Source organism: Aequorivita sp. 609 (genome assembly GCF_014212065.1).
GTDB classification, from domain to species: Bacteria; Bacteroidota; Bacteroidia; order Flavobacteriales; family Flavobacteriaceae; genus Aequorivita; species Aequorivita sinensis.
In genome coordinates this window covers 57672-173014 of sequence record NZ_JACJVM010000034.1, presented here as the reverse complement: position 1 = coordinate 173014, position 115343 = coordinate 57672, and the positions used below count along the sequence as shown (strand labels likewise).

The 115343-nt window shown below is 35.2% G+C and carries 101 protein-coding genes, 2 tRNA genes and 2 pseudogenes (2 of these 105 cut by a window edge); 52 read left to right on the top strand and 53 right to left on the bottom strand.

The annotated features are described in order from the left end of the window. A protein-coding gene (locus tag H4O20_RS10240; protein WP_185099193.1) for an NAD(P)H-dependent glycerol-3-phosphate dehydrogenase crosses the window boundary here: on the top strand, positions 1-624 show its 3' portion. It extends 381 nt beyond the left edge of the window; the window shows 624 of its 1005 coding nt (coding positions 382-1005); its start codon lies beyond the left edge, outside the window; its stop codon occupies positions 622-624. Between the two features lie 52 nt (positions 625-676). Here the strand turns inward: H4O20_RS10240 and H4O20_RS10235 are convergent, their stop codons facing one another. From H4O20_RS10235 to H4O20_RS10215, 5 genes are all read right to left on the bottom strand, one after another. Beyond that, positions 677-2623 (bottom strand): T9SS type A sorting domain-containing protein, encoded by a 1947-nt coding sequence (locus H4O20_RS10235; protein WP_185099192.1) that lies wholly within the window; start codon positions 2621-2623, stop codon positions 677-679. Positions 2624-3131: 508 nt separating this feature from the next. Further along, on the bottom strand, positions 3132-5276 hold the full coding sequence (locus tag H4O20_RS10230; protein ID WP_185099191.1) for a prolyl oligopeptidase family protein: 2145 nt from the start codon (positions 5274-5276) through the stop codon (positions 3132-3134). A 119-nt stretch (positions 5277-5395) separates the two neighbouring features. Beyond that, positions 5396-5776, bottom strand: a complete 381-nt coding sequence (locus H4O20_RS10225; RefSeq protein WP_139854027.1) for a DoxX family membrane protein — start codon at positions 5774-5776, stop codon at positions 5396-5398. 110 nt (positions 5777-5886) lie between these two features. Next, on the bottom strand, positions 5887-6654 hold the full coding sequence (locus H4O20_RS10220) for a M48 family metallopeptidase (RefSeq protein WP_185099190.1): 768 nt from the start codon (positions 6652-6654) through the stop codon (positions 5887-5889). Continuing rightward, positions 6644-7231 carry an RNA polymerase sigma factor gene (locus H4O20_RS10215; RefSeq protein ID WP_185099189.1) on the bottom strand — a complete coding sequence of 196 codons (588 nt, stop codon included), beginning with the start codon at positions 7229-7231 and terminating at the stop codon, positions 6644-6646. The genes H4O20_RS10220 and H4O20_RS10215 overlap by 11 nt, the downstream gene beginning before the upstream one ends. Before the next feature lie 102 nt (positions 7232-7333). On the opposite strand from H4O20_RS10215, the gene H4O20_RS10210 reads away from it, so the two are divergent. The 5 genes from H4O20_RS10210 to H4O20_RS10190 all read left to right on the top strand — a co-directional run bounded on the left by H4O20_RS10210 (position 7334) and on the right by H4O20_RS10190 (position 16045). Next, a complete protein-coding gene (locus H4O20_RS10210) occupies positions 7334-8335 on the top strand; it encodes a hypothetical protein (RefSeq protein WP_185099188.1) in 1002 nt (333 codons plus the stop codon). A 230-nt stretch (positions 8336-8565) separates the two neighbouring features. Continuing rightward, complete coding sequence (locus tag H4O20_RS10205) at positions 8566-10326, top strand: T9SS type A sorting domain-containing protein (RefSeq protein WP_185099187.1); 1761 nt, start codon at positions 8566-8568, stop codon at positions 10324-10326. Between the two features lie 98 nt (positions 10327-10424). Then, positions 10425-11417 (top strand): hypothetical protein, encoded by a 993-nt coding sequence (locus tag H4O20_RS10200; protein WP_185099186.1) that lies wholly within the window; start codon positions 10425-10427, stop codon positions 11415-11417. A 3-nt stretch (positions 11418-11420) separates the two neighbouring features. Then, entirely contained in the window at positions 11421-13433 is a 2013-nt protein-coding gene (locus H4O20_RS10195) for a PKD domain-containing protein (RefSeq protein ID WP_185099185.1), read from the top strand. A 20-nt stretch (positions 13434-13453) separates the two neighbouring features. Next, positions 13454-16045, top strand: a complete 2592-nt coding sequence (locus H4O20_RS10190; RefSeq protein WP_185099183.1) for a CHAT domain-containing protein — start codon at positions 13454-13456, stop codon at positions 16043-16045. Here H4O20_RS10190 and H4O20_RS10185 read toward each other — a convergent pair. The 4 genes from H4O20_RS10185 to H4O20_RS10170 all read right to left on the bottom strand — a co-directional run bounded on the left by H4O20_RS10185 (position 16037) and on the right by H4O20_RS10170 (position 19686). Then, entirely contained in the window at positions 16037-17026 is a 990-nt protein-coding gene (locus H4O20_RS10185; RefSeq protein ID WP_185099181.1) for an aspartate-semialdehyde dehydrogenase, read from the bottom strand. The genes H4O20_RS10190 and H4O20_RS10185 overlap by 9 nt on opposite strands. Before the next feature lie 398 nt (positions 17027-17424). Then, positions 17425-17835, bottom strand: coding sequence for a large conductance mechanosensitive channel protein MscL (gene mscL / locus H4O20_RS10180; protein WP_185099180.1), 411 nt, complete (start codon positions 17833-17835; stop codon positions 17425-17427). Between the two features lie 79 nt (positions 17836-17914). Then, a complete protein-coding gene (gene alr, locus H4O20_RS10175) occupies positions 17915-19024 on the bottom strand; it encodes an alanine racemase (RefSeq protein ID WP_185099179.1) in 1110 nt (369 codons plus the stop codon). Between the two features lie 2 nt (positions 19025-19026). After that, positions 19027-19686, bottom strand: coding sequence for a thymidine kinase (locus tag H4O20_RS10170; RefSeq protein WP_165145009.1), 660 nt, complete (start codon positions 19684-19686; stop codon positions 19027-19029). 184 nt (positions 19687-19870) lie between these two features. On the opposite strand from H4O20_RS10170, the gene H4O20_RS10165 reads away from it, so the two are divergent. Genes H4O20_RS10165 through rsmI form a run of 3 tightly spaced genes read left to right on the top strand, consistent with a single transcriptional unit; the run spans position 19871 to position 21776 of the window. Next, the gene (locus tag H4O20_RS10165) at positions 19871-20731 is read left to right on the top strand and encodes a hypothetical protein (RefSeq protein WP_185099178.1); all 861 of its coding nucleotides are present in this window, start codon (positions 19871-19873) and stop codon (positions 20729-20731) included. Between the two features lie 10 nt (positions 20732-20741). Beyond that, positions 20742-21098 (top strand): DoxX family protein, encoded by a 357-nt coding sequence (locus tag H4O20_RS10160; protein ID WP_139854014.1) that lies wholly within the window; start codon positions 20742-20744, stop codon positions 21096-21098. Positions 21099-21101: 3 nt separating this feature from the next. Beyond that, positions 21102-21776 carry a 16S rRNA (cytidine(1402)-2'-O)-methyltransferase gene (gene rsmI / locus H4O20_RS10155; RefSeq protein WP_139854013.1) on the top strand — a complete coding sequence of 225 codons (675 nt, stop codon included), beginning with the start codon at positions 21102-21104 and terminating at the stop codon, positions 21774-21776. 58 nt (positions 21777-21834) lie between these two features. On the opposite strand, the pseudogene H4O20_RS10150 reads toward rsmI, so the two are convergent. The 5 genes and pseudogenes from H4O20_RS10150 to H4O20_RS10130 form a co-directional block, all read right to left on the bottom strand. Beyond that, positions 21835-22401: pseudogene (locus tag H4O20_RS10150) on the bottom strand (carboxymuconolactone decarboxylase family protein). 88 nt (positions 22402-22489) lie between these two features. Then, positions 22490-23965, bottom strand: coding sequence for a T9SS type A sorting domain-containing protein (locus tag H4O20_RS10145; protein WP_185099177.1), 1476 nt, complete (start codon positions 23963-23965; stop codon positions 22490-22492). A gap of 69 nt (positions 23966-24034) precedes the next feature. Next, on the bottom strand, positions 24035-24310 hold the full coding sequence (locus tag H4O20_RS15385; RefSeq protein ID WP_185099352.1) for a T9SS type A sorting domain-containing protein: 276 nt from the start codon (positions 24308-24310) through the stop codon (positions 24035-24037). Between the two features lie 2 nt (positions 24311-24312). Continuing rightward, positions 24313-24609: a hypothetical protein gene (locus tag H4O20_RS10135; protein ID WP_185099176.1), complete on the bottom strand. Its 297-nt coding sequence runs from the start codon at positions 24607-24609 to the stop codon at positions 24313-24315. A 517-nt stretch (positions 24610-25126) separates the two neighbouring features. Then, positions 25127-25483 carry a hypothetical protein gene (locus tag H4O20_RS10130; RefSeq protein ID WP_185099175.1) on the bottom strand — a complete coding sequence of 119 codons (357 nt, stop codon included), beginning with the start codon at positions 25481-25483 and terminating at the stop codon, positions 25127-25129. A gap of 177 nt (positions 25484-25660) precedes the next feature. Between H4O20_RS10130 and recJ the strand changes: the two genes are divergently transcribed. Beyond that, the gene (gene recJ / locus H4O20_RS10125; protein WP_185099174.1) at positions 25661-27352 is read left to right on the top strand and encodes a single-stranded-DNA-specific exonuclease RecJ; all 1692 of its coding nucleotides are present in this window, start codon (positions 25661-25663) and stop codon (positions 27350-27352) included. A 40-nt stretch (positions 27353-27392) separates the two neighbouring features. Here recJ and H4O20_RS10120 read toward each other — a convergent pair whose 3' ends face one another. Then, a complete protein-coding gene (locus H4O20_RS10120; RefSeq protein ID WP_165144988.1) occupies positions 27393-28160 on the bottom strand; it encodes a UDP-2,3-diacylglucosamine diphosphatase in 768 nt (255 codons plus the stop codon). Positions 28161-28212: 52 nt separating this feature from the next. Continuing rightward, the gene (locus tag H4O20_RS10115) at positions 28213-28662 is read right to left on the bottom strand and encodes a 6-carboxytetrahydropterin synthase (RefSeq protein ID WP_185099173.1); all 450 of its coding nucleotides are present in this window, start codon (positions 28660-28662) and stop codon (positions 28213-28215) included. A gap of 106 nt (positions 28663-28768) precedes the next feature. On the opposite strand from H4O20_RS10115, the gene H4O20_RS10110 reads away from it, so the two are divergent. Beyond that, positions 28769-29404: a 2OG-Fe(II) oxygenase gene (locus H4O20_RS10110; protein ID WP_139854007.1), complete on the top strand. Its 636-nt coding sequence runs from the start codon at positions 28769-28771 to the stop codon at positions 29402-29404. Between the two features lie 128 nt (positions 29405-29532). Here the strand turns inward: H4O20_RS10110 and H4O20_RS10105 are convergent, their stop codons facing one another. Next, positions 29533-30867, bottom strand: coding sequence for an MATE family efflux transporter (locus tag H4O20_RS10105; RefSeq protein WP_139854006.1), 1335 nt, complete (start codon positions 30865-30867; stop codon positions 29533-29535). Positions 30868-30907: 40 nt separating this feature from the next. Continuing rightward, a complete protein-coding gene (locus tag H4O20_RS10100) occupies positions 30908-31414 on the bottom strand; it encodes a GNAT family N-acetyltransferase (RefSeq protein ID WP_185099172.1) in 507 nt (168 codons plus the stop codon). Between the two features lie 137 nt (positions 31415-31551). On the opposite strand from H4O20_RS10100, the gene H4O20_RS10095 reads away from it, so the two are divergent. Next, positions 31552-31625, top strand: a tRNA-Ala gene (locus H4O20_RS10095). Positions 31626-31654: 29 nt separating this feature from the next. Here H4O20_RS10095 and H4O20_RS10090 read toward each other — a convergent pair. The 5 genes from H4O20_RS10090 to H4O20_RS10070 form a co-directional block, all read right to left on the bottom strand. After that, positions 31655-32494: a S9 family peptidase gene (locus H4O20_RS10090; protein WP_139854004.1), complete on the bottom strand. Its 840-nt coding sequence runs from the start codon at positions 32492-32494 to the stop codon at positions 31655-31657. Further along, positions 32494-35223 carry a PD-(D/E)XK nuclease family protein gene (locus tag H4O20_RS10085; protein ID WP_185099171.1) on the bottom strand — a complete coding sequence of 910 codons (2730 nt, stop codon included), beginning with the start codon at positions 35221-35223 and terminating at the stop codon, positions 32494-32496. Before H4O20_RS10085 ends, H4O20_RS10090 begins: the two co-directional genes overlap by 1 nt. A gap of 75 nt (positions 35224-35298) precedes the next feature. Next, positions 35299-36690, bottom strand: coding sequence for an OmpA family protein (locus H4O20_RS10080; protein WP_185099170.1), 1392 nt, complete (start codon positions 36688-36690; stop codon positions 35299-35301). A gap of 122 nt (positions 36691-36812) precedes the next feature. Next, positions 36813-38012 carry a glycine C-acetyltransferase gene (kbl, locus tag H4O20_RS10075; RefSeq protein WP_185099169.1) on the bottom strand — a complete coding sequence of 400 codons (1200 nt, stop codon included), beginning with the start codon at positions 38010-38012 and terminating at the stop codon, positions 36813-36815. A gap of 108 nt (positions 38013-38120) precedes the next feature. Further along, the gene (locus H4O20_RS10070; RefSeq protein ID WP_185099168.1) at positions 38121-41258 is read right to left on the bottom strand and encodes an exodeoxyribonuclease V subunit beta; all 3138 of its coding nucleotides are present in this window, start codon (positions 41256-41258) and stop codon (positions 38121-38123) included. Between the two features lie 159 nt (positions 41259-41417). On the opposite strand from H4O20_RS10070, the gene H4O20_RS10065 reads away from it, so the two are divergent. Next, positions 41418-42026, top strand: a complete 609-nt coding sequence (locus tag H4O20_RS10065) for a superoxide dismutase (protein ID WP_206735935.1) — start codon at positions 41418-41420, stop codon at positions 42024-42026. Between the two features lie 104 nt (positions 42027-42130). Here the strand turns inward: H4O20_RS10065 and H4O20_RS10060 are convergent, their stop codons facing one another. After that, a complete protein-coding gene (locus H4O20_RS10060; RefSeq protein ID WP_139853998.1) occupies positions 42131-44029 on the bottom strand; it encodes an amidophosphoribosyltransferase in 1899 nt (632 codons plus the stop codon). Positions 44030-44125: 96 nt separating this feature from the next. After that, the gene (locus H4O20_RS10055; RefSeq protein ID WP_185099167.1) at positions 44126-45049 is read right to left on the bottom strand and encodes a PfkB family carbohydrate kinase; all 924 of its coding nucleotides are present in this window, start codon (positions 45047-45049) and stop codon (positions 44126-44128) included. A gap of 232 nt (positions 45050-45281) precedes the next feature. Between H4O20_RS10055 and H4O20_RS10050 the strand changes: the two genes are divergently transcribed. From H4O20_RS10050 to H4O20_RS10030, 5 genes are all read left to right on the top strand, one after another. After that, complete coding sequence (locus H4O20_RS10050) at positions 45282-46415, top strand: ATP-binding protein (protein WP_185099166.1); 1134 nt, start codon at positions 45282-45284, stop codon at positions 46413-46415. 56 nt (positions 46416-46471) lie between these two features. Further along, on the top strand, positions 46472-47605 hold the full coding sequence (locus H4O20_RS10045) for an SPFH domain-containing protein (protein WP_185099165.1): 1134 nt from the start codon (positions 46472-46474) through the stop codon (positions 47603-47605). A gap of 69 nt (positions 47606-47674) precedes the next feature. Then, positions 47675-48763, top strand: a complete 1089-nt coding sequence (locus H4O20_RS10040) for a DNA helicase PriA (RefSeq protein WP_185099164.1) — start codon at positions 47675-47677, stop codon at positions 48761-48763. Next, entirely contained in the window at positions 48763-49488 is a 726-nt protein-coding gene (locus tag H4O20_RS10035; protein WP_185099163.1) for a metallophosphoesterase family protein, read from the top strand. The genes H4O20_RS10040 and H4O20_RS10035 overlap by 1 nt, the downstream gene beginning before the upstream one ends. Before the next feature lie 70 nt (positions 49489-49558). After that, a complete protein-coding gene (locus H4O20_RS10030; RefSeq protein ID WP_185099162.1) occupies positions 49559-50548 on the top strand; it encodes an acyl-ACP desaturase in 990 nt (329 codons plus the stop codon). 106 nt (positions 50549-50654) lie between these two features. Here H4O20_RS10030 and H4O20_RS10025 read toward each other — a convergent pair whose 3' ends face one another. The 3 genes from H4O20_RS10025 to H4O20_RS10015 all read right to left on the bottom strand — a co-directional run bounded on the left by H4O20_RS10025 (position 50655) and on the right by H4O20_RS10015 (position 53389). Continuing rightward, a complete protein-coding gene (locus tag H4O20_RS10025) occupies positions 50655-52208 on the bottom strand; it encodes an aldehyde dehydrogenase family protein (RefSeq protein WP_139853991.1) in 1554 nt (517 codons plus the stop codon). 98 nt (positions 52209-52306) lie between these two features. Continuing rightward, a complete protein-coding gene (locus H4O20_RS10020; protein WP_185099161.1) occupies positions 52307-52843 on the bottom strand; it encodes a 3-hydroxyanthranilate 3,4-dioxygenase in 537 nt (178 codons plus the stop codon). A 66-nt stretch (positions 52844-52909) separates the two neighbouring features. Next, positions 52910-53389, bottom strand: coding sequence for a CAP domain-containing protein (locus H4O20_RS10015; protein WP_185099160.1), 480 nt, complete (start codon positions 53387-53389; stop codon positions 52910-52912). A gap of 198 nt (positions 53390-53587) precedes the next feature. Between H4O20_RS10015 and H4O20_RS10010 the strand changes: the two genes are divergently transcribed. From H4O20_RS10010 to pbpC, 7 genes and pseudogenes are all read left to right on the top strand, one after another. Then, entirely contained in the window at positions 53588-54652 is a 1065-nt protein-coding gene (locus H4O20_RS10010; RefSeq protein WP_185099159.1) for an isoaspartyl peptidase/L-asparaginase family protein, read from the top strand. Between the two features lie 360 nt (positions 54653-55012). Then, positions 55013-56521 carry a DUF4173 domain-containing protein gene (locus H4O20_RS10005; RefSeq protein ID WP_185099158.1) on the top strand — a complete coding sequence of 503 codons (1509 nt, stop codon included), beginning with the start codon at positions 55013-55015 and terminating at the stop codon, positions 56519-56521. A gap of 202 nt (positions 56522-56723) precedes the next feature. Next, positions 56724-58604, top strand: coding sequence for an Ig-like domain-containing protein (locus H4O20_RS15260; protein WP_306785646.1), 1881 nt, complete (start codon positions 56724-56726; stop codon positions 58602-58604). A 12-nt stretch (positions 58605-58616) separates the two neighbouring features. Beyond that, positions 58617-59285 (top strand): annotated as a pseudogene (locus tag H4O20_RS15255) (MG2 domain-containing protein); the annotation flags it as partial. Between the two features lie 21 nt (positions 59286-59306). Further along, positions 59307-62354, top strand: coding sequence for an alpha-2-macroglobulin (locus H4O20_RS15250; protein ID WP_306785649.1), 3048 nt, complete (start codon positions 59307-59309; stop codon positions 62352-62354). A gap of 75 nt (positions 62355-62429) precedes the next feature. Continuing rightward, complete coding sequence (locus H4O20_RS09995; protein ID WP_185099157.1) at positions 62430-62783, top strand: GIY-YIG nuclease family protein; 354 nt, start codon at positions 62430-62432, stop codon at positions 62781-62783. Between the two features lie 105 nt (positions 62784-62888). After that, entirely contained in the window at positions 62889-65252 is a 2364-nt protein-coding gene (gene pbpC, locus H4O20_RS09990) for a penicillin-binding protein 1C (RefSeq protein ID WP_185099156.1), read from the top strand. Positions 65253-65379: 127 nt separating this feature from the next. Here pbpC and H4O20_RS09985 read toward each other — a convergent pair whose 3' ends face one another. Further along, a complete protein-coding gene (locus H4O20_RS09985; protein ID WP_185099155.1) occupies positions 65380-66894 on the bottom strand; it encodes a T9SS type A sorting domain-containing protein in 1515 nt (504 codons plus the stop codon). Positions 66895-67208: 314 nt separating this feature from the next. Here H4O20_RS09985 and H4O20_RS09980 point away from each other — a divergent pair, with 314 nt between their 5' ends. From H4O20_RS09980 to H4O20_RS09965, 4 genes are read left to right on the top strand one after another with little or no spacing between them, the layout of a single operon-like run. Further along, entirely contained in the window at positions 67209-67697 is a 489-nt protein-coding gene (locus H4O20_RS09980; RefSeq protein ID WP_241836846.1) for a GbsR/MarR family transcriptional regulator, read from the top strand. Positions 67698-67707: 10 nt separating this feature from the next. After that, entirely contained in the window at positions 67708-68838 is a 1131-nt protein-coding gene (locus tag H4O20_RS09975; protein WP_185099154.1) for an efflux RND transporter periplasmic adaptor subunit, read from the top strand. Between the two features lie 9 nt (positions 68839-68847). Further along, entirely contained in the window at positions 68848-71991 is a 3144-nt protein-coding gene (locus tag H4O20_RS09970) for an efflux RND transporter permease subunit (protein ID WP_185099153.1), read from the top strand. 13 nt (positions 71992-72004) lie between these two features. Further along, positions 72005-73396, top strand: a complete 1392-nt coding sequence (locus tag H4O20_RS09965) for an efflux transporter outer membrane subunit (protein ID WP_185099152.1) — start codon at positions 72005-72007, stop codon at positions 73394-73396. A gap of 66 nt (positions 73397-73462) precedes the next feature. Here H4O20_RS09965 and H4O20_RS09960 read toward each other — a convergent pair whose 3' ends face one another. Further along, a complete protein-coding gene (locus H4O20_RS09960; protein WP_185099151.1) occupies positions 73463-73933 on the bottom strand; it encodes a CYTH domain-containing protein in 471 nt (156 codons plus the stop codon). Positions 73934-74013: 80 nt separating this feature from the next. Beyond that, a complete protein-coding gene (locus H4O20_RS09955) occupies positions 74014-74661 on the bottom strand; it encodes an NAD(P)H-binding protein (protein WP_185099150.1) in 648 nt (215 codons plus the stop codon). Between the two features lie 57 nt (positions 74662-74718). On the opposite strand from H4O20_RS09955, the gene dinB reads away from it, so the two are divergent. Beyond that, the gene (gene dinB / locus H4O20_RS09950; RefSeq protein WP_185099149.1) at positions 74719-75822 is read left to right on the top strand and encodes a DNA polymerase IV; all 1104 of its coding nucleotides are present in this window, start codon (positions 74719-74721) and stop codon (positions 75820-75822) included. A 48-nt stretch (positions 75823-75870) separates the two neighbouring features. Continuing rightward, entirely contained in the window at positions 75871-76632 is a 762-nt protein-coding gene (locus tag H4O20_RS09945; RefSeq protein ID WP_185099148.1) for an SH3 domain-containing protein, read from the top strand. Positions 76633-76694: 62 nt separating this feature from the next. Here the strand turns inward: H4O20_RS09945 and pyk are convergent, their stop codons facing one another. The 5 genes from pyk to H4O20_RS09920 form a co-directional block, all read right to left on the bottom strand. After that, on the bottom strand, positions 76695-78122 hold the full coding sequence (gene pyk, locus H4O20_RS09940; RefSeq protein ID WP_185099147.1) for a pyruvate kinase: 1428 nt from the start codon (positions 78120-78122) through the stop codon (positions 76695-76697). After that, positions 78123-78614: an IPExxxVDY family protein gene (locus H4O20_RS09935; protein ID WP_139853972.1), complete on the bottom strand. Its 492-nt coding sequence runs from the start codon at positions 78612-78614 to the stop codon at positions 78123-78125. It lies immediately after the preceding gene. Between the two features lie 242 nt (positions 78615-78856). Beyond that, a complete protein-coding gene (gene rnc, locus H4O20_RS09930; RefSeq protein ID WP_185099146.1) occupies positions 78857-79600 on the bottom strand; it encodes a ribonuclease III in 744 nt (247 codons plus the stop codon). Continuing rightward, on the bottom strand, positions 79601-80854 hold the full coding sequence (fabF, locus tag H4O20_RS09925; protein WP_185099145.1) for a beta-ketoacyl-ACP synthase II: 1254 nt from the start codon (positions 80852-80854) through the stop codon (positions 79601-79603). It lies immediately after the preceding gene. A 9-nt stretch (positions 80855-80863) separates the two neighbouring features. Then, positions 80864-81097, bottom strand: coding sequence for an acyl carrier protein (locus tag H4O20_RS09920; protein ID WP_014781833.1), 234 nt, complete (start codon positions 81095-81097; stop codon positions 80864-80866). Between the two features lie 221 nt (positions 81098-81318). Here H4O20_RS09920 and H4O20_RS09915 point away from each other — a divergent pair, with 221 nt between their 5' ends. Next, the gene (locus H4O20_RS09915; RefSeq protein ID WP_139853969.1) at positions 81319-81891 is read left to right on the top strand and encodes a phosphoribosylglycinamide formyltransferase; all 573 of its coding nucleotides are present in this window, start codon (positions 81319-81321) and stop codon (positions 81889-81891) included. Next, positions 81884-82516 carry a viroplasmin family protein gene (locus H4O20_RS09910; protein ID WP_185099144.1) on the top strand — a complete coding sequence of 211 codons (633 nt, stop codon included), beginning with the start codon at positions 81884-81886 and terminating at the stop codon, positions 82514-82516. The genes H4O20_RS09915 and H4O20_RS09910 overlap by 8 nt, the downstream gene beginning before the upstream one ends. A gap of 2 nt (positions 82517-82518) precedes the next feature. Here the strand turns inward: H4O20_RS09910 and H4O20_RS09905 are convergent, their stop codons facing one another. Together H4O20_RS09905 and H4O20_RS09900 are read right to left on the bottom strand one after the other, a co-directional pair. Next, the gene (locus H4O20_RS09905) at positions 82519-84054 is read right to left on the bottom strand and encodes a hypothetical protein (protein WP_185099143.1); all 1536 of its coding nucleotides are present in this window, start codon (positions 84052-84054) and stop codon (positions 82519-82521) included. 154 nt (positions 84055-84208) lie between these two features. Continuing rightward, positions 84209-84964 carry an SDR family NAD(P)-dependent oxidoreductase gene (locus H4O20_RS09900; RefSeq protein WP_185099142.1) on the bottom strand — a complete coding sequence of 252 codons (756 nt, stop codon included), beginning with the start codon at positions 84962-84964 and terminating at the stop codon, positions 84209-84211. Positions 84965-85104: 140 nt separating this feature from the next. Here H4O20_RS09900 and H4O20_RS09895 point away from each other — a divergent pair, with 140 nt between their 5' ends. The 9 genes from H4O20_RS09895 to H4O20_RS09855 all read left to right on the top strand — a co-directional run bounded on the left by H4O20_RS09895 (position 85105) and on the right by H4O20_RS09855 (position 95203). Then, positions 85105-85890: a DUF4382 domain-containing protein gene (locus H4O20_RS09895; RefSeq protein WP_185099141.1), complete on the top strand. Its 786-nt coding sequence runs from the start codon at positions 85105-85107 to the stop codon at positions 85888-85890. Between the two features lie 155 nt (positions 85891-86045). Continuing rightward, on the top strand, positions 86046-87050 hold the full coding sequence (locus H4O20_RS09890; RefSeq protein WP_139853964.1) for a MoxR family ATPase: 1005 nt from the start codon (positions 86046-86048) through the stop codon (positions 87048-87050). Positions 87051-87135: 85 nt separating this feature from the next. After that, positions 87136-87999, top strand: a complete 864-nt coding sequence (locus H4O20_RS09885; protein ID WP_139853963.1) for a DUF58 domain-containing protein — start codon at positions 87136-87138, stop codon at positions 87997-87999. 56 nt (positions 88000-88055) lie between these two features. Further along, positions 88056-89681 (top strand): hypothetical protein, encoded by a 1626-nt coding sequence (locus H4O20_RS09880; RefSeq protein WP_185099140.1) that lies wholly within the window; start codon positions 88056-88058, stop codon positions 89679-89681. Continuing rightward, positions 89671-90675 carry a VWA domain-containing protein gene (locus H4O20_RS09875; RefSeq protein ID WP_139853961.1) on the top strand — a complete coding sequence of 335 codons (1005 nt, stop codon included), beginning with the start codon at positions 89671-89673 and terminating at the stop codon, positions 90673-90675. The genes H4O20_RS09880 and H4O20_RS09875 overlap by 11 nt, the downstream gene beginning before the upstream one ends. 1 nt (position 90676) lies before the next feature. Then, on the top strand, positions 90677-91726 hold the full coding sequence (locus H4O20_RS09870) for a VWA domain-containing protein (protein WP_139853960.1): 1050 nt from the start codon (positions 90677-90679) through the stop codon (positions 91724-91726). Beyond that, the gene (locus H4O20_RS09865) at positions 91707-92615 is read left to right on the top strand and encodes a tetratricopeptide repeat protein (RefSeq protein ID WP_185099139.1); all 909 of its coding nucleotides are present in this window, start codon (positions 91707-91709) and stop codon (positions 92613-92615) included. Before H4O20_RS09870 ends, H4O20_RS09865 begins: the two co-directional genes overlap by 20 nt. A gap of 3 nt (positions 92616-92618) precedes the next feature. Further along, positions 92619-94391, top strand: a complete 1773-nt coding sequence (locus H4O20_RS09860) for a BatD family protein (RefSeq protein ID WP_185099138.1) — start codon at positions 92619-92621, stop codon at positions 94389-94391. A 23-nt stretch (positions 94392-94414) separates the two neighbouring features. Next, positions 94415-95203, top strand: coding sequence for an SH3 domain-containing protein (locus tag H4O20_RS09855; protein WP_185099137.1), 789 nt, complete (start codon positions 94415-94417; stop codon positions 95201-95203). A gap of 16 nt (positions 95204-95219) precedes the next feature. Here H4O20_RS09855 and H4O20_RS09850 read toward each other — a convergent pair whose 3' ends face one another. Then, the gene (locus tag H4O20_RS09850; protein ID WP_185099136.1) at positions 95220-95768 is read right to left on the bottom strand and encodes a CvpA family protein; all 549 of its coding nucleotides are present in this window, start codon (positions 95766-95768) and stop codon (positions 95220-95222) included. Positions 95769-95871: 103 nt separating this feature from the next. Here H4O20_RS09850 and H4O20_RS09845 point away from each other — a divergent pair, with 103 nt between their 5' ends. From H4O20_RS09845 to cls, 6 genes are all read left to right on the top strand, one after another. Then, a complete protein-coding gene (locus tag H4O20_RS09845) occupies positions 95872-96228 on the top strand; it encodes a hypothetical protein (RefSeq protein WP_139853955.1) in 357 nt (118 codons plus the stop codon). Between the two features lie 76 nt (positions 96229-96304). Beyond that, a complete protein-coding gene (pheS, locus tag H4O20_RS09840; RefSeq protein WP_185099135.1) occupies positions 96305-97324 on the top strand; it encodes a phenylalanine--tRNA ligase subunit alpha in 1020 nt (339 codons plus the stop codon). Between the two features lie 138 nt (positions 97325-97462). Beyond that, a complete protein-coding gene (locus H4O20_RS09835) occupies positions 97463-97627 on the top strand; it encodes a hypothetical protein (RefSeq protein WP_165144810.1) in 165 nt (54 codons plus the stop codon). Between the two features lie 2 nt (positions 97628-97629). Further along, on the top strand, positions 97630-98025 hold the full coding sequence (locus tag H4O20_RS09830; RefSeq protein WP_165144807.1) for a hypothetical protein: 396 nt from the start codon (positions 97630-97632) through the stop codon (positions 98023-98025). A gap of 7 nt (positions 98026-98032) precedes the next feature. Further along, a complete protein-coding gene (locus H4O20_RS09825) occupies positions 98033-98980 on the top strand; it encodes an ABC transporter ATP-binding protein (RefSeq protein WP_185099134.1) in 948 nt (315 codons plus the stop codon). A gap of 90 nt (positions 98981-99070) precedes the next feature. Continuing rightward, complete coding sequence (gene cls / locus H4O20_RS09820) at positions 99071-100528, top strand: cardiolipin synthase (RefSeq protein WP_185099133.1); 1458 nt, start codon at positions 99071-99073, stop codon at positions 100526-100528. An 8-nt stretch (positions 100529-100536) separates the two neighbouring features. Here cls and H4O20_RS09815 read toward each other — a convergent pair whose 3' ends face one another. Next, the gene (locus H4O20_RS09815; RefSeq protein WP_185099132.1) at positions 100537-101535 is read right to left on the bottom strand and encodes an NADP-dependent oxidoreductase; all 999 of its coding nucleotides are present in this window, start codon (positions 101533-101535) and stop codon (positions 100537-100539) included. Between the two features lie 160 nt (positions 101536-101695). Between H4O20_RS09815 and H4O20_RS09810 the strand changes: the two genes are divergently transcribed. Beyond that, positions 101696-103918 carry an FUSC family membrane protein gene (locus H4O20_RS09810; protein ID WP_139853949.1) on the top strand — a complete coding sequence of 741 codons (2223 nt, stop codon included), beginning with the start codon at positions 101696-101698 and terminating at the stop codon, positions 103916-103918. A gap of 5 nt (positions 103919-103923) precedes the next feature. On the opposite strand, the gene H4O20_RS09805 is transcribed toward H4O20_RS09810, so the two are convergent. From H4O20_RS09805 to pdxA, 9 genes are all read right to left on the bottom strand, one after another. Then, positions 103924-104382, bottom strand: a complete 459-nt coding sequence (locus tag H4O20_RS09805) for a 3-oxoacyl-ACP synthase (RefSeq protein WP_185099131.1) — start codon at positions 104380-104382, stop codon at positions 103924-103926. Beyond that, complete coding sequence (mtgA, locus tag H4O20_RS09800; RefSeq protein WP_185099130.1) at positions 104379-105080, bottom strand: monofunctional biosynthetic peptidoglycan transglycosylase; 702 nt, start codon at positions 105078-105080, stop codon at positions 104379-104381. The genes H4O20_RS09805 and mtgA overlap by 4 nt, the downstream gene beginning before the upstream one ends. Positions 105081-105155: 75 nt before the next feature. Next, positions 105156-106274: an FAD-binding oxidoreductase gene (locus tag H4O20_RS09795; RefSeq protein WP_185099129.1), complete on the bottom strand. Its 1119-nt coding sequence runs from the start codon at positions 106272-106274 to the stop codon at positions 105156-105158. A 115-nt stretch (positions 106275-106389) separates the two neighbouring features. Beyond that, complete coding sequence (gene accC, locus H4O20_RS09790) at positions 106390-107742, bottom strand: acetyl-CoA carboxylase biotin carboxylase subunit (RefSeq protein ID WP_185099128.1); 1353 nt, start codon at positions 107740-107742, stop codon at positions 106390-106392. A gap of 79 nt (positions 107743-107821) precedes the next feature. After that, entirely contained in the window at positions 107822-108307 is a 486-nt protein-coding gene (accB, locus tag H4O20_RS09785; protein ID WP_185099127.1) for an acetyl-CoA carboxylase biotin carboxyl carrier protein, read from the bottom strand. A gap of 31 nt (positions 108308-108338) precedes the next feature. Beyond that, the gene (locus H4O20_RS09780; protein WP_139853943.1) at positions 108339-109337 is read right to left on the bottom strand and encodes a beta-ketoacyl-ACP synthase III; all 999 of its coding nucleotides are present in this window, start codon (positions 109335-109337) and stop codon (positions 108339-108341) included. Positions 109338-109508: 171 nt separating this feature from the next. Continuing rightward, positions 109509-109706, bottom strand: a complete 198-nt coding sequence (rpmF, locus tag H4O20_RS09775) for a 50S ribosomal protein L32 (protein WP_062620449.1) — start codon at positions 109704-109706, stop codon at positions 109509-109511. A gap of 9 nt (positions 109707-109715) precedes the next feature. Beyond that, the gene (locus tag H4O20_RS09770; protein ID WP_139853942.1) at positions 109716-110261 is read right to left on the bottom strand and encodes a DUF177 domain-containing protein; all 546 of its coding nucleotides are present in this window, start codon (positions 110259-110261) and stop codon (positions 109716-109718) included. A gap of 84 nt (positions 110262-110345) precedes the next feature. Further along, on the bottom strand, positions 110346-111407 hold the full coding sequence (gene pdxA / locus H4O20_RS09765; protein WP_185099126.1) for a 4-hydroxythreonine-4-phosphate dehydrogenase PdxA: 1062 nt from the start codon (positions 111405-111407) through the stop codon (positions 110346-110348). Between the two features lie 215 nt (positions 111408-111622). Between pdxA and H4O20_RS09760 the strand changes: the two genes are divergently transcribed. Next, complete coding sequence (locus H4O20_RS09760) at positions 111623-112210, top strand: riboflavin synthase (protein WP_185099125.1); 588 nt, start codon at positions 111623-111625, stop codon at positions 112208-112210. Here the strand turns inward: H4O20_RS09760 and H4O20_RS09755 are convergent. From H4O20_RS09755 to mce, 3 genes are all read right to left on the bottom strand, one after another. Continuing rightward, entirely contained in the window at positions 112182-112397 is a 216-nt protein-coding gene (locus H4O20_RS09755) for a hypothetical protein (protein ID WP_185099124.1), read from the bottom strand. The genes H4O20_RS09760 and H4O20_RS09755 overlap by 29 nt on opposite strands. A 179-nt stretch (positions 112398-112576) precedes the next feature. Continuing rightward, a tRNA-Ile gene (locus H4O20_RS09750) sits at positions 112577-112653 on the bottom strand. Between the two features lie 49 nt (positions 112654-112702). Then, entirely contained in the window at positions 112703-113107 is a 405-nt protein-coding gene (mce, locus tag H4O20_RS09745; protein ID WP_185099123.1) for a methylmalonyl-CoA epimerase, read from the bottom strand. Between the two features lie 104 nt (positions 113108-113211). Between mce and rbfA the strand changes: the two genes are divergently transcribed. Continuing rightward, on the top strand, positions 113212-113607 hold the full coding sequence (rbfA, locus tag H4O20_RS09740) for a 30S ribosome-binding factor RbfA (RefSeq protein ID WP_165144759.1): 396 nt from the start codon (positions 113212-113214) through the stop codon (positions 113605-113607). A gap of 1 nt (position 113608) precedes the next feature. Further along, the gene (locus tag H4O20_RS09735) at positions 113609-114814 is read left to right on the top strand and encodes an ABC transporter permease (RefSeq protein WP_185099122.1); all 1206 of its coding nucleotides are present in this window, start codon (positions 113609-113611) and stop codon (positions 114812-114814) included. A 240-nt stretch (positions 114815-115054) separates the two neighbouring features. On the opposite strand, the gene H4O20_RS09730 is transcribed toward H4O20_RS09735, so the two are convergent. Then, positions 115055-115343 carry the final stretch of an FAD-binding oxidoreductase gene (locus tag H4O20_RS09730; RefSeq protein ID WP_185099121.1) on the bottom strand. Its footprint extends 368 nt past the window's final position, so the window shows 289 of its 657 coding nt (coding positions 369-657); its start codon lies beyond the right edge, outside the window; the stop codon is at positions 115055-115057.

Sequence of the window (115343 nt, the reverse complement as noted above, 5' to 3'; positions counted from 1 at the left end):
AAAGTTCCTTTTAATAATATAGGTGTTATTTCCGGTCCATGTCACGCTGAAGAAGTTGCTTTAGAAAGATTGAGTTACCTAACCATAGCTAGTGCAGACGACGAAAAAGCACAGATTGTTGCCAATATGTTGAGCAGTGATTACATAAAATGCACAACTAGTGATGATGTTTTAGGAACAGAATATGCCGCTGTTTTAAAGAATATTTATGCTGTAGCAGCGGGAATAGCACACGGATTAGGTTATGGAGATAACTTCCAAAGTGTTTTGATGAGTAACGCTATTCGCGAAATGAAAAAGTATGTAAAGAAGGTTCATAAAATGAAACGCGATATAAATGATTCGGCATATCTAGGAGATCTTCTAGTTACTGGTTACTCTATTTTTAGTCGAAATCGTTTGTTTGGCACAATGATAGGGAAAGGATACACTGTAAAAAGTGCTCAATTAGAAATGAGCATGATTGCCGAAGGATATTATGCCTCAAAAAGCGCATATCTGCTTAACCAGCAAAGAGGTAAGAAAAAAGCTAAAACCCCAATAATTGATGCTGTTTATGGAATACTTTACGAGAATAAAGATCCTAAGAAAACGTTTAAAAAACTTACAGATAAGTTAGATTAAAAGAAAAGCCTCGCAATTTGCGAGGCTTTTTTATAGTTGTATAATTTCGATTTTAATTTTTAAGTACTTTATGAGTACTAAGCTGACCATTAATTAACACTTTCATTATATAGGTTCCTGTACTTAGTTCGGATAAATCAACAACTGAATTTGTTGCATTTATAGACTGTGAAATTAACTGTTGACCTAAAACATTGAATATAGTTACATTTTCAATATGGTCGAAACTTTTAAAATTCAATATTCCATCGGTTGGATTAGGATAAAAAGAAAATTCTTGGATTGAGTTCTCATTTATACCAAGTGGTGTACAGGTTACGTCTGCTTCCCATCCAGGGTATATCCCTAAATCGCTACTTAAAAATACGAAAGTAAGGGCACCGCTCGAATGGGTAGAGGTAAATGGACCTGGATTTTCGACTCCATAATAACCTCCTGCAGGAAAACCACTATAAGTAGCAGGATTTCCGCTAGCTATCATTGGGTAACTGGTGTCGGGACCATCATAAACGTACAAGGCATCAAATTCATCCTCTACATCAAAGTTGATAAAGGTTACGGTTACAGCTTCTCCAGAAGTATCTGGTTGAATTACAGTGGTTATATTCTCATCATCACTATAATTATAATTAGGTCCGCCACTATCATAAAACTTACCTCCACAAGTAGGAACAGTTGAAAACTTTATTGGTCCCGCTAATTGACTCAATCCATCTGAGTCGCAGTCAGCACGGACATAAAAATCAAAGGCTAATCCGTTGGCCAAATCTGTTGCTGTTGCCGTCGTTATGCCACTTGGTGTTGTTCCCGTTGCAATTGGAGTTCCTGAAACAGGATTTTCACCTCGTTCAAATACGTACCAAATATAACCATTACTTGCATTAGGTTCCTCCACCCAAGATAAGTCTACCGAGCTCGTCATAATGTTCGATACCGCTAAATCTGTTGGTCTTTCACAAGTAGGTGGAGCAAGTGTTTCCCCAAATGACACCCATGCAACCTGTGTAACTTCGGCAGGAGTAATTATTGGACCAATTAATGTTGTCATTCCTGTTGTCACATCAATAGTACGCCATTCTGCAGTGAAAGTATCATCATTAAATGCAGATATATAAACCATATCTGTAATTGGGTCATAAGTCATTCCTTGGCTATAATTAGCATTATAGTCAATATTACCAATATAAGTAGTAGTTGCAGTTGCCAAATCTATAGCGTAAAAACCCTTATCTACCATTTCAAAGGTGTATCCTACTCCATTTCCATCTATGGCAAGGGTAGCTGGAAAGTATTCGGCTGGTATTCCCACCAATGCACCTACTTCAGTGGCAGTTACTGCTATTGGATCTATGGTGTAAAGCTTTCCTTCTGAAATGGCGTAAAGAACACCTGTATTTCTGTCATATTCCATATCGAGCCACCAACCTGGAATAGTGCCTAAATGGGTGTAAAAACCAGATTCAACATCGAAAGAGTAGAATTCTCCCCAATCGTCTATTACATATCCCGTAGTTGGATTTTGTGGATCAATCGCCCCAGCATCTTCAAAATTAAAAACTATAGGAGACGATCCAAAAACTTCGACATTTTCCGGAGTTGTTGGTTTAAACCCAATAAGGTTTGTACTTGGATTATCTACACCGTAGGCTGTCGATAGCGGTTCTAAACTGCTCGGTATCCCAAAATTTTCGGTATTGGCATTTATAAGAGGTTCTGTGATTACATTATTTTTATTGGGGGTAGTGTGTTGTTGATTGCCTAAATACGATTTTAACAATTTATGCTCCTCAATTGAAAAATGGGCGGAAACAGCTCCCATTTGTATTCCAATATTGGCGCGTCGTTTCAGTAATTCTTCAACGGAGGTAGTTGCGGCTTTTGTGGCTTCTATACTCGATGGATTCGATTTTATATTTTTCGTGGAAGGCCGAGAAGTTTGAGCGCTTAGGGATAGCGTGAGAACACTTAGAAAGCATCCAATAATAGTAGATTTATTCATGTTTTAAAGTTTGGTTTAATTTTTAAATATACTAAAATTATGTTTGCTACAGTGAATAGAGTTCAGAGATAAGCCATATATAAATGCAAGAAAAATTTTAAAATATAATGCATGTATTAAAATTCCTTATTCCAGATTTCCTCACCTATAAATATCATCTAAAATATCTTGAATAATTCATAGATTTAATTCGATAGGGCTCTTCTGTGAGACAAACTACGAACTGTTTTTTAGGCGAGCTTTTTAAAAATAAGAGAAGGTACAATCTTAAAAGAGTAAATAGAATTACATAAAAATTTTGCTAAATTGAAATAAAAATTAAGCGTTAACAGTAGATACTTATGGTTAAATTCCAAAAAATGAATGCCATTGTAGAAAAGAATAGTTATTAAGACAATTCAATTGTTTTTTATTTAAGCGCTTCTCCTTTACAGTAAAATGTTAGATTAAAAAAAGCCACTCCCGTTGATATATGGAAGTGGCTATAATTATAATTAAACGGTCTGTACTACTCTTTTTTCGACAAGCTAGTATAACCCATGTTGTATAAGGTAAATCCAAAGATATCGGCGTATTGCTCGATGGTTTTACTTACAGGAGTTCCTGCACCGTGACCGGCGTCCGTTTCAATTCTAATTAATACTGGATTATTGCCAGTTTGCTTAGCTTGAAGTTCCGCAGCAAATTTAAAACTATGTGCTGGAACAACTCTATCGTCGTGATCACCAGTTGTGATTAAAGTAGCAGGATATTCTACTCCTTCTTTAACATTGTGTAATGGTGAATAACCTTTTAAGTATTCAAACATTTCTTTGCTATCCTCAGCAGTACCATAGTCGTATGCCCAACCTGCACCAGCAGTAAAGGTGTGGTAACGTAACATATCTAGAACACCTACAGCAGGAAGTGCTACTTTCATTAAGTCTGGTCTTTGAGTCATTGTAGCTCCAACAAGTAATCCTCCGTTAGAACCTCCGCGAATTGCTAGGTAGTCACTAGAAGTGTAGTTGTTTGCAATTAAATACTCAGCAGCAGCGATAAAATCGTCGAATACGTTTTGTTTCTTCATCTGAGTTCCCGCATCATGCCATTTCTTACCATATTCACCACCACCTCTTAGGTTTGGTACAGCATAAACTCCGCCTTGCTCCATCCAGACTGCATTTGCAATGCTAAAGCTAGGAGTAAGACTAATGTTGAATCCACCGTAACCATAAAGGATTGTTGGATTTTTGCCGTCTAATTTTAATCCTTTTTTATGCGTAATAATCATCGGGATTTTTGTTCCGTCCTTAGAAGTATAGAAAACTTGGTTGCTTTCAAAATTGCCAGGATTAAAATCAATTTCGGGTTTTATAAATAATTCTGATTCTCCAGTTTCAATATTAAACTTGTAAATGCTTCCTGGAGTAACATAGTTAGTGAAAGAATAGTAAAGTTCTTTTTCTTCTTTTTTTGTTCCAAAACCACCTGCAGTACCTACGCCTGGAAGTTCAATTTCACGGATTAATTTTCCGTCATAGTCATATTGTTTCACCTTTGAAACAGCATCAACCATATAGTTAGCAAAAATGCTTCCCCCACCTGTGCTTGGAGTAAGAACATTTTCCGTTTCAGGAATTAAATCTTTCCAATTTTCTGGAGCTGGATTGGCTGCATCAACAGTTACAATTTTCTTATTTGGTGCGTTTTTATTTGTCACTATGTAAAGCTTAGAGCCTACGTTTTCTAGTACATAAGAATCTGAATCCGTATCATTTAAAATTGTAACAAATTTTGCATTTGGATTTTTAAGGTCTTTTATAAATAGTTTGTTTCCTGAAGTTGATGTGCTAGCGCTAATTAATAGATAGTTATTGTCTTCAGTAACTGATGCACCAATGTATCGATGCTTTTCTTCTGGAGTTGCACCAAAAATTACTTTGTCATCACTTTGTGGAGTTCCCAATTTGTGATAGTAAACTTTATGCTGGTCTGTTTTAGCAGATAATTCACTTCCTTTTGGCTTATCGTAGCTAGAATAGTAGAATCCATCTTCACCTTTCCAAGATAGTCCACTAAACTTTACATCCTTAAGAGTATCGCCTACTATTTCTTTAGTTTCAGTATTCATTACGATTACTTTTCTCCAATCGCTTCCACCTTCAGAAATAGCGTAAGCTAGCTTACTACCATCTTTTGAAAAGCTCGCTTGCCCTAATGAAATAGTACCATCCTCTTTAAACGTGTTTGGGTCTAAGAAAACTTCAGCTGTGTCTGGGTCTTCTCCAGTTTTATATCTGTAAATTACATATTGATTTTGTAATCCATCGTTTTTATAGAAATAAGTGTAGTTTCCTTCTTTAAAAGGTGCTCCTACTTTTTCATAGTTCCAAATATCAGAAAGGCGTTTTTTTAATTCCTCTCTAAATGGAATTTTATTTAAATAATCGAAAGTTACTTCGTTCTCAGCTTTAACCCATTCTGCGGTTTCAGCGCTGCGGTCATCTTCTAACCAGCGATATGGATCTTTTACCTCAACACCAAAATAAGTGTCTATTGTATCTACTGTTTTAATCTGTGGATATGTCACTGTTGTTACTTCTTTTTTAGGCTCTTCTTTACAGCCAACCAGAGCGAGTAATAAAACTGCTGGAACGATTGATAACTTCATATTTGTTGATTTTTTATAAGAAGTGTAAATGTACAATTTTTTAAGATTGCAGGAAACTATATAAAAAGTGAAAAGCTTCCATAATTGAAAGCTTTTCATTTTAAAATTTTTAAAGGTGATTAAGTAAATAGCGGCCTATATACACTCCAATATTTGTAAATTAAAACCACATTCAGAAGGATGACAATAATTGCAATTAAAAGTCCGGGAGTGTCTAAGAATAAATGAAATAAAAGGATATTAACGGAAATTGGAGCTAACAATAATAGCGCAAATGGAACCCATTTTCCTATTACAAGCATAAGTCCAATGGCAACTTCGAACACTCCAACTACATACATAATATAACCAGAGTCGCTAAGTGAGTCTATGAAACGTGCGGCGTCATCAGTATAAATGTGAGTGGGTAAAAAGCTAAAGTGGAATAATTTGCTCAGTCCAAAAAAGAGCAAACCTAAACCCAAAATGGTGCGGATTATTTTTGTAAACGAGGAATTCATAACTTATTGGTTTTAAGGTTGGTTCCTTAAAGATAATAAAAATAATCTCGTTAATAGATATTGATATGTTTAAAAATTAATAGATATATTATAAATTTAATATTTAAAGCTTAAAGCTTTGAAAGTAACTTTTGAGCTTTTTGATATTCGGGGTCACTTGGGATAATAGAATTAGCGACTTCCTTAGCCTCCTTATAGCGTTTTTGCTTAAGATAACTTAACGCCTTAATCCAATTGGATTTTGATGCGTAAACAGAATTACTTTCAGATATTTTTTTCAATAAACTATCTGCTTCATCATACTCACTCAATTCAACTAAGGTAACCGACTTATAATACTGAAGTTGTAAATTATTGGGTTCTACCTTTAAAAGTTCGTTAAAGTATATTAGTGCTTTTGAGTAGTCTGCTGAATTAAATGCTACTTCAGCATTTTTTGTAGTTTCATCTACATCGCTTCTTACAGTTAATGAAATGGTTTCCCGGGCTGCGAAGTCAGAATATGTAGGTTTACTGAAATTATTAAAAATGAAAATTCCGATTGCCAGTAATATAGATGCGGCAATTCCGTATTTCCAAGGCTTAAATTTAATTACTTTTTTCTCTGTTTTCTCTGTTTTCTCTGTTGTGACTTTTGATGGCTTATAATTAAAATTTGAATTAGTCTGTTTGATGGTTTCTAAAACCGTAGCTCGCTCCGGCGATAGTCTATTTTCTAAAATGATATAAATATTTTTAAACTCTAAAAATTCTGCTTCAAACTTCGAATCTTCATTCAATTTTCTTTCAAAGGTTTCGCGTTCGGAACTTGATAGTTCTTTTTCTAGATATGCAACAAATAATTCATGGGCTTCACTTTCCATATCACTAATAGTCATTTTGAAGCTTTCTATACAGAGAGCTTTCTTTAATTAATTGGGTTAATTTGCTAATGCAAAGTGACTTTTTTTTGCGGGCGTAAGAATAAGTTACTCCTAATTGCTCTGCCACTTCTTGCATAGACATTGCTGAAAAACCTAAGGTAATTATTCGTTTACAGGTTTCTCCCATTTTTGAAAGCACAGACATATATAAATTCTGTTGCTCTTCAAATTGCTGAGTTTTTTCTGCATTTTCATCAGCATCGTCTTTAATAGATAAACGTTCCTCCTCAATTGTTACCTCTTTACTACCACTTTTTTTAAGTGTATTAAGCCATTTCCGTTTACAGATCAGAAAAAAATAGGCGTCAAAAGGGCAAGTAAGCTTTAGTCCTTTTGTTTTTGCCTGATCATAAATTGTGATTAAAGTTTCTTGAATTATATCTCTTGCCGCTGTTTCATCTCCACTGTTTTTACAAACATAAGCAATCACTTTGGGCGCAAATTTTTCATAGATCTCATTTATAAGAGTACTGTCGTTAGCAAGAAGCGCTTCAACATATCGCTGGTCTGAATGTATCTTTTTTGTTTCCAAAGTTTGGTTTTAAAAACTTAAAAATAATGAAAACTAACAACTGAGGGGTAACAATATTTAAAACTATTGATATAAGGGTATAATCTTAAAAAATTAGAACTCATGAAAAATGTAATGAACAAACAAATGAAAACACCCTTTTCAAAACTTTTACTAGTCGGCTTACTAGCTTTATTAGCTACAGGGTGTAGTAAAGAGGAAGAGGTAGATACAATACCAGATGTAGCATTCTTGCCTCCTTCTTCAGCTCAGTTTCAAGGTTTAAGAGAAATTGCTCTAACCGATCACATAGAAACTGTAAGTTTTAATGCTGAAAATGGCCTTTCTTTTACTTCAAATGATGGAACTGTTTTAAATATTCCAGCAAACTGTTTAACGCTAAATGGCAATTTAGTAACTGGTGAAGTAGAGCTAAGTTTTGTCGATATTTTTGAAAGTGGAGATATGTTACCTACCAATAAGCCAACTATGGGACTAAATTCAAATGGAGATAAAGCAATGCTAATTACCGGGGGAGAGTTTTATATAGAAGTGACAAAAGATGGCGTTCCTCTAGATTCTGGATGCGTGTTGCAGCTTTTAGTACCTGGAGAAAATACGGGAGGAGCAGATCCAGAAATGATTTTGTGGAAAGGAATTATTGATGAGAAAGGAGATCTTACTTGGGATGAAGTTGAGCCAGGTACACACAATGAGCTATTTACTGAAGGTGAAACTTATATTGTGTTTTTAGACGAATTTGGATGGACAAATATTGATAAGTTTTACAGTGATCCTAGACCTAAAACTACATTAAAAGTAAAAGCTCCTGAAGGTTTTGATTATGAAAATAGCGCGGTATATCTGTCTTATGATGGAGAACCTAATGCCTTGGCTCAACTAGATACCTTTGATGAGCAGGCAGGATTGTTTTCTGAACATTATGGACAAATTCCTATAGGGTTGAAAGTGCATATAATTTTTGCAACCGCAGAAGGAGACAATTGGAGATACGCCATTCAAGGAGTTACAATTGCTGAAAATGATATTTATGTGTTTGACCTTGAAGATACCCAAGTGAATACGCACGAGAATATGGTGGCGGCTATTAATAATTTACCATAGTAAGTTGGTGTGTTGATTAGTTGTTTAATTTAATAGCCAGAGAAGGTCACTACAAAAGTGACCTTCTTTTTTTATAAAATATTACTTTCAATTAAGTCTCACAGAGGTTTAGACGTTCTTCCTTTTTATTTTTTTTCTCAAAACAGGGGTAACATTTTTAAAAGCTATTGATATAAGTATGAAGCAGCAAAAGGTTGCTGAATTATAAATATTAATTAAAGACATTTATTATGAAGACAAAATTATTTTCACTCGCATTAATCGGATTATTTTGCTTGACAATACAAGCGCAGCCTTTTCAAAGAGAGGTACAGCATAATTCAGATATCTATCACGATCTTAACATCGAGGTTATCGATGACGGCAGCACAGACTTTATAGTTGCCAGTAATATATTTGATTCTACAATGACTAGTTCTGTGGTTAGTCTAAAAAGAATGGATGAAAACGGAATGATTATTTGGGCAAAAGAATATTCAGACAGCTCTTTACAAAACGCAAGAGTTTTTGATGTTGCAAATATATTAGGTGTTGTAGCCATTACAGGTTCTATAGATGTAGGTAGTACAAAGCGAACTTTTATCGCAAAAATTGATGCTGCTTCAGGAAATGTGATAAATGTAAACTACTACGATATTGTTGGGTCTAGCTTCAATTCAACTGGGCTTAATATTGCATATACAGATACAGATGCCGATAACGACGGAACTACAGATCCAGGTTTTGTAGTTGGAGGATTTGTTAGTAGTTGCTATAATTTAGACAACCAGTGTTCATTTAATATGGGGTATGTACTTAGAGTTGATGAATTCTTAAATGTAATTTGGACTACAGAGGTAGATAGTTTAGGAACATCTGGAGCAAATAACGACTACGATTTCATCAATAATATCACCGAAACTAACAATGGGTTTTTCCTAACTGGAAGTGCTACAGGTATTACTCAACAAGGTTTTGAAAGACAAGGTGTATTGGCCTTGCTTATAGACCATCAAGGTAATTCACTTTGGGATAAAAGTTATATATACGGAAACTTTAGAGATGTAAGTGTTGATGCATATTACGAAGCTAGTACTGGAAATATTTACATGCTATCTAATTACTCGTCAATGCATAATTTCGGAATTACCGTTTTTGATACTTCTGGAAATATAATAAACAGCCTTTCTTGGGTAATTAATTCAGGATATTTAGATCGATACGGATTTACCTTAAAAGAATCTGTTCTTAGCCCAGATAACTTAGTGGTCTTTGGATATAATCGAGAAGAGTATTGGACAAATGGAGCTGGAGATGTAAAATATGGACAAAGCAATGTGTTTACCTACGAATTTGAAAAAGCAACTGGTAATCAGGTTTCTATTGCTTACCAATATTTGAATACTCATGTTGAAGCACCTGGAGATGAATATAATTTTTGGAACGGGCAAATGCCTTTAATTTACTATCCAGATATGGCCACAGTGCTGAATTTAAATTCTGGATCTCAAGACGACTATATCACTGCAGGATATCAAACCCCAGAAGGAATGCCATATACTTTTGCCGAAATCACTAGAACTTCAGATAAAAGAAATATGTGTGATAATATGAACCTTACTTTATCACATACATCCATTAGTGTTTATGAAATCCCAGTTAGTTCTGGCCTTGTAACTACTACTGAAGGCCCGATGAATTTTAATGATACTGCATATTCATATACACTTACTAACTGTGATGGTACAATGGGAGTAGAGAATAACTCTATCAACACAGGTGGTTTGTTTCCTAATCCAACAAACGGAGAGCTTACAGTTTTCCTAAATAATAACACCATAAAATCTCTAGCTATTTATTCAGTTTTAGGACAAAAAATGAAAGAGATTAATCTTAACGGAACAGGAAGTACTACAACTTTAAATGTTTCAGACTTACAGAAAGGAGTTTATTTTATTAATATAGAAGACAACTTGTCTAAAAACCAAGTGCTTAAATTTATTAAAAACTAACAAAAACCTTCAATTTAATTAAGCTCCCATTTCAGTTAATTCTGAAGTGGGAAGCTTTTTTATAAAAGTTGTATCTTGTGTACTGTAATAGCTTAAATATGAAGAAATTATTTAATTGTATTTGTTTAGGTGTTTTCTTAATCGTGTCTGGCTGCAGTTCCGATTCTGAAGACTGTGAAGTTGGAGCTGTTGAAAACCCAAATCAACAAGGACCAATTGATGGGGCAATCTATAAACAAAGCGCATTAGACTGCCGAGTTCCAAAGCTACAAGTTTTTCAGTTCAACAATTATACAAGCACTGAGATTAAGGCTAACCAAAATACAATTTTATATATTTCTGAGGGGACCTTTCAAAAATTAGATGGGACCATAATAGATGGTGAAATAACATTTTCCATACTTGAAATGTATAACGCTGGGGAAATTATTGCTTGTCAACTTTCTACAAATGGCATTAATAGTAACCAAACAGTAGAGCCTTTACTAAGCGAAAGTATATTCTACATAAATGCTGAACACAATGGAAACCCAGTATTGATGAATGGGGAAATACAAGTGTTTATCCCTTCTGATAATGAAAGCTTAGATTTATCTTTATATGTATCACCTTCTTGTAATGAAATTGAATGCTCAGTGCTATGGGAGGTCGTGCCTCAATACAGTGTTTTTGAAGAACCTTATCAAGATGCATCAGGGAATATAATTTCAGGATATCGCGCTGTAATAGGTGAGTTAGGCTGGTATAGTTTTGCACGATACAACCCTAGTACTGAAGAAAGGGGTGTTTTATATAACAAAGCCCACTCGCCATATTCACTTGCAAATAGCAATGTTTTTCTTAAGTACGATTCTAATAGCATCGGAGTTGGTATGTTTTCAGAATATGATACAGAAAACGAGGTTTTTAGTGAAAAGTTTAGCCAGATCCCAAAAAACATAACTGCGAATGTGATATTTGTAAGTAAACCTGAATCAGAGTTTTTATTCGATTCTTCTCCAGTAGTTACTAAAGATGGTAAAATAACCGTTACTCGAAACACCAAAAACGGTTCGGAGAGAAATCTAGTTGACTACATTAACAATTTATAAACTATGGTGAACCTTTTACGCACTTTTTTGTCTGCACTAGCTGTTTTTTTATTTTCAATAAGTATGGTAGGGCAAAGTCCAGTTCAAGATACACTTACGCGAACTGCTCCTATTTTTTATGATGTAATGGGAAACAAAGTTGACTTTTCTCCAGAAATGCCTCCGTTAAATCAAATAGCAGGTGCGCCGAAAGCTTTTTATACTTACCACTGGGAGTTTGGTGATGGGAACTATAGCAATAAAAAAAATCCGAAACACACTTATAAAAATAAGGGTGAATATACTGCTAGGCTTTGGAGTACTAATAATTACGACAATGGGAAACCGCCAAAAAGCCGACCTGAAAAAATTAGAATTACCTCAACAGATATAGATGGTGCAAGTGCTTCTCTAGATTCTTCAGAAGCTATTCCCTCAATTTTTCCTGAAGATGAACACTTAATTATACGCTCCAATCGCGATCCACTTCCCGACGAAGAAATGGTGCTAATTACTAGTTACAAAAACACAAAAGATTATGTAACAAGTGGAAGTTTATATCTTTTTTATAACGACAAAAAGTTTAAAGACGACAATTTTATTCTTGAAGATACTCGTTTACATCACGGTGAAAAAATGGCTCCAATAGATCCGATGTTTGCTGCTCAATTTGAAGCTGATGAATCCGATTATTATATGGCTGGAACAGAAGTTATTCCTCGTATTCGTACAAAAATAGTTCAGGATTCTACTAAGAGATTGGTGCTGCCAGTAACGCTGGAAGAATCAAGAAAACTATACAGGAATCACCAACTAATAGAATTCGAAAACATGCAGCCAGGGGAGGAACGCCACATTTTTAGAACCTTAAAAACCACCCCTGAAATGCTAAAAGATACTAGCGCTTTAGTTACGCTTAGAACTATTTATGTGCCTGATAATAACTACGGAAACCATACTGTAAAAGATACCGAATTGGAGATTGTAACATCGCACGACCCTAATAAAATGTCGACTAACGGTTTCTTATTAAACTATCGCTTGGTTCGATATAAAAAAGTAAAGTTTAAAGTAAAATTTCAAAATGACGGTGAAGGCCCAGCAAACACAATCCGTTTAGAAGTTGACACTCCAGAGATGTTTGATACAAGTACATTAGAAGTAATCGATATGTATCCCGAATGTCCCATTTGTCCTAAAGAAAAAGAGGTTAATTATTCATGTTTAGACACTATAGCAGGAAAGGATAAACTTATATTCACTTTCAAAAACATTTATCTTCCTGGTACAGCACAAAAAAACGTTATGGAACGCGATTCTACTAAGGGTTTTGTGAAATATGCTATGAAATTTGGCGATGACTTTCATAAAAAGAAGACTAAGAGTCGAACCGCAATATATTTTGATAAAAATGAACCTATAATCACAAATTATAGTACAACCCGATTTATGCCTGGAATTTCTATAGGTGCAAAAGCTGGGTATATTTATACGCCTTCGGTAGATAAAAGTCGGGAGGTATTTGCCGGAGTAACAGTTTCCCCTTTTAAATCGTATCGCGGGTATTGGCAAAGTGAATTTTTTGTTTCTGCAGCATCCTTCGAGGAGTTAAAGAGGTTTGAGTCCTCCGACCTCAATGATGTGGGGATTGAAAGTCTTCAACGCTTTTCAGAAAAAAATAAAGAAAATAATATTACAGCCTATCTCGTGCCTATTTCCTATCGCTATAACTTAAATAACTTCTTGGCGGTTGGTGCTGGAGTTCAACTTAAACTCGATTTTCAAAGTAAAATTTCTACCCAAACAACTGGTGAGGCTTATTTGAATATTCCAGATGAAGGAATAATTAGGGATGAAACGAATGATACATTTCAAAAAACCGAATGCACCGAAAGTTTTACCAATTTTAATAGTGGGGTTTTTATAGGTGTGAATGCAGGTGGTGTTAGAATCGGTCCGAGTGTTGGAGTTCGATATGTGTTTAACTTTAACCAACCCACTTCTCAACTTCAAGCCTATGCAATTTGGAAATTTTAAAAAAGCACATAATTAGAACTTTGTTTTTCCTGATTTGTATTGGAAGTTCCGTTGCGCAAACACAGGATGTTGATGCTATTTATTCACGCTTAGATTCCTATTTAGAACAGCCAAACTCCGAGAACCAATTCGAACTCTTGAATGTAGTGGATGCTACGCTCTCAAGAGATAAAGAAGTGCTGTTGGCAAAAACCATTGCTTATTGCAATATTGGTTATATAGAAACTCAAAACAAAGCACTTCAAAAAGCTATAGAAGTTTACGAAATAGCAAAGCAATTATACTTTTCTGAAAATCTTAGTAACTACGATATTATAGAATATTGTCTAAAGCCTCTAGGTAATCTTTATATAAAAACCCAAGCCTTATCAGAAGCAGAAAATACTATAAAACATTACATAATTTATGCTAGGGAAACTGGGCAAGCTAAACAACAAGTTAGTGGTATCTTAAATCTTTCTGTATTATATCACAATCGAGGAGAATTTCATAAAGCGAAAAATATCTTGCTACAAGCCCTAAAAGATTCGCCCACCAATCATGATTTAAAAATTAATTTAGCAAGTGCATATTTTGCTTTACATCAGATAAAAGAAACTAAAAATCTTTTAAATGAAGTTTTAAAATCAAATTCTAATGACCCAAAAGCCTATCAACTTTTAGCGCAAGTTGAGCTTTCAGAAAAAGAAAATGATAAAGCAATTCTCAATTTAAAAAAGGCTATTAAAATCCTTCATAACGCCTCTAACATAAATTTTCGAGAAGCCGCGAAAATGCAATTATCATTGGCAGAAACTTATTTTGTTTCAGGACAGATGGAAAATTCTCTATCTCAAATTCAGCAAATTTATAAGTTGTTAATTCCTTCGTATAATTTAGAACAGTCTCTACCTAGAAATGATCAAGTATATGCGGAAACGATTTTAATGGATGCCCTGGACTTACAGGGAAATGTATTCAACAATCAAAGTAATTTAGATGAAGCGTTAGAAGCTTTTAATCTCGCTTCTGAAGTTAGTGATTATCTTTTTGCAGAACTGTATGTTCAAGGCAGCAAATTATTAGCTCAACAAGACGTAAAACGTAGAAGTGAGATGATGATGGAAGTGTTTTATAAGCAATATCAATCAACAAAAAACAAAGAATGGATTGCTAAAGCCGTACAACTCGATAACAAGGTGAAAGGGAGAATTGTAAGTGAGGCGGTGTTTTTAAAAGCCAAACTGAAATCGTCAGAAAATAAAAAGTTTTTAGAATTTCAAAAGCTTCAAAAGGAGTTCGCTGTGATAAATGATCAAATTCAAAAACAGGTTTTAAATAATAACCTTGATTATGATAAGTTGGTACACCTTCAAAAAGAATACAGTGCACTACTTACCAAGCAAAGAATACAATATACTAATATTCATACTGAAATAGCGAATTCTCTAATGTCAAACTCCTTTGTTGACCTAGATGAAGTTATACATAAAGCTACAATTTCAAATCAGACTTTGGTGAGTTATTTTGTTGGTTCCGAGGTTGTTTATCAGTTTGTTATTTCAAAAGAAAAACTAATATTTCAGAAAATTGTTGGTTCAAAGGCAGAGCATCAGCAATTTACAGAAGCAATTCGTTCTTATAATCGTTTTTTTGATAACCCAGCAACTATTAATAATGATATACCGCTCTTTACTGATTCTTCTTTAAAGCTTTTCAGAAAACTACAGTTACCAAAAGCAGAAAACTTGATTATTATTCCCGATGGAATTTTATCATTTATTCCTTTTCAAACATTATTAACTTCAGAATCATCGATTTTTAAATACGCTGAAATGCCTTTTTTAATTTTTGAAAGTACAGTTTCCTACACAGTTTCATTTACTGAATACTTAAGAAATACTACCCCTTTAGATGAAAGGCAATCCGTTTTAGGGGTGTTTCCTGTGTTTAAAAATTCAGCTCAGGAATTAGAATATTCGGTTAATGAAGCAAAAGCAATAGCCGAAGTATTTAAGTCTGATATGTTAATGGAGACTAAGGCCACAGTAAAAAACTTTGTTGCAAGTGCCGATTCTCATACAATTTTACATCTGTCTACTCACGCAACTGGAGGTAGTTTTAGCAGCGGACCATCAATAAGTTTTTTTGATCGAACATTTTCGGTAGAAGAACTTTATGGGCTTGAATTTTCTAATCAATTAGTGATTTTAAGTGCTTGTGACACCGGAGTTGGAAAAGTAGTTAAAGGTGAAGGTGCTTTGAGTTTAGCGCGTGGGTTTCAGTATGCGGGTGCTTCTAATGTGTTGTTTTCTTTGTGGCAGGTAAATGATAAAAGTACTGCCGAATTAATGGAGTATTATTATCAAAACCTAAGTAAAACCCATTCTCGAAATCTTTCACTTCATGGAGCTAGTTTAGATTATCTCCAAAACAAAACTATAGACAACACCCGTAAATCACCTTATTATTGGGGTGCATTTGTTTATTATGGTACCACAGATGCTCCTCAAGAAAAAAGGAATATAAGTTCAGTTTACTTTTTACTTCTTTTAATTCCTTTAATAGGAATAGGAATTTGGTATTATAAAAAGAGAAAGAAAACCTCAGTAAATTCAAAAGAATTATATTAAAGAATTAGCAACCAAGTATTCCGCAATTTGAATTGTATTTGTAGCTGCGCCTTTTCGTAGGTTGTCACTCACAATCCACATATTTACTGTGTTTTCCTGTGTTTCATCTCTACGAATTCTCCCAACAAAAACCTCGTCTTTATCGTGTGCGTAAATTGGCATCGGATAAATGTTTGTGTCTATATTATCTTGCAACGTAACGCCAGGAGTTTCGTGAAGCATTTTGCGAATATCCCCTAATTCAAATTCGTTTTCAAATTCAACGTTAACCGATTCACTATGTCCACCAGAGGTTGGAATGCGTACTGCTGTGGCTGTAATTGAAAAAGTGCGATCGTCTAATATTTTTTGAGGTTCTCGAGCAAGCTTCATTTCTTCTTTGGTATAACCATTTTCTTCAAATACATCACAGTGTGGAAGTGCATTTTTATGAATAGGGTAAGGGTAAGCCATTTCACCTTTTATTCCGGCCATTTCATTTTCCATTTGTTGCACCGCCTTCAATCCAGTTCCAGAAACCGATTGGTAGGTAGAAACAACAACGCGTTTCATTTTGTATTTTTTATGAAGTGGTGCTAATGCCATCACCAATTGAATGGTTGAGCAGTTTGGATTAGCTATTATTTTATCCTCTTTAGTTAAAATATGAGCATTAATTTCAGGAACAATTAACTTCTTGTCGCGATCCATTCGCCAAGCAGAAGAATTGTCGATAACCGTTGTTCCAACTTCAGCAAACTTTGGAGCCCATTCTAATGATGTACTTCCGCCTGCAGAAAATAAAGCAATATCAGGTTTTGCTGCAACAGCTTCTTCTAGACCTATTACTTTATAGTTTTTGCCTTTAAAAGTCATCTCTTTTCCAATAGATCTTTCTGAAGCTACTAAAAGCAGTTCATCTATAGGGAAGTTGCGTTCTGCTAACACTTTAAGCATTACTTCACCAACCATACCAGTTGCGCCAACTACAGCTAATTTCATATTCTGAAAATTATTATTCGTTATTTTAATTCTGTAAATACACTAATCTAGCGTGCTCGAATTATTAATTACTTATCTACAAAGGTCGGAAAGATTTTTACAAAGCAAGCAATGAGTTTGAAGTTAAATTTCACTTAAGAGGAAAGCCTTAACACAAAGGAGAATTAACCAAATATAGACGCTACTTTGTGCTATTTTAATGATTTGAAATTTTATTTCGTCTATTAACAGTTTTGTCAATTTAAAACAAAGAAAAACCCTCTATCTTTTTATTGATAGAGGGTTAAGGTTAGAATATATAGTGTAGCGGTACTTCGATAAATTTTCAATAAAATCCTTAGATAATTTATCAGAACTACTCAGTAACCTTTATTGATAAAGTCACTTAAGTAAGAAAATTATTTTTTTCTAAGCTCGTCACGAATTTCTAATAAAATATCCTTTTCAGATGGTCCTGGGTCTGGAGCAGGAGCTTCTTCTTTTTTCTTACGTACGTTTCCGTAAGCTTTTACTATCATAAATAAAACAAATCCTACAATTATCAGGTTAATAATGGAATTTACCCATTTACCCCACATAACTGCGTTTTCAGGTTCTACAACTTCGCCATCTGGACCAATTACAGCTGGATCTAATACATACTTAAGGTCGGCAAAATCCATTCCGCCTGCAAAATGCCCAACGATTGGCATAATCATGTCGTTAGTAAATCCTGTAACTACAAGGCCAACGGCACCTGCTAAAATTACAGCAACGGCAAGATCTACGACATTGCCCGTCATAATAAAATCTCTAAATTCTTTTAACATGTTGATTAGTTTAATGTGTTAGTATTTCCAAATTTAGCGAAATATTTATACAATATATCACAATAAATTCAGCATTTGTTTATTTACGGCAAATCACTCTTTTAATACGTTGTGAAATTGCAGTTAGTAATTCATAAGGAATAGAGTTTATAGCTGCAGATAAATCTTCCGCAGTATTTGTGGAACCAAAAACAATAGCTTCATCGCCTTCCTCACACTCAATATCTGTTACATCAACCATAATCATGTCCATACACACATTTCCGTGGATAGGAGCTTTTTTACCATTAATAACTACCCAACCTTTGCCTTTGCCATAAGAGCGTGGAATTCCATCGGCATGACCCAGCGGTAAAGTGGCAGATTGAGTGGTCTTCTCAACAATTATACCTCTGTTATATCCAATACTTTCACCTTTATTAACTGTGTGAATTTGTGAAATAACCGTTTTTAAAGTTGCTATTGGTTTAAAGTTTTTATTTTCTTCTTTATCGTTACCAAAGCCATAAAGTCCTATGCCCGAACGGACCATATCAAAATGTGCTTCAGGGTAATTAATAATCCCAGATGTGTTTGCACAGTGCAGTAATGGCTTATATCCAAGTTCCGCAGTTAATTTTTCTGAAATGCTTTTAAAAGTATTAATCTGCTTAAGTGAAAACTCTTTTTCTGATAAATCTTCAGAAGCTCCTAAATGTGAAAAGGCCGATTTTACTTTTACACTTTTTGTAGCTGCTAATTTTTTAGAAATTAATGAAATTTCGTCTTCTGTAAATCCTAGCCGGTTTAATCCAGTGTTGAATTTTAAGTGAATTGGATAGTTATTTTGATTAGTTTTTTCGGCGTATGCTATGAATTCATCTAATATTTTAAAAGAATAAATACTAGGCTCTAAACATCGATTTACTATAACATCAAAGTTTACAGGAAGTGGGTGTAATACTAAAATTGGTGTTTGTATTGCTGCATCTCTAAGAGTAACTCCTTCAATTGGATAGGCTACAGCAAAATAATCTGCACCTAAATCAACAAGTTCTTTGGCAATAGCAACTGAGTCGCTTCCGTAAGCATAGGCTTTTACAACAGCCATAAACTTGGTGTTGTTTTTTAATTTTGAAGTAAGGTATTTGTAATTATTGCTTAAGGCGTTTAAGTCTATTTCTAATATTGTTTCTGTTGCTTTGGGCATAGTTATGCTTTTTTTCCTGTATTTTCAGGAGGAATTTTATCGTTTAATTCTTCAACATCTTTCACTTCTAGTTTTACGACTTTGTCACGTAACTGTGCTTTATAAAATGCAGCTCGACTTAAGGGTTCATATTCTTCTGTTTCTCCTAGTAAAACTAGTGATTCACTTTTAGCTTTACGATAGCTATAGTGCGCAAGATTTCCTGTTCGGGTACAAACAGCGTGTACTTTAGTTACATATTCAGCAGTTGCCATTAATGCAGGCATCGGCCCAAAGGGATTTCCTTTGTAGTCCATATCCAGTCCTGCAACAATCACTCTTACACCTCTATTGGCTAGGTCGTTACATACTTTTACAATTTCATCGTCAAAAAATTGAGCTTCATCAATCCCAACTACATCGCAATTATCTGCCAAAATTGGAATATTTGCAGCGGCAGGCACTGGTGTAGATCTAATTTGGTTGCTATCGTGACTGGTTACTGCATCTTCAGCATAACGAGTATCTATGGAAGGTGTAAAAATCTCTACTTTCTGACGTGCAAACTGAGCTCGTTTAAGCCTTCGGATAAGTTCTTCGGTTTTTCCTGAAAACATGGAACCGCAGATAACTTCAATCCAGCCAAATTGTTCTTTCTGATTTACGGTATTTTCAAGAAACATAGTTTAAATTTACACGCAACATTCAACTTTAATAATTTCACCAAAAGGATATTCAACTTGCGGTTTGGTTGAAGCCTTTGGAAATCAACGTATTTACATAAGTATATAAAAATAGTTGATGATTACACAAAGGATGCGTAAATTTATAAAAACAAAATAGAAATACGGTTTAATTTAATAAGATATGAAGAAGAAACTGCGAGAGCAATTATCGACAGTCGCAAAGAAAATAATAGCTAATGAAAGTACTTTTGAAACCACATCTGTTAAAGGGTTAGTCAGAGAACTTTACGATAAATTGATAGTGCTTGAGTATCTAGAAAACCAACTTGAAGGTGATTACGAAACAGAGCCAGAAAAAGAGATGGAACAAGAAGAATCGTTAGACTCTAAAAGTTTTCGTGAAGAAAATTGGTTTACTGAGCCTGAGCCTGTGCCGCAACCAGAACACAAGGAAGATCTTATTGAACCTTTAATGGAGAAAATTAAGGATATAGTAGCTCAAATGCCTGAAGAAAGCGATAAGATAGATGAAATGCTAGACGAATTGCTTCCTAAAGTTGAGGAGCCAAAAATCCCAGAGGAATCGAAAACACCTGAGGAACCTGCGCCAGATACAGCGCCTTCAAATCATATAAAAAATGAATTGGAAGAATTTGCTTCTACCTATCAAAGAATGCCTGAATTTGAAAGAAAGCAAACAAATTTGTTTTCAAATCCAGTTGAAGTTTCAGAATCAGTAGAGGTGAAAGATGTTGAAGAAAAGAAAAAGCTTGCGTCTGAAACAAAAGTGAAATCTTTAAACGATGTTGTAAATAAAGGATTGAATGTAGGTTTGAATGATAGATTGGCATTTATAAAGCATTTATTTGATGGGCAAATTGAAGATTACACTCGTGTGTTATCACAAATAAATACTTTAGAAAGTTATGAGGAGGCACAATCCTTTTTAAACGCTCAAGTAAAACCAGACTATAATCATTGGGAAAATAAAGAAGTTTATGCCGAAAGGTTTATGAATATAATTGAAAAGCGATTTAACTAACACTTAATTTATGAGAGCCCAAAAATCAGTTTATTGGATTGCAACTGGGCTACTAAGCGCTTTATTTTTGTATTCTGCATTTATGTACCTAACTGATACAGCGGTTATTGAAGGTGATTATCAAGATTATCAATACCCAACTTATTTAGTTATACCTATGGCAATTGCTAAAATAATTGCCATATTTTTTATTTTATACCGAAAACCAAAATGGGTGATGGAATGGGCTTATGCAGGTCTGTTTTTTGATATGGCATTGGCTTCTTTTGCTCATTATTCTATTAATGATCCGGGAATAACACTTCCACTTATTGGAATTGTATTATTACTAATTTCTTATTTCTTCGGAAAAACTGTACGCCCATAAACTATGAAGGGAAAACTCTACCTAGTGCCTACACCAATAGGTAATTTAAAAGACATGACTTATCGCGCTGTTGAGGTGCTTAAAGATGTAGATTTAATATATGCAGAAGACACGCGAACTAGTGGAAAATTACTGAAGCATTTTGAAATAAATACTCAAATGTATTCTCACCATATGCACAATGAGCACAAAACTGTGGATGGAATTGTAAAGCGTATTGAAAACGGTGAGAACATAGCGTTAATTAGTGATGCAGGAACACCAGCTATAAGCGATCCAGGGTTTTTACTAACGCGCGCTTGTGTTGAAGCCGGTATAGAAGTGGATTGTTTGCCTGGAGCTACAGCCTTTGTTCCTGCTTTGGTAAACAGTGGGTTTCCAAATGATAAATTTGTATTTGAAGGCTTCCTTCCTGTTAAAAAGGGAAGACAAACTCGTCTTCAATTTCTAGCTGAAGAAACTCGAACTATCATATTTTATGAATCACCTCATAAATTGCTGAAAACACTTGCACAATTTATTGAATATTTTGGCGCTGATAGACAAATATCGGTTTCACGCGAACTCACAAAGCTACACGAAGAAACCGTCCGCGGTACCGCTGAAGAAGTTTTAAAACACTTCGAAAACAAACCACCAAAAGGAGAAATTGTAGTTGTTGTTTCGGGCAAGAAATAACGAAAATCTAAAATTATAGATCGTCAATTTTACATTAGATGTGTTTCCCTTTATTCCATCAGTGTTTGCCGAGATATTGCTCACCGCTTTCAATGGCTCCTTCTTCAATAGTAGTACTCATTGAGTCATTCCAACGATTTAAATATCCAAAAAGAGAAATAACACCTAGCATTTCCACTATTTTACCTTCATTCCAATATTTGTAGAGTTGTTGTTTTATTTCATCATTCACTGCATTCGGCACCTGACTTGCCGCTAATGAAAAGTCTAATGCGGCTCGCTCAGCCTCTGAATAAGAAGTGTGAGTTCTGTATTCCCATATATTATCGAGTTGCTCCTGCTCGGCTCCATAGCGTTCTGCAGCTCGAATGGCATGGGCTTGACAATAGCGACAGCCTGTGGCATTGCTACTTACCCAAGCAATCATTCTTTTTAAAGCGGATGTAACTCGTCCTTAATTCGCCATTACGGCTTTGTTCAGGTTTATAAACGCTTTGCTAATCGCAGGGCGGTGTTGCATAGTGAGCACACTATTTGGACAAAAGCCTAATGTTTCATTAAAAAATTCGGCCAATTGTTTTGTTTCGGTATCGTGGTTTGGGGAAAGGGGTGTAACTAATGGCATAGCTTAAATTCGTTTGAAATCCGAAAATACAAAATGCATTCGCAAATTCTAAATCACAAGCTCCAAAAACTGAATAATTTTTAAAAAACTAATTCTTCAATAACCGATAACCGCTGTTTGAAGTTTTTAGGAAATAAACACCGCTTTGAGCTGAGGAAAGATCCAGCTGTGTCTGCTTCTCATTTAACTGGCCGGTTGCAATTATTTTTCCTGTAATGTCTGTTATTTGATAGTTTTCTTTTTCGGAAAAGAAATTGCGCTCAATTATAAAAATTCCATTGGAAGGATTGGGGTAGACTATTACTTTTTGATTTTCAAATTCATCAATGGTCAGAGGGTTATTGTTATGACGTAGTAAAACAATATCTTCTGGCCCATTATACCAAAATGTGTTTCCAACACTTAAAATCTTTCCATCAGCTTGCATAAAGGAGGTAATATAATTAAAGTCTACACCACCCCCGATAAATGAATTATCTTGTGTGCCTCCAGCAAAATATCGTACTATACCATAAATACTACCTTCAAAACAGTCTAAATATTGTCCTCCGACAATCAATCTTTGGTTGTCTTGTATAATTAACCGCGAAATGCTGAAACCTGAAACTGGCAGTAGAACCGTGCCATCACTACCAAAATTGGCATCTGGGGATCCATCAGAGTTATACCTTAAAAAATAAGGTTGAAAAACAGGTTCAAAAAGATCTACGCAAGCACCGCAACTTCCCGCAATAACTATTTTATTATCATTTGTGAAATCAAGGCTTGCAGTACTGGAATTCATGGGCTCAAAAGCAAGAATTTTTGTAGTTATTCCATTGCTTCCAAAACTTGTATCCAAATAGCCATCGGGATTGAATCTCATTAAAATAATATCGGCACCGGCAATGTTGTTGCGTTTGCCCAAGAAATAGATGTTATTGTTGGCATCCGTTTTAATTTCAACTCCTTGAAAACTTTCACCGCTATAACTAGAAATTGCAGCGCCATCTACACCAAAATTTAAATTTAAAGAACCGTTGTTTAAAAAATGGTTTATTGTGATAGTGTTGTTATTTGAAAATTTCAATAACAAAAATGAGCCATCAGACAAAAGTGTCATTCCTACATAATTCCCATTAGGAATAATCTTTATGCCATTATCCGCGAAAGTAGAATCTAAATTTCCGTCATCAAGATATTTAGCAACTACGAAAGTTGAACTTTGATTTTTAGGTCCAGCGGCAATGATATTTTGAGAGTCATCATAAAACAGAAATTTAAATTCATCAAAACCATTATCATTGCTTAATACCAAACCATCCGTGCCAAAAGCCGAATCCAATGTGCCATCAGTCATAAATCTTACTAAATATGGATAGTAATTTTGATTATTTTGAGTCATAGCTCCGGAAACAATTATTTTATTGTCTGCCTGTTCCACAACATTCCACACCAAATCCTGACTGTTGTTCAAATCCATAATTACAACCCCGCCATCTCCGAACGAAAGGTCCAAACTGCCATCCTGCCCAAATGACATAAGCGTTATTAGCAACGCAAAAAAGAGTAAAATTTTGTTCATATTTTTGAACAATTAGAGGTTAGGGCACGAATTATTCCATAAGATACGAAATTATCAAATTTTAAAAAATTAATTCTTCAATAATCTAAACACGCTGTTTGAAGTTTTTAGGAAATATACACCGCTTTGAGCTGAGGCAAGGTCAAGCTGTGATTGCTTCTCATTTAACTGGCCGGTTGCAATTATTTTTCCTGTAATGTCTGTTATTTGATAGTTTTCTTTTTCGGAAAAGAAATTGCGCTCAATAATAAAAATTCCGGTGGAAGGATTGGGGTAAACTTCAAAGGTTTCTTTCTTAAATTTCGGCGTTTCTAATAGTGTATTATTAAATTTTTGTAAAACAATTTCTAAAGGTTGGGATTATTATAATAATTTGTACCCACCGTTAAAAGCTTTCCACTATTTAATATGATAGAATAGTTACTTGAAAGTGATCCAAAATTAGTGCTAAATTGAAAAGTTTGATCTTGTAAACCATTATTAAAAAATCTTGCGTATTGAAGTGTGATGCCATTCTGCCATTCTGGAGAGTTTGAATTTGCAATAAAACGCTGGTCAGGTAATATATGGCTACTTTTAAACCCTTCAATTACTCCATCTATTCCAAAATCTAAATTTAAAGAAGCATCAGGGTTCAACTTCACAGTTTTTTTAATATATAACCCAGTTACAGGGTCTATTTGTGTGGCTCCAATTAAAAAGTTTCCATTATTAAACAAAATTAAAAGTAGTATTGCTATTACTTACACTTGGTATTGGTGCTGTGCCATTTACGCCAAAGCTACTGTCTATTAAACCATTTTCGGAATATTTAATTATAGCATTCTCTAAAACGTTATCTTCTTTATAATTAACTAATATATATATTGCATTATTTTTAACAATAACTTTATTCGCTTTTACCTCATCAAGATAATGAACTGGTAAATCAATAATTCCCTGATTGCCAAAATTTATATCAAGTACTCCATTACTATTAAATTTTAAAATCTGAATATCTATTGGTCCATAACTTGAGAATCTTGCTAATAAATAAATGTTTCCAAGTTCATCTATGGTAAAAAAATTAGTATTGCTTAAGGCCGCAAATGGTTGAATGCGTCCATTATCTCCAAAAGCGGTATTAATAGAGCCATTTAAATTATACTTGGTGATATTATATTAAGTATCGATAATACTACTTACTAGTAAGGTGCCATCTGGCATGTACTGTATGTTTAAAAGGTCTTCATTTTGGGTGGGAATGATAATCATCCCGTTATCAGCAAAATCTTCATCAATAGATCCATCATCATTTATTGCCATTATAAAATTATCGGAATGAGTCATAACTCTTCCTCCACCTACAAAAACACTATTATTCTTGCCTTCCGTGATTGTTTCAACATAACTGGTTCCATTGTACACAGTGTGTGTTACAATTCCATTAACTCCGTAACTTAAATCTGGACTTCCATCTTGTGCAAAACAAATCGATGAAATAAATAGTGAGGAAACAAGTAAAAATGTTTTCCTCAACTTATAGTTTTAAGTTGAGGAGAAATGTTTATCGAAGATAGTATGTTTTCATGTAATATGAATGAGTGTTACAAATCGAAATTTCGTAAATTTACGGCATTCCCTAATATTTAATAAAAACAACTAATTCAAATTCTTAAGAATTTGGAGTTTTAATCATTGGAATTTCCGAAGTAAATGCGCTGGACATTAAAACCTATACCTGATTCTCAAAAAGTTAATGCACTTTCAAAAGATTTGAATGTAGAACCATTAGTTGCCTATCTTCTGGTACAACGCGGAATAGAAACCTTTGAAGAAGCTAAAAGTTTTTTCCGACCAAGTTTAGAGGAACTTCACGATCCGTTTTTAATGAAAGATATGGACAAAGCTGTTGAAAGAATTCAAAAAGCTATTGAAAATGGAGAAAATATTCTGGTTTATGGCGATTATGATGTTGATGGTACTACTAGTGTTGCTTTAATGTCTTCCTATTTAAAAACTTACTACCCAAATGTTTCCACTTATATTCCAGATAGATATGATGAAGGGTATGGCGTGTCTTACAAAGGGATAGATTTTGCATTCGACAATGATTTCACTTTAATAATTGCATTGGATTGCGGCATTAAGGCAATCGATAAAGTAGCATATGCTTCTGAAAAAGGTATAGATTTTATTATTTGTGACCACCACAGGCCAGGTGATGAAATTCCAAAGGCCGTTGCTGTTCTCGATCCAAAAAGAGAAGATTGTGAATATCCGTTTAAAGAACTTTGTGGTTGTGGAGTTGGGTTTAAATTAATTCAGGCACTTTCAGAAAAAAGAGGGCTAGGCCTAGATAATATTCTACTTTATTTAGATTTGGTTGCTACTGCAATTGGAGCCGATATTGTACCTGTTACTGGTGAAAACAGAATCCTAGCCTATTATGGATTAAAGGTAATAAACAGCAATCCCCGTACTGGATTTAAAGCAATTCTTAAAGAGGTAAAAAAGGAAACACTTACCATTACCGATGTAGTTTTCATAATCGCACCGCGAATCAATGCAGCAGGTAGAATGAAGCACGGTAATCATGCTGTAACCTTACTCACTGAAGAAAATCAAGAGGATGCCGAGAAATATGCTGCAGAAATTGAAGCGTTTAATAGTGATAGGAGGGAAGCCGATAAAAAAATTACAGAAGAAGCACTTCAACAAATAATTGAAAATGATGAGGAAGATCGAAATACAACTGTAGTTTATCACGAAAGCTGGCATAAAGGTGTTATCGGGATTGTTGCCTCTCGATTAACCGAAACATATTATCGCCCAACCTTAGTGTTTACAAAAAGTGGCGAAAAGTTAGCTGCCTCAGCTCGTTCTGTAAAAGGTTTTGATGTTTACAATGCTTTAGAAAGTTGTGCAGAGCATATTGAACAATTCGGAGGACATAAATACGCTGCGGGTCTTACGTTACTGGAGGAAGATTTCGAAAACTTTAAAAATGAATTTGAAAAGGTTGTTTCTGAAACCATTACACCACAGCAATTAATCCCTGAGATTAGTGTAGATGCTATGATAGACTTAAACGAAATAACTCCGAAGTTTTATAGAATCTTAAAGCAATTTGCTCCTTTTGGTCCGGGGAATATGACTCCTGTATTTATGACTGAAAATTTAACCGATGTAGGTGTGGGTAAATGTGTTGGTAAGGATAAATCTCACTTACGACTTGTGGTAAAACAGGAAAAATCCAATCAATTTACTGGAATAGGTTTTGGTTTGGCCGATAAGGAAGATATTGCTTGTAATGGCAAGCCTTTTAAAGCAGTGTATTGTATCGATGAAAACGAGTGGCAGGGGAACGTTAGCTTACAACTCCGTCTTAAAGATATAAGAGAATAGTTTATCAGATAAAGCGCTTTAGATATCCCTAAGGCAAGATTTATTTTTTGGAAGTATTAAAATTCTGCAACTCGAACTTTTCTCCGTCAAAAACACCGTAAGAGTAATAATTTATCCAATCGCCTAGGTTAAAGTAAGTTGAGTTTTCTCCAACATTAATTTCCATAGGCAAATGACGGTGCCCAAAAATGAAGTAGTCGTAATGTTTACTTTCTAGTTTTCGCTTAGAATATTGGGCTAGCCATTCCTTGTCTTCTCCAAGAAATTCTTTATCCTCATCCCCAGATATCAATTTATTTTTAACAGAAAGGTGTTGTGCTAAGCGCACTCCTAAATCGGGATGTAACCATCGAAAAAGCCATTTAGAGAACGGATTTGTAAATACTTTTTTCATGCGTTTATACCCCTTATCTCCTGGGCCAAGTCCATCACCGTGACCTATTAAAAAATGTTTGTTGTTAAACACAAACTCCTTAGGTTTATGGTAAACAGGAATGTTTAATTCCTTTTCAAAATAATCGTGCATCCACAAATCGTGATTCCCCACAAAAAAGTGAATTTGAATACCGCTATCGCGAAGTTCGGCCAATTTTCCGAGGGTTCGTACAAATCCTTTAGGTACTACAGTTTTATATTCAAACCAAAAATCGAAAAGGTCACCTAGTAAAAATATTACTTCAGCATCGTGCTTAATACTGTCTAGCCATTTCACAAAAATCTTTTCACGCGGCAAGCTTTCTGCATGAGTGGGCGCGCCAAGGTGATTGTCGCTAGAAAAGTATATTTTTTTGCCTTGTGGAATTTGCATATTCAAAGATATAGAAAAGACATTTTGACTAAACTCGGGTTACATTCAAAATTTAATTATCTGTTGCAAACCATTCAGCATAGCTGCTATCAGTTTCTTGAAGCCTTAATGAATGAAGCTTGATGTTATCAGGCAGACGATTCTTAATCTTGTTTGAAAAGTCGATTACCATCATTTCACTTGTAGGCTGATAGTCTACTAAAAGTACACTGTGCCCACGATCACTCAATTCTTTCGCTAATTCGACGTGAGGTGTGTTCTTATTGAATACCGTAGCGTGATCAAAAATATCGACAATTTCTTCTTTTACAATTTTCTTGAGATCGCTAAAATCTATTACCATTCCAAATTTCACGTTACTGTTGTCCTGGATTGGACTACCAATAACTGTAACAGAAAGTTTGTAGCTATGCCCGTGAACATTACGGCATTTACCGTCGTAGCCGTATAAAGCATGGCCAGTTTCAAAGGAAAATATCTTAGTGATTCTAATTGTCTGCATTGTCTTAATTTAAGGAATCAAAGATACAGTTTTTGAAAGGAAAAATATTTTTGAAAATCATAATCATTTGTAACCTATATTTGCCAACTTTTTTTAAATTACATAAATGACCGAAGAAATATTTGAACAACTGGAATTCGTTGAAAACCCATTGTTTGAAACCATTATTTCTGACTTAATAAATCAGAAATACAGTGTAGTAAACGACTTTTTTTCTTCAGAAGAAGTTGTGTTACTCCGAGAATCATTACTAGCAAAATATGAAGCAGACAAGTTTAAAAAATCTGCTATAGGGAACCGTGTTAATGAAGAAATTGATAAAACAGTTCGTGGTGATTTTATTCTTTGGATGGATGAAAAAAACGCCAATGAAACAGAAAACATATTTTTTAATAAGATAAACGAACTTGTTGGTTACTTAAACAAAACGTGTTTCTTAGGAATTTTATATAAAGAATTTCATTACGCTGTTTATCCTAAAGGGACATTCTACAAGAGACATTTAGACACCTTTCAAAACGACGACCGTCGTAAACTTTCGATAGTTTGTTACTTGAATGAAGATAATTGGTTAGTTGAAAATGGAGGTGAACTTACAATTTACACCGAAAACAACGAACTAGATATTTTACCACTTCCAGGTAGAGTAGTGATTTTTGAAAGTCAGATTCTAGAGCACGAGGTAAAGGTGGTAAAAGAATCAGAGCGCTTGAGTATTACGGGTTGGCTTAAAACTCGTTAATTACTTATTTTTTATTTTGTTGTAGATAACAACAGCAACCACCAAGAGTGCTAATATTAAAAATAGGCCTGGGCCACCTAAAAATTTTAAAATATCCATAGTTTAGAATTTTGTTGGTAGTAAATGTATTAATTTCCTATCAATGGAATGTATTTTCTTCGGAATTTGATAAGTAATGCCACTCCTCTATATGCTACCCATACATTCATCGCAATCCAGATTCCTAATAACCCCCAACCCATATATTTCGAAAAGTACAAAACGGGAATAAACCCTAAAAATGTGGCGCCTAATAGTACATTTCGCAGGTATTTCATTTCTCCCAATCCTTTGAAGATAGAATCCAAAGTAAATGCAAGCGCATTCAAAGGAAGGCTTATTAAGACCATAAAGAACATCCCGTATAATATCGTTAATACCGTTTCATCTTTATTAAAAATAAGCCCTAGAGGTTCATAAAGTAATATTCCGATAATCACCAGAAACGTCGAGACTAATAAGTTGTAGAAACTCACTCTTTTAGTCAATTTCCATAAAGATTTGTAGTTGCGTTCTCCTAAAAGTTTTCCAGATAAAATATTTCCTGCCGCGCCATAACCATCCAAGAAGAATGCAGTAAATATCCATATATTAAAAGCAATAGTATGTGCTGCAACATATTCTTTTCCTAAATCGGCAGCTTCTCGAGTTGCAAGAATTAGTGCTACATTTAAAGAAACAGAGCGCAGAAATAAATTCAGGCTCATAGATACTAATCGGTTAATTTCGTGGTGAAGAGGCATTTTTAGCTTAAGAGAAACATTGGTTTTTTTCATCAGAAAGGCAAAAGCTAAGATTGCCATTATTATTTGTGAGATTAAACTAGCCCAGGCTGCTCCTTTAATTCCCATCGGCTGTATTAAGCCTTCAATCCCGTAAACTAGGGCAAAGTCTAAACCTATGTTTAATCCAGCTCCAAGTGAAGCAATTATCATTGGCCAAAAAGTGTTTTGTAGGCCACGAAAGATTCCAAAAACTGCAAATGTGAATAGCGTTAGTGGAAAGCCCCAAACCCGAATATTGTAGTAGTCGATACTGAAATCGAGAACAATGCCTTCTGCATTCATCATCGAGAATATTTCCTCAACGAAGAAATAAGTAGAAAAAAGTACAATTATACTTAAGCCAATATTAAAATATATGGCCTGTGCTGGAAAATTTTCTAATTCGCTAATTTTTCCTGCCCCTAGATTTTGTGCTACTATAGTTGAAATTGCACTTCGTGTTTGTCCTAAAATCCAAATAAGGGCCGATAGGAAGGAACCTACAATTCCGACAGCTGCGAGAGATTCTATGCCAAACTCTTTAATATTTCCAACCACTGCTGCATCTGTAGCAGAAAGTACAGGTTCGGCAATTCCAGAAATTATAGCTGGAATTGCTAGTTGTTGAATACGTTTAAAAGAAATGTCTGTTGTACGCATATAACGTGCAAAGCTACAAAATAGGATTTGTTAAGCTCCGTTATTTCTTCAAAGGAAGTTCATAACAGTAAAATGGAAACTCACTTTGGTTTGGGAAATAAATGTTTTCTAACTGTTTATATCCACGCGCCTTATAGAATTTTTGATTTCGAATGTTTTTGCTGAAAGTGTCTAGTCTTACTGAAACGATGTTTTTCTGAACGGCTAATTCTTCAGCAAAATCCATCAAATTTCTTGCAATTCCCTTTCCTTGATGCTTCGGATGAACTGCTAACCGATGTATGTAGTAGTTATTTATATTCGGTGTGAGCCATTTCACACTTTTATACTCTTCATCCATTACCGTTGAAATAACGATACATCCTAAAACAATATTTTCAGATATATAAACATACAATTCACCTCTTTCGATATCTTTTTGAAAAGCTTCAACATTCGGATAGGTTTCATTCCATTGAAATATACCATCAGCTTTCATCTTTTCACCACACGCTTTGGTAATTGCGAGAACTTGGTCTATTTCAGAAATATTTGCTTTTCGAATCATTAAATTTTATTACCGTTTTACAAAACTTATTTAGATTATAAAATTATTGAAAGTTTTCAGTGTTGTGCTCACAGTCTTTATAAAAAAATAGATGTATATTAAAAAAAGTAGTACTTTCGCAATCTAATTAATCCTATGGGGGATTAGCTCAGCTGGCTAGAGCGCTTGCCTGGCAGGCAAGAGGTCACCGGTTCGACTCCGGTATTCTCCACGAAAAACCACTGCTTTTCAGTGGTTTTTTTATTTAAGAAACTCGGTAGTAATTGCTATTGTTTGTGCTAAAGCTTCAGGCAATCTATTTTCATCCCAAGGATGTTTTGCATCAAAAACGTGATCAGCTCCTTCTATAATACACAGTTTGCTATTTTGATTCCAAGAATGAATTGCTTCACCCTCTTTTAATGAAACTGTAGGGTCTTCACTACCGTGTATTATAAGAAGTGGTTTTTTTAATTCTCGTACTGCTCGATGGATTGTAAACCTTTCTTCGTTTTCTTTAAAATTCTCGTAAAACTGAAAGTTATGAGGTAGTTGTTGTTTGGTGCGGCTATTTTCGACGTGTATAACGCCTGTTTCTTGCCATTTGTAAAATTCTGGACTTCCTACTTGAAATCTTGCTTTAAAATCGCTAACACTAGCCCAAGTAACAACTTTATCAATTCTCGAGTCTTCCTCAGCTTTTATTAAAACAATGCCACCTCCACGACTGTGTCCGATTAAGGAAATCTTAGAAATATGCTTTGGAAGATTTTCGTTCCCATTTTCAATCTCGTTTAGAACTCTATCTAAATCATTCATTTCTTTACTGAAGTTATTTTCAGCGAAAGCATCCAAATCTGGAAAATCGATAGGTTGATTTACCGTTCCACCATTATGAGAAAAATTGAATTTTAAGAAACAAAATCCTGCATCGGCAAATTTTTCAGCGACTAAATGCCAAGCTCCCCAATCTTTAAAACCTTTATACCCATGGCAGAATATCACGATAGGTTGAGGTTTTTCTGTTTGCTTGTAATAAACGTCGTAAAGGATTGGTTTCTTGCCTTCTGAAGTAAGTATTTGATTTTTTCTAACTATCATTATTCTATCTCTTTTTCTGTAAATGGAATGTTTGGATCACAAATCTCTAAAATTAGCTTCTTTAATTCAATTGTAAAATTATCTAAGGTTTCTTCGGTGATTAATTGTGTTTTATTTCGGCTTCTAGGTTTGTCTTTTTTCCCAAACTTAAGAAATCCACTACCTAGATTTTTAAAAGAAATTATCCCAGCCTCTGCATTGTTTACAGGTATTTCTTTATTCATCATTAGAGCATAAGTAAGTACCTGAAATGCCTTGCTGTATTTGTAATCTTCATTAATATCTTCCCATTCGGTAATCTCAACATCGCCTTGACTTACTTGTCCTGATTTATAGTCAATGATTCTTAAATGTCCGTTGTACTCATCAACACGATCAACTTTTCCGTGAATATTTACCGGAAACTCAAGTTCACGAATTGGCACTTCTATTGTTAAATCTGTTTCAATTTTTAAAATTTTAATAGTGTTTCCAGCTTCAACATCGGCTATTTCTTTGTCTAAGAAGTTTGATATATATCTTTTAGCCACTTCAAAAATAATGAGGTTTTTTCCTTTTGAGAATGTACCCCCTTTAAAGGTTCTTTTGAATTGAAAAGTAACTTCTTCATCAATTTTCGACTTCATTTCAATAATATGTTGGGAAGTTAGAACTTCTTCTTCTAGAGGTTTATAGAATTTTTCTAAGGTGTCGTGTACAATAGTTCCTAAGGTATTAGCAGCAACGGTTTCTTCAACTTCTTCAAACTCGTTTAACCTTAAAATTCTCTGAAAATAAAAGTCTAACGGATTTCTAATATACGCTGTTAAAGCCGAGGGAGAGAAGCCTTTTGAAGCAATTTCTTTAAGTCGCGTCATTACTGCTGCGGTCTTTGCAATTTCTTTCAGGGAATGTGGCTTAATCTGTATTTTTGGAGACAGTATTTTTTTTTCAATACTGTGGTTTTCACATTTATCTATCGTTAATTGTCGTATAAAACGACTTTTCTCACCTGTATTAAGCCCTTCTGAATTATTGTTGTAGAGTAACGTTACATTGCTTGCGCGTTGTAATAATCTATAAAAGTGATAGGTGTATATCGCATCCTTTTCGGAATAGCGAGGAAGATTAAATTGCTCTTTTAAATCGTACGTAATAAAAGAGGCATTTGATTTTCCTGAAGGAAAAACGCCTTCGTTCACTGATGTGATTATTACATTCTCAAAATCCAAAACACGGGTTTCTAACACTCCCATTAGTTGAAGTCCGTTATATGCATCACCTTTAAAATCTAGTGAAGCTGTGCTTGTCAATTCTGCAAATAGAGTTTGAACGCTTTTAATAGTGTTTAAATAAGGATATTTTTCGTTTAAAGTTGCAATTTTATTAAATACCAATTTCAACTCTTGAAGAACAAGGTGTTCAACACTATTGACCTTGTTTTTATCCTGAATTGTTTTAATAATTGTTAAAGCTGAATTAACAGCTGTTGAAACGTCGTTACTCCAATTTTCGAATAAAAGTTTTAATAGGTCTTTGCCTTCATTTTCTGTTAAACCTAATATTGTTTCACTTGAAAGATGTGTAATATTTTCTTTTACTAGTTTTTCAGAAATACTTTGTGCATTAGGTAAAAACTTAGATGCTAATGGATGATTTAATATGGAAAGAATGTCTTTGTAATACAGATTATCTGTATCTCGAAGATGAATAGAAAATAGCAATTCAAAAAATACTACTGCGGGAAAATTTTTCAATGCAACCCCCATCGTTACATTAATGTTTTTTACATTTTGCGGTAGGGAGTATAGAAGGGGGACCAGTAAGTTTTCATCGCCTAAAACTATCGCAGTTTTATTAATCTCTTCATCTGAAAGTTTCGAAAGTAATTCTCCTACATATTTAGCTTGCCCAATATTTTTTTGTACTTCTACTAATTGAATGTGTTTATGTTGTTTAAAATTATCAGAATGTATACTTGGTGGATTGTCCTGAAAATACTTCCATTCCTTGATGTACTTTCTGATAAAATATGAAGCGCTGTGTTTTGGATCTTCATAAAATGATAGATCTGTATCCCAATAAATTTTACTGTTACCAGTTTCTAGTAGTTCTTGAAAGATGTATTGTTCAGCAGTATTTAACGCGTTAAACCCTACAAATAGATGTGTTTTATTTCCATTACTGTTTATATAGTGCTCAATATTTGCAGCGGCTTCCCTATATACCATTCCTTGGTAGCCGATATTTTCTTTTAGTAGTAATTCTTGGATATTATTATACAACAAGGGTAGGCTTTCCCAGAACTTTATATAGTTTTCAATTAATTCAGTTTTTTCATCTGAAACTCCCCATCGTTCTAAGGTTTTAATACTTGCCAAATACCCGAAAAAAGGAATTGTTTCAACTAAATAACGATCAATCTCATTGAAGTCGTTTAACAGTGTAGTCGCCCAGGTAGCGTAGGTTTCAAAATCATCTTTTTGTTTTATCTCAGCTGTATTTTGGTATGCCTGATAACTTTTAAAAAGTAATTCTGTATTATCTATTATAGAAAGGTTGGATAATTGTTCTATAAATTCTTCTATACTTAATATTTTAGGAGCAAATTGTGTGTGTGAAGCTTGTTTCTTCAATTCGTTCAAAAGAAAGCCACCAGCTCTCTTACTTGGTAGAATAATGGTTACTTCGGATATATCCGAGTAAGTATTTTTTATTTCTGCTAGGGTTTCTTGAATGAATGTTACCATAGCCTAAAAATAAGAAACGCCCCCGAGATTCGGAGGCGTTTCAAAAATATTTATTTAAAACTTATCGGCTGATAATTATTTCTTTAAAGAAATTTCAACACGACGGTTTTGCTGTCTTCCAGCTTTAGTTTTATTAGTAGCGATTGGTCTAGATGGACCGTATCCTTCAGAAGTTAATCTGCTAGCGTCCATACCAATTGTAGTTAAGTAATCTTTAACTGAAGCAGCTCTTTCTTTAGAAAGTCTTTCGTTCAATTTTAAACTACCAGTACTATCAGTGTGACCTTCAATCTCGAACTTCGCGTTTGGATATTCTTTCATAATATCAGCGATGTTCTGAAGAACAGCATAAGATTCTTTACGGATAGATGCTTTTCCAAGATCGAATAAGATAGTTTTAGAGTAATCGTTCAATTGCTTGATGATTTCTACAGAAACTTCTGGACAACCTTTGTTAGCTACAGTACCAGCAACATCTGGGCACTGATCGTCTTTGTCAAGAACACCGTCACCATCTCTATCTGGCCAAGGGCATCCGTTGTTTTCTTTAGGACCAGCTTCGTTTGGACAAGCGTCGTCTTTATCAGCGATACCGTCACCGTCAGCGTCTGGACAACCGTTAAGTTCCTTAAGACCAGCTACAGTTGGGCACTCATCTTTATGATCTGGCACACCGTCACCGTCAGTATCAGGACAACCGTTGAATTCAGGTAAACCTGGAGTTTCTGGGCACTCATCAAGTCTATCTTCAATACCGTCACCGTCAGTATCAGGACATCCGTTAAACTCAGGTAAACCTGGAGTTTCTGGACACTCATCATCTTTGTCGTAGATTCCGTCACCGTCTGTATCTTTTCCACCAAATTGGAAAACAACACCAGCAGAGTGCTGGAAGTGAGAGATACCGTAAGCTTCTTCGAAAGCATGCTTATAAGTAGACTGTAGGTTAAGACCTAAGTTTTCAGTAAACCATACTTTAATACCAGCTGTTGCGTTAGCAGTTCCAAAACCGATGTCGTCAACCCAAGTATAACCACCACCAATACCAAGAGATGGGTCAAACCAACCACCTGGAGCGATAGCATTTCTGAAGCTGTACTTAATAGCACCATCAGCACCGTAGTAGCTAAGGTCATTTGCAGCTACGTCACCTAGTCTGTCAATTCTGTTAATAGAACCAGCAGCAGTAAATACAAATCCACTACCTACATATCTACTGATAGCAAGTCTAGAAACAGATGGTAAAATGTTCCAGTGGTCGTTTGCATTAAAATACTCGTCAAAGATCTCCCCTCTCATTCCAGGAGCTTGTAAACGTAATTGATCCTCATTTTGACCAGCAGGGTAAACGTCAACAGCGTTTACACCAACTTCAACAGCCCAAGGATTGTTCTCGTCTTGTGCATTTGCTACTCCAATTCCTAAGAAAAGAATAGCAGCAACTAAAAATCTGTTAAGATGTTTCATATTCGATTGTTTAATTTTTAAGTGTTAATTAAGAGCAAAAGTAAGTTGTTAAATATTATAAACAAAAGCAAATCTAATAAAATTTTCCTAAAATGCTTGCTATTAAAGAAGAAAGCGGGCTTTTAAGATGGGATTACCTCTAATTCTTTTCCAATCTTAATAAAGGCATTTATAGCTTTATCTAAGTGCTCCTTTGTGTGTGCTGCTGATAGCTGAACGCGTATACGAGCCTTGCCTTTAGGTACAACAGGGAAAAAGAATCCAATTACATAAATACCCTCTTCTAAAAGTCTGTCTGCCATTTTTTGCGATAATTTCGCGTCGTACAACATTACTGGTACAATTGCAGAGTCTCCATCGATAATATCAAAACCTGCTTCTTTCATTCCATTTTTGAAATACAAAGTATTTTCTGCAAGCTTATCACGTAAAGATGTATCTCTGGAAAGCATTTCAAATACTTTAAGCGATGCACCTACAATAGCAGGAGCCAAAGAATTGGAGAATAAATATGGACGAGAACGTTGTCTCAACATATCTATAATTTCTTTTTTACCAGTAGTGTAACCACCCATAGCACCACCTAAAGCTTTCCCTAATGTTCCTGTAATAATATCTATACGGCCCATTACTCCTTTCTCTTCTAAAGTACCTATTCCTTGTTCTCCAATGAAACCTGTTGCGTGGCACTCATCGATCATAACCAATGCATCGTACTTATCGGCTAAATCACAAATTTTATCAAGTGGCGCTAATAAACCATCCATTGAAAATACTCCATCGGTAACAATTAATTTAAACCTTGCTCCATTTTCATTTGCGGCAATCAATTGCTTTTCAAGATCCTCCATATCATTGTTTTGATATCTGTATCGAGCAGCCTTACAAAGTCGAACACCATCTATAATAGAAGCGTGGTTTAATGAGTCTGAAATAATAGCATCCTCTTCACCTAATAAAGGTTCAAAAACTCCTCCATTTGCATCGAAACATGCAGCGTATAATATAGTGTCTTCAGTTCCGTAGAAATCGGCAATTGTTTGCTCTAGTTGTTTGTGTATGTCTTGAGTACCACATATAAAACGAACTGATGACATTCCAAATCCGTGTGTATCCATTGTGTCTTTAGCAGCTTGAATTACCTCTTTATTAGCAGAAAGACCTAAATAGTTGTTTGCACAAAAATTTAAAACTGTTTCTCCAGTAGAAACAGTGATTTCGGCATCTTGAGGAGAAGTGATAATTCTTTCCCTTTTATATAAACCGTTTTCTTTGATTTCTTCTAATTCTTTCTGTAAGTGTTCTTTTATTTTTCCGTACATATTTTAGTTTTTAAGACGTTTGTGCATTCTGATATTTAACCCTAAAAAGTTTAAAGGGTCTATTAAAGCAAGGTCAAAATGCTTAACCAGCTTTTAGAACTTTCAAAATTAAACTTTATTTATAACTATTTCACCTTCGTTGCTATAGATAAGTATTTTTTGTAATACCTCAATATCCATTTGCTGTAACGCATTAGCATATTCTGTTAACTGATCGGCATGCCAAATATTTTGAGAACCTGTTTTGTAATCTATTATTACAGCAGTGTTATCTGAGCTGATATTGATTCTATCCGGACGCAATACTAATCCCGTTCTTGTAATTACACTGCGCTCATTGAAAACTTTGTCATCGCCTTCGAATAAATTTTTTAAGTCCGAATGATTAATAATTTGATTTACAATATTACTTAATACTTCAAATTCTTCTTTCGGAATAATTGCACGTTCTTTTAAGTTGGCTAGCACTGTTTCGGCATCTTGTTTCGTATAAATCCTTGCCATTGTTTCGTGTAAAAGATTCCCGGCAGTAATTGCAGCTTGTATTTCTTCATCCTGAATTAAATTTTCTGATGAAACTATATTTAATCCGTGTTTTTTAGGACTACTAGATAAATATATAGGTAACTGCTGCGAAACTATTTCTTTATCTTTTGAAAGTTTAGGTAAGTTTTTTCCAAATTCATAAATCATTTGATCGGAATTCCACATTCCTTTATTCTTTAAGAACTCCATAAAAAGTTGGTTGTAACTATTAGGTGTTCCATCTTTAGTCTCGGTTGGCGTTTCAGCAAAAACATATAGTTTCTCTACTGCACGAGTTAAAGTTACATAAAGTAAGTTCAGGTTGTCTAATTCTAATTGACTTCTATGTTCATTGTACATTTCTTTTCCGATTTCTCCATAATTTTCAATTTCCGACTTAAAATTAATTTGTGCTTGATTAAAACTGAATTCATCATTTAAGGGGTACCAAAGTTTATCGTATTTGGCATCGTAAAGTTGAATGTCTGCAAACGGAAAAATTACCACTGGAAACTCTAAACCTTTAGATTTATGAATGGTCATTAATTGTACTGCATTTGCTCCTTCGCTAGAAGGGATTGAAGCATTGTCTTTCTTGGTTTCCCAATAGTCTAAAAATGAAATTTTATCGGCTTGAGGTTGTTGTTCAAACTCATAAACTAAATCCATAAACCCGAATAAATAAGCATCGGCAACTTGTTGCATTTTGAATTTATCGATACAGTACTCGAATGCCTCGTATAAAGAAACAGATCGCATTTCTTTAAATTTAAAGTCTATACCGTATTCCGATAGGTTTTCCGAGAATTTTGCTTCTGAAATATTTAGGAATTTCGTAAAAAAACTGTGCTTCTCCTCTTTAAGGTTTAAATGGTCGTGTAACAAGTCTAACAGATTAACTTTTGCTTCGTCATTCTTAGGATACAAACAAAGTTGTAATGTGAAAACTAAAGTTTGCACTAATGAAGAAAACTGAAGTAATAGTGTTTCAGATGATATAACAGACACTTCTTTTTCCATTAAAAAAGTACTTAAAGCAATTCCATCTGCTTTTCTGCGAGTTAGTATGCATATATCACTTTCTGAAAAGCCCTTTTCTTTTAAATCAAGTATAGTATTATATACAAGCTCACCGTAATCTTCTTGTTTCTCTTCCTTTTTCTGTTTCTCAATAAATTCAAATTTTATATAACCTTCTTTCTTGTTGTTTAACTTTTGCTTGTTGCCTAACTCATAAAGTTTTGCGTGAGTTTTGTTAGAAAAATATGAAGCGGCAAAAGTAAAAAACTGATTGTTAAAGTCTATAATTTCGGCACAACTTCTATAATTTGTGCCGAGTGAAAGCACTTCTTTTTCACGTTGAAAAGGATTGTTGTTGCCATACAGGCCCATAAATTGCTCGGGAAGTCCACCACGCCAGCGATAGATAGATTGTTTAGCATCACCTACCAATAAAAGGCTTCCCGAATTCGGGTCTATCTCTTGCGAAAGCGCATTATCTATTAAAGGAATTAAATTATCCCACTGCAGTTTTGAGGTGTCCTGAAACTCATCAATAAAAAAGTGTCGATACTTTTCGCCCATACGTTCATATATGAAAGGAGCGGGTTGATTTTTAATTTCTTTATTTATAATCGAGTTAAATTCTGAAATAGGAAGTATAGTTTTTTCTTCCTTAATCTTTTCAATTTCTTGGTTGACAAGATTTATCACAGAAAGAGGAGTGATATTTTTTAAAATTGAATCGTATAAATTAAACTTATTTACCATTTCCTTTATTTTCAAGTAATTTGAAAGAAAGGTTGGAGTTAAACTATCGATAATAGAGGTTATCGAAGGATCTTCTGTAACTTTATAAAGACTTTTTCCTGTTTCTAAATTTTCCTGAAGTTTGTTGGCGTACACATTATATTCTCCAGATTTCAGTTTTAAAAAATGATTTGGTAATGTAGCTCTGGTGAAATCGGAGTGTTCTAAACCACTTTCATCTATAAGTTGAAGCGTCTCGCTGGCAATTTTTTCAATTTCTTCGGAAAGGTGTTTTCTTTTTAGAATTAGTTGCTTCTTAAATTCAAGAAAATCTTCAAGTGATTTTTGTTTTAACACCGAAACCTGATCGGCATCATTTTCATTAAAAAGTAATTTTGCAGCATTCGCTATATCACGTGATATATCCCAAGATTTATCGTCGTCGGTTTTTTCTAGTGCGAATTCGAGTAAAACTTTAGTGATTTCCTTGTTTTCTCCTGCTTTGCTTAACAACAAATCTACAGCTTCAGCTAAAAGCTCGGGAGTATCTAGAGAAACTTCAAAATTATTGGCAAGCTTTAAATCTCTTGCAAAAGTTCGAATAAGTCTGTGGTTAAAACTATCAATTGTTTCAACACTAAATGCGGCATAATTATGAAGTAAATTTTTTAGAATTCGTTTCGAGCGTTTTTGTATTTCTTCAATAGACATTCCAGTTTCCTCTGCAATAATAACTTGCATAGGTAAGGGGCTTGAAAGGCATTTTTCATCACTGAAAGCAACAAGAGTCTCTACAATGCGTTGTTTCATTTCGGCCACCGCTTTGTTTGTGAAAGTTATTGCTAGCAGATGTTTGAAGTAGTCATCTTTTGCTGCAGAAAGAATTTGCTTTAAGTACTCTTTTACAAGCGTAAAAGTTTTTCCGCTTCCTGCAGCGGCGTCATATATAGAAAAGGAGGTTTGTTTTGTCAAGATTTTCACATTTTGCACTAAATTACTGTTTTTATCTCTTCTGAATCAAATTAATCTATAGCAGTATAGAAATCTTATAAAACCTATAACACTTTTTGATAGAGATAATGATTAAATTTGAGTCAATTTAGTAATAACCAATAAAAAAACGATATAATTATGTCTTTTGAATTACCAAAATTACCGTATGCACACGATGCATTAGAGCCTAATATTGACGCTCAAACTATGGAAATACACCACGGAAAACACCATCAAGGTTACACCAACAATCTAAATGCTGCGATTGAAGGTACAGATATGGAAGGAAAGTCTATTGAAGATATCTTAAAGAATTTAGATATGAACAACAAAGCTGTTCGTAACAACGGCGGTGGGTTTTACAACCATAGTCTTTTCTGGAAAGTAATGTCTCCAAATGGAGGTGGTAAGCCTTCAGGTGACTTGGCTAAAGCTATTGATGATGCTTTTGGAAGTTTTGATGCTTTTAAAGAGAAGTTTTCTGATGCAGCTAAAACTCAATTCGGTTCTGGATGGGCTTGGCTATGTGTACATAAAGGTGGAAAAGTAGAAGTTTGCTCAACTCCAAACCAAGATAACCCATTAATGCCAAATACTGGATGTGGTGGAACTCCAATCTTAGGACTAGATGTTTGGGAGCACGCTTATTATTTAAAGTACCAAAACAAGCGTCCTGATTATGTAGGAGCATTTTGGAACGTAGTAAACTGGGACGAAGTTTCAGCTAATTACTCAAAAAACAAATAATAGCAAGTTTTTAAATAACAGCTATAAATAAGAAATCCGCAATCAATTTGATTGCGGATTTTTTTTATGGTGCTAAGTTTAATTAACTTAAATAGTTTTTAGCATTAATAGGCGCGACCTAAATTACCTTCATAGAAGTTTATGTAAGCGCGATTTACCACTCTATTTCCTCCTGCAGTAGGATAATCGCCAGTAAAATACCAATCTCCTAAGTTTTTAGGACAAGCTTTGTGCAAGTTGTCTACAGTTTGGAAGATTAATTTTACCGGAGATTTAATAGTTTCTGAACTAATTATTTCAGCAATTTTATCTGAAATCTCCTCATCGGTAAATGGTTCGTATAGTTTCTTTACTTGGTTTACTACCTCTGCATCTTTCAGCGTTGACTGTTCAATACACTTGTTGTAAATTTCTTCGACTACCGAATAGGTGCCGCGATCTTTGTGTAATTCTAAAGCTGCTTGGAATGCCACTAAGTCTTCAAGTCTCGCCATGTCTATTCCATAACAGTCTGGGTAGCGTATTTGTGGAGCAGATGAAACGACTACAATTTGTTTTGGATGCAACCTATCGAGCATTGTTAAAATACTTTTTTTCAGAGTTGTACCACGTACGATACTATCGTCGATAATCACTAAGCTATCTTCAGGTTTTACAACTCCATAAGTTACATCGTAAACGTGAGCAACTAAATCATCTCGACTGCTATCGTCGGTAATGAAAGTTCGAAGCTTAACATCTTTAATTGCGATTTTTTCAGTTCTTACTTTATGTGCTTGTATCTGCTGAAGTCTTTCTGCGGTAAGATTGTCTTTTTCACGAAGAATTACTTCGTTCTTTTGTTTGTTTAATTCGTCTTGTGCAGCATCCAACATTCCGTAGAATGAAGTTTCGGCAGTGTTTGGAATAAATGAAAATACTGAATTTTCTGTATCGTAGTTGATGGCTTCTAATACCTTAGGCATAACTAGTTTTCCTAGCATTTTACGCTCTTGGTAAATTTCCGCGTCACTTCCACGTGAAAAGTATATGCGTTCAAATGAACAAGATTTTCTTTCTAATGGAGCAAGAATTTCGGGAGTACTTAACTTCCCGTTTTTCTTGATAATTAAGGCGTGACCTGGTTCAAGCTCTTTAACCGATTCAAAAGGAACGTTGAAAGTAGTTTGAATAGCTGGTCTTTCTGAAGCTACTACAATAACCTCATCATCTTGATAATAATACGCTGGCCTTATCCCTGCTGGATCTCTTAATACAAAGGCATCTCCATGGCCTAATAATCCTGCCATTGCGTAACCACCATCCCAATTGGATGCAGATTTACGAAGGATTTTAGCAACTTTTAAATTTTCTGCGATATAAGGAGAAGCTTGTTGCTTGTTAAGACCTTGTGTTTTTGCTTTTTTATAAAGCTTGCTTACTTCACTGTCAAGAAAATGTCCGATACGTTCCATAACAGTAACAGTATCAGCTTTTTCTTTTGGATGCATTCCTAACTTAATAAGATTGTCAAAAAGATCGTTTGTATTGGTCATATTGAAATTCCCCGCAATAATAAGGTTGCGATGCATCCAATTATTCTGACGAAGAAAAGGATGAACATTTTCAATACTATTTAAACCGAAAGTTCCATAACGAACGTGACCTAAAAACAATTCGCCTATATAAGGAATGTGTTTCTTTTGTTCTTCAACACTATCCTTTAATTTAGGGTTGTTTTTAAATTCTAGGTTTATTCTTTCGTTAATTTGCGAAAATATATCCTGAATAGGTTGTGCTTGATTAGAACGCACTCTACTGATATAGCGTTCTCCTGGCGATACATCCAACTTAATACTTGCAAATCCAGCACCATCTTGACCTCGATTGTGCTGTTTTTCCATCATAAGGTACATTTTGTTTACCCCGTAAAAGGCAGTGCCGTATTTTTCCTTGTAATATTCTAAAGGTTTTAGCAATCTAACCATTGCTATTCCGCATTCGTGTTTTAAGGCGTCGCTCATTTTTTGAAGATACTCGTTAAAGGTTAAGAGTTATTAAGTTGTGTTATTTTAAATATTTAAAGTATAAAAAACGCCCTGAAATTTCAGGGCGCGTATTTATGTTAGTTTTATATCAAACTGCGTTAGGCTTTTAAATTGTTGGATTCGTTCGTACACTTCTTTATTGGATAAATTCAATAATCTTTCTGGTCCAAACTTTTCTACACAAAATGAAGCTAATGCCGAGCCGTTAATAACAGCGTTTTTCATATTTGAATAGCTATAATCTCCTGTTTTTGCTAAATATCCTGTAAACCCTCCTGCAAATGTATCACCAGCTCCGGTTGGATCAAATACTTCTCGCAATGGCATAGCGGGTGCAAAGAAAACATCGTCATCGCCAAATAATAATGCGCCGTGTTCTCCTTTTTTAATTACTACGTAATCAGGCCCCATTTCCATTATCTTATGAGCTGCCTTTACTAGCGAATATTCTCCTGAAAGTTGTCTTGCCTCTTCATCATTAATTGTAATTACATCAACCTTCGCAATTACTTTCATTAAATCATCCAGTGCACTGTCCATCCAGAAGTTCATTGTGTCTAAAACTATCAATTTAGGGTCGTTCATTTGTTCAATAACACCTAATTGGACGAGAGGATGAAGATTTCCTAACATAACTACTTCAGCATCTCTATAATCTTGCGGAACTTTAGGTTCAAAATCAGCTAAAACATTAAGATCTGTAATCAATGTATCGCGAGTGTTCATATCGTTGTGATATTTTCCACTCCAAAAGAACGTTTTTCCTTCCTTTACAATTTCAAGCCCAGAAAGGTTCATTCCTTTTTCTTTCAGCATCTCTAAGTTTTCTTCAGGAAAATCACCTCCCACTATCGAAACGATTGCACCATCAGTTTTAAACTGCGAAGCTGCTAATCCGATATAAGTGGCAGCGCCTCCGAGAATTTTTCCGGTTTTCCCAAAGGGAGTTTCAATGGCGTCAAAGGCTACAGTACCTACAATTACAAGTTTACTCATAGTTTTATGCTGAACAGTTTAAGTTTATTTAATCATTTCTTAACCTGAAAACCATAACTTGAAGGCTTCAAATTAAGAAGGTGCAAATTTAGTAATAAAATGCTGTATTATACACGTTTTTGAAATCAAACATATTCACAAGATAACTTCAGGTTTTAATATCTTTGAGATAACCCATAATAAAGCTTTGCTATTTTTAAATTTCCTAGTTGACTGATAACGAGATTGAACAATGATTAACAAACGACTTCTTATTAAAAACTTACTCGCACATAACGATGAGAGTAGCTTCTATGATAAGAAACGAAAAATTGATCTTAGTAGTAAAGAAGGAAAAGCAAAATTCTTGAAACACATCTGTGCTTTAAGCAATAGTAATCCTGCAAACAATTCATTTATCGTTATAGGTGTAGAGGATGAAACCAACGAAATAAGAGGTGTCGACTTTTTTGATGATAGTAAAATTCAAAATCTTGTAAATGCGTATCTCACCAACCCTCCTTTAATTATTTACGAAAACGTGGCTTTTCCAAATTTAACCGACAAAGTTGTTGGGTTGGTTACCATTAGACCTCACGGAAAAATCACTTCGCTGCGAAAAAATATTTGGAAGTATTGGGGCGGAAGCATTTTTATGCGTGATGGCAGTATTTCAATGCCAAAAGATTTCGATATTGAGATTAAAGATGTGAACTCTGAAATCGTGAGATCTATAGAAAACGCAGCTAAAAACAATATTAAATTAACGCTTGACGGTGTTATCGATTTTATTAATAATCGACACAAAGACTTAGAAAGTCACTACAAAGTTTTTAAAGAACAATTTGTAGTTTGCTGGGCAGGAACACCAAAGAAACTAAAAGATAAAACCTACTATTCTAGAGTTGATATTGAATTAATCAACGAGCAAGTACGACTTTTTTATTCTGCCTTAGATGAAATAAGCATCGGCTTTACTGAGGATTATTTCAAGATTGTAGAATATGTACATTTAGGGTTGAATGAACAGTTCAAATATTATCCATTGGAAGAAGTTACCATTCATTTTTACGAAAATGGATCGTATAATATTGATACAGAGTTGATTTTCGAGCCGCCTCAATTTAATAAGAAAACACTTTATCACATTTTTAATGCAAACAATGCGGTTTTGGAAAAAATAAAACACAACATTCCGCTAAACGATTCAGAGAAAAGAGACTTGCATCTTCTTCCTTCAACATATCTCATTTGTTATTTAAACAATTTTGAAGATGCCAAACAAAAATTACAAGAAGCCAAGGAGGTTTTAAGAGATTATAATGTAAAAGCTTATCAGCTTTCTAAAGAATCGTTGCGAATTTTAAGGAAGGTGAGTTATAATTAAAAACACTTTTCGCCTAATTTTTATATCTTTAAACCACAATAATAAATTTTAATCCTATGGGCATATTCGATACGATCAAAGAAAAATTAAGCAATGAATTTATTGACATCATTGAGTGGTTGGATTATACAGATGATACTATATGTCATAGGTTTGAACGCTACCAAAACGAAATAAAAAACAACGCTAAGCTCATCGTTCGAGAAGGGCAGACAGCTGTTTTTATCAATGAAGGCCAACTTGCAGATGTTTTTGAACCTGGCACATATACTTTAAACACTCAAAACCTACCGATTTTAACTACTTTAAAAGGATGGAAATACGGTTTCGACAGTCCGTTTAAGGCTGAAGTTTACTTCGTAAATACGCATCTTTTTACCGATGAAAAATGGGGAACCAAAAACCCGATTACACTAAGTGATGAGCGTTTTGGTTTGGTTGAAATTCGTGCCTTCGGAACTTATGCATTCAAGATTAACGATCCTGGGAAATTTATAATTGATATTGTTGGAACAGATAATAATTTTACCAATTTTGAAATTAACGAACACCTTAAAAGCTTAATCGCTACAAGATTTACAGATACTGTTGGGAAGGCTAATCTTCCTATTGAACTTTACGCAGCAAATACTACCGAACTTTCTGAAACCTGTAAAGAGGTTATGCAGCCTGAATTTAATAGTGTAGGTATTGCTTTAGAAAAATTCTACATCGAGAATGTTTCTATGCCGGAAGACCTGAAAAAGGAAATTTTTGAATACAGCCGAATCGATAAATTAGATCTTGATAAATTAACAAAATTCAAAACTGCAAAAGCTATTGAAGCAGCTGCTGCAAATGAAGGTGGAACAGCTGGTGCTGGTATGGGAATGGGAATGGGCTTTGTACTTGCGCAACAAATGGGCGGAATGATGAACCCACAAATGGGACAACAGCAAGTTCAACAACAGCAAGGTGGAGTAATGCCACCGCCAATGCCTACAGCAGTTCAATATTTCTATGCTTTAAATGGCGCACAAGCTGGCCCCGTGAGTATAGAGCAGCTAAAAGGCTTGTTTGCTAATAGAACAATAAATAAAGACACTTTAATTTGGAAAGCAGGTTTGTCTGAATGGACAAAACTTCAAGAAGTGGAAGGGCTGAAATCCTTCTTAGGTGGAAATACACCTCCGCCTTTACCACCACAATAGGCTTCGATAATATTTTAAAAATGTTGCTTTATAACTTTTTTAAAATGGTTCCGAACCACAGCGTAATTTATGGAAGAAATTTCACCTAAAAAATCTGAACTTAAAAAGTCCTGTGTCAATTGTGGTGCAGAACTTATTTATGCACCTGGTACAACAGAACTTAAATGTGATTACTGCGGTTATACAGAAGAGATTAAACCTTCACAAAGTGAAATCGAAGAGTTAGAGCTTAAATCTTATTTAGAAAAGATGGGCTCTTTGAGTCACAGTGAAGAAATTTCTGTGCTTCATTGTAAGAACTGTGGGGCAAATCAACACATTGAAGAAAATTACAAATCTCTTGCCTGTGTATATTGTGGTTCACCCTTAATTATAGAAGATGCTTATACTGAAGAATGGATATTGCCGGGAGCAGTTCTGCCATTTCAAATAAACCAACAAAAGGCGCATCAAATTTTTAAAAACTGGGTAAACTCTCTCTGGTTTGCGCCGAATAATCTTAAAAAAGCAGCAATAGACCCGCAAAATACTAAAGGTTTATATGCTCCATTTTGGACATTCGATGCACAACTTTATGCAAATTATTCAGGGCAAAGAGGCGAATATTATCACGTGAGTAAAACTGTAGGAAGCGGTAAAAACAAACGTACAGTTCAAGAAAGAAGAACGCGGTGGTATCCTGCTTCTGGAAGCGTTTCAGGCTTTGTAGATGACACATTAATAAAAGCTTCAAATCAAAAGAATGGAGTGATCCCAGCTAAAATAGCACGATGGAATTTACAGCTTTTAAAACCTTTTGACAGTAGTTACTTATCAGGATTTATAACTGAAAAATATACTATTCCTTTGTTAGAGGGGCATAAAGCGAGTAATGAAGTTGCTGAAAGTATAGCTCTAACATGGGCGAAAAGAGATATAGGAGGGGATACTCAGCGAGTTTCATCAATTGATGTAAAGCTAAGTAATGAAACCTTTAAACATATTTTATTGCCAGTTTATATCAGCACTTATAGATTCAAAGGGAAGCGATATAACTTTTATGTAAACGGACAAAGTGGAATTATATCTGGAGACCGCCCATATTCATTCTGGAAAATATTCTTCTTGGTATTATTTTTAATTTTTGTAATAGCAATTATTATTTTATTTTCATCCTAATGAGAACAGTTGTAATAGGAGATATTCACGGAGGTTTAAAAGCTTTAAAACAATTGATTGAAAAAGCAAACCTTCCAAAAGACACACAATATATATTTCTGGGTGATTATGTAGATGGTTGGAGTGAATCGGCAGAAGTTATTGAGTACTTAATAAATTTTTCTCAAGAAAATAAATGTATCCTTTTAAGAGGAAACCACGATGAACTGCTTTATAACTACTTGAAAATAGGTGAAAAGAATTCAATGTGGCTAAATCAGGGTGGTGAAAGTACTGTAAAAAGCTATTCAGGTTTATCAAAAACTGAAAAAGGAATTCACATTCGTTTTCTTGAAAACCTCACTAATTATCATATTGATTCAGAAAACCGCCTTTTTCTCCATGCAGGATTTATGAATTTACACGGTCCTCAACACGAATATCATCCACATTTGGTGTATTGGGATAGAACTTTATGGGAAATGGCTTGTTCGTTAGATACTAGAATTTCAATGGACGACGATAGATATCCTAAGCGTTTAAAACTCTTTAAAGAAATATATATAGGCCACACACCTGTAACTCGAGTGGGTTTTGATGTCCCAGCTAATTTCGCAAATGTTTGGAATATCGATACTGGAGCTGCTTTTAAAGGAAAGTTGTCTATGCTTGATATAGATTCTAAGGAAATTTGGCAAAGCCAAGCTGTTCATTCTCTGTATCCTAAAGAATCAGGAAGGAATTAGCACTTCTTTATTACAAAATACATTTTACAGTTCTTATATTTGTATAAGTAGTTTCCCCAAAATAAATATCATGGCACTCAAAAATATACGTCTCGAAGTAATGCAAACCATAGAAAAAGAAGTTGATAATTATATCGATCAATTTCTTATTCCTGTTGAAAAAATTTGGCAACCAACCGATCTTTTGCCAGATTTCCAGAAAGAGGATTATATGGATGAAGTAACTCAGATTCGTGAAGAAGCAAAAGAACTCGGATACGATTTTTGGATCGTATTAGTAGGTGATATGGTAACAGAAGAAGCATTGCCAACTTATGAAAGTTGGTTAATGGATATGGAGGGTGTTGATCAGCACGGTCGTAATGGATGGAGTAAATGGATTCGTCACTGGACCGGTGAAGAAAATCGACACGGAGATACATTAAATAAGTATTTGTATTTATCTGGAAGGGTAAATATGAGAGAAGTGGAGATAACAACACAGCATTTAATTAATGATGGTTTTGAAGTTGGTACTGGTCGAGATCCTTATAGAAACTTTATTTATACAAGCTTTCAGGAGTTAGCAACCAATATTTCGCACAGCCGAGTGGGAAAAATCGCTAAGAAAAAAGGAAACAAATCACTAGCAAAAATGTGTACTCTCATTGCCGGAGATGAAATGCGTCATCATTTAGCGTATCGTCAATTCGTAAAAACTATTTTTGAATACGATGCTAGTGAAATGATGTTGGCATTTGCAGACATGATGCAGAAAAAAATTATAATGCCAGCCCAAAACCTCCGACAAAGTGGTGGAAAAATGGCTTCAGCTTTTGATGATTTTAGTAATGCTGCACAGCGATTAGGTGTTTATACAACTTATGATTATATCGATATTCTTGAAAGATTAAATTCTCACTGGGAAATTTCTAAAATTTCAGGACTTACAGATGAAGCTGAAAAAGCTCGTGATTACCTTATAAAATTACCTTCAAGAATGCTTCGAATTGCAGATCGAATTAAAATACCAGAAGACGCAAACCGTTTCAAATGGGTTGAGCCTAACGGAATTATATAATTATTAGAGATTTTAGAGCATTAAAAAACCCCAAAGATTAATTAATCTTTGGGGTTTCTTTTATTTAATAAGACAAATGAATCTTCAGTTTGTCAAATTTTAAATATTACAAATCAAATTTAATACCCTGAGCTAATGGAAGCTCAGTTGTATAGTTGATTGTATTTGTTTGTCTACGCATGTAGATTTTCCAAGCGTCACTTCCACTTTCGCGTCCGCCACCTGTTTCTTTTTCACCACCAAATGCACCACCAATCTCAGCACCTGACGTACCAATATTTACGTTTGCAATACCACAGTCTGATCCTTGAACAGATAAGAAGCGTTCAGCTTCACGTAAGTTATTAGTCATTATAGCAGATGAAAGTCCTTGCACAACTCCATTTTGAAGTTCGATAGCATTTTCAACATCACCACTATACTTCATCATGTATAATACAGGTCCGAATGTTTCGTGTTGAACTATTTCGAAGTCGTTTTCTGCTTCAGCAATAGCTGGTTTTACATAGCATCCACTTTCGTATCCTTCACCTTCTAGAACGCCACCTTCAACGATAATTTTTCCGCCTTCTTCTACAACTTTTTCTAAAGCGTGTTGGTAATTCTTAACAGCATCTTTGTCGATAAGCGGTCCAACGTGATTTTTTTCATCTAGTGGGTTACCAATACGAAGTTGCTTATAAGCAGCAACAACAGCATCTTTTACTTTATCGTAAATACTTTCGTGAATAATTAATCTTCTTGTTGAAGTACAACGTTGTCCAGCAGTTCCAACAGCACCAAATACAGCACCAATTACAGTCATTTTAATATCTGCGTCTGGAGTAACAATAATTGCGTTGTTTCCACCAAGTTCAAGAAGTGATTTTCCTAAACGTGCGGCAACAGCTTGAGCAACTATTTTACCCATTCTAATAGAACCTGTAGCAGAAATTAAAGGAATACGCTTATCGTTAGTCATTAATTCACCAACTTTATAATCACCGTTGATTAAACAAGAAATACCTTCTGGCAAATTGTTATCTGCAAATACCTTAGCAGCAATTTTTTGACAAGCAACACCAGTTAAAGGTGTTTTTTCTGATGGTTTCCAAACACAAACATCCCCACAAACCCAAGCTAATGCTGTATTCCAAGCCCAAACTGCCACTGGGAAGTTAAATGCAGAAATAATTCCTACAACTCCAAGTGGGTGGTATTGTTCGTACATTCTGTGTCCTGGACGTTCACTGTGCATTGTTAATCCGTGAAGTTGACGAGATAAACCAACTGCGAAATCACAGATATCAATCATTTCTTGTACCTCACCCAAACCTTCTTGGTAACTTTTTCCCATTTCATAAGAAACTAGCTTCCCTAGAGGTTCTTTCAATCTTCTTAATTCTTCACCAAATTGACGTACAATTTCTCCTCTTTGTGGTGCTGGCTTTACTCTCCATTCTTTAAAAGCTGAAGCAGCAGTTTCTATTACCTTTTCATAGTCTCCTTTTGAAGATGTGGATACTTTTGCAATTACCTTTCCATCAACTGGTGAGTATGAGGTGATTTCTTCACCTTCAGAAAACCATTTACTACCTGTAGAGGTACCAAGGTTTGTGTCTTTAATTCCTAATTGTTCCAATGCTTCTTCAATTCCGAAGCTAGTGGTTGTTGCTTGCATATATTTTTTATTTTTAATCTAAAATTTTACGAAGTGCAAAGGTACACAATGCACCGTAGAATGTAAAACGAAAGTGTATGTGATTGATAAATAAGATGTTAATCTTGTGTGAAACGAGAATCGGCTTCCATTACAGTACCGCATTTATCGCAAGTGCGTAAATCTTCGTCGTTGTAGAAGAGGTTAAAATGTTTTAAAAAATCAGTTTCGATATTATTCAATGGAAAATAAACTTCGTGTAACTTATTGTTACAGTTATCACAGAACCACAGCAAACCATCCTTTCCTTTAAGATCGACGCGTTTTCTTTCAATAACTAGTCCAATTGACCCTTCGCTTCTACTGGGAGAGTGAGGCACTTTTGCAGGATGAAGATACATGTCTCCTGGCCCTAGGTCCATTATTTTTTTCTCTCCATCTTCCTGAATTGCAACCTGAATATTTCCTTCTAACTGATAAAATAGTTCTTCGGTTTCATTGTAATGATAATCCTTACGAGCATTAGGTCCAGCAACAATCATGACGATATAGTCATCAGACTCTACGTATAAATTTTTATTGCCAACAGGAGGTTTTAGCAACTCTCGATTTTCTTCTACCCACTTATTTAAATTAAACGGTTTTTTGATTGCCATAACCTAACTTTTTGTGTTAAATAGTAAAATTACGGCAATTTGAGGGAATAGAAAAGGGATGTAGAATTACTTTTTATAAAAGATTTGTGTAAAGTAATTACGATCATTCTCACTTTTTAATACTCCAAATCCAGTATGAGTAAAATCACCTTCAATTATTACTTTATGACTTGTACTGTTTAACCAAGCATTTACAACTTCTTCTGCAGTATCATAGCCATATCCAACTATTTCACTAACGGTTTGAGCCTTTTGATAAAATTTTATAGCTTCTGAACGATATCCAAAATTATCGTGATTTAATTCGTTTATATCAATCATATACAACGAGTGGTCTACAGCCAGGGCAGATGAGTATTGATTGTCTAGTTGCAGTGTGTTTAATCCTAAAGAGTCTCGATGAATGTTAATAATCTCTAAGATGCGAGAGGACAACTCACTGTTATTCTTTTTAACAAGTTCTAAGTCTATTTCGTATTTTACTTGTTGATGATTTATTGAATTGTCTTTTGAGCAGGAAATTAAAACAAGGCATAGAAATGCCATGAGGAGGCTTTGTTTTATTCTAATCATTATTGTGGGGATATAAGATTTTGTTCAAAAGTAAAAATATATTTGAATCTACAAGAGTATTTTTGAAAAATAATTTGCAAAATGATAATTTTGATGAGAATACTGTCGTTAAATTAAGGATAAATTAGTATTATTATCATAAATATTGTCTGAAATAATAAACTCCATATCATGAATAAAGTTTTATTACCTCTCCTGTGTTTTTTATTATTATTAAGCTGTAAAAACCCCAATAAACACAATGCTGAAGATTTTAAAGTTGATGAAATTGCAGGTAGTAAAGAGGATGTTTTTGGGATTGTAATTCATGGTGGCGCTGGAACTATTCTTAAAGAGAATATGAGTGATTCGTTAGAAGCGGCTTATAAAGAGAAGCTAAAGGAAGCAATTTCTATCGGACATGAAATCCTTAAAAATGGGGGTACTTCTTTGGAGGCTGTTACAAAAACTATTAACGTATTGGAAGACTCCCCACTTTTCAATGCAGGAAAAGGATCTGTTTTTACTCATGATGCAACAAACGAGCTCGACGCTTCTATAATGGACGGTGCAACTCTAAACGCAGGTGCGGTAGCGGGAGTAAAACACATAAAGAACCCAATAGATTTAGCGAAAGATGTAATGCAAAAAAACGAACACGTTATGCTATATGGCGCAGGTGCTGAAGAATTTGCTCAATCTTTAGGTTATAAAATGATGGATACAACTTATTTCTATACAAAAAGTAGATACGAATCGTTACAAAGGATTTTAGAAAAAGAAAAAACTATAAACACTGAAAAAATTTCCTTTCAAGATCCCTACATAAAGAATTCAAAATTCGGTACTGTCGGTTGTGCAGCACTAGACAAACACGGAAATCTCGCTTCGGGGACATCTACGGGAGGAATGACAAACAAGCGCTGGAATCGAATTGGTGACGCCCCAATAATTGGAGCGGGAACGTATGCCAATAATGCAACATGTGCTGTTTCTTCAACTGGATGGGGTGAATTCTTTATTCGGTCGGTAGTTGCTTATGATATTTCTGCTTTGATGGAATATAAAGGAATGAGTTTACAAGATGCTGCAAAAGAGGTTATTCATAAAAAAGTGCCTGCACTTGGAGGAGATGGTGGCATTGTTGCAATTGATAAAGACGGAAATGTAGCAATGGAGTTTAATACAGCCGGAATGTATCGAGCATCAATGAATGCTGAAGGAGAATTGGAAATTGGGATTTATAAAGAGGAATAAATGGAGCCCTATTACATAATAATATTTACATCAATCCAAACTGAAAACACCAAAAGTTACTCTGAAATGGCCGAATTAATGGATATATTGGCAAAACAATAACCAGGATTTTTGGGCATGGAAAGCAAACATAGATCATTTGGTTGCGCAGAAAAAAGGAAAGGAAAAATGGTTTACATATTGTAAAGTTAGGATTTGTAAAGTTGAGAGGGAGTATGAGTTCTTAAAACATAAAATGTAGATGCCTAACAATTAACGCAACCTTTTTTTATTTTCCCTATCTATATAGTATTACTACTAAATTTCCTAAAAAAGCGAACCATAGATAAAAACTACATCTAATCCTTAAATAATAAATAGATGTGGGTAAAAAACTTACTTCCAGTAACCTTTCTTAGTGCAATACTTTTTTCAATTTTATTCTACAACCAAGATTTGGGTCTAAACCTAATAATCTTTGAAACCTCGTTTATTATCTTTTGGATCTTCACTAAACAGTTTAACTTTTCAAATCAAGTTCAAGTTATTACTACCGTAGGATTCTTATTAACATCTGTATTTACAGTGCTTACGCATTCAGTTTTATCATATGTAATCCATTTTATAGCTGCATTTATTTTCGTGGGAGTTCTAAATTATCCGTCTGCAAAATCAATTATCACTGTTGCCTTAATTTCTATAAAATCAATATTTCAGGCTCAAAATGAATTTTTAAACAGTGTAACAAAATCAAAAGTAAAAGGGAAGAGTATTGGAAAAATAATATGGAAGTTTAGAATTTTTTTAATACCTGCAGCGGTTATTTTTGTTTTTGTGTCAATTTACAAAGCTTCAAATCCAATTTTTGATGAGTTGACAATTAATCTGGGTGTAAAATTTCAAAGTGTATTCAACTTTATTTTTAAGGATATTGAATTTCTATTTATAATAACACTTTTGCTAGGCTTGTTAATTAGCAATATTCTCTATTTCAGAACGAAAAACTTTTCAATAAAAAAGGCAGATACTAACGCTAGCGATATTTTAATTAGAAAGAAACAAAAAGGACAAAGAAACTTTAAAACATTAAGTTTAAAAAATGAATTAAAGGCGGCTTTGTTCCTGCTTTTCATCCTCAACTTGATTTTATTAATATTGAATATTGCTGATGTCTATTTGGTTTGGTTCAATTTTGAGTGGGATGGACAAACCTTAAAACAATTTGTACACGAGGGAACTTATCTTCTAATTTTCTCTATTTTAATATCAATTGCGATAATACTTTACTTTTTTAGAGAAAACATGAATTTTTATGCCAAGAATAGGGTTTTAAAAAATCTAAGCTATTTATGGTTGTTCCAAAATGTCATTTTAGCAATCTCAGTAGGTGTTCGCAACTATTGGTACATAGAACATTTCTCATTAGCCTATAAAAGAATAGGTGTAGCAATATTCTTGATTTTAACTTTGTACGGATTATATTCAGTTTTTATTAAAATAAGAAATGTAAAATCTGGGTTTTATCTTTTTCGTACAAATGCCATGGCATTGTATATTCTTTTGGTGGTAAGTAGTATGGTTAATTGGGATGGTTTAATTGCCAAATATAATTTTGCTCACGCCGATACAGCTTTTCTACATTTTGATTATTTGGTAGATTTATCTGATAAATCCTTACCCTATTTAGACAAACCTATTTCAGAATTAACTAAAATTGAAAACATACAATCTAAAATATTTCCTTACGATGCAGATTTTATGAATGCCGAAGAATATCATAAACAAATCAAATCAAGAAAAAGAATATTTAAACAAGATTGGGAATCTAAAAGCTTTTTATCCTGGAATTTCCCTGAATATGTAGCCTACAACAGATTGTTTAAAAAATAAATGGGAAAAATTACTTACGAATTCTTGTTAATTCCCTCCCAAATGTTAAACTTCTAATTACAATTTCAACTCATTTTTACTTTTCAAATTCAACCTCCCACCCAAAAAACATATTTCATATTTTTTTCGAATCAAAACAAATTGGTTTTGCTTTGTAAGCCAATCAATTTGACTTATTTTTAAATATTTATAGCCGTCGCGTATGAAAATTTCACTCAAGGTTTTTTCCATCGTTTTGATTCTTCTCGTTTTTTCCTGTAAAGACAAGAACAAACACGCCGAAACAGACAACCTCTTCAAATTCAAGGATTATATTTCCTATAACACTTACGGAAATCAATCTGTTACAACTGATATTCGCGTTGAGCTTACGAAATCGTTGGAGCAGTTTGAGATGACAGAGCAACTTTCTGCTGATGATTACTTAAGTATTTCTCCAAAAACAAAAGGGAAATTGGTAGTTGAAAACGGCAAAACCCTAATATTTCAACCTTCAGAATACTTAAAACCAGACACCGAATACACTGTAACGGTAAAGCTGAATAAGTTATACGAAGACATTGCTAAAGACTTCAAAACATATACCTTCAGTTTTCATACAATCACGCCAAATTTTAAAGTTGACATCGGCAACCTTCAAAGTTATGACAAACAATGGCAATACGTTGAAGCATCTGTGGAAGCCTCAGATGTAATTTCTTTAGAAAAAGCCAAGCAATTGGTTTCAGCTTCACAGGAAGGCAAAAAGCTAAATTTGAAATGGCCGGCAGAAACAACAGAAGCTCGTTATTTCAGTTTTACAATCGATAGTATTAGCCGTGAAATGAACGATTCTGAAATCCTAATAAAATGGGACGGCAAGCATATCGGCGCAGAAAACAAAGGCGAAAACAAGTTTAAAATTCCGGGGCAAAATAACTTTACAATAGTTGATATAAGTAGCACTGTGGGCCCTTCGGCACTATTGAGCATCAACTTTTCAGATCCCTTAATGGAAAATCAGGATTTCGCTGGGCTGGTTACTATCGAAAACACCGCAGATCTGCGTTACGAAGTAAACGGAAATGTGTTGAACGTTTACCCGCCAAACCGCGTTGTGGGCAACGTAAAAGTTACCGTTTTCACGGGAATTAAAAACACGGAAGGCTTCGGTTTAAAGAAAGAATTTTCAGAATTGGTTTCTTTTGAACAGTTAAAACCTGCAGTGCGAATGATTTCAAAAGGGGTTATTCTTCCGAATTCTGCTTCTACGCCCGTTTATTTTGAAGCAGTAAATCTTTCAAAAGTAGATGTTCGAGTTATTAAAATTTACGAAAACAACGTGCTGCAATTTCTTCAAAGCTATAATTTGAACGACATTAATACGTACGATATTCGACGAGTTGGTAGGCGAATTGCCAAAAAGACTATCGATTTAAAAAATGATGACTTGTCAAGTAATGGAAGCTGGAAAGCTTACGCAATTAATCTTTCGGAATATTTTAAAGCAGATCCCGGTGCCAATTATCAACTGGAAATCAGTTTCAAAAAAGATTATATCATTTATGATTGCGCCGAGACTACAGCAAGTGAAGAAGATAGTAACGAAAACTACGAAGAAGATCCATATTATACATTCGACCCCTCTGAAGATGAAGATATTCGCGAAGAGCGATATTGGGATAACCAAATTTACCGCTGGCGAAATTTTACCTATAATTGGCAACAGCAGGACAATCCGTGTCATGCCGCTTATTACAACGAAGATCGCGTAGTGACGGCAAATATTTTGGGTTCAGATTTAGGCTTAATTGTGAAAAAAAGCAACAATCGCTCCTATCATTTTATTACCACAAACCTAATTTCTGCAAAGCCCGAAGGTGGTGTAAAAATTAAACTTTTCAACTATCAGCAGCAACTCATTGAAACGCTTACTACCGAAGCCGACGGAATAACGCTTTACGACGGCACTAAAAATGCAGCTTTCGCAGTGGCACAAAAAGGAAACAATTTTGCCTACGTAAAACTCGAAGATGGAAATGCCCTTTCCATGAGCAATTTTGATATTTCGGGAAAAGAACTTCAAAAAGGTTTAAAAGGTTAAACGTTTACCGAACGTGGCGTGTACCGCCCCGGAGACAGTATTCACTTAACTTTTGTGCTGAACGACAACGCAAATCCACTTCCAAAAAACCATCCCGTAACGCTTTCTGTGACCGATGCTCGCGGTAAATTAGTGCAACGAACTGTTCTTAATAGTGATGTAACTGGTTCCTCCTCTTTTTCAATAGGAGGTGCCGAAGGCGGAGGTGTATCGGGGGCTAGGGGGCTGGAGAGTTTTTATTATTTCCCAATCGCCACAGATCCTTCGGCACCAACTGGAAACTGGAACGCAACTATAACCGTTGGCGGCGCACAGTTTAGTAACACGTTAAAAGTTGCAACCATAAAACCAAACCGTTTAAAAATCAAACTCGATTTTGACGATGAAATTCTCGACGCAACAAAACCCGTAAAAGGTATGGCAAGCGCAATGTGGCTTCACGGCTCGCCTGCGCGAAATTTAAAAATTGATATGACGGCCACGCTTCGTTCAAGCAACACGGCTATTCCGAAATTCCCAAAATATAATTTCACGGACCCAATCCGCAGTTTTGATGAGGTTGAAATCCCAGTTTTGGATGGGCAACTTTCTTCGGAAGGTGCTATTTCTTTTAGCCAAAAGATGGAAGTTGGAAAAAACGCACCGGGAATGTTGAAAGCTACATTTTTAACGAAAGTCTATGAAGGCGGTGGTGATTTTTCAATGGATATTTTTTCGAAAGATTTGGCTCCGTTCTCTCATTTTGTAGGTTTGAAATCTCCCGAAGCCGGTCGCTACGGCTCTTATTTTACAGATGAAAACACAACTTTTGATGTGGTTTCCGTAGATACTAAAGGACAAGCTACGGCTAATCGGGAGTTGCAAGTAAAAGTTTTTCAAATTGAATGGCGTTGGTGGTGGAACCGTGGAAGAGACAATCTTTCAACATATGAAAATTCAACTGTTCACAGCCCCGTAAAAGATTTCACCCTAAAAACTGATGGCAGCGGCAAGGGAAAATTCACTGTAAATATTCCCGAAGAGGAAAGCGGACGTTATTTAATTCGGGTAATCGATAAACAATCTGGCCACGCAACGGGACGCATCACTTATTTCTACAGAAATTGGTCACAACGCCCAAGTGATGGCGATGCGGAAAGTGCGAAAATGTTAGTCTTTTCAGCAGATAAAGATAAGTATAATGTAGGTGAAGAAGCTTTTATAACTTTCCCTTCCGGTAGCGACGGTCGCGCCTTAATTAGTGTGGAAAATGGCACCGAAGTTTTGGCAACGCATTGGATTGAAACCAAAAAGGGCGAAACCAAAGCCGCGATAAAAATCACGAAGGAAATGGCGCCGAATATTTATGTGAATATTTCGCTGCTGCAGCCACACAATCAAACTAAGAATGATTTGCCGATGAGACTTTACGGTGTTATTCCGCTATTGGTGGAAGACCCTTCAACCGTTTTACAACCAAAAATCACGATGCCGAATGTGCTGAAACCTGAAGAAAATTTCACCGTAGAAGTTTCAGAAGAAAAAGGCAAACCTATGACTTATACTTTGGCTGTTGTTGACGAAGGTTTGCTGGATTTAACACGATTTGCAACCCCCAATATTCACGAAAGTTTTTACAGTCGCGAAGCTTTGGGTGTGAAAACTTTTGATATGTTCGATTACGTAATTGGCGCCTATTCGGGCAGTGTGAATAATATTTACGCAATCGGGGGTGGCGATGCGGCTTTGGGTGCAAAAAACCGAAAAGCCGACAGATTTAAACCCGTTGTAAAATACCTCGGCCCGTTTGAACTTGCGGCTGGCAAAACTGCATCGCACAATATAATGATGCCAAATTATGTAGGTTCTGTTCGCACAATGGTAATTGCGGGCGATAAAACTAAAAGCGCTTACGGCAGTGCTGAAAAAACCACACCCGTCCGTACGCCTTTAATGGTGTTGGCCTCGCTTCCGCGGACATTATCCCCGGGCGAAACGGTTGTGCTGCCAGTTACCGTTTTCGCAATGGAAAATAAAGTGAAAACCGCCACGATTACAGTAAAAACCGGTGATGCTTTGAAACCGAAAAATGGGGCTTCAAAAACTGTTACTTTCAACGAACCGGGCGAACAAATTGTGAATTTTGAATTCGATGTTTCGACTCCGCTCAACATGACAGATGCGGTTCAAACTATAGAAGTAACCGCTTCGGGCAACGGTGAAAAAGCGAGCTACAAAGTTGAAATTGATGTGGAGAACCCAAACCCGATTTCGCAAAAATCTACGCAATTCACTATAGCTGAAAATGGCTCACAAACTATAAATTTTGAAACTTTCGGCGTGCCCGGAAGCAATGCCGCGACGCTTGAATTTTCAACCTTGCCACCGATGGATTTTGGCAAACGAATGGAGTTTTTAATCAACTATCCTTACGGATGTTTAGAGCAGACTACTTCTGCCGCATTTCCGCAATTGTATTTGGCAGATGTTTTCGATATTCCATTCGACAGAAAACAAAAAATCGAAAAAAATATAAAAGCAACAATAGAGCGTTTAGGTAAATTTCAACTTTCCAACGGCGGACTTTCTTATTGGCCCGGTGAGCGCGAAGCAGATGAATGGAGTACAACTTATGCGGGGCATTTTATGCTAGAAGCTAAGCAAAAGGGATATGCCTTGCCGATAAGTTTTATGAGTAATTGGTTGTTGTATCAACAAAACATGGCGCGCCAATGGCGAAATAGTTACGCGGTTTACAACTCCAGTTTAACGCAGGCCTACAGACTTTATACCTTGGCACTGGCTGGAAAACCGGAGTTGGCTGCTATGAACCGTCTTCGTGAAAGCAAGGAATTGAGCAATGATGCCAAATGGCGTTTAGCTGCGGCTTATGCTTTGGCAGGAAAGAAAAATGTTGCTGAACAGATTGCTCAAACAGCAAATATTAATTTCGTGCCGCAGAAATCTGATTACTATAATTACGGTTCTCCTTTTAGAAATCGTGCTATGGCTTTAGAAACAATGGTTTTACTTGAAAATGCGAAACAACGCGATTTAGCATTGTCGGTTGCGAAGGATTTATCATCTAGTAACTGGTACAGCACTCAGGAAACTTCGTATGCCTTAATGACGATGGGGAAAATGGTTGAAAAGAATGGCGGTAAAGCGATGGAACTCACATTTACAAATGGCGGAAAATCGGTTGAGGTTAAAACCGACCGCGCTATTGCGCAGCGGGACCTTTCGTTTGTAATGGGAAGTAATTCAGTTTCAGTAACCAATAAAAAAGGGAATATTGTTTACGTTACGCTTTCGCAACGAGGAAAGCTTCCACTAGGAAAAGAACTTGCCGAAAGACGTAATCTCTCCATAAAATCTGAATATTTGGGAGGTGATGGAAAAGCAATCGACGTGACAAAATTGCGACAAGGAACCGAAATAATTTCCAAAGTAAGTGTTACCAATACTTCGGGAGATTGGATAAACAATGTGGCTTTGGCGAAAATCTTCCCAAGCGGTTGGGAAATTGTAAACACTAGTTTTTCAGAATTGGGCGGTGGCGCAACTGGAAACGCACGATACACAAACATTCGCGACGACCGCGTTAATTTCTTCTTTGATTTAAATAGCAATCAAACGAAGACGTTCACCGTAAAGCTAAATGCGTCCTATTTAGGAACGTATTATTTGCCGGGAACACAGGTTGAAGCTATGTATGACAATTCTTATTATGCGAGGAACAAAGGGATGTGGGTGACTATTGAATTGTGATTTTTTCTAAATGCCAATGAAAAATAACCGTGTCATGCTGAGCCTGTCGAAGCGTTTTATGATTAATTAAAATATATGAAATTCTATTTCACATATATCCTTCAATGCTCTGATAATTCCTATTACACAGGAATGACAAATGATTTAGAACGCAGACTTGTGCAGCATAATGAAGGAATAAAAAAAGATTGCTATACTTTTAAAAGGAGACCAGTAGTGCTAAAATGGCACTTACAATGTACAAATCCAACGGAAGCAATAAAGGTTGAAAAACAGATAAAAGGTTGGTCACGAAGAAAGAAAACTGCATTGATTGAAGAGAATTGGCAAGATTTAATAGAATTTTCAAAAAATTATACTGAATATGGGCATCCTGATAAAAGAAACCCGTCTTCGACAGGCTCAGACTGTCACTCGAAAACCTCATGATAAATTGAAATATAAATGTCACGCTGAGCTTGTCGAAGCGCAACACACGGGTCTTCGACAAGCTCAGACTGACATTAGTCTACATAATTGACTTTAGGAATTAAATTGAAAAGAACAACTTTAAAAAAGCATTTTAAAACTCACAAAATAAAACTCAGTATCGCGCTAGTTTTATTCGTGGTTTGGCTCTTCTGCCTTCCCTCGCCATTATTTGAGGTTCCCACCGCAACCGTAGCCGAAAGCAGCAGCGGGCAAATGCTGGGCGCACGAATTGCAGACGATGGCCAATGGCGATTTCCACAAATGGATGCTGTGCCGGAACGGTTTGAAAAATGTATTCTTTATTTTGAAGACGAATATTTCTATTGGCATCCCGGTTTTAATCCGGTTTCTATTTCAAAAGCACTTTGGAATAATCTTACTACCGATTCCCGTCGCGGCGGGAGTACAATTACCCAACAAGTTATCCGCCTTTCCCGACAAAATAAAGAAAGAACTTATTTTGAAAAATTAATTGAAATTTTTCAAGCCACGCGTTTGGAAGCAGGTTTTAAGAAAAAATCAATTTTGAATTTATACGCTTCGTACGCGCCTTTTGGCGGAAATGTGGTTGGATTGGAAACTGCGTCCTGGCGGTATTTCGGGATTCCTGCGAGCGAATTGAGTTGGGGGCAATCCGCTGCTTTAGCGGTACTTCCGAATGCGCCCTCACTTATTTTTCCCGGGAAAAACGAAGAAATTTTAAAGAAGAAAAGAGATGCTTTATTATTGAAACTTTTCAAAAATGGAGTGATTGATGAAACCACGTATCAATTGGCTTTGGATGAAAACCTACCCGGAAAACCTTTTCCGTTGCCAGAATATGCACCTCATCTAACTGAAAAAATCCGAAAAGAGCACCGCGGAAAACGAATTGAAACAACCATTGATTTTTCACTTCAACAAAAGCTAAATAATATTGTAAAAGAGCATCATTTTTTGTTGAGTCAGAATCAAATTCACAATGTTGCGGTGTTGGTGATGGATGTAAATACGCGCGAAGTTTTGGGGTATGTGGGGAATTCACCTACAACAAAAGAACACAACAACTATGTAGATGTTATTGAAAAACCGCGAAGCACGGGGAGTATTCTAAAGCCTTTTCTTTTTGCTTCAATGCTAGATGCTGGGGAGATTCTTCCGAATACTTTGGTGGCTGATGTTCCTACTTCAGTGAATGGATATACACCTGAAAATTTCGACAAGCAATTTAACGGCGCCGTGCCCGCTAGCGTTGCTCTTTCTCGTTCGCTAAATATTCCAGCGGTGCGGATGTTACGCGATTTCGGTTTACAGCGGTTCTATAATATTCTTGGAAAAATGAATCAAAAGTCAGTCGATAAACCCGCAGATTATTACGGTCTCTCGTTGATTTTAGGCGGCGCGGAAAGCAGCTTATGGGATATTACAAAAGCGTATGCGGGGATGGCTTCAACTTTAAATTTCTTCAACACTTCTTCCAGCGAATACCGAAAAAATGAATTTGTGGAACCAGTTTATGTGAAAGATCACGAGGAAATTGACTTCGGAAAAATTCAGCAAAATCCTTGGGTTTGGAATGCGGGAGCAATTTGTGAAACTTTCGATGCAATGCAAAAAGTGAACCGTCCGAGCGGTGAAGAAAATTGGGAGTTTTTTACAAGCAGTCAACCACTCGCGTGGAAAACAGGAACGAGTTACGGCTTTAAAGACGCGTGGGCCGTTGGGGTTACGCCAAATTACGCAATAGGCGTTTGGGTGGGAAATGCCGATGGCGAAGGGCGTCCGGGTTTAACTGGAATTCAAGCTGCAGCTCCCATATTGTTTGATGTTTTGAATGTTTTGCCACAAAGCGGGTGGTTTAATATTCCGTATGATGAATTAGTTGAGGTTGAAATTTGTGCAAAAAGCGGTCATCTCGCCGGACTTTTTTGCGACGAAATAAAAACGGAATGGATTTCGAAAAGCGGTGCAAGAACCGAGGCTTGTCCGTACCATCAAACCGTATTTTTAAATGCTTCCGAAAATTATCGGGTTAATTCTTCGTGTTATTCCCTTTCAGAAATGGTTCAAAAGAATTGGTTTGTGCTACCGCCGGTTATGGAATATTTTTACGCGTCTCTTCATCCAGAATATCATCCTTTGCCACCTTTTGCGCCTAATTGTAGACAGGATGGTGAAAAGTTGATGGCTTTTATATATCCAAAGAAAAATGAAACAGTGTTGCTTCCGAAGAATTTTGATGAAAATGTGAACGAAGTAATTTTTAAGCTTGCGCACCGATCATCAGAAAATATAGTTTATTGGTATTTAGATTCAGAATATATCGGGAAAACGGAAACGTTTCACGAGTTGGCTATTTCCCCAAAACCAGGAAATTATATTCTAACAGTTGTGGATAGTGAAGGAAATGAGTTGAAAGAGGGGATCCAAATTAAAACACTTCAATAAATAAAAAAAGGACTTAAGACAATAGGACTTAAGACGTAGGACAAAATGGATTTACATTAATAAAACCTTTTTGAAATCTACGCTGTCTTATGTCCTACGTCTTTTAGTCCTAGGTCCTTTTTAAATATTATTGCTTAACAAATCGAACAACGCTTGAGTTGTTGTCAGAAGTTAGTTTCACTAAATATGCTCCAGAAGCAAAATCTGAAACATTAATGTTAGCTGTATTTTGGATTTCTGAAGCGTAAACTTTTTTACCTGAAACGTCGTAGATTTCCAGTTTGTAGCTGGTAGAAGCATCGCTTAACTGAACAGTAATTTGGCTGTTTGCTGGGTTAGGGAATAAGTTGAATTTAACATTTTGAAAATCTTCAGTACCTAAAACTACGTTGTCGTAACGTACAACGATTACTTCAGAACCTCCTGTTGGAGCGTAAGAGTAACCAGCAAGAATAATTTTATTGTCTGGCTGAAGTGTGATTGCTGTACCGTAATCTTCACGCTGATTGAAATCTGTACTTACCATACCATCAACTCCGAAAGTACTGTCTAAGTTTCCATTAGTGTCAAAACGTGCCATTGCAAGATTATATTCAGTTTCACGAACAGAATATCCAGCAATGATTACTTTTCCGTCGTCTTGTAAAACAATATCGTCTGAATAATTTGGACCATCTTCTAAACGAGCCGTAGTTACACCGTTATCTCCATAAGTATTGTCAAAGGTTCCGTCTTCATTTAGACGAACAACTGCTAAATCGTGTTTAAGTCCTATATTACTGATCCACTTATGTCCTCCTAAAAGAATTTTTCCATCGTCTTGTATAGCAAGCGCTTCACCAAAATCGTTTCCATTCCCAATATTGAACGAAACCATTCCATCAGTTCCAAAGCTATTATCAATGCTACCATCACTGTTTATTCTAGCAAGTGCCATTTCAAAAGTGTTTTGATTGTTTATCAAAAAACCACCAAGTACAATTTTTCCATCGTCTTGAACTTTTACATCTTTCACATAACTTGGGGCATTAGGAAAAGTTGTAGTGGACCATCCATTAGAGCCGAATGTAGAATCTAAGGTACCATCAGTATTAAATCGGGCAACTGTGAAATTGTCATTAGAATATCCACCTACCAATATTTTACCATCATCTTGTATAGTTACAGCCTCTGATACATCAGATCCATTATCAACAAGTGCAACTCCATTTGATCCAAAAGAGTTGTCGAAAGTTCCATCGGTGTTTAGGCGAAGTGCAAAAATATCACCTGTAACATTATCCCAAGTGTATCCGCTCATAACGATTTTTCCATCTGCTTGAAGGGCTACATCTGTAGCGAATGATTTCATACTACCTATAGGCATAAGTACATTTCCATCCTCTCCAAAAGAAGTGTCGATTGATCCGTCTGTATTAAAACGCGCAGCCACTGCAATGTAAGTTGATGGTTCCCCAGCTTGTCCAACCACAATAATTTTTCCATCTGGTTGAACCACGGTAGCTCGAGTAACATTATATGTACCATTAATTACTGTGTTAACAAAACCATTGTTTCCAAAAGATTCGTCTACTACACCAGATTGTGCATTTGTAGCTATTGTAGCTACCATAAATAGAATTAGTAAGTAAAATTTGTTCATTGTATTGTTATTAATATTTATCGCGTGAAATTATTAATTATTCGTGGATTTTTTAAGGAAAATCAGGGTTTTAACGTATTAAGAATAAGAGCTATAACTCTTATAATTATGGTATTCACAGAGTTTTATGTTAAATGGAATTGGATAAGCAAAATACATCCTAAATTTTTAAAATTTCTATCTTTAAATTTCAAATTATATACTATCTAAATAGTAGTTGATTTACTCAAAATAACTTTAACAAAAATTTAAACTCTGTTTAGTTCGGTATTTTGCGAACCAATCATATCTTTGCAGCCTTATTAAAAAATATTTTGAGTAAAAAAGATAAGTTGATAGAAAGAATGGGTGTGCATTTGGAGCACAAGGAGCAATTAGCTCCTTTAGCGGCTCGAATACTTGCTAGCCTAATTTTGAAAGGTAAGAAAGGTGAAACTTTTGAAAACTTAGTATGTGAACTTAAAGCGAGTAAAAGCACAATTTTTACTCATCTCACTACTTTGCAAGCTTCTCATCGAATTACATATTACACCAAAACTGGTGATCGCAAAAAGTACTTTATTCTAAGTCCAAACGCTTGGGTGCAGTCTATGGATGAGATGATAAGTAGTTGGAATGAGGAACGTGATATTCATTTAGAGATCATTGACTACAAATCGGATATGAATAAAAGTTTTCCAGAAGATTCAGAAGAGAAGTTTGATATAAACTTTCACCATGAATATTTAAACTATTTAAATCAGGCTTCTAGCATGATGATAAACTTACGTACAAAACTAATTGAAAACCATAAAAACGACTAATTATACAAAGATGAAAAAAATACAATTTACTTATTTGCTTCCTGGTTTAGTAGGGCTTTGCTTGTTTTTTGCCAGTTGTGGTAATGATCAAAGTCAGAACCAAAGAGCTCCACAGGCACTACCATTTCCTGTAGTAACAGTTCCTTCACAAACCGTTACAGCTTACGCTACGTATCCTACAAGTTTAGAAGGTATAATTAATAGTGAAGTGCGTGCTAAAACTTCTGGTTATATAACTCATGTTTTGGTAGATGAAGGACAAAAAGTAAGAAAAGGGCAAACACTTTTTAGATTGGAAACACAATCTTTAAGCCAAGATGCCGCTGCAGCAAGAGCCAATGTCAACGCCGCTCAAGTTGAAGTAAATAAGCTAAAGCCACTAGTTGAGAAGAACATTATAAGCGGTGTTCAACTTGAAACAGCCAAAGCTAAATTAGCGCAAGCACAAAGTGCTTATAACTCTATCTCAGCAAATATTGGTTATGCTACTATTAAAAGCCCAGTAGATGGTTATGTAGGTTCTATTCCTTTTAGAGAAGGTGCATTAATAAGCCCATCTTCTCAAGTGCCATTAACAACTGTGGCGGATATAGACAAGATATATGCATTCTTTTCATTAAATGAAAAAGCTTATTTAGATTTTATCGAAAAGAATGAAGGAAAAACGCTTGAAGATAAAATAAAGAATCTGCCGAAAGTTCGTTTGATTTTGGCTAACGGTACTTTATATGATCAAGAGGGAACTGTAGAAACCATTAATTCTCAAGTAAACCCTTCTACGGGTACAGTTTCATTTAGAGCTGTTTTTGACAATCCAAATAGATTGCTTTCTAGCGGTTACAGTGGAAGAATTCAACTTCCAAATACATATGAAAATGCAACAGTTGTTCCTGCATCTGCTACATATGAAAGACAAGGGATTACATACGTTTATAAAGTACAAGGAGATACTTTAGCTACTACAAGTGCTATTAATATTTTAGATCGTGTAGACAACTTAGTGATTGTAAAAGACGGTATAAATCCAGGTGATAAGGTAGTTGCAAAAGGAGTTGGAAAGCTTAGAGACCAAACGCCAATTATAGCACAGCCAGCAGATTTTGACAGTATTGCAAAAGGATTAGAAAAAGTATTCAAATAAGAAGAAACTATGATCAAGAAATTTATTGAACGACCTGTTCTATCTAGTGTCGTTTCCATTATCATATTAATATTGGGGGTTTTAGGTATTACAACGCTACCTACCACCCAGTATCCAGAAATTGCTCCACCTACGGTACAGGTTTCTGCCAACTATCCTGGTGCGAACGCTGCGACAGTACTTGAGAGTGTAATTGTTCCGATTGAGGAACAGATTAACGGGGTAGAAGGGATGACTTACATCACTTCAACAGCAAGTAACAACGGTAGTGCAAGTATAAACGTGTTTTTTGACCAAGACGTAGATCCAGACATTGCTGCGGTAAACGTACAAAACCGTGTGGCACGTGCTACTTCATTATTACCATCAGAGGTAACTCAATCTGGGGTAATTACGCAGAAACAACAAACTAGTGCCTTAATGTTCATTACAGTTTATTCTGAAAATGAAGATTATGATGGTACTTATATTCAAAACTATTTAAATATTAATGTACTCCCAGAATTGAAAAGGATTAATGGAGTTGGGGGTGTAAACGTATTTGGTGGTAAAGATTACGCAATGCGTATTTGGTTAAAACCAGAAAAATTAGCTGCTTATAATCTAGAACCAGCAGATATTACTGCTGCTATTAGAGAGCAAAGTAGAGAAGCTGCAGCAGGGTCTTTAGGGCAAAACAATGCAGAATCTTTTGAATATGTTTTAACCTATAGCGGTAGATATAAAGAAGCTTCACAATATGAAGAAATTGTAATTAAGTCGTTAGGAAATGGAAAGTTCCTTACTCTTAAAGATGTTGCGGAAGTTGAATTAGATGCTCAAAACTACGGATCTATATCATTCACCAATGGTAATCCAGGGGTGAGTATGGCTATCTATCAAACAGCTGGATCTAATGCTCAGGAGATTATCCGTACTGTGCACGAGAAGTTTGAGGTTATGGAGAAAGACTTCCCAAAAGGAGTTAAGCATATAGTTAACTTCGACTCTAACGAGTTTTTGGAAGCTTCGATTAGTAAAGTAATAACAACACTTATAGAAGCATTCTTATTGGTGTTCTTGGTAGTGTTTATTTTCTTACAGGATTTCCGTTCAACTTTAATTCCTGCTATTGCGGTACCGGTTTCTATTGTAGGTACCTTCTTTTTCCTAAATATGTTTGGGTATTCAATTAACCTATTAACATTATTTGCACTCGTACTAGCAATTGGAATTGTAGTGGATGATGCTATTGTAGTTGTGGAAGCGGTGCATGCTAAACTTGAAGAAGGAGCAGAAACAGCATTAAAAGCAACTCACTCAGCAATGGATGAAATTACGGGGGCTATTATCTCAATCACCTTAGTAATGGCAGCAGTATTTATTCCAGTAACTTTTATTACAGGACCTACTGGGGTTTTCTATGAACAGTTTGGTGTTACGCTTATTGTGGCCATTGTAATTTCGGCAGTAAATGCATTGACATTAAGCCCTGCATTATGTGCTATATTCCTTAAAACTCACGATGAAGAAGTTAAAAAGAAAAACCTATTAGGGCGTTTCTTTAGCAAGTTCAACACTGCATTTGCTGTTACAACTGATAGATATATGAGATCTTTAGGATTTTTGTATAGGCACAAATGGATTAGTGTTGTCTTCTTAATTATTTGTGTAGTAGGTATTGTTTGGGCTTCTAATACTACTCCAACAGGTTTCGTTCCTGACGAGGATAGAGGGCTTATTTTCGCAAACGTGGAACTTCCAGCTGGGGCTTCATTAGATAGAACGGTTGGAGTTACTAAAGAATTACAAGAAAAAATTAAAGATATTCCTGGAATTAGAGATATCTCATTAGTAAATGGATTTAGTATTATCAGTGGTTCAGGTAGTAACTACGGGATTGGTTTCATTAAATTAGATAATTGGTCTGAAAGAGAAGATGATGATAGATCGGTAGAAGCAATTACTGGTAAACTTTTCGGAGTTGCTGCAACTATTCCAGATGCGAACATTCTTTTTTTCCAACCTCCAAGTGTACCAGGTTTCGGTATCTCTTCAGGTTTTGAAATGAAAGTTTTGGATAGAACTGGTGGTAGTTTTAACGACCTAAGTGTTGCTACCCAAAACTATCTGCAAGAACTAATGCAGAGACCAGAAATTATGTATGCGCAGTCATCATTTAATACAGATTATCCGCAATACGAAATAGATGTTGATATTGCTAAAACTAAAGAAGCTGGGATTAGCGTGAGTTCAATTCTTACAACCCTACAAGGATATATAGGAAGTATCTACGCAGCCGATTTCTCTAGATACGGAAAGCAGTATCGTGTGTTTGTACAAGCATTACCAGAAGATAGAACGTCTGTTGAAAGTTTGAATCAGATATTCGTACGTAACTCACAAGGTGAAATGGCTCCAATTACAGAGTTCATCACGTTAGAAAGAGTATATGGACCTCAATCGGTAACTAGATTTAACCTGTTTAACTCTGCAAGTGTGAACGGTGCAGCGGCGCCTGGATACTCTTCAGGAGATGCTATTAAAGCAGTTCAAGAAGTAAGTCAAAACTTGCCACAGGAATATACTGTAGCTTTCTCTGGACTTACTCGTGAGGAGATTTCAGCAGGTAGTCAAACTACATTTATTTTTATTCTTGTTTTACTATTTGTGTATTTCATTCTAGCAGCACAATACGAAAGCTTCTTAATTCCATTCTCAGTAATATTCTCTGTGCCAGTGGGTGTTTTTGGAGCCTATATAGTTACAAAGTTTTCAGGATTGGAGAACAACGTTTACTTCCAAATTGCACTAATAATGCTTATTGGATTATTAGCGAAAAACGCGATTCTGATTGTTGAGTTCGCGCTTCAAAGACGTAGAACAGGACTTTCGCGTATGACTGCTGCATTTGAAGGTGCAAAGTCTAGACTTAGACCTATTTTGATGACATCGTTTGCCTTTATCGTTGGTCTTTTACCGTTAGTTTTTGCTACAGGTATTGGAGCACGTGGTAACAATGCAATTGGAACAGGAGCAGTAGGTGGATTATTAATTGGAACTATTTTCGGAGTATTTGTTATTCCTATTCTATATATCTTTTTCCAATGGATACAAGATAAAATGAATAAAACCCCAGATACATTTGAAGTTGAAGTTCAAGATGAAAAATAAAAGAAATCGTACTATGAAATTTTTAAAAGGAATTGCAATTGCAATGGCTTTCTTAACGCTTCAATCTTGTTTTGTAGCGAAAGAATACAGCAGACCTGAAACAGTGGTGGAATCTGATAATTTCCGTACTGAAAACTTGCCTCAGGATAGTTTATCTATGGCAACAGTGTCTTGGAAAGAGATTTTTACAGATCCGATACTTCAAGGTTATATAGAAGAAGGGCTTAATAATAATATGGATATCCGTATTGCATTACAGCAAATTGCAATAGCAGAGGCTTATGTAAAACAAGGTAAAGCAGGATATTTCCCAACATTGAATGGTACTGCTAGAGTTGTGCATCAGGAACTTTCAGAATCAAGTAGATTTCCTGGTCAAAGCTCTTCGGTAGATCAGTTTGAGGTATCTGGCGGACTTTCATGGGAAGCAGATATTTGGGGAAAAATTAGAAGTACTAAGCGTGCTTCTGATGCTACTTATTTGCAAACCGTAGCGGCTCACCAAGCAGTAAAAAGTAGATTGGTGGCAAATATTGCAGCTACATATTATCAGCTTTTAGCTATTGACGAACAGATTAGAGTAACCGAAGAAACAATTAGTGCTCGAACTGAAGGAGTTGAAACCACTATTGCTCTTAAGGATGCAGGTATTGGTAATGAAGCTGGAGTGAAACAAACCGAAGCTCAGTTGTATACGGCTCAAGCTATACTGGTAGACCTGAAAAATCAAAGTAGGTTAGTAGAAAATACCTTATCTATTTTATTAGGAAGTTCTCCTCAACAAATCACTAGAGGTACCTTAGATAATCAAAGTATTGAAATTCCATTAGAAACGGGAGTTCCTTCACAATTGTTAAGTAATAGACCAGATGTGATAGCAGCTGAATATGGTTTGGTAAATGCTTTTGAACTTACAAATGTTGCAAGAAGTAGTTTTTATCCTTCACTTACTTTAAGTGCTAACGGTGGTTTCCAAAGTTTGGATCTCGATAAACTTTTTAATGTGAATTCATTGTTTGCTAGTGTTGTAGGTGGGTTGACGCAGCCAATTTTTAACGGGCGTAAGATTAAGACGCAATACGAAGTTTCACAAGCAAGACAAGAACAAGCGTTGTTGAACTTTAAATATGCACTTCTTATAGCTGGAAAGGAAGTCTCTGATGCAATGTATTCTATCGAAGCTGCAACAGAAAAGATTTCAATTAAAGAACGTGAAAACGAAGCCTATAATTTAGCTACTGAGTACTCAGAGGAATTATTAGATAATGGAATGGGCACTTACTTAGAGGTTTTAACCGCTCAAGAACGTGCACTAGGTTCGAGCTTAGATTTGGTAGCAGCAAAAAATAATCGTTTACAAGCAATTGTTGATTTATACGAAGCCCTTGGTGGTGGATGGAGATAAAAGTTTTTTTTGATTTGGTTGGTTAGTTGATTAACTGTCCTAGTATTTATTGCTAGGGCAGTTTTTTTATTTCCAGTTTTTAAAAGGATTTAAACTAAGTTGTGAGTTGTAATATCGAATATCGCCTGTAACTTCTTTTCCTAACCATTCAGGTTTAGTAAAAACTTCATCTTCTGAATTAAGTTCTACTTCAGCCATAATTAACCCTTCATTTTCTCCCGTAAACTCATCGATTTCAAAAATGTGATCCCCTACTGAAACTTCGTAACGAGTTTTTTCAATTATACCTTTCTCACAAAGTAGAAGCAATTCTTTAGCTTCATTTAAAGAAATTTGCTTTTCCCATTCAAAGCGAGACAATCCTGATTTATTTGACTTACCTTTTATAGTAATATACCCGTTATCTCCCTTTAATCGGATGCGTACAGTACGTTCAGGATGTGTGTTTAAAAACCCTTGTGCAATTCGTGTGCGCTTATGAGCTTCTTTTTTAAAAGCTTCGGAAGTAATTAGGAATTTACGTTCTATTTCTTTCATATTTATTTCTATATTACATTGTCAGGTTGAGCACAGATGACACCTCTTAATAGTCCTCAACTCTGCTCGAACAGACATTTTTAGCCTACAATTTCTTTAATTTTTTCGGAAGTAATTATTTTTTCAGAATAACCATCTTTCGATAAAACACGCATGGCTTCAGAAATTGTTTCGGCTTCTATCATTTTGTATTTCGCAGGAATTAAAAACCCAAAAACCTTCATAAAAGCCTCTGCTAGATTTTCTCCAAACCGAGATTCATTTCTATTTCCAACAATCAAAGAAGGTTGTAAAATGTATGTGTTATCAATTTTCTGAAGTAAAACATCACGTTGCATTTCTCCTTTAGTCTTACTGTAAAAAACACTACTATTTTCTGAGGCACCTAATGCTGAAATAACGATAAATGTTTTAATATCGTTTTGTTTTGCAAGCTTTGCAGCAGCCACTGGAATCCCATAGTCTATCTTTTTATAAGTATCTTTATTGGGCGTTTTAGATTTTGTGGTTCCAATACAACAGAAAACAACATCGGCTTTAAAGGTTTCAGAATTATTTTTTAACTGAAACATATCTATAATATACTCTTCGATTTTAGGTGAATTTATTCCCACGGAACTACGAGAGAATAATTTAATTTTATCATAAGTATCATCCTTCAGAAGTTTTTCTAGTAAAATACTTCCAGTGAGTCCTGTTGCTCCTAAAATAATAGCAGTTTTTTTCATACTATAAATATACCTACAAGTTTTGAATACCTTGTTAGATGGTATTAAATTTACATTATGCAAGAGTCTTTAATTGTTCGTAAAATAATTCACATCGATATGGATGCATTTTACGCATCGGTAGAGCAGTTGGATAATCCAGAGCTGCGAGGCAAGGCAATTGCTGTTGGAGGAAGTTCGGAACGAGGAGTGGTGAGTGCAGCAAGTTATGAAGCTCGAAAGTTTGGAGTTAGGAGTGCCATGAGTAGTGTAGCGGCAAAAAAATTATGTCCGGAACTCATTTTTGTAAACACTAATTTCGACCGCTATAAAGAAGTTTCAAAACAAATTAGAAAAATATTTTTTGAGTATACCGATTTGGTAGAACCTCTTTCCTTAGACGAAGCGTATCTTGATGTTACTGAAAACAAAAAAGGAAACCCGAGCGCTACAATGATAGCGACTGAAATTCGTCAAAAAATTAAGGATAAGACTGGTTTAAATGCCTCTGCAGGGATTTCAGTTAATAAGTTTGTAGCTAAAATAGCAAGTGATATCAACAAGCCTAACGGGCAAAAAACAATAAGTCCAGAAGAGGTTATTCCATTTTTAGAAACCCTAGATGTAAAGAAGTTTTATGGTGTTGGGAAGGTTACAAAAGAGAAAATGTATCGTTTAGGAATTTTCACCGGAATGGATTTAAAAAATCAATCTTTGGAGTATTTAAATGAACACTTCGGAAAAAGTGGACAACATTATTACAACGTTGTTCGAGGTATACACAACAGCATAGTGAAGCCAACCCGAAAGCAAAAATCATTAGCGGCCGAGCATACTTTTTCAGAAAATATATCATCAGAAATTTTTATGATGGAACGCCTAGAAGAAATTGCAACTGAGGTGGAAGGACGAATGTTAAAACGCAAACTTGCTGGGAAGACAATTACCCTTAAAATTAAGTATAGCGATTTCACTTTACAAACTCGCAGTAAAACAGTACCGTTGTTTATATCGTCTAAAGAATTAATTTTAGAAGTAGTTAAAGAATTGTTATTCCAAGAAAAAATGAAAGAGTCGGTACGATTGTTGGGAATTTCAATTTCGAACCTAAACAATGAGGTTTCAATTAAAAAATCGGTCCCAAGCGCATCGATTGATGTACAATTAAAACTAGAATTTTAAGTATGTAAAAAAGCTACTTACCTTTATACTAATTAAAAACTCCAAATTATGAAGACTGTAGCTATCTCTATTTTTGCCTTTTTAGGTTTCGCATTATTATTTTCTTGTAAAAGTGATGTAAAAAACAACGAAGAAACTCAAACTGTCGTAACCGATTCTATTCCGGTAGAAACCAATCCGGATTATATGTATGTTACTGCTGTAAGTGGGTTGACTTTACGTGAATTTCCAAATTTGCAAAGTTCAAAATTGGCTGTTATGCCTTTGGGTACCAAAGTGAAAATTGTAAAAGCCGAAGGAAAAACAACCATGAATGTTGGTGGGATAGATGGAGCAATGGATGAGGTTGAATTTAACAACAAAAAAGGGTATGCTTTTAATGGCTTTATGTCTAAGTTTTATCCTCCTGGAGAAAGTGCAGTTGCAAAAAATTATGCCGAAGAACTCAAAAAAGATTTCCCAAAAGTAATTTATTCTGAAGCTTCTGGCGGAACGGCAAGCAAGCCCACAAATACAGAGACCATAATTTTACCTACAGATAAGTGGCACGAGGGGTTTTTTAATGCACAGCAACTTTTCAATATCCCAAGGGTATTTGCCTTTCCAAATCCTAAAGGTGCAAATAGTGAAACGCAACATAACAACAATAAAAAGAAAACCGATTTTATAAGCGAATTAGTGATTTCGCGTGAAGAAAATGAGCTTAAAAAGATAGTGTATAACTACAAAACTTCTGGTTTTGGGTATTCGGTAACTATTACTAAAGAAGCAAATGGAATGAAAATCGAAATGGTTGAATTTGCCGATTAATAAATGAATAGATAAACAAAAAATGGTCCGGGAAGACCATTTTTTGTTTGTTATAATAAATCTTATACCTGCGAAACTCGCAATGTATTCACCATTCCTTTATCCACAATGGGCATCGCCGCAAGGTTGATTAGATAGTCTCCTTTGGTTACAAATCCTTTTTCCGAAGCAATTCTGTTTACATCTTCTACGGTTTCATCTGTACTCACATATTTATCGTAATAGAACGCTTTTACGCCCCATAAAAGATTTAGTCGAGCAAGAATACGTTTATTGCTAGTAAAGGCTAAGATAAACGCTGAGGGACGCCAAGCTGAAATTTGAAAAGCAGTGTACCCACTATTTGTTAGTGTACAAATTGCTTTAGCTTCAATTTCGTTTGCCATCAATGCTGCGTGGTAACAAATAGATTTGGTAATGTAGCGGTTAGTTTTTACTTGTGGCGGATTTTGTGGTACGCGTATTAAATCGGAATTTTCTACGCTCTTTAAAATTTTAGCCATTGTTTTAATAACTGCAACGGGATAATTACCCACCGAAGTCTCTCCAGAAAGCATCACCGCATCTGCACCGTCCATTACAGAGTTTGCAACATCGTTTACTTCTGCACGTGTAGGTGTTAATGATGTTATCATTGTTTCCATCATTTGGGTTGCGATAATAACAGGAATTCGTGCGCGCTTAGCAGTTAAAACCAATTCTTTTTGAATTAGCGGTACCTCTTCAGCTGGAACTTCTACTCCTAAATCACCTCGAGCAACCATCAAGCCATCGCAATAAGCTACAATTCGGTCAATATTTTTAACAGCTTCGGGCTTTTCAATTTTTGCGATGATTGGAATTTTATAATCACAATGTGCTTCAATAAGAGCTTGTAGCTCCTTTAAATCATCTGAATTTCGTACGAATGAAAGGGCAATCCAATCTACTTGTTGCTCTATTGCAAATACAGCATCAGCTTTGTCTTTTGGTGTAAGTGCTGGAAGAGAAAGCTTGGTATTTGGTAGGTTTACACCCTTTTTAGAGCGTAAAGGTCCACCTTGAATAACCTTTACTTTTACTTCATTTTTCTTATTAGTTTTTAAAACTTCAAAAATAAGTTTACCGTCGTCAAGTAGTACTCGTTCTCCAACTTGAACATCTTTAGGAAAATTGTCGTAATTCATATAGACTTTCTCCTTAGTGCCTTCAAATTCTTCACCAGTACAAAAACTAAGTTCATCTCCTGGTTGTAGGACAACCTCTTCTTTCATTACACCTACACGAAGTTTAGGTCCTTGAAGGTCACCTAAAATGGCAACATGAAGACTTAATTCGTCCGAAAGTTTACGAATTGTTGCAATATTCGATTTAACGGTATCGTAATCTGCATGCGAGAAGTTTATTCTAAAAACATCCACACCTTCCAATATCATACTTTTTATGGTCTCTTCACTATTTGTTGCAGGACCAAGTGTTGCAACTATTTTAGTTCTCTTTTGGTTTGACATTTAATCAAAAATTAAATTGTTCTTAGATTTTATTTTTTCGGTTTCTACAAAATAAGCCGAAATAATTTGTTTTATTTTATTGATTTCTGAAATTAAAGACTCAATAGGAAAACTTCCATAATCCGTTTGAATCTTTAAAAAGTAATCTACATTTTTCATTTCTGGCAATAAGTAATGTGTTGTTGCTTTTTCTGAAACTGACTCAGAAAATAAGCCTCCCGAACTTTGTAAACTCGCCTCCATCATTTTGCACTTATTTGCTACTAAATAAAAGCTATTATAATCTTTTAAATCTTCATAAGCATAAAGTGGAAACAAGATTATTTTTCCATCAGATGAAAAGTCTAAGTCTTTCTTACTTCTTTTAAACTTAGTGTTTAAAAATTGGTTTAGCAAATAGGCTAGCTTATAATCCTCTTCACTACAATGTATGGCCACTAATGAGAAAGGATCTTCCATTTCATCATCGTATAAAAGTTTGTGGGTAGCCATTTTTTTGAATTTTTGGTTTAGCGGTGGGTATTGCTAAAGAAATAGATTATTAAAGTACAAAAATAAGCAAGTTACAGCTTGTTTTATTTAAATTCAATGTTATTATTTATACAGCGAGGTATTAAATTATGTATTAGTTTTTAATGTATAAAAACCAATTATAGATAAATACGAAAAGTGTAGAAATAGTAAGATTAGAATAAGTAGTAGAAAGTATTTTAAACAGGAAATTGTCGACAAGTTTAATGCTTTTCGCTGTCAACTTTTATCTTAAGCTTATAGAAGGCTCTTTTGGCTGCGCGTTCTTCTGCTTTTTTCTTGGAAGTGGCCCTAGCTTTTGTAATCACTTCATTATCAAGTTTTAATCGAACGGCAAAATGTTTTAATTGATCTTTGCCATTGTCTTCATAAGTCTCAAAATTGAACTGCTTTTTATTTTTCTGACACCATTCAATAAAAAGACTTTTGTAGCTAATTACCTTTCCTTCTAGTTTTTTAATATCTACGTAAGGTTTAATAACTCTTTTTTGAATAAATTTCTCACAATACTTAAATCCTCTGTCTAAGTAAATTGCTCCAACTAATGCTTCAAATACATTTCCGTAGATATTTCCGCTAAATTGTTGAGTTGGAATTGTAGTTTTTAGGAATTTAATAAGTTGTAAATCGCGGCCTAATTCGTTTAAATGTTCACGACTAACCACTTTACTTCTCATTTTTGTAAGATATCCTTCGTTGCCATCTGGAACTTTTTTAAAAAGGTGTGCGGCTATAACTGAGCCCAGCATAGCATCTCCTAAAAATTCGAGACGTTCATAATTTTGCGGTTGCCCGTCATCGTTTTTTTCATTTGTAGAACGATGCGTAAAGGCAGTTTCATAAATAGAGATATCCTTCGGTCTAAAGCCTAGTATTTTTTTTAGAGAATTGGAAAATTCCCCATTCTTTTCAGAACGGGAAGAAAATATGTTTTTAAATGAAGCCATTTAGGCATCGATTTTTTTAAAGAGCACACAAGCGTTGTGCCCACCAAAACCAAAAGTATTACTCATAGCCACGTTAATCTCGCGCTTTTGAGCTTTATTTAAAGTTAAGTTTAAAGAGGGATCTATATTTTTATCTACTGTAGTATGGTTTATAGTAGGTGGAACAATCCCATGTTCCATAGCCAGAATAGAGGCAATAGCCTCAATGGCTCCGGCAGCACCTAATAGGTGTCCGGTCATAGACTTAGTTGAATTAATATTAATGTCTTTAGCGTGTTCACCAAAAACATTTACAATTGCTTTCAACTCTGCTACGTCTCCTAGTGGAGTAGATGTACCGTGAGTGTTTATTGTATCTACGTCATTCGTACTCATATTAGCGTCGCGTAACGTATTCAACATCACTCGTTCTACCCCGATACCGTCTGGATGTGGAGCGGTCATATGATAAGCATCGCTGCTCATACCACCTCCTACAACTTCGGCGTAAATTTTTGCGCCACGCTTTTTAGCGTGTTCGTATTCTTCTAAGATAAGTGCACCTGCACCTTCTCCTAAAACAAATCCGTCACGAGTAGCATCGAAAGGGCGTGAAGCCGTTTCTGGGCTTTCGTTACGGGTTGATAATGCGTGCATTGCGTTAAATCCACCCATTCCTGCCATTGTTACTGCTGCTTCACTTCCACCAGTTACAATAACATCACAATGACCTAAACGAATATAGTTTAGAGCATCAATTAATGCATTTGCAGAGGATGCACATGCCGAAACAGTTGTATAATTTGGCCCCATAAAGCCGTGTTTTATAGAGATGTTTCCTGGTGCAATATCCGCAATCATTTTTGGGATAAAGAAGGGGTTGAAACGCGGCGTTCCATCCCCTTCTGCAAAGTTTATCACTTCATTTTGAAAAGTTTCTAACCCGCCAATTCCTGCTCCCCAAATAACACCAACGCGGAATTTATCAACCTCATCGAGGTTTAATCCAGCGTCAATTATAGCTTCATCAGAAGATACAAGTGCATATTGGGCAAAACGATCGAGTTTTCGGGCTTCTTTCCTGTCAAAATGATCTAATGCGTTGAAATTCTTCAGTTCGCAAGCGAATTTTGTTTTGAACTTTTCGGGATCAAAATACGTAATAGGGGCGCAGCCGCTTTTACCAGCCACAAGGGCATCCCAATACTCTTGAATATTGTTACCAATAGGGGTAAGTGCACCCAATCCTGTTACTACAACTCGCTTTAACTCCATGGAAGAATCTTATTTTGCTGCTTCTATATAGGAAATTGCTTGACCTACTGTGGCGATGTTTTCTGCTTGGTCGTCTGGAATCTGGATATCAAATTCTTTTTCAAATTCCATTATAAGCTCAACCGTATCTAGTGAGTCTGCTCCTAAGTCGTTTGTGAAGCTAGCTTCGTTAACAACTTCATTTTCGTCTACACCTAATTTGTCTACGATAATAGCTTTTACTCTTGATGCAATGTCTGACATAATTCTTGATTTTAAATTTTAATTATAAGTGGCAAAAATAAAATATTTTAATTGAAAACACCATTTAATGTTGAAAATGTGAATTTAGTAATTTTTATTCATTTCACACGAGTTCAAAATTTGGAAACCAATTTAAACATTTTTAGGCGAAGTGAAACCCTATTGCCGTACTTTTGTTATTAATTTGTAAATAATACTTCTGAAAAACTTAGGAAACTGAAATGAAGAAACGAATTGTAATTTTTGCGTCGGGTAATGGTACCAATGCCGAGAACATAATTAAATACTTTCAACGATCTCAATCTGCCGAGGTCGTTCTGGTGCTTTCAAACAAGAAGGATGCCAAAGTGTTAGATAAAGCTAAAAGCTTGAATGTACAAGCAATGAGCTTTAGTAAAAGTGAGTTATTTTCTGAAGATGGAGTATTAAATATATTAAAAGAAATCAATCCTAACTTAATAGTGTTGGCAGGTTTTCTTTTAAAGTTTCCTAAAATTATTCTAAAAGACTTTCCCGAAAAAGTAATAAATATTCACCCTGCATTACTTCCGAAATATGGAGGAAAAGGCATGTATGGCAGTTTTGTACACCAAGCGGTAATGGATAATAATGAAAAAGAAACAGGGATAACTATTCATTATGTTAACGAAAATTACGACGAAGGAGCGATAATTTCACAGCACAGTGTCACCCTTTCTGAGAATGAAACAGTAGATGCAATTGCAGAAAAAGTTCATAATTTGGAATATAAATGGTTCCCTAAAGTAATAGAAGACATCTTACTTAATGGCTAAGAAAAAGAAATATTATGTAGTTTGGTTTGGAAATCCCACTGGTATTTTTGACAGTTGGGCAAAATGCAAACGCGCAATTGATGGTATTGCAGGAGCTCAATATAAAAGTTTTGAGTCCTTTGAAGAGGCCCAGAAAGCATATAATAAAGAGTATGCAGATTATAAAGGAAAAACAACCAAGAAAACGCTTTCAAAAGATCAGCTAAAAAAAATAGGTGAGCCTAATCTATATTCTATAGCAGTAGATGCTGCATCTAGTGGTAATCCTGGAATTATGGAATACCGTGGAGTAGATACACAAACCAAAAAACAATTATTTCATCAAGGGCCTTTTAAACAGGGGACAAATAATATTGGAGAGTTTTTAGCACTCGTACATGGTCTAGCTTTTTTAAAGAAAAACAATAGCGATCGTATTATATATAGTGACTCGCGAATTGCTATGGGTTGGGTGAAAAAGAAAAAATGTAACACTAAACTTAAGCAAACGACTAAGAATAAGGAGCTTTTCGAGCTTGTTGCTCGAGCAGAAAATTGGCTAAAAACCAATACTTACACTACTACGATAGTAAAATGGGAAACCAAAGCATGGGGTGAAATTCCAGCGGATTTTGGCCGAAAATAAGGTTATAGGTTAATTTTCAGTATCCAAATTTTATTAAAGTACTCTAAATCCTTTGTTTTTTGCCATTTGTCATAAATTGGTAGTATAGACTTATTGTTAGCGATATATATATAGTACCAATTATTTGCTGGATTAATATAGGTTTTAGGTGTGTATCCTTTTTCTGCTAAATATTTTGACCAGCTTTTAGCATTGTCTAATTCTGCAAATACATTCGTAATAAGATAATAGCCAGAAACTAAACCAGGGATATTAACAGATTCGATGTTTAAAGTTCTTAATAGTAGTTCTTCTTCAGAAAGTTCTAAGGGTTCACTCTCTACTTCTTTTTCAGCCTTATTATTTAATGATGTTACTTCTGAGTTAGCGCTGACTGTTTTAGGTGTAAAGGCTATTGTAGAATTATCATCTTGAGCTTCTCTTGTTTTTTCTTCTAAATACTCCTTGTTTATTTCAGTCTCAAAAGCTGCAAAAAACATGTAGTAGCGGTCTTTTTTTGTTTCAAACTGAAGCTTTACCTCTGTAGTGGAATTGTTTAGTAAGTTATTTTTTGGATTGGGTATTTCCATTTTTAATAAATCAAATCCTAAGGTATTTGTGCTAGCAGGATTTCTTTTTGAAGAGTTTTCGCTGCCTAAAGTAATAGAGCTGTTAAAGAAATTCTTTTTATCTCTCATCGGCGTACTTAGTGCTTCAAATCTTCTTTTCTTCTTATTGAATATTGAAACTTGATCAGACTTTATATTTCTGTCGCCTTCCATAGCAGCTAACGCTATTGTAGTTTTAAAGTCGCCTTCTTCCTTACTTTTAAAATTCTTGAAATTTATTGTTACTGCATTGTTGCTTACTTCAGAGAGTCCATTATATGTAGTAAAATATTTAGGGCTTTCATTTTCATCTTCATAAACAATATACAATAGCCATCCAGCAGATCCACCTCCTAAAATCTTGCCTTCAGTTGCTTTAATGTTTGCTGCAGTATAGGTGCCATTGCGTGAAGTTAAGTTTTGTATCGTTTGGGTAATATCGGCATAACATACATAAGGTGAGTTTTCAATAAATAGATTTGATGAATAACTATCAAAAACTACCTCTCCAACTACATCTTCATAAGTACCATTTGGAGTTTTAAACTTAATTGAATTTACAATAGTGTCTCTTTGGCCTTTTCCTACGTGAACTAATTTGTTTCTTGATTCACGTAAAGCACTCGTTTTGTATGGATATAGCCCATACCAATAAAGCTCAGCATGTGCAATTCTAGCCCCATTTTTTAGATTTGATATGTCTGCCTGACTTGAGCTAAATGTAGAAGGATCGCCGTCAACATCAATATATTTCATATTTACCTCATCGTTAGAAATTTTAGTATTCATTAATGGGTTGGTGGGATGGTGTCCTAAAATATTATTTCCGATGAGAACAGAGTTTCCGTGCAGAAATATTTTCTTGTTTTCTTTAAATCGAGCACCTTCTTGTGCTGAAGTTGTAACAAATATAAAAAAGCAAATAATTGAAATAAATGAGGAGATTTTCATGCTTAGGGATTAGAGAATTTGCGTCACTTTAATAATCCTCTAAAGTATAGAATTGTTAAATAACATCCAATTTCTTAAACACAGAGTTTTGTATCTTTTTCAAGAATTAAAAATTCTTCCCCTACAAGCATGACTTAGTCCAAAATATTTTGGCTTAGTTTTTATTAATTATGGTAGATGAAGCTTGGTCTAAGCACATAACAGTTAAATCTGCAATATTAACGTGAGGTGGGCGTGTTACAGCAAACCATATAACTTCGGCAATGTCCTTTGGTTTTAAAGGGGTGTATCTTCGGTAAACTTGATCAGCTTTTTCAGTATCTCCTTTAAATCGGACCTTGCTGAATTCGGTTTCTACTAATCCTGGATTTATAGCACCAACCTTAATTCCTTTTCCGTTTAAATCGATTCGCATTCCTTGATTTATGGCGTCTACAGCGTGTTTACTTGCGCAATAAACGTTTCCTTTAGGATAGACTTCTTTCCCTGCTGTGCTGCCAATGTTGATAATATGACCGCTTTTACGCTCAATCATATTTGGAAGAATTGATTTTGAAACGTACAATAATCCCTTCACATTAATATCTAACATTGCATCCCAATCGTCAATACTTCCTTCGTCTATATTTTCTAATCCGTGAGCATTTCCAGCATTGTTGATTAATATATCAATGTTCGAAAAGTTCTTCGGAAGTGACTTTATTTCTGAAATAACTTCTTCTTTATTTCGAACATCAAAACTCAATGTGTGAACTTCTGTCAATAAGGAAAGCTCCTTCGCTAAAGATTCTAATCTGTCTTTTCTCCTTCCGCAGATAATTAATTTAAGGCCGTTTTTGGCAAATAGTTTAGCTGTTGCCATCCCAATTCCAGAAGTTGCTCCGGTTATAAAAGCTATTTTATTTTGCATTTTTCAGAATTTCTAATGTTATAATTAAGAGTTTATAGGAAGGTTAAAGTTGGTTAAAAGCAAGGTTAAAAATTCCTAAAGAGATAAAATTTTCATATTCATGTAAATATGTTTGTAAAACTAATTCTAAAAAAATAAATATGAAATCCCTTTTTAAATTAAGCTTAATAGCAATGTTATTTGCAGGGTTAGCATCTTGCAGCAACGATGATGATTCTAATCCAAATATTAATGAAGGCAATGCAAAATTGGCCTTAAGATTAACCGATGCGCCGGGTGATTACGAAGCTGTATTTGTAGATGTTGAAGAAGTAGTTATTAAATATAACGGTGGACAAGAAGATGTTGCGTTAGGCATTAATGCTGGTATTTACGACTTATTGGAGTTAACTGCTGGTGTAAATGTGTTGTTGTATGATGATGAAGTTCCTGCTGGGAAAATTAGTCAAATTAGAATGATTTTAGGCGACGAGAATTCTATAGTGGTAAATGGAGAAGTTCATCCATTGGCAACTCCAAGCGCACAACAATCTGGATTAAAAATTCAAGTAAACGAAACTTTCGAACCAGGTGTTTTGTATGAATTTATGCTCGATTTTGATGTAGACAAGTCTATTGTATCCCAAGGAAATGGTGGTTACAGTCTAAAACCTGTAATTAGAGCATCATCGGTTGCTGAAAGTGGAGCAATTTCTGGAAAGATCTTTCCTGCAGGTAATTTAACAATGATTACTGCTGTAAACGGACCCATTGAAATTTCGACTTATGCGAATGCTCAAGGTGATTTTCTGTTAAGTGCTGTTCCTGATGGAGTTTATACTGTAACTATTCAAGCGGATTTAGCTTTAGGTCTTCCAGCTGTTGTTGTTGAAAATGTTATTGTTGAGCAAGGAGAAGTAACCAATATGGGTGTAATTAATTTATAATTCTAAATTACAGATATTTAGCATTAACAAAAAAGGGGGAAACTTTAAGTTTTCCTCTTTTTTAATTTAACCAATTGTTAACAGCGTTTTTAGCAATTATTGCACAATTTGCAGCAACTTTTTAAAAAGCATTCTACATTGAATCTAAATACAATATGGAAAACACAAATTCGACCTTTGACATAGGAGCGTTAAATGAAAAAATTGAGAGAGAAAGTGCCTTTGTGGACATTCTCACCATGGAAATGAACAAGGTTATCGTGGGCCAAAAGCATATGGTGGAACGCCTTATGATTGGTTTGCTAGGGCAAGGGCACATTCTGCTTGAGGGGGTTCCTGGTCTTGCAAAAACACTTGCAATTAATACACTCGCAAAAGCTGTTCACGGCAGCTTTAGCCGAATTCAGTTTACGCCAGATTTGCTTCCTGCAGATGTTGTGGGAACGATGATTTACAATATGAAAGTCAACGACTTTAGTATTAAAAAAGGACCAATTTTTGCCAATTTTGTTCTTGCAGATGAAATTAACCGTGCCCCAGCTAAAGTGCAATCTGCGCTTTTGGAGGCGATGCAGGAAAAACAAGTTACAATTGGGGAGACTACTTTTAAGCTAGAAAAGCCATTTCTTGTTATGGCTACCCAAAACCCAGTTGAGCAAGAAGGTACTTATCCTTTACCTGAAGCACAAGTGGACCGTTTTATGCTGAAAACAGTTATAAAATATCCGCAAATCGCTGAAGAACAACTAATCATTCGTCAAAACTTAAAAGGTGGATTCGAGCAAGTAAATCCTGTTGCTTCTGTAGAACAAATTTTAAGAGCTCAAGCTTCTGTTCGTGAAGTTTATATGGATGAAAAGATTGAAAAATATATTCTAGACATCATATTTGCTACAAGAACTCCAGAAAATTATGGTTTATCAGATTTGAAGCCACTTATTAATTTTGGAGCATCTCCGCGTGGAAGTATCAACCTTGCTATAGCTGCCAAATGTTACGCCTTTATCCGTCGTCGTGGTTATGTGATTCCAGAGGATGTGCGTGCTGTTGTACACGATGTACTTCGCCATAGAATTGGTATTACCTACGAAGCAGAGGCAGAAAACATCACTTCAGAAGACATCATCAACAAGATTGTTAATGTAATTGAGGTACCGTAAGATTTGCGAATTTAGAATGCCGATTTACGATTTTAATGCTGTATAGCAGTCGTAAATCTAAAATCGTATATCGTAAATAAAAGCAATGGATACAAAAGAACTTCTCAAAAAAGTACGAAAAATCGAGATTAAAACACGTCGCTTAAGCGATCATGTGTTTGGTGGCGAGTACCACAGTACTTTTAAAGGTCGTGGTATGACGTTTAGCGAAGTTAGAAAATACCAATTTGGAGATGATGTTCGTAATATAGATTGGAATGTTACAGCTCGTTACAATGAGCCTTTTGTAAAAGTTTTTGAAGAAGAACGAGAGCTTACCCTTATGCTAATGGTAGACATTAGCGGTTCTGAGTTTTTTGGAACTCAAGAGCAATTTAAAAATGAAATAGTGACTGAAATTGCCGCAACGCTGGCCTTTTCAGCAATGCAGAATAATGATAAAATTGGGCTAATTCTTTTTTCGGATGACATTGAATTATTTATCCCACCCAAAAAAGGAAAGTCGCACGTACTAAGAATTATCCGAGAACTAATTGAATTCAAACCTAAGAGTAACAAAACTGATATTTCTAACGCATTAAAATTTTTAAGTAGCGTAATGAAAAAGAAAGCTATTGTTTTTGTGCTTTCCGATTTTATTGCAGACAATTATCGAGACACCTTGAAAATTGCAGCAAAAAAACACGATGTGACTGGAATTAGAATTTACGATAAAGCCGAAGAAAACATTCCAAATTTAGGGATGGTTCAAATGGAAGATAAAGAAACAGGAGAATTAATTTTAGTAAACACAGCCTCAAAAAGTGTCCGTAATCAATATTACAGTTATCATCGTGAGCGCGTAAATTACTTTACCGAATCTTTTACAAAAAGTGGGGCAGGAGCTTTGAGTTCTAGGGTTGATGAAAGTTATGTAAAGAAATTATTAGGCTATTTTAAAAGACGTTAGATTTTAAACTTGAGATGTTAGATTTTAGACAAAATAATAACCAGAACTACAGAAAGTTGAGCTTTCAGAGCAACCGCTATTTTCTTTTTTCGCTATTCTTTGTATTATTTTCTTTCCTCTCAAATGCTCAAGTAAGTTTTTCTGTAGATTCTACGAAAATCAAAATTGGAGAAGAAATTCTTTATACTATTAAAGTAGAAGCCGATTCTTCTGATATTATTAGGTTTCAGGAAGAGCAAACTTTTATGCCTTTGGAGTTGATAGAATCTTATAAGGCAGATACTACTTTTGAAGGAGCTAAATATCAGCTCATTAAAAAATACGGCTTAACGCAGTTTGATAGTGGTAAATACACTATTCCTCCTCAGATTATCTTTATTAACGAAAAACCGTTTTTTACTGATTCTGTTAAAGTAGAAGTAAACGACGTAATTATTGATACTACTAAGCAGAAAATGTTCGACATTAAACCTGCGGTAGAAGTGAAAAATCCACCTTTTGATTGGCTTCAACTATTGTACTGGTTAATTCCAATACTTCTTATTGTTGGTCTTGCAATTTATTTTTTCAGAAGAAAAACGAGAAAAGATGCTGAACAAAAGCAATTACCTCCTTATGAAGAAGCAATTGTAGCGCTTAAACAACTTGATAATTCTCAGTTGCTTAAGGAAAATAAAAGTAAAGAATACTATAGTAATCTTACTGAAATTGTAAAACGTTATCTCGATCGTGAGGTTGACGAAGCTGCACTAGAAAGCACGAGTGATGAGCTTATCACCCGATTGATGATGCATAGAGATGCTGGAAGTTTCGACTTCGATTTGGAAACTATTCGCAAGCTTGATGCAATTTTTAAACGTGCCGATTTGGTGAAATTCGCTAAAATGAACCAAGAAACCGGTCAAGCGGTTGTAGATAGAAAAACAATAGAAGAGATCATTAATGAAACTCATGAGGCTGTTCCGGAGCCAACAGAAGAAGAGTTGTTAGAAACTCAAGAATATCTTGAAAAACTGGAGAAGAAACGCAAGCGCAGAAAGTTAATACTTGGAATTTCAGGAGTACTTGTAGCCATCATTTTAGCAGGTGTTGTTTATGGAAGTATAACAGGTTTTGACAATCTAAAAGATAAAGTTTTTGGTAACGAACTAAGGGAGCTCTCTGAAAATAAATGGATAAAAAGTGAATACGGATTTCCAGCTGTAATTATTGAAACGCCTGAAGTGCTTGTGCGTGTAGAAGCACAAGATGCAAATGCAGAAAATAGTATGATAAGTGGAAAAGATTATTTCATTTACGGTGAAATGAAATCTCCATTACATATAATGGTTTCAACAACACGTTTTAGTCAGAAACAAGATATTGCTTTAGAAAATGCTTTGGAAGCTGTTCTTCAAGACTTAGAGCAACGAGGTGCCAAAAACTTAATCGTAAAACGAGACGACTTTGAAACTGATAAAGGAATAAAAGGAGTTAGAGCCTATGGTGAATTCAATGTTCAAGTTTTAGATTCGAAAGTGTTAAAAGAGAAAAGCACATACGAATTATTGCTTTTTGCTCAGCAAAATGGCCTGCAAGAAGTGTTGTTAGTATATCAAGACGATGGCAAATATGCCGAAGAAATTAAAGAAAGAATTATAGCTTCAATTGAGCTAGAAATTTCAGAGAAAGATGGGCAGTAATTTCGAATTTGTAAATCCGCAGTTTTTCTGGTTGTTTTTAATACTTCCAGTGCTTGTGCTATGGTATTTATGGAAGCGAAAACAACAAACAGCCTCTCTAAAAATATCATCTGTACAAGGTTTTAAAACAGGAAGAAACTGGTTGGCAAAATTAAAACCTTTGCTATTTGTATTACGTCTTTTAGCGCTTTCAGCAATAATCGTTGCTTTAGCACGCCCAAGAACAGTAGATGAAACCACAAAAACCAAAACAACACGTGGGATTGATATTGTAATGGCAATAGACGTTTCGGCAAGTATGTTGGCAAGAGATTTAAAGCCCAATAGATTGGAAGCGTTAAAAACTGTTGCCGCTAGATTTATTAATGGTCGTCCAAATGATAGAATTGGTTTGGTGGAATATGCGGGAGAGAGCTTTACAAGAACCCCAATTACAAGTGATAAAACTATTGTTCTATCTTCTTTAAAAAATGTAACCTATAACACTACTATTGAAGGAGGAACTGCAATTGGGTCGGGATTGGCAACAGCGGTAAATAGACTAAAGGATAGTCGTGCCAAGAGTAAAGTAATTATTTTGCTTACAGATGGTGTAAACAACTCAGGGTTTATCGATCCAAAAATTGCAAGTGAATTGGCAGTTGAATTTGGGATAAAAGTTTATACCATTGGATTGGGAAGTAATGGTATGGCGATGTCTCCTATTGCAATTCGTCCAGACGGTGGGTTTCAATACGGGAACGTTAAGGTGGAAATCGATGAAGCTTTAATGAAGGATATAGCCAATAAAACAGGCGGACAATATTTCCGTGCGACAAATAACACCAAGTTAGAGCAGATTTACGAAGAGATTAATAAACTAGAAAAAACCGATATTGAAGAATTCAAATTCACAAACTACGACGAAATGTTCCGTCCATTTGTGATTTTCGCATTAATTCTATTAGGGCTTGAGTTTTTGTTGCGAACAACAATATTTAAAGGATTTTTATAAAATGGATCAGTTAGTATTAGAAAAACCAATTTACTTCTACGTCCTCATCGCCATTCCGGTGATAGTGGTGGGTTTTCTATTGCTTTTAGTTTGGAAAAAATCGATACAAAAAAAGTTTATCGATAAAGAACTATTAAAGAAATTAAGTCCAAATCGTTCTATTTTTAAATCGACATTAAAAATATTCGTACTGTGTTTGGCGATTGCTTTATTGAGTGTGGCATTGGTAAATCCTAAAATTGGAACTAAATTAGAAACAATGAAACGCGAAGGTGTTGATATTGTTTTCGCTTTAGATGTTTCCAAAAGTATGCTTGTTGAAGATATTGCGCCCAATCGATTGGACAAATCTAAGCAACTCATTACTCAGATAATAAATGGTCTTGCTGGTGATAGAGTAGGGATTATTGGTTATGCAGGTAGCGCATTTCCGCAGGTTCCAATTACAACCGATTTTGGTTCAGCAAAACTATTCCTTAACGGAATGAATACCGATATGGTTTCCTCTCAAGGTACAGCCATTACGCAGGCAATTGAAATGGCACAAACGTTCTACGACGATGAGAGCCAAACCAACCGAGTGATGTTTTTAGTTTCAGATGGAGAAGATCACGAGGGTAATATTGCTAAAATCGCTGAAGAGGCTGCAGAAAAAGGAATAAGAATTTTCCCTATTGGTGTAGGTACTATTGAAGGTGGACCAATTCCAATTAAAAAGAATGGAGTGCTACAATATTATCTTCGCGATAGAAATAATGAACAAGTCATAAGTCGATTAGGTCAAGAAACTCTTAAAAAGATAGCTCAAACTACCAATGGTGAGTATATTGATGGAGCCAATACAAAAGCTGTAGTAGATAGCGTAAAATCTATTTTAGGTGGAATGGATAAAAAGGAATTTGAAGCTAAACAATTCACAGATTTTAAAGATCAATTTCAATGGTTTTTAGCTGGGGCATTATTTTTGCTGGTTTTAGATGTATTCTTTTTAGAAAGACAAACGGCTTGGCTTAAAAAATTGAATTTGTTTAATGAAAAGGAAAAACAATAAGATGATGTTTGTAGAAAGAACGTTTTTTCAGAATAATAAGATATTTAGAATTGTAATGATTCTATGTATATCTATTATTTCATTGAATTCATTTGCACAGCAGTCAAAAGAGCAAACAAAGGAACTTAAGGCTGCTCAGAATTATTTAAGTGAAGCGCAACAAATGCTTCAGAAAGAAAAATTTCCAGATGCAGAAGCAAATTATAGGCAAGCAATTTCATTAAACCCAAAAGATGAAATTGCCAAATACAATTTAGGTACTGCTTACTACGGAAAAGAAAAAAATGCAGAGGCAATGCTTCGTTTTAAACAAGCAGCAGTTACAGCTACAACCAAAGCTGATAAGCATAGAGCTTTTCATAATTTAGGGAATACGTATATGAATGAAAAAAAATATACTGAAGCCGTAGAAAGTTATAAGAATGCACTTCGAAACAACCCTAACGACGATGAAACTCGTTATAATTTGGCATTGGCAAAAGATTTATTAGATAAAAATCCACCACCACCAGAAGATCAAAACGATAAAAACGACGACAAGAACGAAGACAATAAAGATCAGGATAACCAAGATAAACAAGACCAAGACGACAAAAATAAAGACGGCGATAAAGGCGACGAGGGCGACCAAAAAGACGATAAGGATAAAGGTGATCAGAAAGATAAAAAGGATGAAGGCGACAAAGATAAAGATGAAGGAAAGTCTGATAAACCCAAAGATTCAGAAGGAGATAAGCCACAACAGCAACAACCTGTTCCTGGTCAACTTTCTCCTCAGCAGGTAAAAAGTTTGTTGGAAGCAATGAATAACGAAGAGAAAAAGACGCAAGAAAAGATTAATGCTGAAAAGCAAAAAGGCGCCAAAGTGAAATCAGATAAAGACTGGTAGATTATGAAGACGAAGAGTTTGTTATTTCTTATAGGATTTGTGTTGTGTAGTATTGCTGCATCTGCACAAGTTCAATTTGATGCCAAGGTTAGTAAAAAAAGACTCGGAATTAATGAACGTTTACGAGTAGATTTTGAGATGAATCAAGATGGCGATAATTTTAGACCGCCTAATTTTGAAAACTTTAGAGTTGTTGGTGGTCCAAACCAATCTATTAGTAACTCTTGGATTAATGGAAAAAGGAGTTTTTCAAAAACATATTCATATTTCTTATCTCCTCAAACACGTGGTAATGTAACCATTGGTCAAGCAACGATTGAAATTGACGGAGAAACTTATAAAACCCTTCCGATAGAAGTTGAGGTTACTGCGGCTGTGGAAACTCCAAAAGATGGAAACAATGCCGATTATGTTGCGAGTGAGAATGTTCATTTAGTAGCCGAAGTTTCTAATGCTACACCATATTTAAATGAGGCCATTACGGTTACATACAAACTTTATGTATCACATGATGTAAGTATCACTAGCCAATGGCGTGAAATCGATACCCCAAAATATGCCGATTTCTGGAGTCAGAATATCGATAACCAAAATAACTTTAAGGTTATGGAGGGGAAATATAACGGTCAAGATTATCGATATGTAATATTGCGAACTACTGTTTTATATCCTCAAAAAACTGGAAAATTAGACATAGAACCGCTTACGTTAGACGTGCCAGTAGATGTTCAAGGAAACAGACGCGATATTTTTGGGCGTAGAATAATGCAGCGAGTTAACAAAACAATTTCTGCAGGCAAAAGAACGATTGATGTTAAGCCGCTTCCTTTAGAAGGAAAACCAGATGGATTTAATGGGGCTGTTGGTGATTTTTCTTTTGAGGTGAACACAAATAAAACTACTCTCAACGCAAACGAATCACTTGAGTTAGATTTAAAAGTTTCTGGAAATGGGAATTTAAAATTATTTACAATTCCATCAGTAAAGCTGCCAAACACCTTAGAAGTTTATGAGCCTGAACACAGCGAAAATGTAAGAACTACAGTAGGGGGAATGCAAGGGTCTATTTCAAATGTTTATACTATCGTTCCTCAGTTTAAAGGAAGTTATCCTATAAACCCAATAAGTTTTTCATTTTTTGATCCTAAGACTGAAAAATATAAAACTATCACATCCAAAGGATTTACTATTGAAGTAGAAAACGGCCCAGTTTCGGCTACAGCGCCTGTTGCTAGCGGTGGGGACACAAACAAACAAGTTGTTCTTTCAAAAGATAATTTTAAATACATCAAATTAGATGCTAATTTAAAGTCAAAATCGGAGAAGCCTTTCTTTAAATCAGCTTTGTTTTGGTCGTTGTTAGGGGGTCCATTTTTATTGATTCCACTATTTATTTTAGCGGGTAAAAAACGTAAAGAACGTTTAAGCGATATTGAAGGTAATAAGTTGCGTCGTGCAAATAGACTTGCTAAAAAATACCTTTCGGAAGCAAAACGAAACACCTCAAATCCAACTGCATTTTACGAAGCTTTGGAACGTGCTTTACACAATTATCTTAAAGCTCAGTTGAACATCGAGACTTCCGAAATGGAAAAGAGTCTAATATCTAATATGATGTTAGAACGAAAGGTAGAAACTCCAACAGTGGAAAACTTTATTGGACTACTGAAAAGTTGTGAATTTGCCCGTTACGCCTCTTCGTCTGAGGCTTCAGTACAACAAGATTACGCAAAGGCGGTAGAAGTGATTTCGAATATCGACAAACAAATTGTTTAATTAGGAAGGCTGAATTCAGAATTATGAAAACCAATATTTTAAATACAAATAGTTTATTTCAGAAGAAACTCTTCATTCTAACAATGATGTTCTTTCTTTCGTTTTCTGCATTTGCTCAAAACACAGCGCTATTTGACCAAGGAAAAGAACTTTATAAAAATGGAAAGTATCAGCAGGCAATAAATGCTTGGATGCAAATTTTAGAGAGTGGACATCACTCTGCAGAGTTGTATTTCAATTTAGGAAATGCACAATATAAATTAAACCACATCGGGCCGAGTGTGTATTATTACGAAAAAGCTTTACAGCTTGCACCAAACGATGCGGACATAAAAAACAATCTCGCTTTTGCTGAAAATGCACGAATTGACGCTATTGAACCACTACCAGAAACATTTTTTTCAAAATGGTATTCGAGTATAGCAGGAATTTTCACGTTTAATGGGTGGGCAATTCTTGCTGTGGTGTCTTCCTTATCATTTGTAGCATTGTTTCTATTATACTACTTTGCTTTTGCCGAAAAGAAAAAACGCCTGCTTTTTGCAAGTTCAATGTTTGCAGGATTATTTTTATTAGTCTCTTTAACAATGGCTTTTTTAACTTATGACGATTTCACAAAAAAGCAACCTGCAATTATTTTTGCAAGTGAAATTGAGGTAAAAACAGAACCAACAATGGGCAGCAATGTTGCTTTCGTTCTACACGAAGGCACAAAGGTTCAAATTTCTGCTAAGGATGGTAATTGGTATCGAATTACTTTAGCCGATGGAAAGGATGGTTGGATTCCTGCTTCAGACTTGAAACAATTATAAAATTTAGACTTACTTCTTATTGAATGCTATCTTCTTTTTCTTCAAAAGGGGAATTGATTTCCGGCATATCAATATCTAATTCATCCACTTCTTTCAAGATGGCAGGAAGAATAGCCGGAGCTATTGATGCAACAGGTTGGTATAGGACCGAGGCTTCTCTTTGTTCCGGAGAAAGTATGGTATAATTTTCAGAAGCGTTTACAAACATAAAGATTACACTTATTAAGAAGGCAAATTTTAAAGCATTGAAAACCCCGCCAAAAAGCTTGTTAAAAATTCCCATCATTGCAAAATTGGCGACCTTTGTCAACACTCTTCCAAGTATGCTAAATACCAGCATTATCACCATAAAAGTGATTAAAAATGAAGCTAGACTAGTTAAGTCATCACTCCAATCGAACCATCGCTCAACATATACCCTAGCGTAATCTGAAAAATACATAGCGCCATAAACACTTGCTACCAAACCAATTAACGATGCCAATGTTTTTAAAATTCCCTTTCTGAAACCCATAAAAAAGGCGATGATTAAAATAATTCCAACAACAATATCTATAGTATTCATATTTAAAAATTTTGATAAATATACAGTTTTCCAAATTCTGAATTCTGTATTCCTATTTCAGAATAGTAAAATGTATCTTTGCAGCTTAAATTATATATAATAAATGGCACGCGACGAACAATTAAAGGAAAGATGGGAGGCTGTAGTGAGTATGTTGAGCAACCGCTTTGCAGATGGCGAAGTATTAGATCTTGATGCCATAATATACCTTGTTGGATTACAAGAGTTAGGTCAAATTCATAGAAGATTTAAAAAGGACGAAAAGTTAGACTTGATGCATATTGCAATTTGTCGACTTTTAGAGCCTTATGGATATTACGAATTTGATTATTTTGATGACCAAGGTTGGCCTCACTACCGCGTTTTGGAACAACTTCCACCACTAAAAGCTGGTGAGCAAAGCGTTTTGATGAAAGAAGCTATTGTGCAATACTTTCTGGAAAAAGAAGTAATTGCATAATTCGTTTTTTAACAAAGATTATCACTAAAAGCACCAATTTAAAGATAAATTCTAGCAGTAATTAAATTATCTGAAAATGATAGATACAGTAAAAAAACACATTGCCGAAGTACAAGCATTTTCTTCAACTAACAAAGAAGAAATAGAGAGCTTTCGTATAAAGTATTTAGGAAAGAAAGGACTTTTAAATGAGTTCTTCGCTGAGTTTAAAAATGTTCCAAACGAACAAAAAAAGGAGTTTGGCCAAATAATAAACACACTTAAAAATACAGCTCAAGAAAAAATAGATTCACTTAAGCAAGCCCTTGAAGACAGTGCAGAAACTAAAGGTATTTATGGCGATCTTTCTCGACCAGGTGAGGCAATTCCATTAGGATCACGTCATCCTATTTCTATCGTTAAAAATAAGATTATTGATATTTTCTTGCGCATTGGTTTCAACGTATCTGAAGGACCAGAAATTGAAGACGATTGGCATAACTTTACTGCTTTAAATCTACCAGAATATCACCCTGCACGCGATATGCAGGATACTTTCTTTATTCAAACCAATCCAGATGTTTTGTTGCGCACGCACACTTCCTCTGTTCAGGTTAGGTATATGGAAGACAATAAACCGCCAATTCGTACTATTTCTCCGGGTCGTGTTTATAGAAATGAAGCAATTTCATCTCGCTCACATTGTTTCTTTCACCAGGTTGAAGGATTGTATGTGGATAAAAGCGTAAGTTTTGCAGATTTGAAACAAACTCTTCAATATTTCACAACAGAAATGTTCGGGAAGTCGAAAATTCGTCTTCGCCCATCATACTTCCCATTTACAGAGCCAAGTGCTGAGGTTGACGTATATTGGGGACTAGAAACTGAAGCCGATCACAGGATTACAAAAGGTACAGGTTGGCTAGAAATTGGTGGCTGTGGGATGGTAGATCCAAACGTACTTAAAAATTGTGGTGTAGATCCTGAAGAGTATTCCGGATTTGCATTTGGAGTAGGTGTAGATCGTATTGCAATGCTATTACACCAAATTCCAGATATTAGAATGTTTAGCGAAAACGACGTTCGCTTTTTAGAGCAGTTTAAAAGTGTTCTTTAAAAATATTAAGACCACTGTGCTTTGAGACATATGATTTTTAATACATAATTCCTACAAGGCGTCGTTTAGTATATTAACGATAAAGAAGTTACCTTGTAAGTCTTATAAGAGTACCTTAAAATTTTAAAACCTTGTGTTATGAAGAAATATCTTGTCATTGCCTTATTGGTCATTATTGCAATCGCTATTGCGTATCTAACTTTTGTAATTGCCTATATTAAAATAGTTGTTGGAGCCATTTTATTAGGTATATCTGCCATATCACTTTTGGCAGTGTGGATAATGTGGAAAATTGAAGATTAATTATGCGAAAAGATATTGAAATACCTCAAGCAAAAAACATTAATATCGTTGCTGTAAAAGAATGGGACGAAGAATTAGCTGCAGACTTGTGGACGGTTTATTTTGTAAATAACAAAGAAGAAGAAATCGATACTGTTTTAGTTATGTCACGTGGTAACACAGAAGACAAAACAACAACAACTTTACGTCGAAATTTAGGAAATGTTGCACCAAAATCATTCGCTAAAGTAGAATTCATTTCTGATGAGGTTTTAGGGTTTACTAACGAATATCTAGTTACATTTTTTGCTGAGAATAAACTCTTTGAGCAAAAATTTGTTTTTGCCCCAAATAGTATATCTGATGAAAAATTAGAAGCTCTTCCTGTTTTCGAAAGTAAAGGGATTTTAGCAAATTAATTTCGGGATGCTTAGCGTTGAAATTGATTCATTTTCCTACACAGATAAAACCATTTTAAAGGATATCTATTTCACTTTAAAACCTGGAGAACATCTAAGTGTTATTGGGGAAAGTGGATGTGGTAAATCTACACTTTTACATCTTGTCTATGGTTTACTTCATTTAGATAAAGGAAGCATTTATTACAACGACAAAAAACTTCTAGGACCTACCAAAACTCTTATTCCTGGTGAGCCATTTATGAAATTGGTAGCACAAGAATTCAATATTATGCCGTTTACAACTGTTTCGGAAAACTTGGGTTCACACCTTTCTGGCCTAAATGAAGAAAAGGATGCTGAAAGAATCGACGAGCTTCTTAAAGTGGTGGAAATGGAGGTGTTTAAAGACACTTTAGTGAAAAACCTGAGTGGAGGGCAAAAGCAGCGAGTAGCCTTGGCAAAAGCATTGGCAAACAAGCCAGAGATACTTCTACTCGATGAGCCCTTTAGCAATATTGATACTTTCAGAAAAAATAAATTGCAGCGAAAGATTTTTGGCTATCTAAAACAAAATAACATCAGCTGTATTACAGCCACCCATGATAGCGAAGAGGCACTGGCATTTTCCACTGAAATTTTAATGCTTAACAATGGGCAAGTTGAAATGAAAGGCACTCCAGAGTTTATTTACAAAAACGTTGCAACAGAGTATCAAGCAGGTTTTTTTGGAGAAGCAAATTTACTTCCGAAAAATTTATTCAACGAAAGTGCATCCTTCGAAAAATTTGTGGTTTTTCCGCATCAACTGCGATTATCTTCACAGAATTCAAGTTTTAAAATAAGTGTTCAAAGAAGCTATTTTAAAGGCGATCATTATCTTATAGAAGGTGTTTGGGAAAACCAAATTGTTTATTTTAAACACAATCATTCTATTTCAGTAGATACAGTTGTAAACCTTTCCTATTACCTTTAAGGAAATTTTCTCGACAAGAGAGCCCATTTTAGAACATAAATTAGGATAAAAGCTTTATTTTTAAGCAATGCTCCCTCAACTCTATAACAAATGAACTGGATTTTAATTGCCGAAATAGTTTATATAATTATAGTTCTCCTGGTATGTGTTCGGGTGGTTTACGACACACAAAACACAACAAAAACTCTCGCTTACCTGCTCGCTGTTATTTTATTACCTATAGTTGGTATTATCATTTACTTCACCGTTGGTATTAATTATCGAAAACGGAAAATGTATAGCAAGAAAATTTTCAATAACCCTGAATTGGAAATGACAATGCGAGAAAGGATTCTAAAAACTTCACAAATCATTTTTAAAACGAGAAAAGAATCTGTAAAAAACTTTGAAAAGCTCGCTACTCTTATTCTCAATAAAAGTTTAAGTCCAATTTTTCAAGGTAATGATGTAACCTTATTGCTTAATGGGGAACATAAATTTCCGCGTGTTTTTGAGGCTCTTAAAAACGCTAAAAACCATATTCATATTGAGTATTACATTTTTGAAGACGATGATATAAGTTGTCGCATTATCGATCTTTTAATGGAAAAAGCAAAAGAAGGTGTAGCTGTAAGATTTATTTACGATGACTTTGGAAGTAGACCAATTCGGAAAAAACAAGTTCCAAGAATGCAAGCAGCTGGAATCCGTGTTTTTCCATTCTATAAAATAAAGCTTATCGGTTTTGCGAACAGAATAAATTACCGAAACCATCGAAAAATTATTGTTGTAGATGGAGTAGTAGGCTTTGTAGGAGGAATAAATGTTAGTGATAAATACGTTAATAATTCCAAAGACAAAAACAAGTTGTATTGGCGGGATACGCATTTACAAATTGAAGGCCCTATTGTAAAAAGCTTACAATATATTTTTATGGGTGATTGGAATTATTGCTCTGGCGAAGCATTAAAACCAACTAAAGTCTTTTTTCCTGATGATAGTACAATTCCTTCAAAAACAGATAAGGTTGTTCAAATAGCTTACAGTGGGCCAGATTCAGATTCCCCATTAATTCAACAAAGCTTGTTGCAAGCAATCAGCCTTGCCAAAGAGGAGATACTAATTACCACACCTTATTTTATACCAGGCGATACTATTTTAGAAAGTTTAGTAATAGCAGCAGCAAGTGGTACAAAAGTAAATTTGTTAGTGCCAGGTATTTCAGATTCTAAATTTGTTAACTATGCAGCCCGATCGTATTACGGACGTTTGATAAATGCAGGTGCAAATATTTATCGATACCAAAAAGGATTCGTACATGCTAAAACCATGGTTGTTGATAAACAACTTTCAATAGTTGGAACGGCAAATATGGACATCCGTAGTTTTGACCTTAATTTTGAAGTCAATGCAATTGTTTACGATAAAGAAATTGCAGAAGAACTTCACACTGCTTTCTATAATGATTTAAAAGATGCTATCGTAATTGATGCTAAAAAATGGAAAGAACGATCAAACCTTACCCAAATTCTTGAAAAATTAGCGGGATTATTTTCACCATTGATGTAGGAATGAGATTAAACTGCCACAATCATTTTTCCTTTGTTTTTACCATCAAATAGGTCAATAAATGCCTTTGGAATATTGTCGAAACCTTCAACTATGGTTTCTAAATATTTTATTTTATCCTCTTCCATCCATTTAGCCAATTGTTTTTGAGCTGGCCCAAAATCTTTTACAAAATCTCTCACAGTAAACCCCTGCATTAAAAGACTATTCTTGATAAGTTTGGTTTCAACTCTTGGCCCTTTTGGAGTTTTAGTTTCATTGTATAGTGAAATTGCACCACAGCATACCACGCGACCGTATTTATTCATATTTGCTAAAGCAGCATCCAAAATTTCCCCACCAACGTTATCGAAATAAACATCTACTCCATTCGGGCAAGCGTCGGCAATAGCTTTATACATATTGTCTGTGGTTTTATAATTGATAGCCTTATCACAGCCAAATTCTTCTTGTATTCGGTTTGTTTTTTCTTCACTACCCGCAATTCCAACAACCTTACAGCCTTTTATTTTTCCAATTTGGCCAACAACACTACCTACGGCTCCAGCAGCTCCAGATACTAAAAGAGTTTCTCCTTTTTTAAGGTTTCCTATTTTTTCGAGCCCTAAATAAGCAGTTATTCCTGTAAGACCTAAAACACCTAAATACGCTTTTAAAGGCGCTTTATTTCGATCTACTTTATTTAAACCATTCCCGTTTGAAGTTTGAAATTGCTTCCATTTAAGCATTCCATTTACATACTCACCTTTTTTAAAATTTTTATTTTTAGACTCAACAACTTCAGCAATAATACCAGACTCTAATGGTTCATTGACTTTAAATGGTTCAATATACGATTTCTCATCTCGCATTCTTCCACGTAAATAAGGATCTACGGATACGTATTTAATTTTTAATAACACTTCACTATCTTGAGCTTCAGGCATTGTTTCTTCTGTAAACCCAAAGTCATCTTGTGTAGGTTTACCAACTGGTCGTGACTTTAGAATTATAACTTTATTTTTCATTTTTCATAATTTTATAGATAATAGCTTAAAGTTAAGGTATTAACACGCATTTTCACTGTGAATAAGTTTTTTTAATAAAAGAATAACAAAGTTTCTTTTCAGAAAAGAACAAACTTACGCGGCGTAGTCAATATCTTTGCAACCTGTGAATTTTAACTAATTGAAAACATCTCAAAACATAGTAAGGGAAACTCTTAAAGAACTTTCGGAATACTTTAAAAGTACCGATTTTTCTAAGGCTATACTATTGGGAATTGCTTTAACGGTTCCAATTATAGTAGGGTTAAAGCTCGACATGCTAGAAATTGGGATAACTATTACAGTAGGGGCGATGCTTGCTTCCCCAAGTGATGTAAGCGGTGGTATTCGACATAAGATAACAGGGATTCTTCTTGCTACTCTGTTATCGATGATAATTAGTTTTATAGGCGGCTACCTTCATCTTTCATTGTGGTTGTTATTTCCTGCTTTAGGAATTCTAATGTTTAGTATTTCCTACTTAGCTATTTATGGTTTTAGAGCATCGTTAATCAGTTTTTCTGGCTTGTTTGCTTTAGTACTTAGTTTTTCAAATATTTCTAACGATTTGCAACCTTATGAAAGAATGTTGCTTATCGGGGTTGGTGGCCTTTGGTATGCTTCGCTTTCATTATTGCGACATTATATCTTTCCGAAAGCACCTACGGAATATTATCTTTCAAAAACAATTAAGTTAACGGCAGATTATTTACGTACCCGTGGCCACTTGGTTAAGGAAAAGAATGACAGAACTGAGCTTTTAAAAAAACTCCTTCACCTTCAAACAGAACTTACCACAACGCACGAAACACTGCGAGAAATACTAATTTCTTCTAGAAAAGGTTCAGGGAAGTCTGATTATGAGGGGAAGCGAATGTTAATTTTTGCTCAGTTAATCGATATGCTCGAATTGGCGATGACCAATCCTGTGAATTACTCGAAAACAGACGAGTTGTTTAAAAAAAACCCAAAGCAATTAGATGACTTTCAAGCTTTGTTGTTTGCAATGAGTGATAGGTTAATGACTATCTCAGATTACCTTTCAAGACCTAAAAGACTCCCAAAAAGCACAGCGATTGAATCCTATTTAGAATGTGTAAAAAAAGATGTATTTTCTTCAGAAGTGGTTTATGATGAAGATTCTTTAATGCTTAGAAACTTATATAAGTATCAAAAAGAACAGGTTAAAAAAATAGAAAAAATAGAGTGGCTGCTCAGTAATCCCGACCGTCGACAAATTCCATTTATCAAGCATGTATATGCCAAGCGATTTTTAACGAAAGAGAATTATGATTTTGAAGTTTTAGTAGAAAATTTCAATTTAAAATCTCCAATATTTAAACACTCTTTACGCATTGCAACGATAACGATGATAGGTTATGGCGTAGGGATTATATTTAAAATTCAAAACCCATATTGGATTTTACTTACATTAATAGTAATAATGCGTCCAACTTTTGGGCTTACCAAAACTCGTTCAATTGAACGTACAGTTGGTACTCTTATAGGTGGAGTTTTAGCTGTTGCCATTGTTTTAATTACACAAAACACCACTGTTTATGGTGTTTTAGCAATTACATCATTGATAATTGCTTTTTCGATGATTCAGCGCAATTACCGAGCGTCTGCCACTTTTATTACCTTAAGTGTTGTTTTTATTTATGCGTTACTACAACCAGATACGTTTAGCGTTATTCAGTTTAGAGTTATAGACACTGCAATAGGTGCAGGGTTGGCTACATTGGGGAATTTACTCCTTTGGCCTGCTTGGGAAATAGAGAGTATGCAAAAAACTTTGGTGAAATCTTTACATGCGAATCGAGTTTATTTAGAAGAAATAATTAATTATTACAATAGAAAAGGAGAGGTTTCTGATAAGTATAAAGTAGCTCGAAAAAAGGCGTTTTTAGAAATGTCCGATTTGAGTTCAGCTTTTCAACGAATGACACAAGAGCCAAAATCTAAACAAAAGAACCTGGATAAGGTCTATGAAATAGCAATGCTTAACCATACATTTTTATCGTCTTTAGCATCGTTGAGCACTTATATTTTAAATAATCCAACTACTCCTGCAACAGATAATTTTAATAAGGTTTCTAATCGAATTGTTGAAAATTTAAAATTTGCAGAGGCTATACTTACTTCAGAAAAACATTCTGAAATAAATCGGGAGCTTGTGGAACCTGAAGATATTTTTGAAGTTACTTATGGTAAAAGCATAAATCTTTCTGAGGTTAGTGGTTCAGAAAAAGACAAAAAACTGGTTTCAGTACTCGAGGAAGAACATTTAATTCGGGAACAGCTTAAATGGTTGTTAGAAATGAGTAAAAAGATTCCTAAAGTGTTAATGGAAACTCAATTCTAGAAGAATTATAGCACTTGTTTAATTTTATAATTAGTCCCATTTAGAGTAAAAGTTTCTCCTTTTCGTTTTCCCGATAAAAGTTGTCCTACCGGTGAATTTAATGCAACACATAAATATTCTGTAGTGTCTATGGTAACAGCGCCAATAGAGATACTAATGAAGTAATTGAACTTATCTGTGTTAATTAAACTACCCAAACGAGCATAATCTGAAGTTGCTTTTATATTAATCTTTTTTAGAAGCTGATTAATCTTTTCAATTTCATGTAGTTGTCTTCCAGCATTTTCACGATCAATCTGAAGCATTGCTCTAGCGGTTTCGTGTTTATCTCCGGCGCTACTTTTAGACTCATCAAACAATGATTCTTCAATATCGGCAATAGTTTGCTTTATTTTTAAAAACCTGGCTCCAACTTGATTTTGACAGTGGTGAAGCAACTCAGATTTAATTTCAAATGCTGTCATTTTTTCTTCTTTTCTTTAACTTGTTTTTCTAAAGTAAACGGACCAAAATAGCGCATTTGTTTCATAATCCATTGTGTTCTTCTGCCTACGTATGATCCCAGAGGATTTGCGCTATAACGTTGCGGACTAGGTAAAATTGCGGCAATCCTTGCAGCCTGTTCTGTCGAGAGTTTTTTTGCTGACTTTTTAAACCAATAGTGCGAAGCAGCCTCGGCTCCATATACTCCAGGTCCCATTTCAATACTATTTAAGTAAACTTCTAATATTCGTTCTTTATCCCAAATAGCCTCGATAAGGATAGTAAAATATGCTTCTAATCCTTTTCTAAACCAAGTTCGTCCTGGCCATAAAAATGCATTTTTAGCCGTTTGTTGAGAGATTGTACTTCCTCCGCGAAGTTTCTTTCCTTTTTCATTACTTTCCAATGCCTTTTTAATCGCTTCTTGGTCAAAGCCATTATGACTTAAAAATGTTTGGTCCTCAGCACAAATTACCGCCAATTGTAAATAAGGAGATATATCTTCTATAGGAACCCAATCGTGGCGCGTTTTGAAGTTTTCATCTCCTTCAATAGAGCGAATAGCCATTAAAGGTGTATAGGGCACAGGAACATATTTATAAAGTACTACCCAGAGAATCGAAAGTCCGAGAAAGCATAAGAGGATTTTAAATAAGAATTTGAGTAGTTTTTTAATCATAAATTTCCTGTGTGTTTCTGATTGTTTTTTCAGTTTACATTATTTTTCGCGAAGGTAGTTAGTACTAAGCAACATTTAATCTACGATATCCGAAAGTTGTTTCCCGATTGAGCTTCCTATAGCAACTCCCATTCCGCCAAGCCTAACACCACAAAAAACATTATTTGATAGTGCTTTTACAATAGGTTTTTTCTGCTTTCCTATTCCCATAATACCACTCCATCGCTTATCAATATCAAATTTATTATTTGGAAGAATTACTGTTTTAAGTAAATCCTCTAACTGCTTCTGAACAAGTTCCGTCAACTCCATTTCGGTGGTTTCTTCAGTTTTAAAATCAAGATTACGCCCCCCACCAAATAGGACTCTATTTCCGATATTTCTGAAGTAATAGTATCCTTTATCAAGGTGAAAAGTTCCTTTAATTTGAAGGTTTTCTATGGGTTTAGTAACAAGTACCTGAGCTCTTGCAGGCATGACATCCTCATCCAAAAATTGTTTAGCAAAACCATTGGTTGCAATAATTGCTTTCTTGGTCGATATTTCAAGGGATGAATTTATTTGAAGGGACACGCTATTTCCGTTATCTGAAATTGCTGTGATTTCGCAGGCATTGAGGATTAGAATATTTTCTTCTGAAGATTTTTTCAGAAGGCCATGCATCATTTTGCCTGTATCAATCTGGCCTTCAAATTTGCTAAATAGAAGTTTTTCCTGAATATTTTTAAATCCGAATTTATTTTCTTTTTCAGAAAAGACATCGGACTTAAATATTGAAAAAAGTAACCTATTGATGTAATTAATCTTGGATTTACAAGCTTCGTAAAGCTCCAAGTCTTCATTTGTAAAAAGCTCGTAGCCGCCGTATTCTTTGTAATCAAGTTGTTTGTCACCCAATTTATTCCGAAGTAATTGTAGTCCTTCAACTCTGTGTTTTACTAATTGAATAACTTCCTCTTCGGAGTGGTTGTTTAAATCGTTTAATATTTCTGATATACTTCCGTAACAAGCAAATCCTGCGTTTTTTGTACTTGCGCCGCTAGGAAGAACACCTCTCTCAAATACTACTATCTTACTTTTAGGATATTTTTTCCGAAGCGATAAAGCGCAATTTAATCCTACAATTCCACTTCCGATGATTGCAAAATCTATGTCGGAAAGCCAAGTTTTGTATTCCCAGAAAGAGAGATTCATAGTACTAAGTTTATTAAATTAAAAAAGCATCAAATACCAAAGATAAGTTTTTGGAATTTGATGCTTCTTAAAAAGTTTGAGTACTAAGTAAAACGCTATTTACTTATTACTTAAATTAATCTTCAACTTGTTTATCCATTTTGAATGTATCCATAAAAGCAGTAGTGTAATTTCCTGCGATATAGTCTGGGTGATCCATTAATTGACGGTGGAACGGAATTGTAGTTTTTATTCCTTCAATTACGAATTCATCTAAGGCACGCTTCATTTTGCTAATTGCTTCCTCTCTTGTTTGAGCGGTTGTAATAAGCTTAGCGATCATAGAATCGTAATTTGGTACAATTGTGTATCCTGCGTAAACGTGTGTATCTAAGCGAACCCCGTGACCCCCTGGCGCATGTAAAACATTAATTCTACCTGGTGAAGGACGGAAATCGTTATATGGATCTTCCGCATTAATTCTACATTCAATCGAATGAAGTTTTGGAGTGTAGTTTTTACCAGAAATTGGAATTCCAGCAGCAACTAATATTTGCTCTCTTATTAAGTCGTAATCAATTACTTGTTCTGTAATTGGGTGCTCAACCTGAATACGAGTATTCATTTCCATAAAGTAGAAGTTTCTGTGCTTATCTACTAGGAATTCGATAGTTCCAGCACCTTCGTATTTTATGAATTCTGCCGCTTTTACAGCTGCGTTACCCATATCGGTACGCAGTTTATCGGTCATAAAAGGGCTTGGAGTTTCTTCGGTAAGCTTTTGGTGACGACGCTGAATAGAGCAATCACGCTCACTTAAATGACAAGCTTTACCGTTGCTATCTCCAACAATTTGTATTTCGATATGGCGTGGCTCTTCAATAAGCTTTTCCATATACATCCCGTCGTTTCCGAAGGCTGCTGCAGCTTCTTGGCGTGCACTATCCCAAGCTTTTTTAAGATTTTCTTTCTTCCAAACAGCTCTCATACCTTTACCACCACCACCGGCAGTAGCTTTCAACATTACTGGGTACCCAATTTCTTCGGCTACTTTTTCACATTCTTCGAAAGATTCTAAAATCCCTTCACTTCCAGGAACTGTAGGAACTCCAGCGGCTTTCATAGTAGCTTTTGCTGAAGCTTTATCACCCATACGGTCAATCATTTCAGGTGATGCTCCGATAAATTTAATACCGTGTTCTTGGCAAATTTTAGAAAACTTAGCGTTTTCTGAAAGGAATCCATAACCAGGGTGGATTGCATCTGCATTTGTAATTTCCGCAGCAGCTATAATATTAGACATTTTCAAGTAACTTAAGTGACTTGGTGCTGGTCCAATACATACAGCTTCATCTGCAAAGCGTACGTGCAAACTCTCTTCGTCGGCTGTAGAGTAAACTGCTACAGACTTAATTCCCATCTCGCGACAGGTACGAATTATGCGCAGTGCTATTTCGCCCCTATTTGCAATTAATATCTTTTTAAACATAACTTTTCCTTAAATAACAAATTCCGAACCTCAAATTCCAAAAATATTGGGATTTGGATTTGGGATTTGGAGTTTATATTTATGATGGATCTACTAAAAATAAAGGTTGATCGAACTCAACTGGTGAAGAGTCGTCTACAAGAACCTTTACTATTTTACCAGAAACTTCACTTTCAATTTCGTTGAAAAGTTTCATAGCTTCAATCACACAAAGTACATCTCCTGTATTGATATTGCTTCCAACTTCAACAAATGGTGCTTTGTCTGGAGATGGTTTTCTATAAAAAGTTCCGATAATTGGAGACTTTATAGTAATAAGTTTAGAATCTGCCTCTTCTTTCTTTGCTTCAGTTGCATCGGCAGCAGGAACCTGTTGAATTTGCGGTTGCTGCATTTGAGGTTGCGCTTGCATAGTAGGGATTTGCTGAATGTAAGTAGTTTCACCCTTACTATCATCAGAACCAGTTTTAATGGTGATTTTGATATCCTCCATTTCTAGTTTCACTTCGCTGGCACCACTTTTTGCCACAAACTTGATTAAGTTTTGTATATCCTTTAATTCCATATTAGAAAATTTAGTCTTTAGGTGGTTAAAATTATTTTGAATTGTAAGCCCATTTAAGGTAAACGGCGCCCCAAGTAAAGCCTCCTCCAAAGGAAGCAAATATTAAATTATCTCCTTTTTTAAGTTGTTTCTCATAATCGGATAAACACAAAGGTAATGTAGCTGATGTAGTATTTCCGTATTTATGAATATTCATCATGACCTTTTCAGGAGGTAGGTTCATTCTTGTAGAAGTAGCATCTATAATTCGTTTGTTTGCTTGATGAGGAACTAGCCAATCTACATCTTCTCCAGTCAGGTTGTTTTTCTTCATCACTTTTTCACAAACATCTGCCATGTTAGAAACAGCAAACTTAAATACCGTTTTTCCTTCTTGATGCACGAAGTGTTGTTTGTTGTTTACAGTTTCTATTGAGGCTGGGAGTAAAGATCCACCCGCATCAATTTTAAGAAATGGTCTTCCTATTCCATCGGTACGTAAGTGTTCATCTTGAACGCCAAGACCTTCAGTATTAGGTTCGAATAAAACTGCTCCTCCGCCATCTCCAAATATTATACATGTAGTTCTATCGGTATAATCAATAATAGACGACATTTTATCTGCGCCTATTAAGAGTACTTTTTTGTATTTTCCAGATTCTATGTAGCGTGCTGCTGTAGACATTCCAAAGAGAAAGCTTGAGCAAGCCGCAACTAAATCGTAAGCAAAAGCATTTACGGCACCAATTTGTGTGGCTACGTAAACACCTGTTGTAGCAACTGGCATATCTGGCGTTGCGGTTGCCATAATAACCATGTCAATTTCTGCTGGGTCTGTATTGCTTTTTTCTAGCAGGTTTTTTGCTGCCTGTATAGCTAAATAGGAAGTGCCCTTATCCTTGTCCTTTAATATTCTTCTTTCTTTTATTCCCGTTCTAGATGTAATCCATTCGTCGTTGGTATCGACCATTGTTTCTAGAACTTTGTTAGAGAGAACGTAATCTGGCACGTAACTTCCTACAGCGGTAATGGCTGCCGTTATATTGTTCATAAAGCGGAATTAAAATTCACATAAAAGAGTAAAAACCCTTTAAAAGGTGTGAAAATTACTAAATTTTACTTGAATTTCGGCACTAGTATGTCGTTTTTTGACTTTTTGCAAAGTTAAAAAATAAAAAAACCCTCACGTTCCCGTGAGAGTTCCCAGTAATTGTAAATAAGTTTAAGCTTCTACCTGCTCAGTTGCATCGATAACAACTTGTCCGCGGTAGTACATTTTTCCTTCGTGCCAATGAGCTCTATGGAAAAGATGTGACTCACCTGTTGTAGGGTCAGTTGCAAGAGTAGGTGCAGTAGCTTTATAATGCGTTCTTCTTTTATCTCTTCTTGTTTTCGAGATTTTTCTCTTTGGATGTGCCATTGCTATTTATTATTTATCCGTTAATAGTTTTTTTAATGAATCCCAACGGGGATCGGTATTCTCGTCTTCCACAACCGATTCTTCATCAATTGCTTTCGGACTAAGTTCTTCAAGTTTATCTAGTATGTCGCTCTTTAATGTGCCGTCTTCTACTCCAGGGTGAATTTTTCGTGATGGCATTGCCAAAACAATCGATTCATAAATGAATTGCTGAATGTTTACTTCATAACTTCCGTGAGGAATAATTAGTAAATCTTCATTCTCATCATTGTATTCTTCTCCAAATTTCACTACAAATTTGTATGATCCTGAAATTTCCTGATCATATAATTCGTTTGTAATATCACAAGCAACGTTTACTCTTCCGTCAAAAGTTAATGTAAACTCTAATAACGTGCTTGTTTTATCCAGCAATACGTTGAGATTAATAGCTGCGTTATTAAATTCGTCATACTCAAAATGCTCAAAGAACGCTTTATTTAATTCAAAGTTAAACTGGTGTTTTCCTAACTTCAACCCTACAAAAGGGATGGTAAATTCTTTCAATTCCTTCATTATCACACCTAAATTTAAGACCTTAACCTTACGGATAAGGCGGGTGCAAAGATAAAAAATTATTTCAAATGCAAATTAGTTTTTCTATTTCTTTTTCGAGTAGCTTCTTTTGCGTGAAGTTTGTAAGGGATTTTTGGAAATTTCCTTGTACTCTTCGCGTGTGTGATAGATTGAAATAGCGCTAAATATAGCTTCTCGAAACGATTCAAAATTAGCTTCGTTTTTACCCGCCAAATCAAAGGCTGTCCCGTGATCTGGGGATGTTCGGATTCTATTTAAACCTGCTGTAAAGTTTACGCCTTTTCCAAAAGCTAATGTCTTAAAAGGAATTAATCCTTGATCGTGATATGAAGCGATTATGGCGTCAAAATTTTTATAATTTCCTGATCCAAAAAAACTATCGGCAGCATAAGGGCCAAATACCATTTTGCCGTTTTTACGAATATTGTCTAGTGCTGGACGTAATAACGTATCATCTTCGTCGCCAATTACACCATTGTCGCCAGTGTGTGGATTTATACCTAAAACGGCGATTTTTGGTTTTTCGATGGCAAAGTCTTCAATTAGTGTTTGATGGATGGTATTAATTTTATTGTCAATTCGCTCACGAGTAATGTTTTTTACTACATCTTTAACTGCAACGTGATCGGTTAAAAGGCCTACTCTCAAGCTTTCCGAGATAAGAAGCATTAAGCTATCTCCTTGTAATTCCTGTGCTAAATAATCTGTATGCCCTGGAAAATTAAATCCTTCAGATTGAATATTACTTTTATTTATTGGAGCTGTTACTAATGCGTCAATTTTACTTTCTTTTAGAGCTGCAACTGCTGCTTTTAAAGATTTTATTGCGTATTCGCCACCTTTTTCATTTTCTTCACCGAAGGAAACGTTTACGTGTTCTTTCCAAACATTCAATACGTTTATTTTCTTCGGAATTAAATCTTCTATTTTGTCTATTCCGTGGAAGTTGATATCCGTTTCAAAATGTTTTTTGAAAAAAGACATCAATTTAACTGAAGCAAATATCACAGGGGTGCAAAACTCTAGCATCCTAGAATCTTCGAAGGTTTTTAAAATAATTTCACTACCAATTCCATTAATGTCGCCTATTGAAATTCCAACAACTATTTTATCTTCTGTACCCATTTTTTAATTGTTATTTTTGCACTACAAATGTAACTAACACATTGTGCATTTTGATTATAATATTTTAAATAAAACGAAATCAATTTTCTTTTCTTCTATTATTAATGAATAGCAAGAAGATTTATAAAGTTCGTTTATACTTGAATGCGTGCTTTAAGATATAATGTTAAACATATTTTCAAAATCCACAACTAACTTTAGAAAAAAATTTATCAATGTTCACAGGTATTATAGAAACGCTAGGTGAAGTAGCTGAACTTACAAAAGACGGTGAAAACCTTCATATTGAAATAAAATCTCCTTTGGCGAGTGAGTTAAAAATAGACCAAAGTGTTTCGCATAACGGGGTGTGTTTAACTGTTGTTGAAATAAAAGACGACGCCTATGTGGTTACAGCAATTCAGGAAACCTTAGAGAAATCGAATTTAAATTCCCTAAAAAACAACGCTCTTGTAAATTTAGAAAGAGCAATGAAATTAGGAGATAGGTTGGATGGGCATATTGTGCAAGGTCATGTTGATGGTGTAGCCGAATGTATTAATATTAAAGAAGCTGATGGAAGTTGGGTTTACACTTTTCAATATTCTAATTCTGAATTTAGCACAGTTGAAAAAGGTTCTATAACGGTTAATGGTGTAAGCTTAACTGTTGTTGATTCAAAAAAATCACAGTTTAGTGTGGCTATAATTCCATATACTTATGAACATACAAACTTTAAAGAAATTAAAGTTGGTGATAAAGTAAATTTAGAATTTGATATAATTGGGAAGTACGTTAAGAACCTGATGCAGCCCTATTCATAACTTGATTTCTTTTGTAAAGAATATAAATTCCAAACATCAATCCTGCCACAAGTAATATCCATAAGTTGTCATCAATTGGTAGCTGAGGGCCTTCTGGATCGCCATCACGAGCGGGTGGCGGAGGACCTTGGGTTTCCGTAACCGACTGTAATGCAAGAAAAACTACCGTATATAAAAATGATATCATGAATGTTATATAATGGTGGGGACGGTAAACACGTGCCTAAAGTAACAATTTTTTAACTACTCTACTAAATTATTTTAAGAACATTCTGAGATAAATTTATCTTTTTAAGAATAACCCGAGTAAAATAGTAAGAATTTCTATAAAAAAAACAAAGTCTTGCAACGCAAGACTTTGTTTTGTGGTGGTCCCACCTGGGCTCGAACCAGGGACCACTTGATTATGAGTCAAGTGCTCTAACCAACTGAGCTATAGGACCGGTTAAGAGGATGCAATATTACTACTAATTTTAAAACTCTACAAGAAATTTATTCCTTAATTTCTTGACAAAGTTCAACCAAAACTCCATTGGCAGACTTGGGATGAAGGAAGGCAACTAACTTATTATCAGCGCCTTTTTTAGGGGTTTCGTTTAACAATATAAATCCTTCTTTTTTCAATCTTTCCATCTCAGACTTAATATCATCGACTGCAAAAGCTATGTGGTGAATTCCTTCGCCACGTTTTTCAATGAATTTTGCGATAGGGCTTTCTGGGTTGGTAGCTTCTAAAAGTTCAATTTTGCTTTCTCCACTTCTAAAGAAAGAAGTTTCTACGCCTTCGCTTTCCACCTTTTCACTTTTATACGGTGCGCTGCCTAGCAAGGCTTCGTAAACCTTATTAGCTTCTGAAATGTTTTTTACCGCAATGCCAATATGTTCTATTTTCTCCATTTTATTACTTGTATCTGCAAAAATACAAACTTATTTCTATTATAATTCTACAAGCTTAGCGGTATAAATGCACTCGATACAGTTTTATGTTCTATTTTTGCAGTATGGAAGAAAGTAATAGACAAAAAAAGATAGCCAGTGTTTTGCAGAACGACTTGGCAAATGTACTACAAGGAATGCTACGCGAGGCGGGGCAAACAGGTATAATTATATCGGTAAGTAAAGTAACAGTAACCACAGACCTTTCTATATCAAAGGTATATGTAAGTGTGTTTCCAGCAGATAAAGCTGAGGCAATTGTTGTTGAATTAAATAAAAATAAACCTCATATTAAACATCAAATAGCCCAGCTTACAAAGCATCAGCTTCGAAAAATGCCAGACCTTACATTTTACAATGACGACTCTTTAGAATATATAGAAAAGATAGATCGTGCAGTAAAAGGTGAAGATAATCCGCTGAAAAACCCTGATTTACTTCCGAAAAGAAAAAAGTCATAGCTTGAATTTTTCCCTCTACATCGCAAAGCGTTATTTGTTTTCAAAAAGTAGCAACAATGCCATTAATATTATTACTGGTATTGCAGCGATTGGAGTGGTAGTTGGTGCAATGGCTTTGTTTATTGTGCTTTCAGGATTTTCTGGCTTAAAAGAATTCAGTCTTCAGTTTACAAACGAATTTGATAGCGATTTAAAAATCCTTCCTGAAAGTGGAAAAACCATTTCTTTTTCAGAAGCACAAAAGCAACAATTAGCGAAAATTGAGGGAATCGAAGTCTTTTCAGAAATTATTGAAGAACGTGTTTTTCTACACTACAAAGGAAAAAACCATATCGCCTATATAAAAGGTGTGGATACGGTTTATGGAAGTGTAAATTCTATAGATAGCATTATGATTGCTGGATTGTGGTTTGAACCTTCCCTTAGCGAAGTGGTTATTGGTTTAGGAACTTCAAGTAAGCTCTCATTATATCTAAATGATTATAGTAATCCATTAGAAATATATGTTCCTAAGCCGGGTACAGGGCAGTTAAATGCTCTAGATCCCACAAATGCATTCACGAAAAAACGGACTGTAGTTTCAGGAGTTTACAGTGTTAATGAGGATTTAGATTCTAAATATGTATTTACCGATATGGATTTTGCCAGAGATTTACTATCGCTTGATGAATCCAAAATTTCTGCAATTGAAATAAAGATGCTTTCAAATGCTTCAGAAGAATCTGTTAGGGCAAATATTGAAAAAGTTTTCCCTGAAGGTGTTGTTGTTAAAAACAGAATTCAGCAAAATGACGCGCTTTATAAAATGCTGAACACGGAAAACATTGCTGTTTACCTAATTTTTACTTTAGTAATGATTATTGCACTTTTCAATGTAGTGGGATCTATAATAATGATGATTCTAGACAAGCGAAAAAACATAAAAACACTCTATAATATGGGAGCCTCGCTTAGAGAAATACGCCGTATCTTCTTTTTGCAAGGAACATTAATGACTGTGTTAGGTGGTATAGTAGGGATTTCTCTTGGGGTTCTTGCTGTTTTGGCGCAGTTAAAGTTTGGATTCGTAGCAATAACTAATACTCTGCCTTATCCCGTAAAGCTAAACCTGGTAAACATTATAGTAGTGTTTGTAACCATAAGCGTTTTAGGTATCCTCGCATCCAAAATAGCCTCGAGTAGGGTGCGAGAGAAGTTGTTGGTTTAGAAGTATTCGCCTTTAATTGAACTACAAATATTTAGTGTTCAAATTAAAGATTAAAAAACTCAGTTTAGTCGATGATAACTGGGGTATAAACAACACCTATTGAGTGACATCTTTTTGTTAAGCTTCACAACGAAATTTAATGATTAAGAAATTTTCTTAATCACCAACATATAAATAGGCAAGTCATATGTATTAAGTCTTTCAGTCCCGATAGCTATCGGGATGGTCTTACATCTTAGATTAAACAACCAAATATTCGGGGTCTGCACCTAGACTTACCAATGCTTCATAAATTTCTTCTGTAAAATCTTGTGGGCCACACACGTAAAAACGAGAATCAAAATTTCCAATAGTTTCAATAAGGTATTTGCGGTCTATTCGGCGTTCGCGAAAACCAATTACTCCTTCTTTTGTAAACACATTTTTATAGGCGGGGCCTAGCATTTTTGTCAATTCATCGTGTAGTATAATATCGTCTTTTGTTCTGTTGGAATACAACAAGGCTACTTTGCGTAGATTTCCACTTTCA

Bases quoted from the DNA above. Each gene is read 5' to 3' on its own strand.
- rbfA (WP_165144759.1), top strand. From the start codon at position 113,212: ATGGAAGAAAGTAATAGACAAAAAAAGATAGCCAGTGTTTTGCAGAAC.
- H4O20_RS10025 (WP_139853991.1), bottom strand. From the start codon at position 52,208: ATGCAAGCAACAACCACTAGCTTCGGAATTGAAGAAGCATTGGAACAA.
- H4O20_RS10145 (WP_185099177.1), bottom strand. From the start codon at position 23,965: ATGAACAAAATTTTACTCTTTTTTGCGTTGCTAATAACGCTTATGTCA.
- H4O20_RS10110 (WP_139854007.1), top strand. From the start codon at position 28,769: ATGACCGAAGAAATATTTGAACAACTGGAATTCGTTGAAAACCCATTG.
- H4O20_RS09955 (WP_185099150.1), bottom strand. From the start codon at position 74,661: ATGAAAAAAACTGCTATTATTTTAGGAGCAACAGGACTCACTGGAAGT.
- H4O20_RS10160 (WP_139854014.1), top strand. From the start codon at position 20,742: ATGAGAGCCCAAAAATCAGTTTATTGGATTGCAACTGGGCTACTAAGC.
- H4O20_RS10050 (WP_185099166.1), top strand. From the start codon at position 45,282: ATGATTAACAAACGACTTCTTATTAAAAACTTACTCGCACATAACGAT.
- H4O20_RS09760 (WP_185099125.1), top strand. From the start codon at position 111,623: ATGTTCACAGGTATTATAGAAACGCTAGGTGAAGTAGCTGAACTTACA.
- H4O20_RS10100 (WP_185099172.1), bottom strand. From the start codon at position 31,414: ATGATTCGAAAAGCAAATATTTCTGAAATAGACCAAGTTCTCGCAATT.
- alr (WP_185099179.1), bottom strand. From the start codon at position 19,024: ATGCCCAAAGCAACAGAAACAATATTAGAAATAGACTTAAACGCCTTA.
- H4O20_RS09935 (WP_139853972.1), bottom strand. From the start codon at position 78,614: ATGGCTACCCACAAACTTTTATACGATGATGAAATGGAAGATCCTTTC.
- accC (WP_185099128.1), bottom strand. From the start codon at position 107,742: ATGTTTAAAAAGATATTAATTGCAAATAGGGGCGAAATAGCACTGCGC.
- H4O20_RS10035 (WP_185099163.1), top strand. From the start codon at position 48,763: ATGAGAACAGTTGTAATAGGAGATATTCACGGAGGTTTAAAAGCTTTA.
- H4O20_RS10045 (WP_185099165.1), top strand. From the start codon at position 46,472: ATGGGCATATTCGATACGATCAAAGAAAAATTAAGCAATGAATTTATT.
- H4O20_RS09755 (WP_185099124.1), bottom strand. From the start codon at position 112,397: ATGATATCATTTTTATATACGGTAGTTTTTCTTGCATTACAGTCGGTT.
- H4O20_RS09915 (WP_139853969.1), top strand. From the start codon at position 81,319: ATGAAGAAACGAATTGTAATTTTTGCGTCGGGTAATGGTACCAATGCC.
- accB (WP_185099127.1), bottom strand. From the start codon at position 108,307: ATGGAATTAAAGGATATACAAAACTTAATCAAGTTTGTGGCAAAAAGT.
- H4O20_RS09795 (WP_185099129.1), bottom strand. From the start codon at position 106,274: ATGAATCTCTCTTTCTGGGAATACAAAACTTGGCTTTCCGACATAGAT.
- H4O20_RS09770 (WP_139853942.1), bottom strand. From the start codon at position 110,261: ATGAAGGAATTGAAAGAATTTACCATCCCTTTTGTAGGGTTGAAGTTA.
- H4O20_RS10120 (WP_165144988.1), bottom strand. From the start codon at position 28,160: ATGCAAATTCCACAAGGCAAAAAAATATACTTTTCTAGCGACAATCAC.
- H4O20_RS10080 (WP_185099170.1), bottom strand. From the start codon at position 36,690: ATGAAACATCTTAACAGATTTTTAGTTGCTGCTATTCTTTTCTTAGGA.
- H4O20_RS10105 (WP_139854006.1), bottom strand. From the start codon at position 30,867: ATGCGTACAACAGACATTTCTTTTAAACGTATTCAACAACTAGCAATT.
- H4O20_RS09780 (WP_139853943.1), bottom strand. From the start codon at position 109,337: ATGAACAATATAACGGCAGCCATTACCGCTGTAGGAAGTTACGTGCCA.
- cls (WP_185099133.1), top strand. From the start codon at position 99,071: ATGAACTGGATTTTAATTGCCGAAATAGTTTATATAATTATAGTTCTC.
- H4O20_RS10230 (WP_185099191.1), bottom strand. From the start codon at position 5,276: ATGAAGTTATCAATCGTTCCAGCAGTTTTATTACTCGCTCTGGTTGGC.
- H4O20_RS09815 (WP_185099132.1), bottom strand. From the start codon at position 101,535: ATGAAAAATAAAGTTATAATTCTAAAGTCACGACCAGTTGGTAAACCT.
- H4O20_RS15250 (WP_306785649.1), top strand. From the start codon at position 59,307: ATGGATATTTTTTCGAAAGATTTGGCTCCGTTCTCTCATTTTGTAGGT.
- H4O20_RS10165 (WP_185099178.1), top strand. From the start codon at position 19,871: ATGAAGAAGAAACTGCGAGAGCAATTATCGACAGTCGCAAAGAAAATA.
- H4O20_RS10030 (WP_185099162.1), top strand. From the start codon at position 49,559: ATGGCACTCAAAAATATACGTCTCGAAGTAATGCAAACCATAGAAAAA.
- H4O20_RS10015 (WP_185099160.1), bottom strand. From the start codon at position 53,389: ATGGCATTTCTATGCCTTGTTTTAATTTCCTGCTCAAAAGACAATTCA.
- pdxA (WP_185099126.1), bottom strand. From the start codon at position 111,407: ATGGGTACAGAAGATAAAATAGTTGTTGGAATTTCAATAGGCGACATT.
- H4O20_RS09970 (WP_185099153.1), top strand. From the start codon at position 68,848: ATGATCAAGAAATTTATTGAACGACCTGTTCTATCTAGTGTCGTTTCC.
- H4O20_RS09890 (WP_139853964.1), top strand. From the start codon at position 86,046: ATGGAAAACACAAATTCGACCTTTGACATAGGAGCGTTAAATGAAAAA.
- H4O20_RS09850 (WP_185099136.1), bottom strand. From the start codon at position 95,768: ATGAATACTATAGATATTGTTGTTGGAATTATTTTAATCATCGCCTTT.
- rpmF (WP_062620449.1), bottom strand. From the start codon at position 109,706: ATGGCACATCCAAAGAGAAAAATCTCGAAAACAAGAAGAGATAAAAGA.
- H4O20_RS09900 (WP_185099142.1), bottom strand. From the start codon at position 84,964: ATGCAAAATAAAATAGCTTTTATAACCGGAGCAACTTCTGGAATTGGG.
- H4O20_RS09995 (WP_185099157.1), top strand. From the start codon at position 62,430: ATGAAATTCTATTTCACATATATCCTTCAATGCTCTGATAATTCCTAT.
- mce (WP_185099123.1), bottom strand. From the start codon at position 113,107: ATGGAGAAAATAGAACATATTGGCATTGCGGTAAAAAACATTTCAGAA.
- H4O20_RS10065 (WP_206735935.1), top strand. From the start codon at position 41,418: ATGTCTTTTGAATTACCAAAATTACCGTATGCACACGATGCATTAGAG.
- H4O20_RS09905 (WP_185099143.1), bottom strand. From the start codon at position 84,054: ATGAAAATCTCCTCATTTATTTCAATTATTTGCTTTTTTATATTTGTT.
- H4O20_RS09960 (WP_185099151.1), bottom strand. From the start codon at position 73,933: ATGAAAGAAATAGAACGTAAATTCCTAATTACTTCCGAAGCTTTTAAA.
- H4O20_RS10055 (WP_185099167.1), bottom strand. From the start codon at position 45,049: ATGAGTAAACTTGTAATTGTAGGTACTGTAGCCTTTGACGCCATTGAA.
- H4O20_RS10090 (WP_139854004.1), bottom strand. From the start codon at position 32,494: ATGATAGTTAGAAAAAATCAAATACTTACTTCAGAAGGCAAGAAACCA.
- H4O20_RS09825 (WP_185099134.1), top strand. From the start codon at position 98,033: ATGCTTAGCGTTGAAATTGATTCATTTTCCTACACAGATAAAACCATT.
- H4O20_RS09870 (WP_139853960.1), top strand. From the start codon at position 90,677: ATGGATCAGTTAGTATTAGAAAAACCAATTTACTTCTACGTCCTCATC.
- H4O20_RS09895 (WP_185099141.1), top strand. From the start codon at position 85,105: ATGAAATCCCTTTTTAAATTAAGCTTAATAGCAATGTTATTTGCAGGG.
- H4O20_RS09860 (WP_185099138.1), top strand. From the start codon at position 92,619: ATGAAGACGAAGAGTTTGTTATTTCTTATAGGATTTGTGTTGTGTAGT.
- H4O20_RS09845 (WP_139853955.1), top strand. From the start codon at position 95,872: ATGGCACGCGACGAACAATTAAAGGAAAGATGGGAGGCTGTAGTGAGT.
- H4O20_RS10020 (WP_185099161.1), bottom strand. From the start codon at position 52,843: ATGGCAATCAAAAAACCGTTTAATTTAAATAAGTGGGTAGAAGAAAAT.
- H4O20_RS09830 (WP_165144807.1), top strand. From the start codon at position 97,630: ATGCGAAAAGATATTGAAATACCTCAAGCAAAAAACATTAATATCGTT.
- H4O20_RS10185 (WP_185099181.1), bottom strand. From the start codon at position 17,026: ATGAAATTAGCTGTAGTTGGCGCAACTGGTATGGTTGGTGAAGTAATG.
- H4O20_RS10005 (WP_185099158.1), top strand. From the start codon at position 55,013: ATGTGGGTAAAAAACTTACTTCCAGTAACCTTTCTTAGTGCAATACTT.
- H4O20_RS10205 (WP_185099187.1), top strand. From the start codon at position 8,566: ATGAAGACAAAATTATTTTCACTCGCATTAATCGGATTATTTTGCTTG.
- pheS (WP_185099135.1), top strand. From the start codon at position 96,305: ATGATAGATACAGTAAAAAAACACATTGCCGAAGTACAAGCATTTTCT.
- H4O20_RS10195 (WP_185099185.1), top strand. From the start codon at position 11,421: ATGGTGAACCTTTTACGCACTTTTTTGTCTGCACTAGCTGTTTTTTTA.
- H4O20_RS10085 (WP_185099171.1), bottom strand. From the start codon at position 35,223: ATGGTAACATTCATTCAAGAAACCCTAGCAGAAATAAAAAATACTTAC.
- H4O20_RS09975 (WP_185099154.1), top strand. From the start codon at position 67,708: ATGAAAAAAATACAATTTACTTATTTGCTTCCTGGTTTAGTAGGGCTT.
- fabF (WP_185099145.1), bottom strand. From the start codon at position 80,854: ATGGAGTTAAAGCGAGTTGTAGTAACAGGATTGGGTGCACTTACCCCT.
- H4O20_RS10115 (WP_185099173.1), bottom strand. From the start codon at position 28,662: ATGCAGACAATTAGAATCACTAAGATATTTTCCTTTGAAACTGGCCAT.
- dinB (WP_185099149.1), top strand. From the start codon at position 74,719: ATGCAAGAGTCTTTAATTGTTCGTAAAATAATTCACATCGATATGGAT.
- H4O20_RS10210 (WP_185099188.1), top strand. From the start codon at position 7,334: ATGAAAAATGTAATGAACAAACAAATGAAAACACCCTTTTCAAAACTT.
- H4O20_RS09835 (WP_165144810.1), top strand. From the start codon at position 97,463: ATGAAGAAATATCTTGTCATTGCCTTATTGGTCATTATTGCAATCGCT.
- H4O20_RS10010 (WP_185099159.1), top strand. From the start codon at position 53,588: ATGAATAAAGTTTTATTACCTCTCCTGTGTTTTTTATTATTATTAAGC.
- H4O20_RS15260 (WP_306785646.1), top strand. From the start codon at position 56,724: ATGAAAATTTCACTCAAGGTTTTTTCCATCGTTTTGATTCTTCTCGTT.
- H4O20_RS10170 (WP_165145009.1), bottom strand. From the start codon at position 19,686: ATGTTTCTTGAAAATACCGTAAATCAGAAAGAACAATTTGGCTGGATT.
- H4O20_RS09945 (WP_185099148.1), top strand. From the start codon at position 75,871: ATGAAGACTGTAGCTATCTCTATTTTTGCCTTTTTAGGTTTCGCATTA.
- H4O20_RS09885 (WP_139853963.1), top strand. From the start codon at position 87,136: ATGGATACAAAAGAACTTCTCAAAAAAGTACGAAAAATCGAGATTAAA.
- H4O20_RS09985 (WP_185099155.1), bottom strand. From the start codon at position 66,894: ATGAACAAATTTTACTTACTAATTCTATTTATGGTAGCTACAATAGCT.
- kbl (WP_185099169.1), bottom strand. From the start codon at position 38,012: ATGTACGGAAAAATAAAAGAACACTTACAGAAAGAATTAGAAGAAATC.
- H4O20_RS09965 (WP_185099152.1), top strand. From the start codon at position 72,005: ATGAAATTTTTAAAAGGAATTGCAATTGCAATGGCTTTCTTAACGCTT.
- H4O20_RS09805 (WP_185099131.1), bottom strand. From the start codon at position 104,382: ATGACAGCATTTGAAATTAAATCTGAGTTGCTTCACCACTGTCAAAAT.
- H4O20_RS10225 (WP_139854027.1), bottom strand. From the start codon at position 5,776: ATGAATTCCTCGTTTACAAAAATAATCCGCACCATTTTGGGTTTAGGT.
- pyk (WP_185099147.1), bottom strand. From the start codon at position 78,122: ATGTCAAACCAAAAGAGAACTAAAATAGTTGCAACACTTGGTCCTGCA.
- rsmI (WP_139854013.1), top strand. From the start codon at position 21,102: ATGAAGGGAAAACTCTACCTAGTGCCTACACCAATAGGTAATTTAAAA.
- H4O20_RS10200 (WP_185099186.1), top strand. From the start codon at position 10,425: ATGAAGAAATTATTTAATTGTATTTGTTTAGGTGTTTTCTTAATCGTG.
- recJ (WP_185099174.1), top strand. From the start codon at position 25,661: ATGCGCTGGACATTAAAACCTATACCTGATTCTCAAAAAGTTAATGCA.
- H4O20_RS09910 (WP_185099144.1), top strand. From the start codon at position 81,884: ATGGCTAAGAAAAAGAAATATTATGTAGTTTGGTTTGGAAATCCCACT.
- H4O20_RS10060 (WP_139853998.1), bottom strand. From the start codon at position 44,029: ATGAGCGACGCCTTAAAACACGAATGCGGAATAGCAATGGTTAGATTG.
- mscL (WP_185099180.1), bottom strand. From the start codon at position 17,835: ATGTTAAAAGAATTTAGAGATTTTATTATGACGGGCAATGTCGTAGAT.
- H4O20_RS09875 (WP_139853961.1), top strand. From the start codon at position 89,671: ATGGGCAGTAATTTCGAATTTGTAAATCCGCAGTTTTTCTGGTTGTTT.
- H4O20_RS10040 (WP_185099164.1), top strand. From the start codon at position 47,675: ATGGAAGAAATTTCACCTAAAAAATCTGAACTTAAAAAGTCCTGTGTC.
- H4O20_RS09855 (WP_185099137.1), top strand. From the start codon at position 94,415: ATGAAAACCAATATTTTAAATACAAATAGTTTATTTCAGAAGAAACTC.
- mtgA (WP_185099130.1), bottom strand. From the start codon at position 105,080: ATGATTAAAAAACTACTCAAATTCTTATTTAAAATCCTCTTATGCTTT.
- rnc (WP_185099146.1), bottom strand. From the start codon at position 79,600: ATGGCTTCATTTAAAAACATATTTTCTTCCCGTTCTGAAAAGAATGGG.
- H4O20_RS10235 (WP_185099192.1), bottom strand. From the start codon at position 2,623: ATGAATAAATCTACTATTATTGGATGCTTTCTAAGTGTTCTCACGCTA.
- H4O20_RS10220 (WP_185099190.1), bottom strand. From the start codon at position 6,654: ATGACTATTAGTGATATGGAAAGTGAAGCCCATGAATTATTTGTTGCA.
- H4O20_RS09865 (WP_185099139.1), top strand. From the start codon at position 91,707: ATGAAAAGGAAAAACAATAAGATGATGTTTGTAGAAAGAACGTTTTTT.
- H4O20_RS09920 (WP_014781833.1), bottom strand. From the start codon at position 81,097: ATGTCAGACATTGCATCAAGAGTAAAAGCTATTATCGTAGACAAATTA.